Here is a 115,343-nt window from a genome sequence, read left to right on the forward strand (position 1 = left end):
GGAAGACGCCGCAGAAAGCCGACTTGCCCAGCCGCGTTTGACCGCGGCACTTTCCGTCTGTTCAGCCCATCTATAGCAGGGCCGCCGGCTCTTGGCGAGGGGGGACCGGCAACGGTTCGTCAGCTCCTCCTCTTCGTCCTCCTCTCTTATCTGTGTTGATCTGTGTTCATCTGTGGCTAATCAATGAAAAAGCCACGGATGAACACAGATGCACACGGATCGGAGCAGGGCCGAACCGGTTCCGTTACCGGCCGGAGACTTCCCGCTTGAGGGCTTCCAGTTCGGCGTCGACTTCCGAGCCGATCGAGATTGCACCGCTCTTGATGACGACCGGCTCCTCCACCCCCTCGAGGTCCGCCTTGCGGCGGAGGGCGTCCGCCAGACGGGCTTCCAGGGCGTGGAGCGTGCAGGTCATGTGATCGCGCGTCGAGCGGGCGGCGCCCAGCTGCTGTTCGAGTCCGGCCAGGAGGCTCTCGTGCTCCCGCTTCCGGAGAAGGGCCTGGCGGGCGTTTTCTTCGTCTTCGGCCGCGAGGGCTTCGCGGGCCCGGCCGAGCCATTGCTGGACCTGCTGGGTCTGTTCGCCGATCTCGAGTTCGATCCGGCTGAGGTTGCCGGCCGCCGTCTTGGAGCTGCGGTTGGCTCCGGCGACCCCTTCCCTCATCTCCCGGATGATCTCCTCGAGGGCCTTCTTCGGGTCGGCCGCCTCCGCCAGCATCGCGCTGAGATTGCAGGTCACGATATCGGTGAGGCGACTGAAATGCGGCATGGCGGACACCAACTCTTCGAATACCACTGACCGGCTGCAATCGACCGGCTCAGGACCGCACGACGAAGTCAGGCAGTCGGGACAAACGGGCGGAATACGCTTTCGGACTTCACGATTCAAGGATTTCCAGCGGCGGGAACCCTCAGGAGGGGCTCGCTTCCGGAACTTCCGCGGAATCCTCGCTGAGCGGCGTGATTCCGGCCAATCGAAGTTTTTCGCTCAGTTTCTCGCGGGCAAGGCGCAGGCGGCTTTTGCTGGTCGGAAGGGGGACTTCCATGATCTCCGAGACTTCCGGGAGGGAAAGGTCGGAGAAGTGGTGCAGAATGAATGTCTGCCGCTGCTCGTCCGGGATTTCCGACAGGGCGTCGTCGACGATGGCGGCGAGTTCCTTGTGGTCCGCTTCGACTTCGGGGCCGAGGACTTCGGAGGCCAGGCGGGTCATTTCGTCGTCTTCTTCGGACTGGCGGCGCTGGCAGGCGCGGATCAGGGCGTCGTTGGTGCGGCGGCGGACGTCGTCGATGAGGAGGTTGCGGGCGATGCGGAACATCCAGCCGCGGAAGCGGCCGAGGGGGAGGTAGTCCCACGCCTGATTGTAGACCTTGACGAGGGTGTCCTGGGTGAGGTCTTCGGAGAGCTGCCAGTCCCGGGTGTTGCGGTAGAAGAAGCCGAGGAGGGAGCCCTGGTGCCGGTCGACGATTTCGTCGAAGGCGTGATTTTCCCCGCTCTGGACTCGGATCATGAGTTGATCGTCGTCGATGAGGTCATCGGGTGGGGAGTCGCAGTCGGGCATGTGTGCGAGTGTATAGCGAAGGCGTACGCGATTCACGCGGGCACCAATAGAACCGGGTCCAGGGGCACCCTGGTGGGGGATGCAAGGGGGCGAAGCCCTCTTGCCCGCCGGAGGCCTGGCCGTCGAGAGATGTCTGAAGGAGGGCGTGTCCAAACGCGGATACTGTGCCGTATGCCCCCTCACCAACCCGCGGGGACTGCAAAGCGAGCGTGGAGTCCTCAACGCCGGTGCCACAAAGGGGGCGTCCGTTGCTTACCACGGTTCCTCGTAGAAGAGGCCTCCGGCGGCAAGGGGGCCTGTGTAGTTTCTTCGCCCCTTGACCCCAGGCTGCCGTGGCACGTTGGGTTTGAGCGACCAGCGTCGTGCCGGCAAGGGCGGGGTTCGGGACACCGGAACCGGCCCGTTCAGGGACCCGTCTCGCTCCGCAGATCCTCCGCAGCGGCGTGCAGGAATCCGCGGACCGCCTCGTCCTCGTCTCGTTCCAGGCTCGCTCGTCGGTCGGCTGATCCGAGGAGGGTCTGGAACTCGATCGCGAGGGCTTCGCGGAGGCTGGCGAGATCCATCGCGCCTCCGGTGAGTTCGGCGATGCCGGGGAACTCGTCGGCGTGAGGGGATTGCGCGAGGAGCAGCGCCCCATGCTGGAGAATCGCCCCGCGGCGGCGACGCTGGGCGCTGCCGAGAATCTTGTGCGGACCAAGAACGATGTCCCGCGGATCGCCCCGGCCGAAACAGAGGAACGGCTCGGGACCGGAACGGGCCTCACCGCGCATCCGCGACTCGACTCCCATCGCCGCCAGCACGGCAATGATCCGGTCATGGACGAGGGAATAGAGTCCGGTGGGGTCACGGGCGAGAGAGTGCTCGGCGGGGACGGCGAGCGAGTAGGTCAGCTCACGGTCGTGCAGGATCGCGCCGCCGCCGGAGAGCCGCCGGACCTTGGGGAGCGGGGCGAAGCGTCCGCTGACCGCGGGGTCGGTCAACTTCTGGAAGTGGCCGAGCGAGACGGTCGGCGCGTTCCACTCGTAGAGCCGCGCGGCCGCCGTGTGGTGATCGACGGCGCGGTCGAGCAGCCAGGCATCGACCGCCATGTTCCAGTCGCCGGGCTGAGGGGCCGGCTCGATGAGGAGGAAGGACATGGAGGAATGATAACGCCGAGGTACCGATTCACCGCTCTACAGCCCAGCACGAACGATGACCAGGAACAGAATGGCGATGCCGGTCAGCAACACGAAGCCGACGATGGCACAGCCGAGCAGCACAAGGCGATCCCGAAGGAAGCTTGGCGGCGTCTCTTCGGTGGTGTCCCGGATCACGATGTGGCGGATGCCATCCAGCGGAGGAATCCGGTCCCTGGTCGACGGCAACGCGGCGAGAATCGCATCGCGGATTCGCTGGAAGTCTTCGCGCTGGCACTCAACCTCGAGTGTCCCCCCGCCGTAGTCGAACTCGTATCGAATCTCCGGATCGTCCGGTTGGGACATCGATCGTTCTCCATTGCGAGTGACGCGAACTTTATCACCATAAGGACAACGACAGCGGGCTCCAGCCCGTGGTTCTCCTGCGTCCGGTCCAGCCCACCTGTTTTCCCGGAGCCTCGCCGTGCGATTCCCTGCGCTCGCCTTTCTCCTGTCGTGTGCCTTCGCCATGACCGCTTCTTCCACCGCCTTCGCCCAGCCCAAGGGCTTCAATTACGACGAGGAGAAGGTCAAGCCGTACACGCTCCCCGATCCGCTCGTCACCCAGGACGGGAAGAAGGTGACCTCCCCCGAGATGTGGAAGACGGTTCGCCGGCCGGAGCTGCTGCGGCTGTTCGAGGAGCACGTCTTCGGGAAGCCGCTGCCGAAGGTCGAGGGGATCCGCTTCGAGCCGGGGAAGGTGAACGAGAACGCCCTGGGGGGGAAGGCGGTCCGCAAGGAAGTGACGGTCCGGTTCTCGCCGACGGCGGACGAGCCTTCGATGTCGATCCTGATCTACGCCCCCAAGGGGAAGAAGTCCCCGGCGTTCCTGGGGCTGAACTTCAACGGCAACCACGCCGTCACCGACGACCCCGAGATCACGCTGAACCCGAACTGGATGCGGGCCGGCGACAAGGACGGGACCGTGGTCGACAACAAGGCCACGGAGAAGTCGCGAGGGAAGGAGTCGCGCCGCTGGCCGGTGGAGCAGGTGATCGACCGGGGCTACGCCGTGGCGACGATCTACTACGGCGACATCGATCCGGACTTCGACGACGGGTTCAAGAACGGGATCCACGCCCTCTTCCCGCAGAAGGAACGGACCGGGGACGACCCGGGGAGCATCGCGGCGTGGGCCTGGGGATTGAGCCGGGCGCTCGATTACCTGGAGACCGATCCGCTGATCGACGCGAAGCACGTTGCGGTCTTGGGGCATTCGCGACTGGGGAAGACGTCGTTGTGGGCCGGGGCGACGGATGAGCGGTTCGCGCTCGTGATCTCGAACAACTCCGGCTGCGGCGGGGCAGCGCTGAGCCGTCGCGACTTCGGCGAGACCGTGGCCCGGATCAATACCTCGTTCCCGCACTGGTTCTGCGTGAACTACCGCAAGTACAACGACAATGAGGCGGCCTGTCCGGTCGACCAGCACGAGCTGATCGCCCTCATTGCGCCGCGGCCGGTCTACGTGGCGAGCGCGGCGGAGGACCTGTGGGCCGACCCCCGCGGCGAGTTCCTGGGAGCGGTCGAGGCGGAGCCGGTCTACAAGCTCCTCGGGACTGACGGCTTTGCGGGGCTGAAGTCCCACGACACGCCCGCGGTCGACCAGCCAGTGAATGGCGGCACGATCGGCTACCACCGGCGGGCCGGCGGCCATGACGTGATCCTCTATGACTGGGAGCGGTTCATGGATTTTGCGGACCGGCACTTCGGGAAGAAGGACTAGGGACTAGAGACGAGCGTCTAGGGATCAGAAGGCGGAGCTGGCGATGAGTATGCGTTGGGTTTGGTTGGCGGCGGTTGTGGTGTTCGTCGGGCGGGGGGCGGCGGCCGAGGGGCCGGACCGGACGATGGACCTGTGGGGCGAGACTGTTCCCGGCGAGACTGCTCTCTCGCGCGGGGAGGCGCTGCCGATGCGGCCCACCGAGAAACCGCCCGCGACACGGATCACGAAGATCACGCAGCCGACGCTCGAGTTCTTTGAGCCGCCCGCCGACAAGCGGACGGGACGCTGCGTCCTGATCTTTCCCGGCGGGGGCTACAACTACGTCGTCAGTGACAAGGAGGGCTCCGAGCCGGCCCGCTGGCTCAACGAGCAGGGGATCACCGGGATCGTCCTCAAGTACCGGACCAAGGACGGCTCGATGGAAGCTCCCTGGAAGCGGCCGCTCCAGGATGCCCAGCGGGCGGTGTCGCTCGTCCGGCACAACGCGGCGGAGTGGAAGCTCAACCCGGGTGATATCGGCGTGATGGGTTTCTCGGCGGGTGGACAGCTCGCCACGCTGACGTCAACCCGCTTCCGCGAACGCTCCTACGAGCCCCGCGACGCGGCCGACAAGGTCTCCTGCCGTCCTGACTTCTCGCTCCTGATCTACCCGTGGAATCTCTACGACGGGAAGACGAAGCAGCTCATCCCGGAACTGACCCTCAGCGACGACCTCCCCCCCTCGTTCGTCCTCCACACGCACGACGACGGCTCGACGTCGCTCGGCCCGGTCTTCTATTACGCGGCCCTCAAGGAGCGAAAGATTCCGGCGGAGCTGCACGTCTATCAGGCGGGGGGGCACGGATACGGCCTGCGGCCGGTCGAGGGGACGAACATCGACACCTGGCCATCGCTCGCGGTGGCGTGGCTCAAGCGGCTGCCGGGGCCGCAGTCCGCACCCGCGAAGTGAGCCCGGACGATGAGCCCGGCGACTTTCATCAAACGACTTGAAGAGGATGAGGCGAACAATCTCGTCTATCGCAGAGGCGAGTGTGAAGGACTGATCTCGGTCTGGAAGTACGAGGGATCCTTCATCCTGACTTGGGAAGAATGCCTCACAGGCGAGCAGTACGACGAGTCGACCTATTCGCGGGATGAACGGCATGTGTTTCCGAACATCGACGAGGTTCTGGCATTTCTGACGCGAAGCGGCTTGAAGGTGGAGTCCTTTGCTCCGTGACTTCGACTCACAGTCTGCAGGGAGCCGTTCTGATGAGAGGTGGGGCGATTGATCAGTTCTGGGAGTGGTTCCTGGCCAGTCGCCGCAGGCTTGAGACGACGCTCGTCAGCGGTTCCGCTCGGGATTTGTCAGAGATCGTCGGTCCGCAGATTCGTCTCCTGTCTGAAGACATTGGCTGGGAGATCGGCCCGTCCGGAGAGAGCGGTTACGGCCTCGCCTTCACGCTGAATGGGAACCTGGAGAACCTCGCTCTTATCGGCGAGATCCTGCGGGCCGCGCCTCGAGAGACCGGGTGGAGGTTCTCGGCTGGACGGCCGCGGCGCGACGTCAGTGGCGGCTTCGTCTTTCACAACAAGCGAGGCCAGCGTCTTGATGTCGACGTCAGCGAATGGCGTTACACCTTGACGGCTTTCGATGGCGGCGCGTTTTTCGACGTCCATATCGCGACCGGTCTTCCGCTTCAGGCAGACGAGCGCGGGATCCAGCAGATCCTCAGCACCGCGGTTCAGATGATGCTTGGTGAAGCGGAGATGCTTCGGGTGATTGATCGCGTCGAGTACATCGTCGATCCCGACGCGGAGTGGGATTCCCGCGCATCCCCGTTCTCGTCTCTCGCCGACCACATCGACTCGCTGAGGGCGTCGCCGGGTGAGCGGGAATGACTGATCGAGATCGACAAGACCGGCCGGAAATCGGGACGGTCTCTCTTTAAGAGTCCTTTGGAGGGATCTCCATGCATCGACGAACGTTCCTTTCGGCCAGCTTGGTCGCGCTCTTCGCTCGCCTGTCCGCCGCGGCGAGTGAGAAGCAATGGGAGGCCGCGGTTCGGATTCTCGATCAGGCGGTCAAGAGCGGAGAGGTGCGGGCGGCTTCGCTGTATCTGTCGGATGCGGGGGCGGAGCAGTCCCAGGTCTTCGGACAGGCCAAGGCGGTCGGTGCGCCGTTTCTGCTGGGGTCGATTACGAAGCCGATGTGCGTGGCCGCGCTCATGACGTTCTTGGACGAGGGGGCGTTCCGGCTCGAGGATCGCCTGGGGAAGTTCTTTGCGGAGTTTCGGGGGGAGGGGCGGGAGGAGGTCACGATCGGGCATCTGCTGACGCATACGTCGGGACTGCCGGATCAGCTGCCGGACAACAACGCCCTGCGGGGCCGGCACGCGCCGCTGGCGGAGTTCGTTTCGCAGTCGCTGCGGTTGCCGCCGGAGTTTTCGCCGGGGACGAAGTACCAGTACTCCAGCATGGGGATCCTGCTGGCGTGCGCGGTGGCGGAGAAGGTCTCCGGGAAGGGGATCATTCCGCTGGTGACCGACCGTGTTCTCAAGCCGCTCAAGATGACACGGTCCGCCCTGGGGCTCGGCGACTTCCGCGAGGAGGAGGTCATGGCGTGTCAGACCGAGCGGGCCGCGCCGGAGTCGGGGGCCGGGGATCCGGCGGCACGGAACTGGGACTGGAACAGCCGGTACTGGCGGACGCTCGGGGCGCCGTGGGGTGGGATGCATGCGTCGGCGGCGGACGTCGGAAAGTTCCTCGAGGAGTTCCTGCACGCGCGGGGCGTGGTGATGAAGCCCGAGACCGAGCGGCTGATGGTCCGCAATCACAACCCGGTGGGGCTGACTCCGCGGGGGCTGGGGTTCAGTGTCGGGACGGGGGCGGGGCCGACGGGATGCTCGGAGCGGACGTTCGGGCATACCGGGTCGACCGGGACGCTGGCGTGGGCTGATCCGGCGACGGAGAGCGTGTGCGTGATCCTCACGTCGCTCCCGGGGCGGGCGGTTCAGCCGCATCCGCGGGATCTGGCCGCGCGGGCGATCGTGGGGTGAGCTCCAAAGGAACTCGACGCCAGAGCCCCGGGTCCAGGGCTGGAAGCCCTGGCCGCCGGAGGCACTTCCATGAGGAACCGTGGTACACAACGGATGTTCGCTTTGTGGGACCAGCTATGAGGACTCCTTCACCACACACCGCTCGCTGCGGAATCCCCGCGGGTTGGTGAGGGGGCATACGGCACGTCGTCCGCGTTTGGACACTCACTCCTTCAGCTATCTCTCGACGGCCAGGCCTCCGGCGGGCAAAGGGGCGTTGCCCCCTTGCATCCCCCACCAGGGGTGCCCCCTGGACCTCGGTGGGGGCTTGATGGGTCAGCCATATGTTGGCTTCTGCGGCCAGCCCGCAGGCGACTTCTCAAAATCTTCCTGCCGCCCATACGGCGTGATGTCGAGCAGGGCGTACGAGTTTGTGAGATGCTCACAACCACGGGCAAAGCACGAATACGTGTGGTAGACCTCGTCATCAATCCGGAAGAAGACGCTGTTGCCATGCGTCTCCCCCTTGAAGAGCGGACTCATCGGCCCGATCCGCTTTCGTTCCTCCGTCTCGTCCCGGAAGTTGTTCTCAAACGGAGCGACCGCCGCGTCGAGCGTCGCATGGAAGTCGTAGTTGAAGTCGCTCTTGTTCGACGAGACCCACCGCCAGTCCCAACCCTTCTTGGCCTTATAGGCCTGGAGCTTGGCCAGCGGCGCCCGGGAGATCAGCACAAAGGTCGTCTGCCGATCCGCCAGCATCGACAGATCGCCCAGAGCATCGACCAGCCCCGTACAGCCGTCGCACCCCTTGTCCCAGTTCGGATCGAACATGAAGTGATAGACGATCAGCTGCCGCCGGCCTTCGAACAGGTCGAGCAGCGTGACGGGGCCCTCCGGCGCTTCGAAGGTGTAGGTCTTCTCGACCCGCACCATCGGCAGGCGGCGGCGCTCCGCATGGACCCGGTCCGCTTCCTGCGTGAGCCGCTTCTCCTCGTTGAGGAGCGCCACCCGGTGCGTCTTCCACTCGTCTCGCGAGACAATCGGCGGGTGCGGTACGGTCGGGTCGGTCATCTGGGCTTCTCCGCGGAGGGACGTCACGCCTGCTGCGGGATGCAGCGGCGAGGCTGCCGTCCGGTGCAATGGTCGTGCCTGCACAGGGCCGTGTCGACGGCTCCGTCACGACGCCGGTCATGCGTACGCGACCCAGCCGCGGAATGTGAATCCGGCATAGAACAGGCCGACATCGGAGAAGCCGGCTTCGCGGAGGATCGCTTCGTCCTGTTCGGGGGTGAGGATCGTCAGCCGCGTCGCGACGGCCTGGCGAGCGGCTTCCGCGTTCTCGAACTCGATGCCGGAGGACGCGGCGAACGCGGTGTAGCGCGACAGCCAAGTGGCCCGGTCTCCTTCGCTCGGCGGAAGGCTCATGTGGACCACCACGAACGGGGCGCCGGGCCTCAGGCGGCGATGGATCTCGGCCGCCATCCGTCGACGCTCGTCGACGGGGACGAAGTGCATCGTCAGGAGACAGGTCGCGGCGTCGAACGGCCCTTCCGGGGCGCGGTCGACGGTCCCCGCGTGCAGTTGTACGCGTGAGGCGAGCGGCCCCAGCGTCTGCTCGGCGAGCCGGATCATCTCCGGGGCCGGGTCGATGCCGTCGAAGGTCCAGCCCGCGTGAGCCTGGGCGAAGACCTTCAGCTCGAGGCCTCCTCCGGCCCCGACGACGAGGACGCGGCCGTGGTCCGGGACCCGCTCGGCCAGCAGGAGCGTCGTCATCCGCTGCATGTCGGCGAATCCCGGCACGAGGCGGGGCGGACCTTCGGCGTATCGGGCGACGAGCTGCGGATCGGAGAACGGCGAGGCGGGGGCGGGCTCAGGAGGCATGACCATGCTCCTCAGGATGTGGCGACGCGCCGCGGGCCATGAGCCGGGCGTGGTAGTCGGCGCTGAGGGCGGCGAGCGTGACCTCCCCCAGGCGGGAGAGCAGCCGCTCCTCGGCCTCGCGGAACGCCTGCTCGAGGGCGGCGTTCACCGCCTGTTCGACGAGGCAGCCGGGGGCGTCCGTGCGATGACCGATGGCGAGAAGCGACGGGTTCCCGAGGGCGGCGTAAATGTCCCGCAGGGTGACCTTGGACAGGTCGCACGCCAGCGTCCATCCGCCGCCGTGCCCTTTTTCCGACCGGACATAGCCCTGCTTCCGGAGGCCGGACATCGTCCGCCGGATCACGACCGGGTTGGTGGCCAGCATCCGGGAAAGGGCTTCCGACGTGACGGGACTCGCCTGTTCCGCCATGTGCAGCAGGACGTGAAGCACACCGGACAGTCGACTGTCGCGTCTCATGTAACTTATGGTAGTACGTGACGGGAACTCGTCAACGTGTTCGGCGTGAACGGGTCTAGCACGCTTGTCGTCTGGTATCCGCGCGAGAGCCCTGCCTGCTATGAGCTCGGCCAGCCTGTGGTTGAACTCTGGAAGTGGTCACGTGCGCCGTGCCCCCTCGCGTTCATCCAGTATTCATCAACAATTGCTTGTGTGCTTATCTGACGAGACGCATAATCCTGTACGAATGTGATTGCCGTCGGGTCTGGTGTCACTGGCTCTCTCGACTGTCGCTGGCCGGACGGGAACGTGAAATCCCTTTGTCGCTCGATTTTGGTCAGGGGCTCCTTCCATGCGCCGACTTGAAACGGTCCGTCGTGGCTTCACGCTCATCGAACTTCTGGTGGTTGTCGCCATCATTGCAGTTCTGGTGGCGATTCTTCTCCCCGCGGTGCAGCAGGCTCGCGAGGCAGCTAGGAAGACGCAGTGCCTGAACCAGCTGAAGCAGATCGCCGTGGCGATGCACAACTACCACGAGGCGCTCGGGGTCTTCCCGATGGGGGTGCAGCACACCGCTCCCCCGAATAGCGCCGCGACGACGCTGGCCAATGGGACCGGGTGGGGCTGGGGAGCCTACATTCTCCCCTACATCGACCAGACGCAGCTCTACAACAAGCTCAACGTCGGCGACCCGATGGACCTCAACAACGCGAACCTGCTGGCGCTGGTCCGGTCGGTCATCCCCACCTACCGCTGCCCCTCCGACCCGCACCGCAACCCGTCGATGAACGACACCACCACCATCCGCTACGGCAGCGGTGCGGCGGTCTCGATCGGGCTGTCGAATTACGTCGCCATTCACGGGGCGATGGACAACAACTGTCCCAGCGGGGCCAACCTGGACACCGGGGGGCTGTTCTACGTCAACAGCAACATCAACCTCAAAGACATCCTGGACGGATCCAGCAACACCTGGCTGGCCTCGGAGCGCGACACGGTGCAGCCTCCGCCGCGGGCCGGCATCACCGTCGAGCGCCACTTCGGAGCGTATTGGGCGGGGACGTCGGCTCCCCGGTGCGGCGACAACAACTATGACCTCTACAAGGTCTTCGGATATGTCGTCCCCACCTATGGGGAGATCAACGGGTCCGCGGTCCGCGGAGACCGCCGCGAGCTGGCGAGCCAGCACGTGGGAGGGATCCAGGTGGTCTGTGCGGATGGCTCGGCCCGCTTTGTGAGCCAGTACATCAACCTCGTTCTGGCGCAGCACCTGTGCCGCCGCGAGGACAAGGTCGCCCTTCCCGGAGAGTGGTGAGCGCTCTCCCTGTCCCCGGCATCCCGGGCTCTGTGGCTCGGGGGCCGCGCCTGGTTCCCGCTACTTCCCCCTCGCCCCCGCTTGAGCACTGCGCTATGCCCACGCCCTCTCTGAGTCGGCGACTCGCCGGTCTGCTTCCCGTTTTCTTCCTGGCCTTCGGTTGCGGCGGAGGCCCCAACGACAAGCCGGCCGTGCAGCCGGTGACCGGTTCCGTGACGCTGGATGGGATGCCGCTTCCCAATGCCATGGTCCACTTCTCTCCGGACAAAGGGACTCCTTCCGCGGGGATCACGGACGCGGCCGGGAAGTTTGAGCTGCAGGAGAAGACGGGCATGAAGGGGGCGGTGGTCGCGAATCATGCCGTGTCGATCAGCACGGATCTGGAAGGGACGCGGAAGAAGGAGAACGAGAAGGTCCCCGCGAAGTACAACGTCGCGACGACGCTCTCGGCGGTTGTCAAAGAGGGAGAGAACAGCTTCGAGTTCCCGTTGAAGTCGAAGTGAGTCGCGGACCAGGTCCAGGGGGATCCCTGGTGGGGAGTGCAGAGGGGCCATGAGGGAGGCGGAAGGGGTTCAGGCTGAAGGCGGAAGGTAGAGCGTCGCAACGCAGGATCATTTGGCCCTAATCGGGTCCAGGGGTACCCTGGTCGGGGAGTGCAGAGGGGCCTGTGTTGTTTTTCTTGGCCCTTTGCCCGCCGGAGGCCTGGCCGTCGAGAGATCTCTGAAGGAGATCGTGTCCAAGCGCGGACACCGTGTGGGATGCCCCTTCACCAACCCGCGGGGATTGCAAAGCGAGCTGTGTGATGTGAGGGAGTCCCCAACGCGGGTACCACAAAGGGGACGTCCGTTGTTTACCACGGTTCCTCACAGGAGTGCCTCCGGCGGCAAGGGGGCCTGTGTCGTTTTTCTGGCCCCTTGACCCCAGGCTGCCGTGGCACATTGGGTTTGAGCTGGCATCGCCGTGCCGGCAAGGCCCCGGTTCGAGCGGACTCACTTCAGGTCGAACTCGAGCAGCACCGGGCGATGGTCCGAACGGGTCGTCCAGAGGTGACGGCAGGTGCCGATCGCGATGCGATCGCTGGCCCAGATCTGATCAAGCGAGAGGACCGGTAGCGGGATGGGCCAGGTGGCGAGATAGCCGCTCCCCGCCGTCAGGAAGGCGTTCCGGTAGGATTTTCGCAGGCCGTCGAAACACCGGGAGTCGTGCGGTGTGTTGAAGTCGCCGAGGACGAGGGCGGGGGAGTCGGCGAGCTTGTCGGCGGCGGCGGTAATGGCGTCGAGGGTCGGCTTTCGCGAGCGGAACGGGTTCGAGCCGACGTCGCAGACGAGGAGGCGGAGCGGGGTGCCGCGGCAGTCGACGTCGAGCTGCCGCGTGCGGGTCGAGAGCGGGAGCTCCGCCGTCGTGGTCTCGCCGGAGGGGAACTTGGAGAGGAGGACGATCCCCCCTCCGAGGAGCGACGTCCGGTACTGCGGACAGGTCTCTTTCCAGAACGCCCGGATTTCCGGGGGATCCTCCCAGGGGACCGCCTCGATCAGGACCACCAGGTCGGCATCGACACGCGTGATCTCCCGCGCGATGCCGTCCGGGCTGCCGATCGTGCCGCGGCCCGTGTTCCACAGGAGGAGCCGGATCGGCCGTTCGAGCGCCGTGGGGGGGACTGAGCGGCGGTACTCGGCGAGAGTCCAGAGGCAGAGAGCGCCCGAGACGAGACTCCAGGTGACGCAGGCCCGGCGGCTCCGCCCGGAGGCGAGGACGAGGCCCGCCGCGAGAGCGGTCAGGACCGGCAGCGGAGCGGCGTAGAACAGAGTCGAGAAGAACGGCAGGCGGTCCTGCACCGTCAGTCTCGCGATGAGCATCACGACCAGCAGCGAGCCGGCAATCCACCGCAGCCATCGTCCCCAGCGGGAGGGGCGGGGTTGAGCGCCCGGCGGACGGAGGTCAGCCGTCGAGGGGGCATCGCCTGGTGAGCGATGCGAGTGGGGCACATCCGTCACGCAGGTCTCCCTGGGCCCGCCGCGCTCCCGGCTTCGGTCCGGGCCACGTCGGCGATTCGGGCGGGGCGGTCGGTCGCGCGGTCCGGTTCGGTCCGCGCCGTCGGCCGCCGCAGCCAGGAGGTCGGCTCCGCGCGGCGGCTGAGGAGCGCCAGGATCCGCAGCAGGACCAGGAGGCCGTCGCAGCGGGGGCCGGTCTCTCCATCGGTGAGCCAGATCCGTCCGGCGGCGTCGAGGCCGAGCTGCGCGCCGACGGAGTCCATCGCCGCCACGAGTGTGGCGGAGGTCGGGCCGCCGTCGTGGAACAGCAGGAACTCGTCCGTGGCGGCGTCCCGCTCCAGCGTCGGGAGCCGGTCTGTCGCGACGGCGATCGAGACGTGGCTCCACTCGCCGAGGAGCTGCCGTCCGAGCTGTCGGACAAGGTCCTCGGGCGGGATGAGGTCTCCGCATTCGTCCCGGAAGTCTCCCCGCGAGCCCTCTTCGGAGAACGTCACTCCCAGATCCCACGGCCCGCGCCGCATCTCGGTCTCGGTGTCGTGCAGCGGGAGCGGGCTGACTTCGATGGGCGACGGGGCGAGGACCTCTTCGCAGGCGGCGCGGAGGACGGGGTCGGCCGTCGCGATTCCGACGTGGACGGGGCGGAGGCCGTGGGTTTCCCCCTGCAGGGCAGCGAGGTAGCCCGCCTCGGCGTCGATCGTCCGATAGTCGCCGCCGGTGCGGCGCGGCCGACCGGCCGCATGCGACATCGCTTCGCGGAGCCGGTCGAGCGGCCCGCCGGCGCACCATGTGCGACCCGCGGGAGCGATGAGTTGAAAGCCGCCGAAGGAAGCGGCGTGGCCCGCGCCGGTGACGAACAGGCCGGCGTCGGCCCGCCAGTGGTCGGTCCCCCAGCGGAGCATCGGCTCGGTGATTCGGCCGGCGTCGAGGATTTCCACGGCCGACTCCCGCAGGCCGCGGACGAGACTCCCGGCGAGCCGCGGCGACGAAGGGCGGCCGTCGATGCCGACGACGAGAACCGGCGGGCGGCGACGGATGGGGCGCGGCAGGTCATCGGGACCGGTCTCGCCGGCGTCCATCCCGTGCCAGAGGGTCTGACCGATCGCCCGGCCGAAGTCGCAGGCGACGCGGTCGGTGAGCTCGTTGGGGACGATCCCCCGGATCCCTTCGGGGAGGAAGAGGTCCGCGATTGTTCGCGGGGAGCGGAGGAGCCGTTGCGGCGGAAGCGGGAGGAGGCCGTGCTCCGAGCGATGGACGCAGTCATGGCAGCGGGCGTAGCCGTTCGCCAGCCGCTGGTAGTGGACCGCCGCGCCGATCGGATGGGCTTCACCCGGGCACTGGAACGTGGGGGGGGCGGGAGGAGCGATCGGGAGGTCGTTCGCAGTCCCTTTCCCCGCGTGCCCTCTCCCTGGAGTTGTGAGCTCAGCGGAGAGAGCGGGGACGGTCATGCGTCAGATCCCTCGGAGAGCGGATGGGCGACGTCGCGGCGGGAGAGAGGGCCGGCATGATCCGTTCACGAACGCCGGCTCCCGATGCCATTCAGTCGCCGTCTCTCGCCTTGATCGCCTAGTCCTGCTGCGACGGCTTGAGGTCGACGGCGGCAAGTTTGTCCGCCGGGGCGAACAGGTCGAGCCGGGTATTGTGGACCGTGAGCAGGCCGGTCTTGTTCGAGAAGCCGGCCACTTCCTCGCTGATCTCCTGCCGCCGGGCGAGCATCCGGCCTTTCGCGATGTCGAAGCGGATCTCCCCCTTCCACAGCTTCTGAACGAGCTGCGTCTGCTTCTCGGCGTCGATGTTCGGGGTGAGGATGATTGTCTGGAGGCCGATCGTGGCGACCCCTTCCTTGACCCCCGTGAGGGTGTACTTCCGCAGGATCGTCACACTTTCCTTGGCCCCCCCGACGATCGCGGCGGCCGCGGCGACCTCGGCCTTGGAGGTCTCGCTCCACTGATCGCCGATCGCGACCGGCTTCTCCGGAAGCGTGAACAGGACGTCGAGCTTCTGGTCGTCCGCGGTCAGGGAATCGACCGCCTGGCCGAGGAGCGACGTGATCCCGACGACTTTGCCGTTGGGGGACATCTTGATCTGGACCGAGGGGCGGCCGAGCATGGCGGCGACCTGGTAGAACTGGGACGGGACTTCCGCCTCCGGCTTCGTGCTGTCGTAGGTGACCGTGGTCCCGTTCTGGGTGGCAGTCATGTGGCAGCGGTCAATGCACAGTTCGAGCGTCGCGACCCCTTCGCTGTCGACGTCCAGGACCTTGAAGTGCCGGACCGAGTTGGCCTGGGACCTGGTCTTCTCCGCGACCTCGTTGTACTCGACCTCCAGCTCGTTCTGCTGGCGGACGGCGTAGTGCGAGGACTCGCCCTTGGCGAACTGGAACTGGAGCGTGTAGGTCTGGAGCGGGGCGGGGGAGGCGGCCCCGGCCTTGGGGGCAATGGTCTCGGGAGCGACGGCGGAGGTCGGCGTGACCTTCTTGGTGCCGGCCGCTTCGTCGGAGCGGACGCGGGTCGGATTGAGCAGGCTGCCGGCGAGCGCCAGGAGAGCGAAAAGCACAGTCGAAACGACGCGACGCATAGGTCCTCCCTGACATCGGCCGCTCGCGCCCGCGATCCCTGGGGCGGCTTCTTGAGCGGCAGGTTCTGCCGGTTGCGGCGGAGTTGTAGCAGCCCGGCGGCGGGCGGGGGTAGAGGAGTTTGGGGCGAGGAAGCGGGGGAGGAGGACCCGCGTCCGACCTCAGGAATCTGCACTCGGCATTTGTCAGTCGTTCCAGGTGGGACTGAGGCGTCTGTTCTCTATTCCGAAGGAGTTACGCCCAATAGCCCAGGGTTGGCCACGAAGTGGCCTACCCTGGGGTTTTAGCCCGCGTCCATTCTCAAGAACCTCGAAGGGGTTCTGTCAACGAAACGCCTTGCCGCAACCCCTTCGGGGTAGATTCTGCCGTCATCCACACACCCAGGGTAGCCCGCTGCGCGGGCAACCCTGGGCTATTGGACGCAACCCCTTCGGGGTATCCAGCATGACGCCGCCCACGAACTCGGAGCGGCTGACTTTTTTGTCTCATTTTGCACTGGCGAACGCTTCGGAACTCGCTCAATGAAAAGTGCAAATTGAGCGGAGAGGTTGCCTTCGGGAGGGGGCAGCCTCAAGTGTGTCAAGATCACAAGAAACTTGGCCTTTACCGCATCGCCCAAACACGGTGTCATCCGCACTCCTCTTACGACGAGAGACTGTGCGTCGAGACCCGCAAGGATGCTGACACGCTCCACGTTTCAGTGGCTCGTGATTCTGCTGCTGTCGGCCGTGGCGGTCGCTGGCTTGGGGGGATACTACGTCTGGCAGAACAGCGATCTGCTGCTCCGCCGGGGCATCGAGACCAAGCTGGCCGAGATCGCTCCCGAGTGGGACATCGCGTTCCGGCATGTCCACTTCGACGGCGAAGGGGGGATCCGGCTCGTGGACGTGGCGGTCGCCGCGCCGGGGCAGCCGCCGATCGTCGAGATCCCCGAGATCCACGTCGCGCTCGACCGCGAGCTCTTCACCAGCCACCACCGCGTCATCATCCAGAAGGTGGTCGTCCTCAATCCCGTGGCGACCGTCATCCGCCACGCGGACGGCAAGTGGAACTTCCAGCACTTCGCCCCGCTCAAGCCCTCTGAGGCGGCGCTCCCCGAGATCAGGATCCTGAACGGGGACCTCCTGCTGCGGCAGGAGCCCTCCGACCTGACGCCGCTCGTCGAGGTCGGCTGCCATCACCTCGATGCCAGCCTCGTCCCGTCCGCCAACCGGCAGTACCAGCTCTACGGGAAGACCGAGGTCGATCACACCGGCGAACTCGAGCTGGAGGGGGGAGTCGACCTGCGGAGCGGTCGGTGGAAGATCGCCGGCAAGGCCCCCAAGGTGGACATCCGAGACGGGCTGATGGACGTGGCGATGGATGTTTCGCCCGACGTCCGCCAGCGGCTCCAGGCTCTCGCCCGGCCTGTCCGCCAGCTCAACAACCACAACTTGATCCGCGTGGCCGCGACATCCGAGGCCGAGGCGGAGTCGCCGGTTTCGCTGCTCCCCGAACTGGGGATCGAGGCCCAGCTCGACGTCGCTTTCCAGATCGGAATGTCGGACCGTCTCGCTCCGCTCAAGTACGACGTGAAGGTGGGGATCGACCGGGGGAAGATCCTGGACCTCCTGCCGATTCCGCTCTTCGACCTCCGCGGGGTCGTGCAGATCGACGAGAAGGGGGTGAAGATCGACGAGCTGACCGCCGCCAACGGGGTGAGCCGGGTGTTCGTCGACGGGGACGTGAAGTACGCCCGCGATGGCGGGGCAAAGGAGTTCACGATCCAGGCGACGAACCTGCAGATCGACGGGCGGATCCGCGAGCACCTGCCGGCGCATCTCCAGCGGCTGTACGACAGCCTGCGTCCGCAGGGGCGGTTCAACGTCGACATCGAGGTCCGGCAGGAGCCCGAGCAGCCTCCGACCGTGACGCTGCGGCGGTTCACGGTGATCGAGGGGGCGATTGAGCATGAGCTGTTCCGCTATCCGGCGACCGGGATCTCGGGAACGATCAAGCAGGAGGATGGTGCCTTCGTCCTCGACATGATCGGCTTTGCCGGGGATCGCCCCTGCAACTGCACGGGGACGGTCCGGAACCTGGGGCCGGACATGGAGGTCGACATCCGGGTCCATGCGGCCGGGATCCCCCTCGACGAGCAGTTCCTCAATGCCTTCCAGGTCGAGAAGCAGCAGCCGGTCCGCAAGGCGCTGACGATGCTGAACCTCCGCGGGATCGGCGACGCCGACGCCCGTTTCCTTCGCAGCCCCGCGACCGACCGCAAGTTCAAGATGCAGCTTCAGGCACGCGTGCGGGGAGGCGGGCTGCGGTTCGAAAAATTCCCGCTGGACCTCAGCGATCTCTCGGGCGAGCTGCACTATGACTCACTCGAGGAGGACGTCTGGAAGTTCGTGAACTTCAAGGCGCATCACCGCGGGACGCCGGTCCGGGGGCACGGCTCGTATGTCGTCGCCGCGCCGGGGCTGCTGACGCTGGGGATTGACGCCGACGGGCTGCCGATCAATCAGGACCTGCGGGATGCGGTGGACGTCGCGACGCCGCATCTTGATCCGCTGTTCGATCATCTGCAGCCGCAGGGGCGGTTCGATATTCACGAGGGGACCGTCACGTGGTCTCCCGGCGGCGAGGTGCGGGTCGACTTCCCGTCGATCGCTCTCAATGACGGGCGGCTGAAGATCTCCGCCTTCCCCTATCAGTGGGAGCGGGTTTCGGCGACGGGGCGGTGGGAGCACGACAGCCGTAAGCTGACGATCGACGCCCTGCTGGCGTGGCATGGCGAGACGTACCTGCAGATCGACGGCAAGGGGGAGGGAGCGCAGTCCTTTGTCCTGGCCAAGCCGCGGGAGGATGTCCTGTGGCGGGCGCACTTTGACAAGATGTTTGTCGGCAAGATGGTGTCGGACGTCGACCTGCTGCGGGCGCTGCCGGGGCCGCTGCTCTCGATCGTCCAGGCGGCGGAGGTTCGCGGGGCAGTCGACCTCGAAGGGAGCGTCGACATGAAGCAGTTCGCCGACGAGGCGGGGACGCTGACGGCGCAGTGGCGGTCACGGTTGTCCCTGGTGGGGAACGATGTCTATGCCGGGATTCCCCTCAAGGGGGTTCGCGGGGCGGTGCAGACCGTCAGCGGAACGTGGGATGGGCAGAAGGCGACGATCGACGGGTTCTTTGAGATCGAGCGAGCCCGGGCTTACGGGTTGCCGGTGGAGAATGTCGCGGGGCCGTATTCCGTCGACGGGAACCTGGTGACGGTGGGGCATCCTTCTTCGGCGCCTCCGAACCGGCCGGAGAACCGGTATGCGGGTCAGTCGGTGGAGGGGCTGCTCTATGGCGGGAAGATCGGGGCGGATGCGCAGGCCCGGATTGGGGAGACGACGGACAAGACGGTGTATGGGGCGGTGCTGACGATCCGGAATGCGGCGCTGGAGCGGTGGGCGTTTGATAACGGCAAGCGGGAGAAGCTTCGCGGGCCGGTGAACGGAGTGGTGAATCTGAGCGGGCGAGGGGACTCGCCGATGGGGCTGACGGGGAGCGGGTGGATGCAGCTGACGAATGCTCAGCTGTATGACCTGCCGGTGCTGGTGCAGGTGTTTACGAAGATGGATTTCGCCAACACGGATTCGACGGCGTTTCACTATGCGTACAGCGACTTCCGGATTCATCACGGGCTATTGGACTTCTCCGATATCGAGCTGGTGGGTGATGCGGTGAAGCTGGCGGGGAAGGGGTATGTGGGGTTTGCCGGGGAGCGGGCGCGGGTGCTCGAGCTCGACTTCACGTCGGCGGTGACGAACAAGATTCCGATCATTGGTCCGCTGATCACTGGCGGGAAGAAGGGTTGGGTGGGTGTGAAGGTGGTGGGGACGGTGGATACGCCGCAGGCGTACATTCAGCCGCGTCCGATTTTTGATGATGCGCTCGGTGGGTTTATGCGGGCGGTGGATGCGGGGAACTGGCGTCCGCGGGCGGCGCCGCAGCCGGTGAATCCGTTCCCGCTGGCGCAGTGAGGGAGAGGCGGAAGGCTTAAGGCTGAAGGCGGAAGGTAGAGGGGCACCAGTCCATTTTTCACCGGGTCCAGGGGCACCCTGGTGGGGGATGCAAGGGGGCAACGCCTCCTTGCCCGCCGGAGGCCGTCTCGCCGGAAACTGCCTGAAGGAGAGCGTGTCCAAGCGCGGACAACGTGTCGTATGCCCCCCTCACCAACCCGCGGGATTGCAAAACGAGCAGTGAGTCCTCAACGCCGGTTCCACAAAGCGGACGTCCGTTGCTTACAGCGGTTCCTCATGGAAGCGCCTCCGGCGGCAAGGGGGTGAGACCCCCTTGACCCCAGGCTGGTGAGCGACGTTGAGTTGCGCGAAGAGCGCCCGTTCGCCGGGAGCGTTTTCTGATCAGAAGCCCAGACCGGGTCCCTTCAGAATGCCCGTCTCGACCGTGCCGTGCTTGATCTCAAACATCCCCGGGAAACCACGAGCCCACTGCTTGTTCGCCGCCGGGCAATACTGCCGCCCGTTCCCTTCGATGGCCGCGACGGTCGGAATGCGGGCCGCAAGACTGGCCGAATGCAGGAACGAACGACCGGGACAGGTCAGGTCCTGCACGCACAGGAACATCCCGAACTTCTGCGCCGCGGCCGCTGCCAGCAGCGCCTCGGTGTGCCCCTTGCACGCCTTCAGCGCCACTCCGCTGTAACCCTGTTCACGCGCGAGGAGCAGGCTCTCGTAATCGACCAGCGACTCGTCGATCACGATCGGCTTGATCGCCGCCGCCTTGTGCATGTGATTGTCGGGATGTGCCTTCAGGTTCCGGTTCGTCGGCTGCTCGACGTACTGGATCCGATCAAACGCCTGCGGGTTGTTCGCCTTGATCTTCTTGAAGAACTCGAGGACGTATTCGACGTGGGCGCACTTCTCGTTGAAGTCCGTCGAGTAGTACCACGCCGTGCATCCGCGGATCGCCTGAGCCTCCGCGGCGACCTTGTCGATCTGCAGCACGCGGTCGACGTCCCAGTCGAGGTTGTCCCCGTTCAGCTTGATCTTGAGGTGCGTCAGGCCGTTGAAGGCAATCCATTCGCCGAGCGTCTCCGGCAGACCGTCGCCGATCTTCTTCGTGACATCGGCCGAGGTCAGCGGATCGAGCGCTCCCACGAGGTGGTAGAGCGGCATCGTCTTCTTCGGCTCGCGGAGCGTGTACTGGTCGAGGTACTCGCCGGCGAACTGGTCGTCGAGGTAGTACTCGAGGTCGTCGTTCATGAACTTGGACGAGAGCGTGTCGTAGCTGTTGAGGCCGTGGACGACGCCGTAGGCATCATGGATGGCGGCATCGAGCGGGCTGGCGGCGACGAGTTGGGCGAGCGCGGGGAGAGTCTCCGGCAGGCCGAGCTTTTCCGAGACGAGCTTGGCCTGGTGGGCGTACTCGGCGGAGAGCTGGTAGACGATCTCCATCGGGTGGCCGAAGTCGTCGTAGGCGTTTGCCAGGCCGATGACGCGCTCGGCGAAGAGCTTCATCGCCTGTTCGGCCTGATCGGCGGAGACCTTGTCGCTGGGCCATGCCCAGATGTTTCCGACCGGCATGCTGCCGAAGCCGGTGGAGTGTTTGCGGCCCTTGGTTTCGACGGTGACGTCCACGTTGATCAACGTGGAGTTCTCCATCACGCGTCCGCCGAACTTGAGCGGAGACCGAAACCGAACCGGCTCGAAGGCGACGTTGGCCTGAAGCACGCGGACGTCTGTCGACTTAGCCATTGTCCTTAAATGGGCTCTAAGGAAGGGGGAGGATTTCCTGGCGCTGGGATGCGGGGATTCTAGGGAGTGAATTTCGGGGCATGCAATTGAGAGTTCGGATGAAGTTGGGAGGGAGGTGTGGATGGGGTTGCGGGGGTCGGGTGGTAGGAGCATCACGGAGGGGTATTGCGGGCGCACACAACGGCGCCACCTCACCGGGGTCCAGGGGGCCACCCCTGGTGGGGGATGCAAGGGGGCAACGCCCCTCTTGCCCGCCGGAGGCCTGGCCGTCGAGAGATGTCTGAAGGGGAGCGTGTCCAAACGCGGACGACGTGTCGTATGCCCCCTCACCAACCCGCGGGGATTGCAGTGCGAGCGTGGAGTCCTCAACGCCGGTGACACAAAGGGGACGTCCGTTGCGTACCACGGTTCCTCATATGAAGTGCCTCCGGCGGCAAGGGGGCGTGGCCCCCTTGACCCCAGGCTGCCGTCGCACGTTGGGTTTGAGCTACGGGCATCGTGCCGGCGGGAGTGCCGTCGCTGGAAGTCGTGCCGCGAATGAGCCACGATTCCGGTCGCCAACTTCTTTGGGAGACCCTCGATGTCGCGCTCGCTCGATCGTCGTCAATTCCTGTCCACCTCCTCCGCGGCCGCCGCCGGACTATTGACAGCCGGCTTCACCTCCACCACGCGGGGCTTCTTCGCCAACGAGACCATGAACATCGGCTGCATCGGCACCGGCGGCCGCTGCCGGCGACTCATGCAGGACCTCCGCAACATCCCCGGCGTGAAGATCACCGCCGTCAGCGATGTCTGGGATGTCTCGATGGCCGAAGGAAAGAAGCTCGCCCAGCCGGACGCGAAGGAGTTCAAGGACTACCGCGAACTCCTCGACCAGAAGGACATCGACGCCGTCGTCATCGGCTCGCCGGACCACTGGCACGTCCCGATGACCATCGACGCCTGCGCGGCGGGCAAGGACGTCTACGTCGAAAAGCCGCTGACGCACGACCTCAGCGAAGGGGAAGCGGTCATCCGCGCCCAGAACGATCACAAGCGGATCGTCCAGGTCGGAACCCAGCAGCGGAGCATGCCGCACATCCAGGAGGCGTACCAGATCCTGAAGTCCGGCCAGCTCGGCGAGATCCACAAGGTCCACTGCTCGTGGAACCGCAACTCGGTCCGCTGGAAAAGGACGCCGCTCGGGATCGATCCCGCCTCGGTCGACTGGAAGAAGTTCCTCGGCAACGCCAAGGCCCAGGAGTTCGACGAGTACAAGTTCCGGAACTGGCGCTGGTTCTGGGACTTTGGCGGCGGGATCTTCACCGACCTGATGGTCCACTGGATCGACGTGGCCCACTGGTTCCTCGACCTCAAGACTCCGCAGGTCGCGGCGAGCATCGGCGACCAGTTCTATTCGGAAGGGGTCTGGGAGACGCCGGACAGCGTGCAGACGATCATGCGTTACCCGGACACGCAGATGCAGATCTACTTCGAGGGGACGTTCATCAACGCCCGCAACGCGGCGATGATCGAGTTCATGGGGAGCGCCGCGACGCTCTACATCGACCGCGGACGGTATGAGGTGATCCCCGAGCGGAAGAGCAAGACCGCCGCCTCGGAGAAGATCATCGGGGAAGGCCCCCGGGGAGCGGACTTCTACGACCAGCCGAACGGCGAGATGCTCCACCTCGTGAACTGGATCGAATGCTGCCGCTCGCGGAAGACGCCGAACTGCCCCGTGGAAGCGGGCGTCCTGGCCGCCTCCTCGGCCCACATGGCGAACCGGTCGCTACGGGAAGGGCAGATCGCGAAGCTGAAGGGGTAGTGCCGGTACTATCCGTGTTCATCTGTGTGAATCTGTGGCTCACTCCTCTCATGCGAAGAGGTAGGCCACAGATAAACACAGATGGACACAGATAAGGCGGTGAGGCGGCGGTGGCTCGAACGTTCCTGCCGCCTCGCGAGGCGGCACCACAACGTGAGTTTTTCTTCCGCGATTCCGCAGAAGAGCACTTTTCGAGGTGTCCCCGCGGATGGAACTAAGCGCGCTACAGATTCGTAACGACTCATTCGATAAAGGGTTGTGACGGATTCTCAACTCAGGATGCTGATTGACGGCGAAATGGGGGGGGCCCATAATTTCGCACCCCCAGGAAACCGCTGTCGGTGATTTGCCGGCTGTCGTATACAACACCTTGTGTGGTCCGGACTTTCACGCCCGGCCGCACGCACTCCGGAGCCCTATCATGGTAGGCAATGTTCTCGATGTGACCGATGCCACCTTCTCGTCGGAAGTCCTCGACAGCGCGACTCCCGTCCTCGTCGATTTCTGGGCGACCTGGTGCGGTCCGTGCCTCATGCTCGCTCCGACGGTTGACGCCCTCGCCACCGAGTTCGCCGGCAAGGTCAAGGTCTGCAAGGTCGACGTCGACAAGAACCGCCAGTCCGCCGTGAACTACAAGATCGACGCCATCCCGGCCCTGTTCGTCTTCAAGGGGGGACAGGTTGTCGACCGGATGAAGGGGGCGGCCTCCAAGGACCAGTTGAAGTCGATGCTCAACAAGCATCTGTAGGAATGGAGTGCTGAGCGGCGAGAGTTGAGCGTCCGGAAACGGTCTGGCCGCTCAACCTGAAACGCCCGGCCCTCAACGAAGGGAGCGAGGAGCGTCGAGAACGGTCTCTGACGCTCAACGCCAAAACCTCAACGCTGGACGCCCGGGAAAGGATTCCCCATGAGCGACGCCATCCACACCCCGTCCTCGGAAACGGCCAGCTTTCCGAAGCCCCGCTTTCCCGTGGAGCGTCCCGTCCGTAAGGACGAGCAGACCCTCGCCCAGGCGGGACGGGTGATGGAGCAGCTTCGCCTGCAACTGGCGGAGCTCGACCGCCGCGAAGAGACGCTCAACCAGCAGCTTGCCACGCTGGATCAGGAATCCCGCTCGCTCAAGGCGTGGAGCCAGCAGTTCACCGAAGAAGCGGACCGCCGCGAGCGCGAGCTCCGGGCCACCGAACGCCGCATCGTCGACCGCGAACAGGCCTGCGACGTACAGCACACCGCGCTCTCGGAAAAGGAACAGGACCTCAACCGCCAGCGGGACGAACTGGCCGCCGAGCGGGAGGCGATGAAGGAGAGCCTCGAGCGCGAGCTGTATCAGGAACGGGCGAAGGTCGTCGAGGCTCAGCAGCAGTTCCAGGACGAGCGGACCGCCGCGCAGGAACAGCTCGACGAGCGACGGGCCGAGATCGAGCGCCTCCGCGAAGAGCGGCTCGGGCCTCTTGATGAGCGGGAACAGACGGTCGAGCGCCGCGAGCAGGAGCTGCATCAGCGGGAGATCGATCTCGAGAAGCGGACCCGGTTCCACGAAGACCACCTCAAGCGGCTGCGGCAGGAGATCGCCGGGCAGAAGTCCGACCTGGAGCAGGAGCGGCAGAGCCTTCGCGTCTGGAGCGTCCAGGTCGAGGAGTCGATCCACCTCCGGCTGCGTCACGTCCAGCGGTTCCGGGATCTTCTGGAAGAGCGGGAGAAGGCGTGCGACGAGGAGCGGCACCTGCTGCACCAGTCCCGCCGTTCGCTCGATGAAGAACTGATCCGCCGCCGCGCGGAGCTGGAAGCAGAGAAGGCGGAGTTCCTGGCGGAGACCGAGAAGCGGGCCGCGGACGTTCAGGACCAGCAGAACGCCATCGCCGCCCAGCTTGAAGCGGTCGAGGATCGCCAGACGGAGCTTGACCGGCTCCAGCAGGAGATTGAGGCGACGCACCAGGAGAACCTGGAGATGCGGGCCGCGGTCGATGAGGCCTATGCCGATCTGTGCGCCAAGGCGGACGAGGCGCTCGTGCGGGAGCGGCTGACGCAGTCGCGGGCGATGCTGCATGAGCAGTTCCGCCGGGTTCATGACGCGATCGCCGAGCAGAAGAGTGCGGTTGCCGGACTTCTCAGCGAGCTCGATGAGCAGCGGCAGGCGTATCGCGCGGAGCGGGACAGCACGGCGGCGTGGCTCCGGCAGCGGGAGGCGGATGTCGAGCAGCGACAGGCGGCGCTCGCGCGGGAGCGGGGGCAGCATCATGCGGGTGAAGGGCACTGGATTGCGGCCCGCGATCGCTGGCGGAACGAGAAGCTGGAGGCGGAGACGATTATCCGCGGTCTCGTGACGGAGCTCGAAACGCTGCTGAGCACGCGCCCGGCGCCGCCGCGGGCCGATTCCATCGCGGCGCTGCCGCTGCCGAAGGTGGCCTGACCCGTCGGCCGTGCGCCAGCCCCAGGGCCTCTGCGCAATGGACTGTCAGTGAGCGTGAGCGGCTTCGGCGCCGTGGCCATTGAGGGCCGGAATCGCGGCATTCGCGCGCTGGTCAACGAGGACAGGTTCGTACCGCGACGTTGCTGACTGCAAAGACGAAGACGGGCTCACTTCGATGGTGGCGGCGGTATCAGCTCGCACGCTCCCCCGCGATCGGCAGGCAGACCTGTCGATTTTGTCACACTTTGGCGCCCTGCAAATTGCCTAGCAGCTTTGCGTTTTGCGATCGATAAGGATTCGATGAGGACTCTGCGCATCAGTTGACACTGATGCGAGGGGTGGGGACGATCCAAGTACCTCTTCTTCAAGTCTCGATCGACCGATCGTCTCTCTTCTGGAGGCTGACATGCGGGTTAAGCGTGGCTTTACGCTGATTGAATTGCTGGTCGTCATCGCGATCATTGCCGTCCTGGTCGCCATCCTTCTCCCGGCAGTGCAGCAGGCTCGGGAGGCTGCTCGCAAGTCCCAATGCCTGAACAATTTGAAGCAGATCGGCGTCGCTCTGCACAACTATCACGAAACTCACGGAATTTTCCCCTTCTCGGTGGCACATCCCGGGGCGTGCACGGCGACCTTTATCCCGCCGTTCACCAAGAACACCCGGGGCTGGACGATGCTTCTCCCGTACATCGAACAGCAGACGCTCTACAACAAGTACGACCACAACGCTCCGGCCTCCAACTACACGAGAGCGGGTGGCGGCCCACTCGTGGGGACGTGCGTTCCTCAAAATGAGGAGGTTGTTTCGACGTCGATCAGCACGTACCTCTGTCCTTCCGACTTTGGCGACCGCTTCTTCCGGCCCCAGACGGATACGAACTACTCCATTACACCGACCGGTGCGACTGCGGGACGCTTTGGTGCAAAGGCGAGCTACGAGTTCAGTACTCATGCCTGGTCCAACACGTGTACCAACTACGAGGCGGTCGCCAGTACCGATCGCAGGATGTTCGGCGTCAACAGCGCCGCCCGGATTCGCGACGTCCCCGATGGCATGAGCAATTCCGTCGCCGTGACCGAGACGACGTTGGATATTCGGGACGGAATCACCGGCACCTGGGGCTATTCGAAATGGGTTGGAATGGGCGTCGACTTCGCCCGAGGCGTGCCGATCAATGATTGGAACTGTTGTGCCTGGGCTCTGCCGATCACGCAGCAGCCTCCGAAGCTCGGAACCTGGAGCGCTCCCGGGAGTGTCCACGCCGGCGGTGCGACCGTCCTGATGGGTGATGGAGCCTGCCGCTTCGTCACGGATTCGCTGGACCTCGTGATTCGTCAGCGCGTCGCCCGGGTGTCCGACGGTTTGCCTCCCGGCGAGTTCTGATTGTCCTTGCGGCGTCTCTTTGCCGGAACCCGACGAGCGTCTGTGGCGCAGGCCTCGTCGGGGCTCGCGGGCTCCGTCAGTGTCATCCCTACAGCGTCCCGATCAGCGGCCTGGACTCATCCATGACCCGAGCTTTCTCAGTTGCGCACCTTTTGACCGGGCTTGTGATCCTTGGCCTCACCGGGTGCGGAGGTGGCTCAAAACCGCCATCGACGTTGGTTCCTGTGACCGGCGTGGTGAAGATGGACGGAAAGCCGTCTCCCTTTGCCTCCGTGACCTATGTGGCGGAGGGACTGAAAGGGGGCCTGGGAGCCGTCGGATTTACGGATGAAGAGGGGAAGTATGAACTGAAGTGGCGAGGTCAGGAGCCCGGCATTCAGCCCGGCAAGTACCGGGTCGTGATTTCGAGAATCGCAATGAAGGATGGAACACCGGTGCCGCGAGACAAATCCGCCGCGGATGTCGGTGCCGTTGAGACAATGCCGCGGCGCTACAGCGACTACGACGTCTCCGAGCTGTACCTCGAAGTCCCTGCGGCCGGGATGACCAAGGATTTTGAGCTGAAATCGAAATAGCTCGCGGTTCCGGCCCGGACGGCAAAGGATCGACGTGGTTTCCGCCGCGCGACGGCGAGTTCCGTCGGCTGTCGTTTTGATTCTCCGCGCCGAGTCTTCTGGAGTAGGCCGTCGGATTGCGCCGCACCGGACCTCGCTATGGAGAACCTGCCGCGTCGTCCGGGCTGACCGTGGCGGCTGCCGCAGGCTCGTGATCGGGGACTTTGGCGAAGCCCATCGTGATCATGACGCCGGAGACGACGAGCCCCAGGCCCAGGAAGTCGCTCCACCGCGGCTTCTCCTTCATGAAGAGGATTACGAAGGCGAGGAACACGACGATCGTGATCGCCTCCTGGATGATCTTGAGCTGCGTCGTCGACCAGCCGTACTGCTCCTTGCCGAGGCGGTTGCCGGGGACCTGGAGGCAGTACTCGAAGAAGGCGATCCCCCAGCTGATCATGATCGCCCACTTCATGCTGAGGGTGCCGGAGTACTTGAGGTGCCCGTACCAGGCGAAGGTCATGAAGATGTTCGAGAGGAGCAGGAGGACGATCGTGAGCATGGCGGCGGCGTGAGGTGTTTCAGGACGCGTTCTTTGGGCGGACGCGTGACGGGCGGAACGCGGCGGGATGATAGTGAGTTGTCTTCTGCGCGAGACGGGGAATTTCGGGCTGCCGGGGGCTTTCGGGTACGGCAGACGGTGTGAAACCGGTGCGAGAACCCCCTCACGCCTCACCGCTCGCTTTGGGATCCCGGCGGGTTGATTTGGGGGCATCCGGCACGGCGTCCGCGCTTGGACCGCTCTCCTTCAGACATCTCTCGACGGCCAGGCCTCCGGCGGGCAAAGGGCCAATAAAACAACACAGGCCCCTCTGCACTCCCCACCAGGGTGCCCCTGGATCCGGTGGAGCAGGTGCGCTGCGTTCAGCATGGCCCCGCCCGCTCAATTCCGTCGTTCCCCGGCCCACCAAGACCCCAGCCTCTGGACCTGAGTTGAAAATTTGACACGATATAACCACGCTTCCCCAGGGTTGGGCTGACCGGGACGCAAGCCCTGCGCCACCTTTGTTCCCCTCCATCGCCCATCGTGCGTCCCGCGAGGTCGTGTATGCTGCCGAGTCCGCAACCGTCTTCCTCCCGCTGGACTTCGTCCCGGCTGGCTCGGATCGCCTGGGGCGCTCTCTTCGTCGTCGTGGCCGGCACGGTCCTGTTCGCCCTCGCCGGCGATACGGCCTTCGCCCAGGAAGCCGCACCCGCAGCTCCGGCCCCCGCCGCCGCACCGGCCGCCCCCGCTCCGGGACCCGGCGGAACCACCGCCGCTCCCGCCACCGAGCAGAGCTTCCTGATGTGGGTCATCCACACCTCAGGCTGGATCGGCGGGATCATCCTCCTGCTGTCGATCTACTTCGTCATGGTCGTCGTCCGCATGTTCCTCGACCTCAAGCAGGAAGAGGCCGCCACGCAACTCGATCTCCAGGCGTGCGACAACCTCCTCAAGTCCAAGGACCTCGTCGGCCTCTACAAGCTGGTCAAGCAGGACCCCTCCTTCTTCGGGACGGTCCTCGCCGAAGGGCTGACGGAACTCCAGTACGGCCTCGAAGACGCCCGCGAGGCGGTTGACCGCGTCGGCGACGCCAAGACGGTCGAGCTGGAAAAGCGGATCAGCATGCTGGCAGTCCTTGGCTCGCTCGGCCCCATGATCGGTCTCCTCGGAACGCTCAAGGGGATGATCGCCAGCTTCAGCGCCATCGCAATGTCCGGGACGCAGCTCAAGGCGGACCAGGTCGCGGCGGGGATTTCCGAAGCCCTCGTGCTGACCTTCGAAGGGGTCGCCCTGTCGGTCCCGGCGATCTACTTCTTCGCCTACTTCAAGAACCGCATCTCCAACGTCACGACGGAAGCGATGCTGGCGATCCACGAGTTCCTCCGGAAGGTCCACAACCAGATGCGGGCCGCCAAGCCGGCCTAGCGGGCAGTGGATTGTGGGCAGGGGGGCGTAAAAGCCCCGCCCAGTTCTGCGACTCGTGACCAACCACCCACTCCCCACTTCTCCTCCATATGTCCGGTTCTGTTGGTTCCGACAACGTCGAGCCCAATCTGACGCCGATCCTGGACATGGTCTTCCAGCTGATCACGTTCTTCATGCTCGTGATCAACTTCAAGGGGGCGGCGCTCGACCTGTCGCTGCAGCTTCCCGTCCTTGGCTCCGCCCGGCCGCTCGAGACCGAGCAGGGGGAGGCGCTCCTGTACCTCAACATCAACTCGCAGGGGCAGCTGACGCTCTACAACGAGGTCAAGGACCTGCGGCAGTGGATTGCCGAGGAGGCGCGGGAAGCGATCAAGCAGGAGAAGGCGAAGGACAAGAACTTCGATGAGAAGAAGGACGGCCTGCCGACGATGGTCGTCATCCGGGCGGACCGTTCGACGCCGTTCCGGATCCTGAACGACGTCCTCAACACCTGCCAGGGCCACGGCTACCGCCGCTTCAGCCTCAACGCCATGAACAAAGCGGAGTAGCGAGGTCAGCCATGTATCGCCGCCGCGACAAGCACAAGCACGAAGAAGTCCAGCTCAGCCTGACCGCCATGCTCGATATGGCGTTCCAGCTCCTGGCGTTCTTCATCCTCACGTTCAAGCCCTCCCCGGTCGAGGGGCAGCTCTCGCTCAATCTTCCCAAGCCGGGACAGCTGGCGAAGGTGGTGAGCCAGGCGTCGAACGCAAACGCTCCCGCCACGACGATGCCGGTCGAGACGATCGAGTCGTTCCTGGTGCAGGTGACCGCGGACGCCGCCGGGAACGTCTCCCGCCTCACCACCGCTCCTGGCGGAGACATCTTTGCCGGCGGGGCGACGCCAGCGAACCTGGAGCGCTTCAACAAGATACTGAACGACAATTTCAGCAAGACGGCGGTGTTTGAGCAGGTCCAGATCATGGTCGATCCGAACCTGCGGTACGATGAGCTGATGAAGATCCTCGACATGTGCCTGCGGCAGAAGCTCCCGGACGGGACCTCCCTGACCAAGATCAGCTTCAAGGAGCTGCAGCCGCAGTAAAGGGCGAAGGTCTTCGCGGTCGGAGCGGCACCGGGGTACAATCGCGCTATGGCCCGACGCAAGCATTACTGGGGACGCAGCCCCCTCCCGCACGACGGCGGCCCCCGTCTGTGGCGGATGATTCTGTTCTTGTTCATCCTGGGGATGATGTACACGCAGATGCGCCGCGCCAGCAACTGGCGATGGCTCGTCAGCGAAGCCCAGGGGCAGACGACCGCTCCCGCTGCGAATCCAGCCCCCGAGGCGGCCGATCCGAAAGCCGGCTCCGGAGGCCCGCCCGGTCCCGCGATTAAGGACACGCTCCGGGAGTCGACCACCGACCAGGAGGACTGGGAGAAGCAGGCGGTCAAGGACAGCCTCGCGGTCGTGACCGACCGGTCCGAGCTGCAGGAGGCGGAGATGCCCGCCTACTGGACGCTCATGCGCTGGACGCTGGCCCAGACTTCCCGGCAGCTCCTGGACCGGGCCGCTCCCCGTCTCAAGCTGTCGGATCTGTGGGCCACGCCTTCCGACTTCCGCGGCCGGATTTTCCAGTTCCAGCTGGAGGTTCGCCGGGTCGAGTCGTTTGAGGTCAAGAGCGAGAACTCGGCCGGTGTGAAGTCCGGCTACATGATGGTCGGCATGAACGACGCTTCGAAGGCGCAGCCCTACTGGGTGGTGGTCCCCGACCTGCCGGAAGGGTGGCCGGTGGCGGACGAGGTGTATGAGAGCGGGACCTTTGTGGGGTACTTCCTGAAGTGGCAGTGGTACCAGCCGGGGGTTGGCAAGCCGAAGTCGATGCCGATGTTCATTGGCCGGATCATTCCGAAGCCCAAGGCGGTCATCCGGACTACGGGACTGATGGACGACCCGCTGTTTCTGGGGCTGGCCGGAGTGGCGGCTCTCGGTGCGCTGGGCTTTGCCGCGTACTTGCAGTTCTCGCCTCGCCCTTCGCGGGCGGTGCTGACACCGACGCGGGATGAGGAGACTGCCGTCGAGTTCCTGAAGAATGCGCTTCCGACCGGATCGCCCGTCCCGGCAGGCCCGGCCGAGTCGACCGGGGCTCCGCCGGTTCCCGTCGAAGTGGTTGCTCCCGAGGCTGCCAAGCCTGAGGCCGGCTCTCTGTAGGCGGGCGGGGAGGTGTCTTGTCCCGCTGGCTCAGACGGCGTTCTTGCCGGCACGACTCTGCTTGCTCAAACCCATTGTGCGACGGCAGCCGGGGTCAAGGGGGTCTCACCCCCTTGCCGCCGGAGGCGCTTCCATGAGGAACCATGGGACGCAACGGGCGTCCGTTTCGTGGAACCAGTTAGGAGGACTCCACCAAACCGCACCACTGGCTTTGCAATACCAGCGGGTTAGGTGAGGGGGCATCCGATACGTTCTCCTCGCTTGGACACGTGCTCCTTCAGACAACTCTCGACGGCCAGGCCTCCGGCGGGCAAAGGGGCGTTGCCCCCTTGCATCCCCCACCAGGGTGCCCCTGGACCCGCTTGAGGGGGGGCCTATGGAAAGTCGTTGACCGGCTGACTTCCGGCGGCCATCCTGCAAGCAGCGATTCCCGTTTCTCCTCGTCACGACCGCCATGATCATCGACGCGCATCAGCACTTCTGGAAACGGGGCCTCTTCGACACCCGCTGGCTCGAAACACCCCGCCACGAGCCGATCTGCCGCGACTTCCTCCCAGCCGACCTGGAGCCGCTCCTCAAGGCCGCCGGCGTCGACTACTCCGTCTTCGTCCAGACCCAGCACGACACGGAGGAAAACCTCTGGGCTCTCCGGGAGGCGGACCTCTATCCGTTCATCGCGGGGGTCGTCGGCTGGATCGATCTGGCCAGTCCCTTGTGCGAGGACCAGCTCGTCGAATTCCGGAACTTCCCCAAGTTCGTCGGCGTGCGGCACATCACGCAGGACGAGCCGGACGACGACTTCATCATCCGCCCCGACGTGATCCGCGGACTGCACGTCCTCCAGAAGCACCGCGTCCCGTTTGACCTGCTCTTCTACGTCAAACACCTGCGGCACGCGGCGACACTGGCAAAGGAGCTCCCCGAACTGCCGATGGTGATCGACCACCTCGCCAAGCCGGAGATTCGCGCCCAGCGGACCGACAATTGGGAGACCCACTTCCGCGCCGCTGCCAAGTTCCCCAACGTCTGCTGCAAGCTCTCGGGAATGATCACCGAGGCGGATTGGGAAGGCTGGACGCCGGAGGACCTGCAGGTCTACGTCGACGTTGCGCTCGAAGCCTTCGGCCCGGACCGACTGATGTACGGCAGCGACTGGCCGGTCTGTGAGCTCGCGGGGGACTACCAGGACGTCTTCAACGCCCTCCGCGACTGCCTGACGCGCCTCAGCGATTCCGAACGGGACGCGATCTACTGCCAGACGGCGAAGAAGTTTTACGGCCTGACGGTGTAGTTCCACCGGGTCCAGGGGCACCCTGGTGGGGAGTGCAGAGGGGCAACGCCCCTTTGCCCGCCGGAGGCCCTCTCGTCGAGAGATATCTGAAGGAGCACTTGTCCAAGCGCGGACACCGTGCCGTATGCCCCCTCACCAACCCGCGCGGAGTGCAAAGCCAGCGGTGTGATGTGAGGGAGTCCTCAATGCTGGCACCACAAGGGGGACGTCCGTTGTGTCCCACGGTTCCTCATGGAAGCGCCTCCGGCGGCAAGGGGTTGCCCCCTTGACCCCGGTTGCCGTGGCACATTGGGTTTGAGTAAACAAAGTCGTGCCGGCAAGGACGCCGTTCGAGCCAGCGGGACAAGCCTCCCGTCCCTCGCTCGCGCTTCGGACTGGTGTTGGGAACGGAAATCTCCGATCCTCGGCCGCCTGACTCGGCCTCCTCCATCCACCTCGCTCTCCGCTCCATGTCGACCGCGCTCGCCTCGCTCAATGACCTCCTGCAGTCACCCGACGATCTGTACTCCCTCCGCACCAAGGGGGAAGGGCCCCGCGGCAAGCTCCCGCTGTCGAGCGAATACCTTCTCGATGCTCCCAGCGGCGACATCTTCGGCATGACGCAGTCGGCCGGGATGGGCTGGGATCCCAACCAGCTCATGCGGGAGCAGGTCCTGATCCTGAGCACCATGGGGGGGATCCGGGCCGAAGACGGGAAGCCGATCGCTCTCGGTTACCACACCGGCCACTGGGAGATCGGCCTCCTGATGCGGGCCGCGGCGAAGGAACTCGACCGGCTTCAGCGGCTGCCGTTTGCCGCCTATGTCTCCGACCCGTGCGACGGCCGTTCGCAGGGGACGACGGCGATGATGGACAGCCTCCCCTATCGCAACGATGCGGCGCTCGTTCTCAAGCGGTTGATCCGCTCCCTGCCGCTCCGCCGCGGCGTCGTCGGCATTGCGACCTGCGACAAGGGGCTGCCGGCGATGATGATGGCTCTTGCCGGCTCGACCACGCTCCCCGGCGTCATCGTGACCGGCGGCGTCACGCTGCCGCCGACCGACGGTGAGGACACCGGCAAGGTCCAGTCAGTCGGGGCACGGTATGCGCACGGGGAGATCGATCTCGACTACGCGGCGGAGCAGGGGTGCCGGGCCTGCGGATCGGCGGGGGGAGGGTGTCAGTTCTTCGGGACGGCCGCGACGTCACAGGCGGTCGCCGAGGCCCTGGGGATGACGATGCCGCATGCGGCGCTGGCACCGTCGGGGGAGATCGTGTGGAAGGACCTCGCGGTCCAGTCGGCGCGGGCGCTCACGACGTTGATCGATCGCCGGCTGACGATGGGGGACATCCTCTCCGACGATGCCGTCCACAACGCGATGGTCGTTCATGCGGCGATGGGGGGCTCGACGAACCTGCTGCTGCACATTCCGGCCATCGCCTTCGAGGCGGGGCGGCGGCGGCCATCCGTCGACGACTGGAACCGCGTCAACCGGCAGGTGCCGCGGATCGTCGACGTGCTGCCGAACGGACCGGTGGGGCATCCAACGGTGCGAGTGTTCCTGGCCGGGGGGGTCCCCGAGGTGATGCTCCATCTACGGGGGCTCGGGCTGCTGAAGCTCGATGCGATCACGGCGACGGGCGAACGGCTGGGAGAGGTCCTGAGCTGGTGGGAGAAGTCGGAGCGGCGGCTGCGGATGCGGGAGATTCTGCAGCGCGAGGATGGCGTCGATCCGGACGATGTCATCATGCCGCTGGAGCGGGCGCGGAAGAAGGGGCTGACGAGCACGGTCACGTTCCCGATCGGGAACATTGCGCCCGAGGGGGCGGTGATCAAGAGTACGTCGATCGATGCCAGCGTGGTTGATCCGGATGGGGTGTATCGCAAGCTGGGGCCGGCGCGTGTGTTCACGACCGAGACGGAGGCGATTGCGGCGATCAAGGGGCGGGGGCCGAAGGGGACGACGGTGAAGCCGATTCAGGCGGGGGACATCATTGTTCTGATGTGCCGTGGGCCGCTGGGTTCGGGGATGGAGGAGACGTATCAGCTCACGTCAGCGCTGCGTTATCTGCCGTTTGGCAAGCATGTGGCGCTGGTGACGGACGCCCGGTTTTCGGGAGTTTCGACGGGGGCCTGTATCGGGCATGCCGGTCCGGAGGCGCTGGCCGGGGGGCCGATTGGAAAACTTCGGGATGGGGATCTGATTGAGATTGTGGTGGATCGGATCAATCTGGTGGGGACGATCAATTTTGTGGGGACGGCGGAGCAGCGGCTGACGGCGGAGGAGGGGGCGGCGGTGTTGGCGCAGCGGGTGCCGACGGTGGTGTTGCAGGCGGATGCGCAGCTTCCGCGTGACACGCGGTTGTGGGCGATGCTGCAGCGGTGTGGTGGTGGGACGTGGGGCGGGTGTGTTTATGACGTGGATGCGATTATTGAGACGTTGGAGGCGGGCTTGAAGGCGCGGACGGTGGTCGGAGATTGATCCGAAAGAACCGGGTCCAGGGGCACCCTGGTGGGGAGTGCAGAGGGGCAACGCCCCTTTGCCCGCCGGAGGCTTGGCCTGTCTCGATCATTCTGAAGGAGCGCGTGTCCAAGCGCGGACGACGTGCCGTATGCCCCCCTTACCAACCCGCGGGGAGTCCGGGGCGAGCTGGGAGTTCTCGACGCCGGTACCACAAAGGGGGCATCCGTTGTGTACCGCGGTTCCTCATGGAAGTGCCTCCGGCGGCAAGGGGGCGTGGCCCCCTTGACCCCGGAGGCCGTCGCACGTTGGGTTTGAGCTAAGGGAGCTGTGCCGGCGAGGACGAGGTTCGATGTGACGGCTTAAGGTGTCGCGTCCTGGGCCTCTGTCAGCAGCGTCACATTCAGATACCGATCCGCCACGATCGTATCGATCACCAGCTGCGATGCGTGAAACATCAACATCGGGAACACCGCAAACGGCAGCCCCGTCCGGGCCACGCTCTCCGCCACCAGAATCCCGATCGGCAGCGTCTTCTGGCTCCCTGCAAACGCTGCCGCAATCGTGTTCTCCGCACTCATCCCCAGCCGCCGCCCACCCCAATAGCCCATCACCAGGCCCGCGATGTGGATCGCCATCGTGCACCCCCACACCAGCAGCACGGCTCCCAGGGCCGGCACATCGCGGCCCGGAACGAGCTGCGGTCCCGCCCCATAAGCCGACCAGAAGACCGTTGTCAGGATGCAGACCTGCGCCAAGTTGCTCAGCAGCAGCTTCCGGCGGTCGGCAAACGCGGCACACGCCCGGGAGAGCCGCAGAAGCTGCCCCGTCACGATCGGCAGGAGCGCGGACACGAACAGAATCGCCATCAACTGCCGCGGCTCCAGCGAGACTCGCGAGCCGACCCCCACCTCCATCCAGAACGGCGTGACGACGACCGCCAGCGCGTTCGTCAGGACCGTCACCAGGAGCGAGACGGCATCGTTCCCCCCCGCCCGCCGCGTCCAGACGGAGGCGGCCGCCATCGTGCAGGGGACGCTTCCCGCGATCATGAGCCCCACGCTGAAGTCCCGCGTCCACTGCGCCCGTGAGAGGGGCCAGGTGAGGAGCGGCATCAGGACGGCGTTGACGGTCGCGGCCCACAGGACCGGCCCCGGCGTCCGGAGCGACTCGACGAGCTTCCGGGTGTCGAGCGTCACCGACATCAGGAGCAGGATCTGGAAGACGATGACCTTCATCCCCGCCGCGAGGGCCGCTTCGAACGACGGGTTCACGGCGTTTGTCCCGCTCCCGCCGAATGTTCGTCCTAGGGCGAAGCCGAGCGGGATCAGCACTGCCAGTCCGGCCAGGAACCAGTGGCGATGAAGGCCGGCGAGGAATCGCGAGAAGGGAGTCAATGGGGGGACCAGTGGAGTTGAACCGTGAGCCGACCGGTTTAGACGAAACACGCTAGCGAGCGGACTCCAATGCCTTCTTCTCGGCCACCTCTTCCGCGGCACTCCGGCGGATGTAGTGCGGCACGAACTCGAACGGGGTGACCCGGTCGCCCGTCGCCCATTGCCGCAGGCCGATTCGGGCCACGTGCTCGCCGCGGGGGAGGGCTAGGTCTCCTTCCAGGCACCGCCGCGCGGTGCGCAGGTCGTCGGGAAGGCGCTTTACTCCGGGGCCGATGACGGCGTCGGCCGGTTCGATGAGCGGGGCGAGTTCTTCGAGGGGGACGATCCGCGTGGTGCCGGTGGCGGCGAAGTGTCCCTCGGGCGTGCGGGTGTAGTGGCCGGCGAAGAGGGCGCCTCGCTGGGCGTCCTCCAGGACCCAGAGGCGGGTGACTTCGGCCGAGGCGTTTGCGGCGATGATGGCGAAGGTGTCGACGGCGACGAGGGGTGTGCCGGTGAGGTAGCCGAAGGTTTTGGCGAAGACGACTCCGACCCGCAGGCCGGTGAAGCTTCCCGGGCCGGCGCTGACGGTGAGGAGTCCGATGTCGCGTGGGGCGACGCTATGAGATCGGAGGAGGGCCTGGACTTCGGCGACGAGGGTTCGGGCGTGACGGCGGCCGGTGGCGGCGAGCGATCGTTCTTCGAGGAGGGTGTGGCCGTGGAGGAGCGCGAGGCTGCCGGCGTGGCTGGAGGTGTCGACGCCGAGGATGGGGAATGGGGAGGGGGCGGGCGAGTTCATTGGGCCATTGTGTCGTGGTGCGAAGCAGGGAAAAAGGGACCTGAAAAACAGACTTTCCGCACCGGGTCCAGGGGTACCCTGGTGGGGGATGCAAGGGGGCAACGCCCTCTTGCCCGCCGGAGGCCTGGCCGTCGAGAGATGTCTGAAGGAGAGCGTGTCCAGACGCGGACAACGTATTGGATGCCCCCTCACCAACCCGCGGAGATTGCAAAGCCAGCGTTGTGTTTTGAGGGAGTCCTCAACGCCAGTACCACAAAGGGGACATCCGTTGCGTCCCACGGTTCCTCACAGGAGTGCCTCCGGCGGCAAGGGGTTGCCCCCTTGACCCCAGCGGCCGTCGCACAATGGGTTTGAGGTAGCACCGCCGCGCCGGCAAGAACTCTGTCCGAGCATTCGATCTTCGCAAGGCTCGGCTTGGTCCACGCCACCCCCGCGCTTTGCGGCCCCCCGCCGCCGGGCACTATGATCCAGTCTCCTCAAAACACACCGGGGACCGCCCCGACCGTCCGCGCGCAAGGACTGACAAGGACTGACATTGTGAACAAAGTGCTGATCATCGTCGGCGACGCCACCGAGACCGTCGACACCCTCTACCCCCTCTACCGACTCCAGGAAGACGGCTTCGAACCCGTCGTCGCCGGACCGGAAAAGAAGCTCTACAACATGGTGATGCACGAAGTCCGCCCCGGCTGGACAATCACCAAGGAGTGGGAGGGATACACCATCCAGGCCAACATCGCCTTCCGCGACATCAACCCCGAAGAATACGCCGGCATCTTCTTCAGCGGCGGACGCGCCCCCGAATACACCCGGTACGACGCCGACCTCATCCGCGTCACCAAACACTTCTTCGCCGCCAACAAGCCGATCGCCTCGGTCTGCCACGGCGTCGAAATCCCCGCCTACGCCGACTGCGTCCGCGGCCGGAAAATGGCCACCGTCCCCAAGTGCAAGTTTGACCTCGAAGTCTGCGGCGGGACCTTCGTCGACGCCCCCTGCGTCATCGACGGCAACCTCGTCAGCGGCCGCACGTTCCATGACCACGGTCACTACGTCGGTCCCTGGATGAAGCTGCTCCGGGAACAGAGGGAAAAACGGAGCTAGGAGTCAGGATTGAGGATCCAGGGAGGGAGACCGAGCCGGACTCCCTCAAACCGCTCCCCCTCCCTCCGTCCTGGATTCCGACACCCAGATCCTGAGTCCTTCCCCCCTCAGCCCGCGGCCTACGTGCAAGAACAGCAGCGCATCATCGACGACCTCGCCGGCCTCCTCGAAGGGGAGCTGCGCGCGGACCCGTTGACCCTGGCCGCCTACGCGACCGATGCCAGCCTGTACCAGCAGCGGCCCCTCGGCGTCGCCTACCCGCGATGTCGAGAAGACGTCGTCACGGTCGTCCGCTACGCCAAGGAGCGGTCGATCCCGCTCGTTCCACGAGGGGCGGGGACCGGCGTCGCCGGCGGAGCGATCGGGCCGGGGATCGTTCTCGACTTCGCCCGGTTCATGACTTCGGTCGAGTCGATCGGGGCCGAGACCGTCCGCGTCCAGCCCGGCGTCGTGCGGGACAAGCTCAACGCCCAGCTCCGGCCCTACGGTCGGTACCTCCCCCCCGACCCCTCGACGACCCAGGTCACGACCGTCGGCGGGATGATCGGCGTCGATGCCGCTGGCTCGCACGCGGTCCGGATCGGATCGATGCGGGACTACATCCCGAGCTTGGAGACGGTCCTGTCGTCGGGCCATGTCTTCGAGTTCGAGCAGGAACTCCTCCCGCTTTCGGCCTCGCCGACCCCCTATGGCGGCGATCGGGCTCCGCTGATCGACCGCCCCTCGGGGATCCACGACTCCAAGCAGCTCCTCGTGGCCCGGCTGGCCCAGGTGCTGCGGCAGAACGAAGACCTGATCCGCCAGCACCAGCCCGCAATGGTCCGCAACTGCGCGGGCTACACCCTCCGCGGAGTCCTGACCGAGACCCACCTCGACATCCCCCGGATGCTCGTCGGCTCCGAGGGGACGCTGGCCATCACGACAGCCGCCACGCTCAACACCGCCCCGCTCCCCGCACACCGCGGCGTCGTCCTGCTCCTGTTCCGCCACCTGGAAGCGGCCCTGCGAGTCGCCAAAGGGCTCGCCGATGAACAGCCGACCGCCTGCGATCTCCTCGACCGCCGGCTCCTGACGCTGGCCCGCGAGGACGATCCCCGCTTCGAGGCGATGATCGCCAAGTCGGCCGAGGCGGCACTCCTCGTGGAGCAGATCGGCTACAGCGAGCGGCAGCTCCTCGACCGCCTCAAGCGGATCACCGACAAGGCCCGGCACCTCGAATCGACCCTCATCATCGCCCGGCAGTCGACACGGGAGGACGAGGTCGAGTTCCTATGGTCCCTCCCGGCGCGGGTCGTCTCGCTGCTGATCAAACTCCCCGGACCGGTCCGGCCGTTCCCGCTGTTCGAGGCGATCGCCGTCCCGCCGCAGAACCTGCACGAGTTCATCGTCCTGGCGCAGCGGGTCCTCCAGAAGTACGAGGTGACCGCCTCGCTCTTCGCCCATGCCGCCTCGGGACAGATCCACCTGCGGCCGTTCCTCCCGACTCCCCGTCCTGAGGACGCGGCGCGGCTCGAGAGCCTGGTCGGCGAGCTGTACGAGATCGTCTTCCAGTTCCACGGCACGGTGAGCGGCGAGCACGGCGATGGTCTGGCCCGGACGTCCTTCCTGCGGGCGCAGTATGGACCGTTCTACCGCGTGATGCAGCTGGTGAAGGAGATCTTCGATCCCCACACGCTGCTGAACCCCGGCAAGATCATCAGCGACGATCCGCGGACGACGATGCGGGACCTCCGCCCGCTGGAGCCGCGCGTCGGGGGAGAGCCGGTCGAACTGCAGCTCTCCTGGTCCCTGCCGGTCGCGACCGAGGCGGCCGACCGCTGCAACGGCTGCGGCCAATGCCGGACCCAGGACCCGGCCCTGCGGATGTGTCCCTTCTTCCGGCTCGATTCGCTGGAGGAGGCGGCCCCCCGCTCGAAGGCGAATGTCGTCCGCAACTTCCTCACCGGGAACCTCGCGGCCCGGGACCTGGAGTCCGAGGAGGCGCTCAGGCTGGCGCGGCAGTGCTTCAACTGCAAGCAGTGCCAGATCGAGTGTCCCAGCCAGGTCGACATCCCGCACCTGATGCTGGAGACGCGGGCCGCCTACGTCGAGGCGAACGGCTTCACCCGGGAAGAATGGATCCAGGCCAAGGCCCATTCGTTCGGCCCGCTCGGTTCGACCCTGGCGCCGCTCGCGAACTGGGGCCTCAACAACGGCGGCGTCCGCTGGCTGATGGAGAAGATTCTCGGCATCTCGCGGCATCGGAAGCTCCCGCCGTTTGCCCGGCGGACGTTCCTGCGGCAGGTCCGCCGGACGTACTCGCGGCGGGACCTGGCGGCGGGGACCGGCGCGAACCGGCCGGTCGTCTACTTCGCGGACCACTTCGCCAACTACCACGACCCGGACCTCGGACGGGCGTTCATCGAGATCCTGCGGCACAACGGCCACACCGTCTATGTCCCCGGGGGGCAGACGACGACCGGCCTGGCGATGATCTCGGCCGGCGACCTCGACGGCGCCCGCGAGCTGGCGGAGGAGAACATCCGCGAGCTCGCCGAACTGGCCCGCGAAGGGCTGCCGATTGTCTGCACCGAGCCCTCGGCGGTCGTCTGCCTGACACAGGAATACCCGCTGCTGGTCGACCATCCGGACGTCAAGACGGTCGCCTCGCAGGTGATCGAAGCGGGGGCGTTCCTCCAGCAACTCCGCGCCGCCGGAAAACTCCGGACCGACTTCCAGCCGCTGCATCTCTCGGCCGCTTACCACACTCCCTGCCATCTCCGGGCGCTCGAACGGGGCACCCCGTTTGCGGACCTCCTGTCCGAGATCCCTGGCCTGACGCTGAAGCGGATTGAGGCCGGCTGCAGCGGGATGGCGGGCGCGTTCGGGCTGACGAAGGCGAACTTCAAGACATCGCTCGCGATCGGCCAGCGGCTGATCGAGCGGATGCAGCACGACGACATCCTGATCGGCCTCACGGAGTGCGGGAGCTGCAAGGTCCAGATGGAGCAGGGGACCAGCCGGCCGACGATCCACCCCATCAAGATCCTGGCCCTCGCCTACGGCCTGATGCCTGAGCTGCGGCGGCTGATCCGGCCGAACAAGCGGCGGCTGATGACGTCGTAGGGGAGGCGGTAGGCTTAAGGCGGAAGGCTGAAGGTAGAGGGGATGAGCCCTATCGGCGCTCCGTCGACCGTGTCGCCTGAACTGATACTTGATACCTGGCACCTGATACTTCTTCCGTCTCCATGCCCTCGACCCTTCTGTTCTTCGCCCGCGCTCGTGACCTCGCCGGGACGGATCGCGCTCGACTGGAGGGCCCGCCTCCGGCGACGGTTGGCGAGCTGCGGCGGGTGTTGCTCGACCGCTATCCGGCCCTGGCGCCGATCGCGCCGCATCTGCTGATCGCGGTCAATCAGGCGTACGCCCAGGACCCGGATTCGATTCCCGACGGGGCGGAGATCGCGGTCTTTCCTCCGGTGAGCGGAGGCTGATCATGCTCGTCGGGATTCTCTCCGACAGCCACGGTCACGTAGAACGCACGCAGGCCGCGGTGCAGGTCCTGACCGCCGCGGGGGCGGAGGTCCTGATCCACTGCGGAGACTTGGCCGATCCCGAGATCGTCCGGGTTTGCGGCGTCCGGCCGCTGTACTACGTCCTCGGGAACCATGACTCCGATCTCGTGCCATCGCTGGAAGAAGCGGCTCGCGGCGTTGGAGGCCAGTCGCTGGGGCTGGGAGGAGTCATTGAACTGGGAGGCAAGCGGATCGGCGTCACGCACGGCCACCTGACGCGGGAGCGGAAGCAGGTCGAAGCGCTGCGGCCCGACTACCTTCTCTCGGGGCACACGCACGCGGCGATCGACCTCGTCGTCGACGGCATCCGCCGCATCAACCCCGGCGCCCTCTTTCGCGCCAGTGAGTTCACCGTGGCCACGCTCGACCTCGACGAGGACCGCGTCCAGTTCCACAGCGTCGCGCGGTAGCGCCTCTCCCATCTGTGTTCATCCGTGTTCATCTGTGGCGAAAGAATCTGATCAGCCACAGATCAACACAGATTCACACAGATGAAGGCAGCCGTGGTGCGAGTTCATTCCTCGTACCCGAGGTCGAGCCATCGTTCCCGGACGACTTTCCATTCGCCGTTCTCGAGGTGCATCTGGAATCCCCAGGTTGAGGAGTAGCCCGCGCCGCCGGGGCCGGTGAGCGTGACGGTCGCGTCGGAGCCCCGGACGAAGGCGGCGACGAGCTCCGGGTCGACCGGGCGGGAGTTGTGCCAGAGGGGCCAGTCGACGTCCTCGAACTTCGCCGGACGGTCCGACGACGAGGCCCGCTTGAGCCCGGCCGCGTCCGCTTTGTGAATGAGCAGCACATAGTTCCGCGCCGCCTGGACCGCCGGGTGCGCGAGGTCGATGCGGGTTCCGGTCGCGGCCCGGACTTCTTCATCGATCGCACCGGCGCTCCGCAGATACTCCGCTGCCTCCTTCGCATGGCCGTCGACTGCGCGGACGAGGGCCGTCGTTCCGTAGGCCCGCGACTTTGTGTTCAGGTCCGCTCCCGCCTCGACGAGAATTTTGAGGATGTCGACGCGGTTCTCCCGGGCCTGCTCCATCAGAGGGGTGGAACCATCCTCGTCGGTCGCATTGGGATCGGCCCCGTGGGCGAGCATCAGCCGGGCGACCGCCGCCGACTTGGCCTGCGAGAGAGGAGGCTTGTCTCTCGTCCCGAACGCCTTGTCCAGTTTCAGGCCCCGGTCGAGCAGCCGCTCAGCCGCCGCGATGTCGTCCGCCTTGAGGGCCTCATCGAACTGTTTCGCCCACTTCCGCTGGGCCTCGGAACTGTTCCGGTAGGCGGTCAACATCCCCCAGGCGACGAGCTGGGTAGCGACGAGAAAGAAGAGGCTGCCGAAGATGTGACTCCGCACCGAACCGCGGAGGCTTTTCTCGGCGTCTTCGGCCTTCCCGCTCACGATCTGGATCCGCTCCAGGTTCCGGGCGCTCTTCGTCACGAGTCCCTGGACCTCGGCCGAGTAGGGGCCGATCGCCACCACCTCGTGCCCGGCCGTCACGCACTTCTCCGCCAGGACCGGGACGTAGGTCTCGGGATCGGCCTCGCCGGGGGTGAGCCAGGCGCAGTCCTTGGGGGAGATCATCCGCCAGTCGTGCCGACGGGAATCGTCGGATGATGAGAGGGCCTGCATCATCCGGCCAAAGCCGCTGAGGGCCTTGAAGCCCGAGCAGTCCTCCCACGCGGTCTGCTCGACGAGCCGCTTCGCGCGTCCGCGGACCCCCGGGCCGCCATTGCGGACGTCGTCATAGGAGAGGCTCGTCAGGTCGGGGAAGCCGAAGAGGGCGATCTCGCCGTTGTCGTCCTGGACGAACGCCTGCGTCACGCCGATGCCGGCGAAGTCGACCACCTTCGAGGTCGAGGTCGATCCGCTCTTAGAGCTCTTCTGCGTCACCATCCGGTAGATTTCGTACTCGTAGAACGCGCACTCCTTTCCGGTGAGCGGGGCCAGGATCGGCTCGCCGTGGAGGGCGATCCGGCCCGCGGCGGCTTCAAGCTGGCCGTCCATCGGCGCGAGGCCGTCGAGATGCCGGCGGATCGCCGCGGCGGACTTCCGGATGGACCAGGCGTTCTGCAGCGCCCCGATGCACAGCCAGATCACGAGGGCGGCGACGAAGCTGGCCACCCACACCCAGGGGGGATCGACTGTCTGCTGGAACCACTGGTGATAGAGGGCCGTGAGCCCGCTCAGGAGGGCGAGACTGAGAAAACAACCGGGCTTCATGACCGATCCGCTGCCGAGAGAGAAACGCCGGCGTAACGTATCACGAACCCGCGCAGCCGACGATATGTCCTGCTTTCGACCGAAACCGTTCCTCTTCCAATACTCAACCTCGCTGCCCCCTCACGATCCCGACCATGTCCGAATCGTCCCTCGCCTCAACGCCCGAGCCTCCCTACTTCGCGGTGATCTTCACCTCAATCCGCGCTGCGGGGGAGGACGACGGGTACGCGCAAACCGCCGAACGGATGGTGGAGTTGGCGCGGACCATCCCGGGCTTCCTGGGGATCGAAAGTGTCCGGGACACGAGGGGCGTCGGGATCACGGTCTCCTACTGGAAGTCCGAGGAGGCGATCCGCCAGTGGCAGCAGCACGCGGAGCACCGGGAGGCGCAGCGGCTGGGGCGGGAGCGGTGGTACGAGCGATACGAGCTGCGGGTCTGCCGTGTCGAGCGGGCGTACGGACTGCGTTCCGGGACCGCGGAGTCCGCGCCGGGCTGAGTCGTTTCGTCACTCGACGAACAGGAACTCGTTCAGGTTCAGGAGGACCCGGCAGGCGTTGGCGAGGCCGTGGGTCCGGGCGTAGTCCGCCAGGAGCGACAGTTCGTCCGCCGCGGGAGCGGTGCCTGTTGTCAGCCGGAAGCCGGTCTCGAGTTGGCCCTCGAGCGTCGGGGACTGCCCTTCGAGCCGCTTCGCAAAGTGCTCCGCCATGACGAGCATCAGGTCGTTGTTGAGCAGCGCGAGGGCCTGCAGCGGGGAGAGGCTTTCGTTTCGGCGGTCGACCTGCATCGACGGGTCGGCGCAGTCGAGGGTCGTCATGAACGGCTGCGGTTGCGAGCGGACGATGAACCGGTAGACGGATCGGCGGTGCCCGGCCGGGTTTTCCGGATCGAAGAGGTGGTACTCGTAGTGCGGCGAGTGGGCCGGCTTGTCGATCACGAAGTCCTGGAAGCTCGCGCCGTAGAGGTCGGGACGGAGCTTTCCGGCGATGGCGAGGACGCTGTCCCGGACCGACTCGGCATCGAGCCGCCGCCGGTTCATCCGCCACAGGAAGCGGTTGTCGGCGTCCGCGACGGCATTGTCGGGCCGGTCGAGCGAGACCTGCCGGTACGTCCGGCTGGTGACGATCAGCCGGTGCAGGTGCTTGATCGAGCCGTCGCTCTGCCGGAACTCCCGCGCGAGCCAGTCGAGGAGGAGCGGGTGCGATGGCGGGGTGCCGTTGCGGCCGAAGTCGTTGGCGGTCTCGACGAGGCCGCGACCGAAGTGGTAGTGCCAGACGCGGTTCACGATCGACCGCCACGTCAGCCGATGGTCCGGATGGGCGATCCACTCTGCGAGCGCCACCCGCCGGGCTCCTTCGCCCGCCTCGGCCGGAAGGGCAAAGCGTCCGCCGCCGGGGAGGGCCGACAGGAACGAGATTGCTCCCGGTCCGACTTCCTCAGCCGGCGCGAGGACGCTGCCGCGGAGGAGGCGGTGGATCGGCCGGGGCTGGCCGCCGCCCGCTCCGGTTCCGCGGAAAGTCCCGGTGCCGGTGTGGATCGCGGCAACGTAGGCGGTCTGCTGCGGCGGCAGGAGGGCGATTCCGCTGGCGATCGATGCCAGGTCCCGCGTCGTCCGGTCGAGCGTCTGGCGGTCTTCGGCCGTCAGGCTGGCCGCCTTCAGCTGGTCCCGTTCCCGCTTCAGTTCTTCCAGCGGCTGACCGACATCGACCACCCCCGGGTAATAACCATCGACGAGGTTCGTCTGTCGCCACCGCGGAGCGGCCTCGATCGAATCGAGCGACGTGACCTTGGCCGTCGCGGCGATACTCCGGCCCGCGGCGTCCAGGATCTCGACTTCGCTGAGGGCAAAGATGAAATCGTTGAGCCGCGGAGCGAGACGCGTGGCGGTGATGCGGACCACACGGGCCCGGCCGGGAGCGTCGATCCGCTCCGCTCGGAGGCCCGGGTTGGGGACATCGGCACCGGTCTGGTCGAGGACCGGGCGGACCGCTTCTGTGAAGGCCGTGTCGCCGGCGACCTCAACCTTGTACCGGACCGGGAAGCCGAAGCCGTCGCCGATGTTGTTGAAATCATCATGGCAGGGATGCAGGACGATCGCGGCGATCTCCTGCTCTTCGGGGAGCTCGATCTGGACCCATTTCGGCGTCGCCTGCTCGGAGGCGATGCCGCTGTGGTAGCCGAACTGCGCCGCCAGCGGATGAGCTCCGGCCGAGTCCTTCTCCCGCGCCGCGATCAGCCGCTGCAGCTCGTTCCACCGCGGTCCGGCCCGTTCGGCGGTTCGCTCGTCGATCTGCTTTTGGACCTCCGCCAGTTCCTGCCGGCGACCTTCGAGCTCACGCCGCTGCCGGGCGACCTGCGGGTCGATGTCGTACTTCCGGTTTGTCCGGTCGAGGGCGGCGAAGACCGCCTGCAGGGCGTAGTAGTCCTCCTGCAGAATTGGGTCGAACTTGTGGTCGTGGCACTGGGCACACTGGACCGTCAGGCTGGTGAAGGTCTGGATCGTGTTCGTGATCATGTCGTCCCGGTCGAGGTGCCGGGCGATCTTGCCGTCGGTCTTCTCCTCGGGGACTTCGGCGTGGCCGATCAGGTCCCACGGCCCGGCGGCGATGAACCCCGGCCCTTCGAGCCCGTCCCGCTCCTCGGGATAGAGGACGTCCCCGGCCAGCTGCTCACGCAGGAACCGGCCGTAGGGGCGGTCCTCGTTGAAGGCCCGGATGACGTAGTCGCGGTAGGGCCAGGCGTTGGTCCGCGGCTGGTCCTTGTCGTAGCCGTGGGTCTCCCCGAAGTGGACGACGTCGAGCCAGTGCCGCGCCCACCGCTCGCCGTAGTGGGGCGAGGCGAGGAGCCGGTCGACCAGCCGCTCATAGGCGAGCGGATCGGGATCGTTCACGAACTGGTCGATTTCCTCCGGTGCAGGGGGGAGGCCGAGGAGGTCGTAGGAGAGCCGGCGGATGAGCGTCCGGCGGTCCGCTTCCGGAGACGGCGTCAGTTCCTTCTCGACGAGCGTCGCCAGGACGAACCGGTCGATCGGATTGCGGACCTCGGCGGCGAGCGGCCCTGCAACCGCGGGTGGGGTGACCGGCCTCAGGGGCTGGAACGACCACCACGTTGACGGGTCGAACCGGCGGTCGCGGAGGACTGCGTCCTTCGGCCAGGCGGCGCCCGCGGCGAGCCACGTTCGGATTGCCTCGACCTCCGCCTTTGAGAGGGGAGGGCGGTCTTTGGGCATCAGGGGCTCGGGGCCGGTGACCTGGGCGAGCAGTTCATTTGCGGCGAGGTCGGAGGTCAGGAGCGGGCTTTCCGATTCGCCGCCGCGGCGGGCGGCGGCCTCGGTCGAGAGCGACAGCTTTCCTTTGAGCTCGTTGTCGTTGTGGCAGGAGAGGCAGTGCTTCTCGAAGATCGCCCGGACGGCGTCGAACGGCTCGGCGGCGCGGACTGGCGGCGCGGCGAGACAGACGGCCAGGACGAGCAGGGCGGATCTCATTCAGCATCTCCGATGGATGCCTGATGATACTGGAAACGGTCAGCGGCGCGTCCAGCGTCTTTTGAGCATCCGGCCGTCCGGGAGGGCGAGGCTCCAGTCGAGCCGCGGCGTTGGAGTCGGCGCTCGATGCCAGGGTGGCGGGGGGAGGACGCGGACCATGGGGCGAGACGACGGGTCGGATGCGGTGCGGAACCTCCGCGGCTCAGCAGGAGCTTCGCCCTCCCGCGGGGAGCGGTGGGAGGGAATGGCTTGTCTGGTTTGCTTGAAGGGCGTCCTGGCCGGCGCGACGTTACTACGTCAAACCCATCGTTCGACGGCAGCCGGGGTCAAGGGGGCAACCCCTTGCCGCCGGAGGCACTTCTATGAGGAACCGTGGTAAGCAACGGACGTCCGCTTTGTGGAGCCGGCGCTGCGGACTGACCGCTCGCTTTGCAATCCCCGCGGGTTAGGTGAGGGGGCATACGGCACGGTGTCCGCGCTTGGACACGTGATCCTTCAGACAACTCTCGACGGCCAGGCCTCCGGCGGGCAAGGGGGTGTGACCCAACGCCGTTCGCGACTCTGTCTCGGAACTGGCGTTAACTGTGGGATTGCAAAAGACTTCGAGCCTCGTCATCGGTTGTGTTGTTCTACGACACAGGCCCGATGCACGGAGGCTCGAAGATGGCTTGGAAGCCACAGCGGCGATCGTATCGTCACGAATTCATTGAGGCGATCGCCACGGTCTTTCCCCCACAGTGGTTCAGCCGGTTCTCTTCGCACGGCAACACCGGCTGGACCCCGCTGAAGATCTTCTGGGTCTCCACCATCATGAGCTGGCAGCCCCAGGTGACCCTCCGCGAGCAGTTCGATGCCGCCTGCGACATCCTCCGCGAAGTCTTTCCCGCCTGGACCATCGGCGACTCGCTCTCCGGGTTCCTGGCCGCCCGCGTTCGTGGTCTCCCCCGGATGCGAGATCCGATCCTCCTGCGCCTGCGACAGTTCGTCGCCGAGCATCTGGACGACTGGCGAGTCCGGGGATGGGCGGTCTTCGGCGTCGATGGCTCCCGCTTCGAAGCCCCTCGCACGACGCCCAACGAACAGGCCTTGGGCTGCGCCGGCAAGGAGGGGACCACGCCGCAGGTCTTCCAGACGACACTCCTGCACATCGGAACCGGCTTGCCATGGGACTTCCGTCTGGGGCCGGGGACACAGAGCGAGCGGCGACAGCTGGACGACATGCGGGACAACCTGCCGCCCCGCTCCCTGCTGACCGCCGACGCCGGCTTCATCAGTTTTGAGCTGTGCCGCTGGCTCACCCGGAACCGGCACGACTTCGTCCTGCGGGTGGGAGGAAACATCCGGCTCCTGACCGGCCTGGACGGTCCTGACTTGGATTGGGCGGTCGAGACCGAAGGCCAGACGGTCTCGCTGTGGCCCACCCGCTGCCGCGACCAGCCGCCCGTCGTGTTGCGACTGATCGTCGTTCGCGACGATCAGAAACGACCGGTCTCGCTGGTCACGAACATCCACGACGAGAGGGCGCTGTCCGACGAGGACGCCGCCGAGATCTACCGGCTCCGCTGGGGCCTGGAGCTGCACTATCGCTCGCTCAAGCAGACGCTCTGCCATCAGACGCTGCGGAGCCGCACGCCGGAGGGCGCGCTGGCGGAGCAGACCTGGCATGTCCTGGCGAGTTGGCTACTGCAACTGCTGACGGCTCGGGAACTGATCGCCTCGGGATCGCATCCGGCGAACTGGTCTGCCGCCAAAGCTCGGGACGCCGTCCGCCGTCTGCTTCGTCGAGTCGTCCACGGCCGCCCCGTCCGCCGCATGCCGTCCTTGCGGGACCAGCTTTGTCAGGCCGTGGTGGACAGGGACGGTCGAGTCGGCCCGAAACAGATCCGCCGGTGGCCGAGACCGAAGCAGGACAGGCCGCCCGGCCCCCCGAAAATCCAACCGGCCACCCGAGAAGATCTCCAACAACTCCAACGACTTCGGACCACGTTACAAGCCCGATCATGAACAGCATTGGGTGTGACCCCCTTGCATCCCCCACCAGGGTGCCCCTGGACCCGGTTGGGGCTGTGTGCTTCGTCGTTCAACCTCCCTTTCGGGATTCGATCTCTTCGAGGACAGAGGGAAGGTCTGACACCGACTCGATCACGAAGTGGGCACCGTGCCGCCGGAAGTCCTCGCCGATCGTCGCCAGGCGGCGGTGGAGCTCCGTCTTGTCCAGCGCGGCGACCTCCTGCTCGCTGAGACCGAGCGCGTTCCCCGTCCGCGACACCGCCACCGCCCACATCCCCCCATTGCGGGCCGCCTCAATCCCGACCGGCGTGTCGTCGACTGCCACGATCCGCCGGAAGTCGATGACCCCCAGCGCCTCGGCCGCGCGGACATTCATCCACGGAGCGGGACGCCCCCGCGGGACGTCGTTCGTCGTCAGGACGACATCCGGCGCGTAACCCTGTCGCTTCGCGAGAGGCTCGACGATGTCCATCAGCTCGCGGGTGTAACCGGTCGTCGAGCCGATCCCGATCCCCTGGCCGCGGAGCGCGGCAATCGTCTCCACCACCCCCGGAATGACGTCCGCATGCTGAGCGAGGACGGACTTCTGCAGCGGCAGGAACTCCTCGTACATCGAATCAACATCCGCCGCTACCGGGGCGCGGCCGTGAACGCGGGTCCATTCAGCCGTCACCCGCGGCAGCGACAGCACCTGGTCGATGTGGTCCCGCTTCGCCCGGCCCATCGGACCGCGGGCTTCATCGACGGTGACCGCGACCTCCCGCCGGCGAAAGATCTCCAGAAACACGGCCGCCGGGCCGCGGGACCCGAAGTCGACGGTGGTCCCCGCCCAGTCGAGAAGGACGGCTTGAATGCGAGACGACGACATGGAGTTCCTGGGAGGGGGAATACCGGTAGACGGGGGCAAAGTCCCGTCAGGGACGAAAGGGAATAGCCCCCCGTTTCAACGGGGGGATTACTTCATCGTGGCGTTCGAACTCGGTTCGAACGCTTGTCGGAGACATGATCTCGCGAATGGCTGGTAAACGGCTCTCGCAGTTCTCCCCAAACCGGCCGGGATCAACGGATGGACTGAAGCAAAGCGGAGAGCTGGTCCGCGGTGAGGCGGCGGGGGTTGTTGCCCAGCCGTTCGCTGTTGACCTTCCCGACGATCGACGCGATCTGCTCCGGCTCGGTGATCCCGACGGCGCCGAGCCGCGTCTCACCGCCGACCGCTTTCACGAACGACTCGATCGCCTCCCGACCCTCTTCGGGAGTCCGGCAGCCGAGCAGGTCGAGGATCCGGCCGATCCGCTGCCGGACGTGCTGCGGTCCGCGGGGGTCGTTCGAGTCGTCCGCCGTGATGCCGGCGTTATGGACCAGCATCGGGCCGAGCGTCAGCGCCACCGCCTGACCGTGCGGCACGCCGTGGTCCGAAGTGAGGGCGTAGGAGATCGCGTGCGGGGCGGTCGTCCGGGTCCGGTTGATCGCCCGCCCCGCCAGGTGCGACGCGCGGAGCATCGCAGCCCGCGCGGCCGGGGTCGGGGCGTGGACCGCCGCTTTGAGGTGGTTCAGTGCCAGCTGCGCCGCTTCGGACGCGTCCTGCAGCGAGGCGTCGGTGCAGCGGACGCTCCACATCGATTCGACCGCCTGCGAGAAGGCGTCGAGACCGCACTGCATCGTGATGCTCGCGGGAAGCCGGGCGGTGAGGCTCGCATCCAGGACGCAACAGGCCGGCAGGAGGCTCGGATGGTCGACCGAATGTTTGACGCCGTCGACGTAGAGGACGGCGAACTGAGTCGCCTCGCTCCCGCTGCCGGAGGTGGTCGGTGCAACGATCAACGGGCAGGCGGGACGCAGCGACGCGGCTGACTGGTTGCGAACCGCCGCCGCGGGGCCGGAGGGCTGGTCCGAGAGGACGACGATCAGCTTCGCGATGTCGATCGCCGTTCCGCCGCCGACCGCCAGGACCACGTCGGCCCCGGATCGCCGGAACTGCTCGATCCCCCGCTCGACGTCCCGCAGCTTGGGATTCGGCTCGAACCCCGTGAACAGCGTCGTGGAGTACCGGGCAGTGACGGGCGCGAGCTTGGCCCGCGCTCCGGAGAACTCGTAGGCGGTCTCGTCCGCCACCAGGAACAGCGAACGGGCTTCCAGCCGCCGCAGCAGGTCATCGACGTCCGCGAGGTCCGTCAGGCAGCGATCGTCCGTCATGGCCGCCGCTGCCGTTGTCTCGACCGATGCCTCCGGCGGACGGACAAGAGTCCGTCCCGGCTGGGAGACGGGGAATGTCAGCGGGGAGTAGACCCCGGAACTCTCGGCGGTCGTCGAAGGGTCATCCATTCGAGGCTCGATTCTCCACTTCACGTGGCCCCGGTCGGCCCCTCGCGGTGCGGAGGGGGACGCCGAAGTACCACTGCTCTTAATGTGACTGATAGTCAATCACTTTGCATTCGTGTCACCGAAGAAGTTCGTGTTAAGTTCGCTCCAAATTCGACTGTGGTGCTGTTTTTTGTTGAATTTCTGTGGCTTCTTCCAAGAATCGGCGGCCCGGCCTCTTTTTTACCTGTTGTGACTGTAAGTCACATTCGAGAGGGTTTTGCCCAGATGACGCAAGTCGATGTCTCCTTCGAGCCGCACGGTGCGACCGCGCGCGAGCCCCTTGAGCGGGGAGGAGGGGAGCTGGCGCCGCGGGAGGACGTGGGGGCAGGGGAGAGAGCGGGGGCAGGGGCGGGGGCGGTCGATTCCGTTCCCGTCGCCGACGAGGCCTCCGAGGCGCGGCGCTTCCGCCGGGCGCAGTGGCGGATCCTCCTCGCCACGATGTTCTGCTACCTCTTCTACTATACCGGGCGGCAGTCCTTCGGCTTCGCCATCCCGGGGCTGGAGCAGGAACTCGGGATCGGCAAGACCTGGCTCGGCTGGATCAGCACGTCGATGCTCTGGTCGTATGCCCTGGGGCAGGCGGTCAACGGCCAGCTCGGGGACCGTTTTGGCGGACGGGCCATGATGAGCCTGGGGGCGTGGCTGTCGTGCGGGCTGAACTGGCTGGTCAGCTTCGGCCAGGGGCCATGGTCGATCGCCGTTCCCTGGAGCGCCAACGGCTTCGCGCAGTCGATGGGCTGGGCCCCCGGTAGCCGGGTCCTGGCGAACTGGTGGAGCGCCGAAGAGCGGGGCCGGGTGTATGGGGCGTACGTCTTCGCCGCCGGCTCCGCGTCCGTGCTGACGTATGTGACCTCGACCCTGATCCTCACCTGGGACCTCAACTGGCGGTGGATCTTCCGGCTGCCGGTCCTGTTCCTGCTCCTTGGCGGGACGGTCTACTACTTTCTCGTCCGGAGCACCCCGGAGGAGCTCGGCTTCCCGTCGCCGCACGAGGACGATTCGGCCGGCGAAGACGCGGCCGGCCGCGATGCCGCCGGAGCGGCCGATCAGGAGCTGTCTGAACCGCCAGCGAAGCGGGGCGGATTGCGGGAGGTCGTGGGGCGGACCCTCGAGGTCCTGGCGAACCCGAGGTTCTGCATCGCCAGCGTGGCGATCGGGTTTCAGAGCATGGCCCGGTACGGCCTCCTGATCTGGGTCCCGGTCCATTTCCTGGGGACGAACTGGAAGTCGAATCCGTCGGGGGCGTGGATCAGCGTCGCTCTCCCGATCGGCATGGCGCTCGGGGCCCTGGCCAGCGGCTGGATGTCGGACCGGCTGTTCCATTCGAACCGCTCGCGGCCGATCGTCCTGTTCATGGGGCTGGCGGCCCTCTGTTCCGTGGCGATGTATTACCAGGCCCCCGGCTCGTTCCTGAGCATTCCCCTGCTGTTCCTCTGCGGCTTCTTTGCCTACGGGCCGCAGTCCGCGTTCTGGGCCCTGTGTCCCGACCTGCTGGGGACCCGGCGGGCCGGGACCGGCACGGGGGTCATGAACACGTTCGCCTACGGCTTTGCGGGGGTGGGGGAGCCGCTGATCGGCTGGCTCATCGAGTCCCGCGGGAATCAGACCGGTCTGGTGTTCGCGAGCGTGGCCGCCGCCTGCGTGGCGAGCGCGGTCTGCGCCCTGTTCATCCGCCGCTGACGGTTTGCGGGAGGCCCCTGGACGCTGCCGGAGCTCGTGAACCCTCCTCAGGGCGAGCCGCCTTGTGAGTGTTCCAGGGGCCTCCTAGAGTTTCTGCCGGGAGAGGCCGCCGTTCCGCTCAAGGGAGCGGGCGTGGCCGCCTCCTCTGGTCCCGAGTGGGCGCGGGATCGGACTTCGGGCAGTGGGATACGGTCTTCAACTATGAACCTTGTGGAACTCGCGCAGCGGATTCGCCAGCTCCGGCTCGACCGCCGGATGACGCTGGAGCAGGTCGCCTCCAAGACCGGCCTGACGCGGAGCTGGCTGTCGAAGGTCGAGAACTTTCGAGTCACGCCGTCGCTCTCGGCGCTGGGTGAGATCGCGGTGGCGTTGGGGGTGCCGGTCTCGCAGCTGGTTGAAGGGCTGGACGCCAAGCCGCAGATGGTGGTGATCCGGAAGAACGAGCGGCTTCTGGTGGAGCGGGACGGCGACCGGTCGAACATCCTTTACGAGTCGTTGGCGCACAAGCGGGCCAGCCGGGCGATGGACCCATTCCTGCTGACGGTTCAGGCGGGGGATACGAGTCGCGAGCCGCTGTCGCACGAAGGGGAAGAGTTCCTGATGGCGATTTCCGGCCGGGTCGACCTGAAGTTCGGAGACGAGACTTACGCCCTGGAGCAGGGGGATTGCCTGTACTTCGACGGCGGGACGAAGCACTGCCTTGTGAACCCTTACGGTGCGGCGGCGCAGGTGTTGTGCGTCTTCTACGCCCGCCAGTTCAACGGCGACTAGAAGCGTCCCGGCCGGCACGGCGCGATAGCTCAAACCCAATGTGCCACGGCCGCTGGGGTCAAGGGGGTCTCACCCCCTTGCCGCCGGAGGCCTCTTCCACGAGGAACCGTGGTAAGCAACGGGCGACCCCTTTGTGGAACCCGCGTTGAGGACTCACCGCCCGCTCTGGACTCCTTGCGGGTTGGTGAGGGGGCATCCGGCACGCTGTCCGCGTCTGGACACGCTCTCCTTCAGACATCTCTCGACGGCCAGGCCTCCGGCGGGCAAAGGGGCGTTGCCCCTCTGCACTCCCCACCAGGGGGCCCCTGGACCCGGTTCTTGGCCCGTGCATTTGGGGACGCTGGCTATGTCTTCGCCAGCTGAATCGCCCGCTGGTACGCCTGCACAAACTCCGTCGCGCCCCGCTTCCACGACCAGTCCCGGCGCATCCCGTTCTCGACCAGCTTCTTCCAGCCCATCCGGTCGTGCAGGTAACACCCCACGCAACGCCACACCGCACTGATGAACTGCTCCGGCGTGTACGTCGAGAACTTGAAGCCCGTCGCCGTCCCGTTCATAAGCGTCTCCGGTGTCGTGTCGACCACCGAATCGGCCAGCCCCCCAACGCTCATCACCACCGGCGGCGTGCCGTACAGCGAACTGTACTGCTGGTTCAGCCCGCACGGCTCGAACCGGCTCGGCATCAGGTACGCATCCGCCCCCGCCTCGATCCGGTGAGCCAGCCCTTCGTCGAAGCCGATCCGGACCGCCACCTTCTGCGGGAAACGATGGGCCAGCTCCGTGATCGCGTTCTCGGTCCGGATATCGCCCGTCCCCAGGAACACCATCTGGATGTCCGCCTTGAGCAGGTCCTCCGCCTTGGCCAGGATCAGGTCCAGCCCCTTCTGGTCCGTGAGACGGGAGATCATTCCAAAGAGGAGCGGCTCCGCCCGCTGCGGCAGCCCCATCTCCTGCTGGAGCTCCCGCTTGTTGGTCGCTTTCCCCTCCTGGAAGCTGTCCGCCGTGTACTTGGTGTTGAGGTACTTGTCGGTCGCCGGGTTCCACTCCTCGGTGTCGACGCCGTTCAGGATCCCGATCAGCCGCGGACCGCGAAGGGCCAGCGCGGTGTCGAGGCCGTAGCCATACTCAGGACGGCAGATCTCGCGGGCGTACGTGGGGCTGACGGTCGTCGTGACGTCCGAGAAGACGATCCCGGTCTTCATCAGGTTGAGGTCGCCGTAGTACTCCATCTGCTGATAGGTAAAGTACTCCCAGCTCATGCCGGTGAGCCGCATGTCCCACCAGGGGAACTTCCCCTGGAACGCCATGTTGTGGATCGTGAAGACTGCCCCGGTCGTCTCACATCCCGCCTGCCGCCGCCACTCCGTCTTGACGAGCGCCGGGACAATCCCCGTCTGCCAGTCGTTCGAATGAAAGACGTCCGGCTGGAGGTTCAGGAAGCGGGCCGCGTCGAGGACGGCGCGGCTGAAGAAGACGTACCGCTCGCAGTTGTCGTGGTAGTCGTGCCCCTTCTCCGTGTAGAGGGCGGCCCGGTCGAAGTAGTCCGGCTTGTCGACCAGGACGACGCGCACGGAGCTGCCCGGCATGTTGCCGCGGAGCAGGTGCGCCTCCGCCTGCTTCTCGCCGATCTTGACGTTGATCGCCCCGAGCGGCTCGCCAACGAGATGCGGTGGGGTCAGCCGCCGATAATGCGGCAGGATGAGGGTGACATCGTGACCGTCCTGATGCAGCGCTTTGGCCAATCCGCTCGCCACGTCCGCGAGGCCTCCCGTTTTGGAAAACGGGATGGCCTCTGAACTCGCGATGACGATCTTCATGAACGCAAACCCTTGAGCCGCAAGTGGTCGGGAGACGTCGCAAGTGGCCTGCTGGTCTTCCGTTTCGCGTCTTTGCGAAATCCCCACAGAGGCTATCGCAACCCCCGACCCGTTGCCACCGTGCGTTTTTGCGGCCCGGGGCCATGATTCCCCTTCGCATCGTGTTGCCGGAACGAAGCATTCGATGCGATTTCGCAGCAGTTGTCCGTTCGCAACGTCTTGAAATTGCATCGTTTCCGACGATCCCTCCGGGTTGCTCCGAATTGCGGGAGATCGCGTTTGACGCCCTCCGGAACGTGACCTACGGTCGCATGCGGCTTCCTTCTGCTGCGGCTTCGCGGCAACCGATGTTGATGACCCGGTGCGGCGGTCTGCGCCGGGGCAGAAGACCGCGGGTGGAGCGGTCATTCGCTCCCCCTCCTGTTTCCTTCCCCGTTCCCCCGACGGGGAGATCCCCGGTCCTGGTTTCCCGCCGATCCCTCCTGAACTGGCTAGGTTCGCGAGGAGGTCACGGTGGCGGAAACGTGTCTCGAAGGGACATGCGCATGTCTGTCCGATGGATGGCTCTGGTCGTGCTGTTTCTGGGTCTGGGGGGATCGCAGCTCGACGCCGTGTTCTCGACGGTGGTCCGCGTGGAAGAGGACTGGGAAGTCCAGGTCGCCAGCCCGGACGCGCTCCTGGACCTCCCGCAGATCGTCACGGTCTTCGGCCCGGACAATCCCGAAACGGGAGTCCACGCCCTGTTCGAGCTGAACCACGGGACGCTGCCGACTTTCGGCGAAGGGGGGATGCAGCTTCAGTACTGGGACGGCGAGTCCCTTCGCGGCTACAAGCGGCAGAAGGCCCCGACCGAGTTCTCGACCGCGGGGGAAGTGGTCAAGTTCACCACCGTCACCGAGATCGACAAGGGGGACCTGGTGCTCTCCGTGACGCAGGGGACTTCGACGACCTTCGGAACCTTCGGAGACGAGTCGTCGCTCCGGATCCGGGTGAATTCGTCGCTCTGGAATCTCAATTACATGGACCTGGAGAGCTCGATCCGCCACTCCCGCGTCACCTACGGCGCGAACCACGTCTCCCGCTTCCGGCGGAACACCGTCCGGATGTACGACTCCGGCGGAGACCTCGTGGCGACGGACAGCACCGTCCGCGACGTCCGCTGATCCGCGGTTCGCGCGGGCCGTTCTCCGGCCCCGCCCGCGGGTCGCTCGCTGCCCGCTCCCGGTCCGCCGCCTTTCGCCTCCCGTCCGCCCAAGGCATTCGCCATGCACCTCCATCGTCGAGTCCCCGCTTCCGTCCGGAACCGCCGGGGAAGCGTCCTGGTTCTCTCCGCGCTGGTCCTGTTCGTGGCCCTGGCCTTCACCGCCCTGGTGGTGGACCTGAGCTACATCTCGCTCACCCGGACCGAGCTTCAGAACGCCGCCGACGCCGCCTCGATGGGGGGCGCGCTCGAGCTGGGACTGGCGACGAGCCCGTCCGCCGCCAGCAGCGCCCTGGCCAAGCAGGCCGCCTTCCAGGCTGCGGTCGACGTGGCGGCCGCCAACCGCGGCGGGGGACGGTCCTCGATCTATGTCGACCCCACGAAGGACATCCGGGTCGGGCAGTACCGCTATGACCTCGCCACAGGGACGTACAAGACGGAATGGAACGTCGCCCCCTACAACCTGGTCGAGGTCGTGGCCCGGCGGGACACCGCGGGAAGCACCTCGGGTGACGGTCCGCTCGACCTGTTCTTCGCCCCCGTGCTGGGGCGCGACACCACGACCACGCGCGTCGCCTCGCGGGCCGCGCTGCAGCCGGGGGCCGGCTTCTACCTGGAGCCGGGGAGCGCCGGGAGCATCGGGATCCTGCCGATCGCGCTCGACAATCCGACCTGGGCCGCCCTCATCAACGGCACCGGCCTGGACCAGTACACCGTGAACGCCAACGGGACCGTGAGCTTGGGGCCGGACGGCGTCCGCGAGGTAAACCTGTATCCGAACGGGACCGCCGATCTCCCTCCCGGCAACCGGGGGACGGTCGACATCGGCAGCCCGAACAACAGCACCGCGGACCTTGTGCGGCAGATCCGGTACGGCCTCAACGACTTCGACATGTCGTTCTTCCCGAATCGGGAGATTCGCTTCGACAAGGGGCCGATCACGCTCAACGGGGACACCGGCCTCAGCGCCGGGATCAAGGACGACCTGGAGGCGATCAAGGGGCAGCCCCGCGCCATCCCGATCTTCACCGCGGTCAGCGGGCCGGGGAACAACGCCAACTACACGATCAGCAAGTTCGTGGGGGTCCGGATCGTCTTCGTCAACCTCACGGGAAAACCGACGTCCAAGGCGGTGATCGTGCAGCCGACTCCTTACAGCGCGCCCCAGGTCATCGTGGCGCCGAACAAGGTCATCACCACGGACACCATCTGGGGGCCGCCGGGAATCGTGCAGTGACGCCCGCTTGAGGCGCCTCCGCCCTCCCTTCTCTGAGTTCCCGTCCCCGGTCTCGCGTCTCGTCCGTTCACCTCCGGTTCCACCATGCGTTCCGCACGTTGCTCACGCGGTTCCCAATCGGCCTTCCTGCAGCGCTTCGCGCCCCGCCGGTGGTTCGGCCCTGTCATCTCCCACGGCGAGCCGCGCCGCGGGGCGGCCCTGGTCGAGACGGCCCTGGTCCTGCCGATCTTCATGATGATCATGGTCGGGATCGTGGAGTTCGGCCGGGCCTTCATGGTGGCCAACATGCTGGCGGAGTCGGCGCGCCACGGCGCGCGGATCGCGATCGTCCCTGGGGCGACGAACACCTCCGTCGAGAGCGAGGTCAAGACGCGGGTCAGCGAGCTGGCGCATGTCCGCGCGGCCGACGTGACGGTCGCGATCACGATCGCGCCGGACCCGCGGAACTCGAATCCGAATGGTGTCCTCAGCGTGTCGCAGAAGCGCGACCTGGTGACGGTGGCGATCCAGGTGCCGTTCAGCAAGGTGAACCTGGTGCCGATCGAATGGCTGAGCGGCGTGAATCTGAGCGCGCGGTGCTCAATGCGTCACGAGTAGGGCGGGCCGGCCCGGCGCTGACGTGGGCGGCTGAGCTGCGACGGGCGTGAGGGCGTTCTCGACGCGGGCGTGCGATTGGAGAACGGCGGATTACCCCGGTTCGGTGCGGCTGGCCTCGCCTCCGCAGGAAAGGGCCTCCGGCGGCCACACAGTCCGTCATGCTTTGCGACGGGATCTGGACACCGATGGACGTCGAACGACGGGCTTGAACACCCGGTGGCCTTGGAAGGACGGGCTTGAGCAAACGAGCCGTGCCGGCAGAGGAGCACGGTTCAGGCGGATGGGGCAGCCGGGCGTCGAGAGCCGAGGGCTCGATCAGACCGTGGTCCGGGCGACCTTCGGACGATTCGTCGAGGCCGGGTTTGCGGCGTCGGTCGAGTCTCCCTGGCGCTGGGCATAGAACTCCAGGAACTCGTTCATCGTCAGCTCGAAGCTCCGGAGCAGGTCCCCTCGGCGCAGGCGGATCGGAGCGGGCGTTGCCCCTCCCATAAGGGCCTTGAGCGTCGCCTGGAACCGGTACAGCGGGCCGGCGATGCGGTGGCTTTGCCGCAGCGTCTCCCACACGATCGCCGGGAGGAGCAGGGCCGCCGCCACGAGCAGGGCCTGCGAGTCGCGGAGGGCCGACACGTACTGGTCCGAGAACGACGGAACCTCCATGCCGGAAAGCCCCTGGAGCCGGTGCTGGACGTAGCGGACCAGGAACACCGCATGCCACAGGGCCGCGTGATAGACCCCCCAGTACGCGACGACACGGAGGATCAGCCGGCCCTGGAGGTGGCGGTCGACCAGTAGCTTGCGTCGCAGTTCAGACCAGCGCGGCACGGGACACCTCAGACTCTGTCCGGACCTGCGGCGCCAGATCGGATCGGGCGCGCGGGGCGCCGCGACAACAGAAATGCGCGACGTCCCCCGTCCCGGACAGCCACATCGGACGGGACCATTCCAACCCTAGCACGCGGAGGAACGGGAGCGGCCCAAACAAGGGGATTTCGCCAAAGAGTTTTCGCTCCGGAACCGGCTCCCGGCCTCCGCCGAAGGTGTCGAGAGACGGCGAAACGCGGGCCGGATCGCCGAACCCCGGCGGGGGAGGCCCCGCGGCGGCCGATCGGTTTGCCGGTTTCGGGACGCTCTCCTATTCTTCCTGTCCCTTGGTTTTCGCGGCGGCGACGTCGGTGGAGACCTCCGTCCCTTTCAGGAGAGTGTTGTGGCTGGCCAGCAGGAGCATGTCGTCATTATCGGATCGGGTCCGGCCGGCTGGACCGCCGCCATCTACGCAGCCCGCGCCAACCTCAAGCCGCTGGTCTTCGAAGGGGCGATCTCGATGGAAAACCAGGCCAAGGGGACGCTTCCCCTCGGCCAGCTCAACCTGACGACGGAAGTCGAGAACTTCCCCGGCTGGCCCGCCGGCAACCTCTCGAGCTACCTCGACGACGCGATTGACGAAGAGAAGCGTCGTTACATGCCTCCGCACCGCGGCCACGGCGTCAGCGGTCCCGAGCTGATGGAGCTGATGCGGCAGCAGGCCAAGAACTTCGGCACGCGGATCGTCACCGACGACGTCGTCGACATCGATCTCTCGAAGCATCCTTTCAAGATCAAGACGCTGGAGGGGATGGAAGTGACCGCGCTGTCGGTCATTATCGCCACCGGGGCCCGGGCGAACTACCTGGGGCTGCCGTCGGAAGACAAGTTCAAGAACCAGGGTGTCTCGGCCTGCGCCGTGTGCGACGGGGCGCTTCCCCGCTTCCGCGAGCGGCCGCTGATCGTGGTCGGCGGCGGCGATAGCGCGATGGAAGAAGCGAACTATCTCACCAAGTTCGCCTCGAAGGTCTACATCATTCACCGCCGCGGCGAGTTCCGGGCGAGCAAGATCATGGCGGACCGGGCCCTGGCCAACCCGAAGATCGAAGTGAAGTGGAACTCGGTCGTCGACGAAGTCCTCGGCGACGAGGAGAACGGCGTCACGGGCGTGCGGATCAGCCACATCGACGACAAGACGAAGACCGAGACGATCGACGCGACCGGTTACTTCGCGGCGATCGGCCACACGCCGAACACCGACTTCCTGAAGGGGCAGCTCAAGCTGACCTCGAAGGGCTACGTCGTCTGGACGACGCCGCAGCGGACGTACACGAGCGTCGAAGGGGTCTTCGCGGCGGGGGACGTGGCGGACGATTACTACCGCCAGGCGATAACCGCCGCCGGCACCGGCTGCCAGGCGGCTCTCGATGCCGAACGCTGGCTGGGGGCGAAGGGCCTCGATTGAGATCAAACCGCGTCCTCGCCGGCGCGGCTCGATAGCTCAAACCCAACGTGCGACGGCCACTGGGGTCAAGGGGGTCTCACCCCCTTGCCGCCGGAGGCACTTCCATGAGGAACCGTTGTAGACAACGGGCATCCCCTTTGTGGGAGCGGCGTTGAAGATTCTTCGCTCGCTCTGTAATCCCCGCGGGTTGGTGAAGGGGGCATACGGCATGGTGTCCGCGCTTGGACACGCCCTCCTTCAGACATCTCTCGACGGTCAGGCCTCCGGCGGGCAAAGGGGCGTTGCCCCTCTGCACTCCCCACCAGGGTGCCCCTGGACCCGGTGAGGCGGTGCTCCTCTGTCGTCTGGCAACGACGGATGGTAAGATCCAGCCACGAATCGGGCTTCTCGCGCTCAGCGGAGCCCGTTCCAGCCGGGCGCTCTTTCATGCCGATGTCCTTGGATGAGTTCTGTGCTCACCTCGACGAGACCGGTCTCGTTTCGTCTTCGCAATCGTCCAAGGTCTGGGAAAAGTCCGGCGCCATGGACGCCCGCGAGATGGCGACCGCCCTCGTCAAAGCCCAGCTCCTCTCCGCCTTCCAGGCCGAACAGGCCTACAAAGGACGCGGCAAGTCCCTCTTCATGGGGAACTACTTCATCCTCGACAAGCTCGGCGAAGGGGGCATGGGACTCGTCCTCAAGGCCCGCCACCGCCGCATGGACCGCCTCGTCGCCCTCAAGGTCCTCTCTCCCAAAGTCATCAAGTCCAAGGAACTGCTCGGCCGGTTCCAGCGGGAAGTCCGGGCCGCCGCCCGGCTCGAACATCCCAACATCGTCGCCGCCTACGACGCCGACGAAGCCAACGGCAGCCACTTCCTGGTCATGCAGTACGTCGACGGCGACGACCTCCAGTCGCGCGTCAAACAGCACGGCCCCCTCTCGGTCGAGGAAGCGGTGAACTGCGTCCTCCAGGCGGCGCGAGGCCTGGAATACGCCCACCAGCGCGGGGTTATCCACCGGGACATCAAGCCGGCCAACCTCCTCCTCGATCGCGGCGGGACCGTCAAGATCCTCGACATGGGACTGGCCCGCCTGGAAGGAGCCGGCGAGATCGGGAAGCAGGCGGAGCTGACCTCGACCGGCGCCGTCATGGGGACCGTCGACTACATGGCCCCCGAACAGGCGCTCAGCACCAGGAACGCCGACGCCCGCAGCGACATCTACTCGCTCGGCGTCACGCTCTGGTACCTGCTGATGAAGCGCTCGCTCTACACCGGCGAGTCGCTGATGGCCCGGATGCTGGCCCACCGCGAGTCACCCATCCCGCTTCTCGGCGAGGGGCGAAACGACGTCCCCGCGGCGCTCGACGCCGTGTTCCGGAAGATGGTCTCCAAGCGGCCCGAGCACCGCTTCCAGACGATGGGCGAAGTCGCCGCCGCGCTCGAAGCCTGCCGCCGTCCAGGAGCGAGCTCAGGGCTCTTCGAACTGTCGGAACGGATGGTCCGCGCCAGCGAGAATCAGGAGCTCGACGCCTTCGTCGGACTCTTCGACGATTCGTCCCCCTCCTCGACCGCGTCTCCCTCGGGAACCGGAAGCGGTGTCAGTGGGAGTGGCAGTGGCAGTGGCAGTGGCAGTGGCAGTGGCAGCGGCAGCGGTCCGGGACGATCCCAGGCATCGCCCCCGACGACGCCGATGCACAGCCCGTTTGAATCCACCGCGCTCTCCGGCGGAGGACTGGAGAGCGACACCGACGGCACGATCCTGTCGCGGATCTCCCGTTCCCGGACCATGCGGGCCCAGCGCCCCGTGGTGTGGTGGCTCGACTGGCGGCTTCACGCCGCGGTCGGAGCGGCGGTGCTCCTGATCGCCTTTATCGTCTTCTGGTTCCGGGGGAACGCACCGGCCGCGAATGGCGCCGGAAAGAACGCTCCCGACGCGCCCCCGTCCGGCGTGCCGGTCCCGAGCGGTCCCCGGGTGAACCACGCCCTGGCGTTCGACGGCCACTTCTCCTACGTCACGGTTCCGACGCTGCGGTTCAAGGAGGACCGCCCGTGGACGCTCGAGCTCCGCTGCCGCAAGCTGCTCCCGCTCGGGATCAGCGCCGTGGCGACGCTGCGGAACGGGACGCACTGGCTGGGACAGTACACCGAGGCGGGCCGGAGCCTGGGGGGCTTCGGCGGGCCGACGCACGGAATGACCCAGTACGCCTACCGGACCGTTCCCGAGACCCATCCGGCGGAGGAGTGGATCCATGTCGCCGTCACCTGGGACGGGATGAACGTCGGCACGTTCGTGAACGGCGAGGTTCCGGAGGGCTCCTTCGGGGAGCCGATCGACGCGCGATGGGGGGCGGAGATGCGCCCCTGGGTGATCGGGCAGCCGGAGTTCGTTCTCGGAGCGGCCCCCACCGCCCAGCCGGGGCGGTTCCTCAACCACTTCATCGGGGAGCTCGACGAAATCCGGCTCTCGTCGGTGAATCGCTACCGCGGCCCGTTCAAGGTTCCGGAGGCGATCCATCCGGACGAATACACCGTCGCTCTCTACCACTGCGACGAGGGGACCGGCACCGTGCTCAAGGACTCGACCGCCAACGGCCACGATGGGGTGATTTCGGGCGCGACGTGGGTTCCGGCGGGGCCGTGATCCCGCGATGTCGCTTCGGCGGCCCCGGATGCCGCCTCAGACCGACGACACGATCTGAGCGGCGATCGAGAGGGCTGTCCACGAGCTGAGGAGGAGCAGCACTCCCGTTCCCAGGACGACCGGCCAGGACCAGGGGACGCTTCCGACCGCTTTGAGGGCCAGGAGCAGAAGCGTCAGCGACGGGCCGAGCACGGCCCAGAACAGCAGCAGGTTCGTCGCCTCCAGCGCATAAAGCGGGCTCATCGTCCCCTCAAGGCGGTCCGGACACGTCCAGTATCTGGCTTCACTTCATCTCGAAGAACGCGGTCACGGTCGGCTCGCCGGACAGGTAGCCGAGCGATGTCAGGAAGCGGTCCATCGACTCCGTCGTCTTGAGGAAGTCGGCGCTCCCCTTCCGGCCGTAGTTGAAGAAGCCGTGCTCGCGGTCCTCGTAGAGGTCGAGATCGCAGCGGTTTCCCGCGGCTTTCATTCGCTCGACGAACTGGCGGTTCCCGGCGATGAGGAAGTCCTTCGTGCCGATCAGGACGAGAGCCGGCGGCAGCCCCGGCTGGACGTGATGTGCGGGGGAGAGTTTTTCCGGCTCGACTCCCATTCGCTCCGACAGGCCGGCTGCGCGGCGATCGTCTCCGGCGAGGGCGGGATCGAACGAGACCGCGGGGTTGAAGAGGACCATCGCGTTCGGGCGGGACGAGACCGACGGGTCTTCTTTCGCGTCGTCGAACTCGGAGATCACCCCGGCACAGGCCGCGAGGTGTCCGCCGGCCGAGCCTCCGCCGGCGGCGAGGCGCTGGGGATCGATGCCGAGTTCCTTGGCGTGGCTGCGGACCCAGCGGATGGCGGACTTGGCGTCGCGGACGCATTCGACCGCTTTGACGCCCTGGCGGCTCGCCACGCGGTAGTCTGCCGTGATGGCGACCATGCCTCGCGAGGCGAGGTAGCGGCACTGTTGTTCGAACTGGGTGGGGGAGCCGTTCTTCCAGCCGCCGCCGAAGAAGAAGACGATGGCGGGGCGGGAGTCGGTCGGCTGGTGATCCTTTGGGGTGAAGACCCAGAGGGACAGCTCGGTCCCTTCGACGGTCTTGTAGACGTGGGACTTGGCTTCGTTGAGAACGGGGGGGTAGGTCCGCTGCGCGGCGGCCGGGGAGGCGAGGACCGCGACGAGGGCGGCGGCGAAAAGGAGGCGAGCCATGCGTTCTCCAAGCATTTGGCAGAGCGTTCGATGAGTCCAGGCGGCGCAGTCACTTTACCGCAGTCGAGCTTCATCGAAGAGGGAAGCCCCTAACCGGGTCCAGGGGCACCCTGGTGGGGAGTGCAGAGGGGCAACGCCCCTTTGCCCGCCGGAGGCCTGGCCGTCGAGAGATGTCTGAAGGAGCGCGTGCCCAGACGCGGACACCGTGTCGTATGCCCCCTCACCAACCCGCGCGGATTCCAAAGCGAGCGGTGAGTTCTCAACGCCGGTTCCACAAAGGGGACGTCTGTTGTTTCCCACGGTTCCTCATGGAAGTGCCTCCCGCGGCAAGGGGGCCAAGAAACAACACAGGCCCCCTTGACCCCGGCTGCCGTGGCATATTGGGTTTGACGTAGCAACGCCGCGCCGGCAAGGACGCTGTTGGGCAAAAGAACTTTTGCGGAAATGTGTTGACCCTCCGTCGCCCGACCGATACGGTTTATATCGTCACGCGATATATCGCATGGCGATATGTCGGTCCGCGGAAGACGGGGTGTTTCGAAGAGGGCGGTGGAGGGAGTCCCGGAATGGCCATCGATTCGGAGCTGCTGCGGGGAAGTCTCGACCTGCTCGTGTTGTCGGTCCTCTCCGGCGACCCGCAGTACGGCTACCTCATCCAGCAGAAACTCAAGGAGTCGACCGGGGACCGGGTCGACCTCTCGGCCAGCACCCTCTATCCGTTGCTCCACCGGCTGGAGTCGGAGAAGCTCGTCAAGGCGGCCTGGGACGACCAGACCGGCCGCAAACGGAAGTGGTACTCCCTCACCCCCGCGGGACGCCGGGCCCTCACGCAGCGGGCCCGGCAATGGCAGGACTATGCCGATTGCCTGCGGCAGGTCCTGGCCCCCATCCTCGATGGCGGTCCCAAGCGGATTGCGGAAGGTCCGTGTTGATGGTGAGTTGCCGGTTTTCAGTCGTCAGTTCTCAGTCAGAGAAGCGACGTCCGGACTGGCAACTGAGAACTGATGACTGACAACGCCCCCCTATCCTGAGCGTTCTGCTCGCGCGCTTTCGGAGTTCATCATGTCCGAACAGGAATTCGATCTCTATCTGCGGCTGATGTCGCGGCTTCTTCGGCTCAGCAAGGACCAGGAGGCGGCGATCGCGGATGAGCTCCGCGACCACATGGAGGAGCGGTTCACGGAACTGCTCCGCGCCGGACTGACGCGGGAACAGGCGATCGAACGGGCCCTCGGCGAATTCGGCGACGCCGCTGGACTCGCCCGCGAGTTTTCCTCGCTCGCCTGGCGGAAGCGGCGGCGGTTCTGGACGCGGGTCTCGCTCGCATCGGCCGTCACGGCGGCTGGCGTGGCGATCGGCCTCGTCAGCTTCTGGCCCCGCCCGGGCTTTGTCCCGCTCATCGCCAATCCGCTCCTGGCGGACAACGACGCCGAGAAGATCACGAAGCCGGCCGCCGAGTCGCCGGCGGAAGAGAACTCCGCTCCGTCGGAGGCCTCCGGGCTCGTGATCCACTCCAGCGCGAAGGCCGGCCTGCCGCGGGAACTCACGATGCCGGTCAGCCTCGAGCTGGTGGACGTGACGCTCAAGGAACTGACCGACCACCTGAGCCAGACGACCGCGCTTCCGATCAAGTTCGACGCCGCAGTCACCGAGGCCGGAGTCAATCCCGAAGAGGCCCGGACGAAGCTGATCACCAGCGGTCCGCTGTTCGAAGTCCTCGACCGATTGTTCGATGACACCATCGAGGGGAACCTTCTCAGCTGGACCTATCGTGACGGACTGATCCACATCACGACCGAGGACGATATGGTCGGCCGGCTGTTCGTCCGCTCGTACGACGTTTCCCCGCTCGTCGCGCACGGGATTGCCGTGGAAGCGGTCGCCGGCCTGATTCCCGGCGCGACCTCCGGTTCGTGGGACATCGAGGAGCCGGGGACGTCGACCATCAATCCCCTGGGGCGGCGGCTCGTCATCAAGGCGGACTTCCGGCAGCATCGGAAGATCGCCGGACTCCTGGCGGGCCTGCAGTCGATCTTCGGCAGCAAGACCGACGTGATCCTGACGGACGAACCGGAGTCGACGCTGCAGATTCCGGAGATGCTCCGCAAGCCGGGCAGCTTCGAGTTTCCCGACAACCCTCTGGCGGAAGTGGGCCAGTGGATCCTGGAGACGCAGCGTGTTCCGATCCGGTTCCACTCCAGCGTCGTCGAGGCGGGAGTGAATCCCGATGAGGCCAGGATCAACCTCACCCTGCTGAATAAGCCCCTGTCGGTCGTGCTGGGGCTGATGCTGGAGAATGTCCAGGGAACAGAACTGGAAGCGGTCCCGCACCTCGGGGAGCTTTCGGTGATGACGGCGGACACGGCGTACGGGCTTTACGCGACCGGTGTCTACCGCATCCGGGCCTTCGAGGAGGCGGATGTCACGACGGAGCTGATTGCCGCGATCTACGCCACGACCGGCCCGTGGGACCGGGACGAACCCGGCACCGGAACGCTCCAGCAGCCGCATCCCGGCGTCCTTGTCATTCGCCACACCGCCCGCGTTCACGCCGAGATCCAGCGGCTGATCGCCGAGCACCAGAAGACGCTCGTCGCCGTGACTCCCGAGGAACGGGCGGAGCGCGACCGGCACTTTGAGATCCGGCTCTACCGCCTCAAGGGGGAGTCCGAGGACGATATCGTCCAGATCATCCAGACGACGGTCGAGCCCGAAAGCTGGAACAGCATCACCCCGGGCGGCGAAGCCTCCTGGACCCGGATGGTCCACATCAACCGGCCTTCGGACCTCATCGGCGCCGGACTCGGCGGCGGCGGCTTCGGCGGCGGTATGGGGGGAGGCTTCTTCCAGATCGGCGGTGCCCCGGTCGTTACGCCCCCTGGAGGGCCCGGCGCACCAGCCGCCGCTCCGACGAACGGTCCCGGGACTTCCTCCGCTCCGATGACCGGCGGGGGCGGCATGGGGGGAGGCGGCATGGGAGGCGTGGGGGGGGCCGGCGGCATGGAGTCCAAGAAAGAGGCGGCCTTCGAGCCGACGACGGTGCTCCTCGTCCGCAACACGCACGGCGTCCATCGCAAGATCGACGCGCTCCTGCATTCGATCCGTCGCAAGGCGCTCATGCCGTTCGACTCCCCGAGCGCTCCATCGCTGGAACCGATTCCCGAGTACGGCACCGTCTTCAAGCTCCCCGGCAGCGGCGGCTGAGGTGAATCGGGGAGAGGTCCGGACGCCGCATCGCGGGAGGGCGAGGCTCCCGCCGAGCCGCAACGCTGTCGAACGCCGTTGGAACCTGCGCGGCTCAGCAGGAGCTTCGCCCTGCCGATTGGCGATGATCATTCGCAGGTCCGCGCCCGGGAATGGTTGTTGCGTCCGCCTCCTTCGGCACGGGCCTCCGGGCGTCTCCGTGAGCGGCCTTCGTGCCGTTCAGACTGTCTGATTCAGATAAGGAGCCTGTCATGCCTCGGGGAGACAAGTCGGCATACACCGACAAGCAGAAACGCAAAGCGGAACACATCGAAGAGTCCTACAAGGACCAGGGCGTGTCCGACAAAGAGGCCGAACGCCGGGCCTGGGCGACGGTGAACGCCACCGATCACGGCGGGAAGAAGAGTGGTTCCGGACGGGGCAAGGAATCGAATCCGGAACCGTCCCGCAAGGGAGGTCGGAAAGGAGGGGCGGCGTCCGCCCATCGGACCGCCGCCGAACGCTCCGCCTCGGCTCGTAAAGGGGCCGCCACCCGCAAGAGGAACGCGGCCGCTGCGGCTCGCTCGTAGTCATCGTCTTCGTTCTTTCCAGAACACCCTTCCAATGAAAAACGCCGTGATGAATGTTCATCACGGCGTTTTCGTCCGGAGGAGGCCGGACAGTCTTCTGAGGCGACTACCGGGATTCGCCCTGGGGCGATGCCGGGGGTTCTACTCGTTCTTCTTGTCGGCGTTGTTGCGGTTCTGCCGTTCTTCGCGGCGGGCCGAGCGATCTTCCTTGTCGGCGTGCTTGTCCAGCTTTTCCATGACGTCGATCGCGTGCTTCATGTGCTTCTCGGCGGTCTCGCGGCCTTCCGACAGGACCTGGGCCAGGTCGCCCGAGGCATGCCGTTCCAGGACCGTCAGCTTGTCTTTCATCGCCGCGTGCTTGGCGATCTGCATCCCGATGAAGCACTGATCGACCTCATGATCCTTCTTGTCGTTCAGCATTTCCTTCGACGAAGCCAGGCACTGCTGAGCGATCTCGCGATGGACCTGCATGAAGTCGAGTCCGGCCGCATCGCCGCGGAAGCCGGTGGTCCGCTGGACGGGGGTGGCGGCGTTCGGGTTGGCCGCCACGTTCCGGTCCTGGTTGTTCCGATCGCGCTGCGTCGTGCTCTTGTCCTCGCGATCCGTTGAGTTCAAGAAGCCATTATCCGTGGATGCGTTCGGTGCAAAGCGGTCGAGCTTGGCGAGGAACGCCGAATGGTCCTTCACCATCATGTCGGCGAACTCTTTCGCCTCGTCGCTATGCAGTTTGTCCTTCGCGAACTTCGAGAGCGCGATCTCGCCCTGGTTGTCGATCGCAACGCACTGGGCGATCGTCTGTTCCTTGTTCTGCCACTGTGCGTTGCCAGCGGCCTGTTCACCTGTTCGCTGAACGTTCTGGGGTTGTGCCTGAACCCGTTGCCCTGGCTGGACCTGGACGCCCGGCTGACGCTGACCCGGCTGGACCTGTCCAGCTTCGCGGGCCCGGTTGGCCGGATTCGCATCTTCTGCCGCAGCTTTGCCGGGCGGCGTCTGTTGCGCCATGGTGACACCTGTCACGCACAGCCCCAAGGCGGCCGCCATCACTCCCTTTGCAAGCTTCATGATTCTCTCCCCTCGCGTGTCTTGTCGGCTGGGCACGCTCTCAACCTGTCGAACTCCTCGCCCGGCCGTCGTGCCCATCGAAGGTGGTCGCAAACCCAATGCCCGCGCCAGCCAGCCAGCCAGCGTCCCGCTGGACCGGGTGGCCGTGGAGCGATGGGATTGAGGTGGCGGGGGTCGTGCCGGCGAGCGCGCGGTTTGGGCAGGGGGAGCAGGTCGCTGACCAAGAACCGGGTCCAGGGGCACCCTGGTGGGGGATGCAAGGGGGCAACGCCCTCTTGCCCGCCGGAGGCCTGGCCGTCGAGAGATGTCTGAAGGAGTGCGTGTCCAAACGCGGACACCGTGCCGGATGTCCCCTCACCAACCCGCTGGGATTGCAAAGCGAGTGGTGAGTCTTCAGCGCCGGTCCCACAAAGGGGACGTCCGTTGTGTCCCACGGTTCCTCATGGAAGTGCCTCCGGCGGCAAGGGGTCGAAACCCCTTGACCCCAGCGGCCGTCGCACGTTGGGTTTGAGCTGACAACGCTGTGCCGGCGAGGACGTTGTTCAAGCGAGACGGACGCGGGCTTGAGTTCCTCCACGCACCGGCGGAACAATCGCAACACAGGATCCCGATTCCTCGCACAATCGCCCGCCATGCAAACCGGCTTCATCGACCTCGCCCGCCTGACCCCCATCTCGCCCGTCCCCGGCTGCCGGATGCGGACGCCGTTCGGGCAGAACCTCATGCTCTCCTACTTGGAGATGGACAACGGCGCCGAAGTCCCCCTCCACCACCACCCGCATGAGCAGGGAGGCATCCTCATCCGCGGCCGCCTCCAGCTCACGATCGGCGACGAGACCCGCGTCGTTGAAGCCGGATCGCTCTTCCTGATCCCCTCCAACGTCCCGCACCGCGCCGTGGCGATCGACGGCCCCGCCACGGTCCTCGATGTCTTCAGCCCCGTCCGCGAAGACTACGCCGAGCTCACGAACCGCTACATCCCGCCGCTCGAAGCCCCCGCCGGTTAGGCTCTGCTCGGAAACGTATACCAGCCCGAAGCGCGAGCGAGGGACGGCGTCTGAATTCCCTCGCTCGCGCTTCGGGCTAGTGTGGACTGGACGCTCTCCACGTCGATTGCAAACAGACGCTGATGGGCTGGCCCGCCTCACGCACGGAAGATCGACCCGTCGAGCGTCCCCGTGCTGTCGGCAAACGACTCCGCCGGGATATCGAGCGAACGCAGGATGCCGAGATACAGGTTCGACATCCGCGCGTCGTTCCCCTTCCAGAACTGCCCGTGCCGCAGCCCCAGCCTGTTCCCCCCGGCGACCAGCGTCGGCAGGTTGCGCGGATTGTGGGTCGTGCTCGCGCCACTGCCGTAGAGGACGACCGTGTTGTCGAGGACCGTCCCGTCCCGGTCGCGGTACTCGCTCAAACGGCTGAGGAACCCGGCGATCTGCTCGCTGAGGAACAGGTCGTACTTGGCGAAAGCGAGCTGCCCGTCCTTGTCCCCCGCGTGCGAGAGGGAGTGATGCGTCTGCGACAGGCCGAGCTTGATCGGGAACGTGTCGCTGATCCCCATCCCGTCCTCCCGGTTCAGCATGAAAGTCACGCTCCGGGTGATGTCGGCGTCGAAGGCCAGGGCAATCAGGTCGAACATGTTCCGGTAGTAAAGGGCCGGCTCGCTCTCGTTCGTGACCGTGAGATCGAGATGCGACGAGTCCTGGGACTTCAGCGGAATGTCGATCCACTTCTCGGAGGCAATGAGCCGCGACTCCACTTCGCTCAGCGATGTCAGGTACTGCTCCATCCGCTCGCGGTCGGACCGGCCGAGCTGCCGGTTGAAGTCCCGGGCGCTCTCGGCCACGGCGTCGACGAGCTTGATCCGCTTCTTGAGGGCCTCCCGCTCCGACTGGATCGATGAACGGTCGCTGCGGAAGAGCCGGTCGAACACCCGCCGTGGACTGTTCTCCGCCGGGATCGGCCGCCCTTCCAGGCTGTAGGAGATCGTCCCGGTCCGGGAGAGGAACCCCGTCCCGGCGTCGATCGACAGCACGAGCGACGGCTGGCGGCAGTGCTGCTTGGTGTGCTGGGCGACCACCTGGTCGATACCGGCCGAGTTGTAGGTCCCGGGCTTCGGGTTATGCAGCGGGGCCCCGGTGAGCCACATGTCGGAGCAGACGTGCGGGTCCGCCTTCGGTCCGCTCGGATGGTGCAGGCCGCCGAGGAAGCTGAGCTGGTGGCGGAAGGGGCTGAGCGGCTCGGTCGACTTGCCGAAGACGAACTGGCCGTCCTTCTCGGCGGTCGGGAACCAGCTCCATTCGTCAATGCCGTGCTCGTGCCGCGGGAGCGACATCCCGTTGGCGGTGTAGAGGGCGCAGAACCGGCGGGGGACGTTCGCGGCGGCCTCGGCCCCCATGGCGTCGAGCACCGGAAGGGCGAGCGCCGCTCCCCCGAGACCTCGCAGGAACGCACGACGGTCGATGGTGCGGGCCAGACTCATGGGGCTCTCCTGTCGCGGAACGTGCCAGCGGGAAACGGAACGGTCGGTCTCATATCACCGGCGAGCGAAGGAGCGTCGCCGGGCCACAGGAGCAGCGCTACTTCTCCAGAAACATCGGACTGTGGACAACATACCGCAGTAGATCGCGCATCCGATACCCCTCTCGGCGGAGCCGCACGGCGTCCTGCTTGAGCGTGGCGAGTTCGGCGTAGGACAACGTCCGGCCGTTGGCGTAGGTCTGCAGGTGCTTCAGGAGGCTGAAGGCGACCTGGTCGAGCCGGGCGTGGGCGAGATGGGTCCGCAGGTCGTCGAAGCCGGCCACCTTCGCGCCGTCCGGCAGCGTCGAGCGGGCGTCGACCGCTTCGGTTTTCCGGCGGCCCCCGGCGTCGAACTCTTCCAGCGGCAGGCCCCACGGGTCGATCTTGGTGTGGCACTGGACGCAGCCGGTCTGGTTGCGGTGGACTTCCAGCCGCTCCCGGAGCGAAAGCTTCGGGTCTTCCTTCACCATCGGGACGTTCGGCGGCGGGTCGTCGGGAGGCTCGGCCACGAGCCGGCGGGCGATCCAGGCCCCGCGCTTGATCGGGTTTGCCTCGCGTCCGTCGGAGAGGCCCGCAAGGATTGCCGGCTGGGTCAGCAGGCCGCCCAGGTCCCTCCGACCGTGAGGGATCGCCGCGAACTCGAAGCCGCTTTCGCTCCGGTCTCCCAAGTCGTAATAGCTGGCGACCACTTCATTGGCGACCACAAACTCGGAGGCGATCAGATTCCGCGCCGGGAGGTTCTCCCGGAACAGGTGCCTCAGGAATTCCACGGGCTCCCGCCGCAGCTGAGTCCGGGCGTCGCGCGTCAGCTTCGGGAATCGCTTCCGGTCCGGTTCCAGGACGGCGAACTTGTCGAGCGCGAGCCACTGGGAGCCGAATTCCTCGACGAAGCGGTCGAACCGCGGATCGGCGATCAGGCGGTCCATCTCGGAGTCGAGCGACTCCCGCAGCCCGCCGAATGCCCCGAGTTCAACGGTCTGAACGTCGGGCGGCCCGTTCCAGAGGAAGTACGACAGCTTGGAAGCAAGCTCCTGACCGTCCAGGGGCTCCGGCTCGGGGCCCTGGCTGTTCTCGACGAGCATCAGGAACTTCGGGGACGTCAGCCCCACAAGGAGCGCGTCGCGCACGTTGTCTCGGAACTTTCCTCCCGCGTTGACGTAGACCTTGAAGAGAGGATTGACGTCTTCCTGCTGTGCTGCCCGGCGAAACGCTCTTGAGGCGAAGTCGTGAAGGATTCGCCAGGCCGCCGCGTTGTCCTCTTCGAGCGGGCCGCCTGGGTACGGAGCCGCCGAACCGAAGATCCTCATGTGCGACGGCGGCGGCCAGGTGTCGTAGTACGGGCCTTCGAACTCGACGGAGCGGATGAGGAGCCGCGGCATGTCGCGGCCGTCGGTGTACTCGCTCCGGACGCCGATCTCGCGGATACCGGCGAGATAGTTGACGTTGTCCTTCTCGACGTCCGGGCTCGGGAAGTTGCGGATCGCTCCCTCGAAGACGAACGTCGCCAGTTCGGTTCCCGGCACCGTCACGGGCTCGCCGACCGGCGCAAGCGTGCTGCCGCAGTCCCGCCGCAGGCCGAGGTGGACTCCCAACTGCGGCAGACGCTTCTCGAACTGGACGAACCTCCCCGCGACTTCGTCCTCCGCGGGGAGAGGCGTGAGGACGATCCGCTCCAGCGCCGCCTTCCCGGCCGAGACAGCGGTGACCGGTAGCGGGCCTGCCGGCAGCCGGGCCACGAGGAACGCCGGCTGGCTCAGCAGTCCGGAGAAGTGCCGGTTCCCCAGCGTGAGCGTCAGGTCGTGCGGCTTCTCGGGCTCTTCGTCGGCGCCGGGAGCCGCCTTGTGGACGTCCACCTGGTAGATCCCGGCGGCGGGAATTTTCGCTTCGACCGGCCCGTTGGGCTGCGGGACGAGGACCTGGCCCGCCGTCGGTGCGCCGTCGTCTGCCAGTGGCCGCAGCGAGGCGCCGGCATCGAGGATCAGGCCGTCGTCGTACTTTGCGGCGGTGACCGTCACGCGAAAGCGTCCGTCGTCGGGGAGCTCCCGCAGCGAGATCTTGAAGTTCGCCCGCGGGCCATAGGTGCTTTCGACGCCGAAGATCTCGCCGCTCGGAATCGCCGGCCGGAGGAGCAGTCCCTCGGGAACGGTCTCGTAGGCACGCCCCTTGGGATAGCCGTGCGTTCCCCGCATGCAGGCGAAGACCGCGTGGTAGATGCTGTCGTACTCCCGCCAGCCGCGGACTGTGTCGTTTCCCTGGTAGCCCTCGATGAACCGGAACTTCGTCTGCATCGCGAAGGGAGCGAACGGGAATGGCTTTTTGATGGCAGGCTCGGTGACGACGAAATCCGCGTTGTCGAGGAGCAGGCTGTCGGCGCCCAGGATCAGCTTGTCCGGGCACGGGGCCGGGTTGATCGTCCGTCCGAGTTCGACCTTGAACCTCTGGATCGTGGGCCGGGATGCGGGATCGACGATGCAGCGGTCGAGGGCCCGTTCGGCGATTTCGAGGTAGGCCTCGATGAGGAGAGGGGAGAGGGCGAGGGTTTCCTGGTTGTTGACGAAGCCGTCCTTGGAGACCGCGTCCGGGGGGAGGATGTCGGTCAGTTCGTCGTCGAGGAGCAGGAGCTCTCGGAGTGTGTTGCGGTATTGGGCAACGGTCAGCCGGCGGGCGCCGCCGTTCTTGGGTGTGGGCCGCGAGCGGGCGATGTCGAGGCCTTGTTCGATCCAGTTGAGGAACGCTGTCCGTTCGGCGTCGGTGGGTTGAGGTTCGTCTTCGGGGGGCATGGCCCGGCTGGCGACCTGGCGGCGGATGCCTTCCCAGAGTTTGAGCTGTTGGTCGGCGAGGGTGGTGTCGAGGTGATCGACGCGGATGCCGGACATCATTTCGTCGACGCTGTGGCAGCGGATGCAGTTCTGCTTGAGGAACGGTCCGACGTGTTCGTCGAAGCTGCGAGCGAGCGCGGCCGCATCCTCCGCCCGACTAGCGACGGGAGCTGCGAGCGCTATCAGAAGAAACAGCGGCAGGAGCCGAAGGGGAGGGGAGGTCATTGGGGGGGGCCGGCAGGGCAGGGTCGAGCGGGAGGTCTATTATCAGCTGACCCATCAATGAACTTCAATGGTTTCGTCGGGAGCGATCGCTTGAGCGACGTACCATGAACCGGGTCCAGGGGGACCCTGGTGGGGGGATGCAAGGGGGGCAACGCCCCCTTTGCCCGCCGGAGGCCTGGCCGTCGAGAGATGTCTGAAGGAGCGCGTGTCCAAGCGCGGACACCGTGTCGTATGCCCCCTCACCAACCCGCGGGGATCGCAAAGCGAGCGGTGAGTCCTCAACGCCGGTACCACAGAGGGGACGTCCGTCGCTGACCACGGTTCCTCATGGAAGCGCCTCCGGCGGCAAGGGGGCGTGGCCCCCTTGACCCCAGCGGCCGTAGCACGTTGGGTTTGAGCAATGTGAGCTGCGCCGGCAGGGACATGGTTCGAGCACTACGGATCGCTCCCTTTCGCGGACCGCGGCGGTAGAATTCAGAACTCACGTCCCCCTTCATTGCGCCGGCTTCCCAACCACGTCCCCTCTGCCGAAAACCGCCGCATGCTTCAGTTCCTCAAGAACCTGTTTCAAAGCAAACCCAAAGTCCAGAAGCTCGACATCCGCCGGCGGTTCGAGCTCATCGGACGGATCGGGCAGGGGAGCATGTCCAAGGTCTGGCGGGCCAAGGACTCGCTGACCGGCAAGGTCGTCGCCCTCAAAGTCCTCGACGGACCGAAGACCGCCCGCCTCGAACAGAAGTTCGCCCAGATGGGGGTCCAACGACCCACGGAGGGCGAGATCTCCCTCACGCTACGCCACCCCAACATTGTCCACACTTACGAGCACGGGGTCACGACCGAGAACGAACAGTTCCTCGTCATGGAGTTCATCGATGGCGTCAGCCTCAGCTACCTCGTCGACGTCCAGAACGCCCGGATGAAGGACCACTGCCTCTCCTACTGCATCCAGCTCGGCACCGCCCTCGAGTACCTCCACAAACAACTCTGGATCCACCGCGACCTCTGCCCGCGGAACGTCGTCGTCACGCCGGACGACGTCGTGAAGCTGATCGACTTCGGCCTGATGGTCCCCAACACGGAAGAGTTCCGCCGCCCCGGCAACCGGACGGGGACCGCCATGTACATGGCCCCCGAACTCATCAAGCGGCAGACGACCGACGAGCGGATCGACGTGTTCTCCTACGCGGTCACCTGCTTCGAGATGTTCACCAAGCAGCTCCCGTGGCGCGCGGGAGACACCCTCGAATCGGTCCTGCAGCACATCAACAGCCCGCCCAAGGACCTCAAGAAGCTTCGCCCCGACCTGACCGACGGAGTGGTCCACGCGATCATGAAGGGCCTGGAACGCGACCCCCGCGACCGCTGGCCGTCGATGAAGGCGATGGTGGATGAGTTGAGGAAAGAGGCTGAAGGCTGAAAGGGGCGGGAGATCGGCGGATCGGCATACCAGCCTGACGCGCGAGCGGAACGCGGCAACCGGGCTTGCCTGGGCGAGCAACACCTACCCCAAGGGGGTTACGCCCGACAGCCCAGGGTTGCCGCGGAGCGGCTACCCTGGGTTTTGAGAATCCGATGATTGAACCCCGACGGGGTTCTGCCAAGTCATCGTTGTTCTGACGCAACCCCGATGGGGTTGGTGGGGCGTCGACCTCGTAACCCAGGGTAGCCTGCGTTGCAGGCAACCCTGGGCTGTATGACGAAACCCCGTCGGGGTAGATCGAACCTCGCGTGGCGTCGCCAGCGGACACGACTCGTCTGCGGTGTGGTCCGACTTCGATTCTCGTGCCATGCCAAATAAAAAAAGCCCGGTCCGAAGACCGGGCTTCTTGAGCAGGAGGCTGAAGTCTGCCGCGTCCGGCGAACCGTCCGCGTCAGGTGAACGCAACCTGCTACTTAAATTGTTGGCGACTACTTGAGTCGCATGTAGTACTTCTTGTTCTTGGGGTCGAAGTCCGTCGGGCTCATCGCGTCGCTGACTTCAATTTCGGTATACGAGTAGTGTTCGATGAGGGAATTTTCGTCGGTGAGCGGTTTTCCTTTTTCTCCCCATCCGAAGTTCTTCACCATCACCGGCAGGGACATTTCTCGGTCCACGAGCATCTCGGACTTGCGATAAATTTCGCTGTGTGCCGGGTTCACGTACTCGCAGACGCAGCGGAAGCAGGGACGGTCTTCGAACGTCGCGTCTTCCGTGAACTGGCACAGCGTGGGGATCGATTCCTGCAGGTTGCGGACCTGGGCGTCGATGATCTTGCGGGCCAGTCCCACGATGCCGACCTGTGTGATCGGGTGGCGGTTCTCAGCCATGACGAGGTCGCTGTTGATCGCCATCCGGAGGGTGCCGGAGAGGCGGCCCGCGATGCCGCCGGGCTGGCACAGAAGGCAGTTCTCATTCTGGCCATCGACGTAGATGACCTGCCGGCCTTTGTCGCCCGAACGCCACTTCATGTAGACGCTGAAGGGGGCGTGACCCATCTTGAGGTCGATGTCCTGTCCTTCGAGGAGCGAGCCGCCGACGACTTCCTGCTTGAAGAACTTGCACTTGTAGTAGGGAGCCGCGGCGAACTTCTCGATCCCGCGCTGCAGGATCATGACGTTCATCTGCAGGCCCCACTTGCCCGTCAGCGTCTTCGCGTCGGGCTCGGGGACGGGAACCAGCGTGCCGGGAGCGGCGACGCCGAGTCCGCCGGGGACGGGGAGGTCGACTGCCGCCGCGACGCGGATCGGTTCCGCAATGGGCATCTGAGCCAGGCTGGCGGAGGCCATGGACGGCAGGATGGGGAGCGTGAAGGCGGCTGCCGTCTTGCGCTCGATCGGGTCGGCCCCGACCGGGACGGGATCATCGAGGAGTCCCATCAGGCCGAACGCCGCGGCGAGCAGCAGGGAGGCCGTCACATTGGCCAGCCGGTTTTCCGAGCGCCAGAACCGTTTCCACATGCGGCCACCGGAGAGGCGGAGATGACGAGTGAAGGGACTTTTTTAGGTTGTCGGGTGGCAAACACTGCCGGCCGGATGTTTTCGGGATCGGCAGGAATGATCAGTCGAACGGTCGAATGGGGACTCACCGTCAGGGTTTGCCTGGGTGTTCGGGTTTCGCTGATCGGATTGTTTTCGCGCGAGGTGAGCGTTCTTGCCGGACGGATGCTGATAGCTCAAACCCGACGAGCCACGGCAACCGGGGTCAAGGGGGCAACCCCTTGCCGCCGGAGGCACTCCTGTGAGGAACCGTGGTAAGCAACGGACGCCCGTTTTGTGGTACCGGCGTCGAGGACTCACCGCTCGCCCCGGAATCCCCGCGGGTTGGTGAGGGGGCATCCGGCACATTCTCCGCGTTTGGACTCTCGCTCCTTCAGATGGTGCGAGAAGGGCGGGCCTCCGGCGGGCAAGAGGGCTTCGCCCCCTTGCATCCCCCACCAGGGGTACCCCCTGGACCCCGGTCATCTCTCCAGTTCGCCCACTCCACGCCGGTCGACCCGTCCCGTAAAGTACTCTCACTCCCGTCCATCGAGACAAAGTGAGTCCCCATGCATCGACGCCTCTATCTCTGCGTTCCGATCCTGGCCGCCCTCGTCCTCGCCCTCGGCCCGGCCACCTACGCCGCCGACCGCCCCAACATCCTCTGGATCTCCAGCGAAGACAACGGCCCACACCTCGGCTGCTACGGCGACCCGGACGCCCGGACGCCAAACCTCGACGCCCTCGCCCAGCGCAGCGCCCTCTACCTCAACTGCTGGTCCAACGCCCCCGTCTGCGCCCCCGCCCGCACCGCCATCATCACCGGCATGTACCCCCCCTCCCTCGGAGCGGAACACATGCGGAGCCTCGTCAAAGTCCCCGCCGATCTGAAGCTCTGGCCGCAGCTTCTTCGCGAGGCCGGCTACTACTGTTCGAATAACGTCAAAGAGGACTACAACGTCGAAAAGCCCGGACAGGTCTGGAGCGACTCCAGCAAGACGGCCCACTGGAAGAAGCGCAACCCCGGCCAGCCCTTCTTTGCCGTCTTCAACTTCACGACGACGCACGAAAGCCAGGTCCGCCTTCGGCCTCACAACTTCGTCCACGACCCCAAGACGGTCCAGATCCCCGGCTACCATCCCGACCTCCCCGAAACCCGCGAGGCCTGGGCTCAGTACCACGATCAGATGACGCTGATGGACGAGCAGGCGGGGAAGATCCTCGACGAGCTCCGCGCCGACGGTCTGGAAGAAGACACCATCGTCTTCTACTGGGGAGACCACGGCCCGGGCCTGCCGCGCTGCAAACGCTCGGCCTGCAACTCAGGCCTCCGCGTCCCGCTCATCGTCCACATCCCGGAGAAGTTCCGCGGCCTCGCCCCCAAAGGCTATGAGGCCGGGGCAAAGCTCGACCGGCTCGTCGAGTTCGTCGACTTCGGTCCCACGGTCCTCAACCTCGCCGGCATCTCCGCCCCGGCCACGTGCCAGGGGCGGCCGTTCCTCGGTCAATACTCGTCGAACGAACGGGACTACCTCCACGGCTTCCGCGGCCGGATGGACGAGCGGTACGACCTCGTCCGCTCGGTGCGGGACAAGCGGTACGTCTACGTCCACAACTTCCATCCGGAACTGCCGGCGGGCCAGCACAACGCCTACATGTTCGAAACGCCGATGACGATCGCATGGCGAAAGGCGTTCGATGCCAAGACGCTCGCGCCGGAGCACGCCCGGTTCTTCGAGCCGCGTGAAACCGAGGAGTTGTACGACCTCGAGTCCGACCCCTGGGAGCTCAAGAACCTGGCGGCCGATCGGGCCCACGCCGCCACGCTGACCCGGCTGCGGGCGGCGTGCCTGATGTGGATGGGCCAGATCAAGGACGTGGGCCTCGTCCCGGAGGCGGACCTCGTTCTGCGGGCCGGCCCGAAGTCCTATTACGAGTTCGGCCACGACGAGTCCTATCCGTCGGCCGAAGTCATCAAGGCGGCGGACGTGGCGACCCGCGGAACCGACGCGGCGACGCTGCGAGGATTGCTGAACTCCCCCGACAGCACGGTCCGGTACTGGGGGATGATGGGAGTGCTGATCCACGTCCGGAACCCGAACGGCGAGATCCTGCGCGAGGTCGAGCAGCGGCTCACCGACAAGTCGCCCAGCGTGCGGATCGTCGCGGCGGAGACGTTGCTCCGCCGGGGCCCCAGGGTGACGCACGACGGGGCGCTCCTGATGCTGATCAAGCAGGCGGACGCGGGGCAGAACGGACTGTTCTCCTCGGTCGCGGCCCTGAACGCGATCGACAACCTCGGCCCGCTGGCGGCGGGGACACACCGGGAGATCGCAAAGCTCCCGCGGGTCGCCCCCGGCGCGAGTCCGCGGATGAAGGACTACATCGACCGTTTGCTGCGGCACATCCTGGGAGAGAAGCCGCTGCCGGGGTAGGGGAGAGAGTCCGCACAGGGAGTGAGGCGTTCGCTGCCTTCATTCGCAGGAACGCGAGCCGTTCACTCAGGGCCAAGGAGAACGAGAGACATGTCGCAGATCGCGGGAAGCATCCTGATCGTCGGCGCCGCCCTGGTTCACGTGCTGGAGGAAGGCTCTCGACGGGAAGCAGAATCGCTGATGCACTTGAACACCGGAATGCGACTGGCCGCCCAGACGGTGGCCCGCATCAACGGCGGGCCGATCGCGACCGTCGGGACGGCCTCCTCTCCGGTGACGCGGTACTTCGTCTTCGGACTGCTGGCGGCCGGGATCGTCCTGCTCGTTCTCGGCGTCATCATGGACTTCCGCCGTCCCAAGACTCCTGCCGCGTGATGCGGTCCTGGCAGCCAGTTCCGGGGGAGGCTCTATGACGACCTGGCTCCCCGCCGTCAGCCTGCTGGTCGCGATGGTCACGGTCGAAGCCGTCGTCCAGTGGCTCCGTCACCGCCCGCACCGGCTGATGCAGCCAACGCAGCACATTGTGTTCGCCGGGCTGGTCGTCCAGTGCGTCTTGATCGCGGTCTGGATTGTCGTCTTCCTGCGGCCCCACTTCTGATCGGAGTTCGCGCCAGTCTCGGAAGCCTTTGAGCTCCACGAGATTCCGGGAACTGCCGGGGCTACTTCAGCGTCTCGCATTGGGCAGCCGAAGGAGCTGCCTCATTTCCGCCCCGACGAGCATCGCCAGCCCGTCGTCCTCCACCGCCGCGAGGATTCCCATGAACCGCACGCTGCTCATCGTGATGGTCCTGCTCGTCTGCTCCGGAGTCCATTCCCAGGAGCGCAAGGCACCGACATGGTCGCTTCAGGAAACCGTTGGTTCACTCTTCGGACGAAGACCACCGAAACAGGAAATCGAGGTACCGGTCAGGTCGTTCCGGGACCACGTCCGCCGGCAGTTGGGCACGAAACCGGGGCCGGACCGCCCCGTTGAGCCCGTCCGATTCCGTGAGCAGCCGTTTTTTGAGGGGTCTCGCGGGGCGGAACTCTCCACGCTCGTGACGGTCTCCGTGGCGGATGCCGAACTCGGCGACGACTGCATTCGCGTTCTGTTTGAACGAATCGGGGACCACAAGTTCCCGATTTGCATTCGATTTCAACCGCTGCTCGCGGGCGTGCCGCTCTACGACGGTGCCGAATCGGTCGTGTTCGGCGGACCGACGTCGACGTTCCTCTGTAAGGTTCCAGTGGCTCGACTCCATCTCAGCAACGAGATTCGACGGTCCGTGGAAGTGACGAAGGCTTCCCTCAAGGAGGCTGGTTCCGACCCCAGCGGCTTATCTCTGGGATTGGAAACCCTGATAGATCAATCCGAACGCCACGCCCCCGTCTCCGTCGATATCATCGACTTCACTGACCTAACTGAACAGATCGAAGCCGCGTTGGGCTTGGACCGTTTGCCACGGCGGGCCTCCGGCGGCAAAGGGGCTCCGCCCCCGTGACCCCCGACTTTTACTATCTCCCATGAAGAACACCGTGGCCTTTCTGTCCATCGTCCTCATGTCGATCTTCGCCGCCATTCTCTACGGCATCCTCCACGACCAGATCACCGCCCGTATCTGCGTGGAATACTTCACCATCGGGCACCCGCCGATCTTCGGCACCGACGATCCGACGCTCCTCGCCTTCGGCTGGGGCATCGTCGCCACCTGGTGGGCCGGCCTCATCGTCGGGATTCCGCTGGCCATCGCCGCCCGCGCCGGTTCCCGCCCCAGACGCTCCCCTGCTTCGCTGATCGCTCCCCTCGGCAGGCTCTTCCTCATTATGGGAGCGTCCGCTGTTCTCGCCGGGGCGATCGGCGGCCTCCTCGCCAGCCGCGGCGCGGTCGTGCTCGTCGGGCGACTCGCAAGGGCAGTCCCCGCCGAACGCCACGTCCCGTTCCTGATCGATCTCTGGGCTCACTCCGCCAGCTACCTTGTTGGATTTGTCGGCGGCTGGATCCTGACCGTGCTCGTCTGGTTTTCCCGCCGCAAACTCGCTGTGGCCCAGTGACATCGGGCCGCGGCGGGTACCGTCGCAGGCCCGCCGCACGCGCTTCGCCAACACGAATTGTCGCGCCGGCACCTTTCGGCGTATCGTGTTCCTGTTCTCGCGACCCAGGAGCCCTTGTCATGTCGCCGTCACGGATTCGACTGCTGTCTCTCGCCTGCACCCTTCTCTTCTCGTTCGCTTCCGCCGCCCAGGCCGCGCTTCCGACCGGGGAAGAAATCCTGCGGATCAACGAAGCCAATCGCAGACCGTTCGCGCACGTCCACCTCCGATCCCTCTACACGCTCGAAGCCACCGACGCCGACGCGCGGAAGTGGAACAAACAGGACGAGGAGAAGGAGCAGCTCACCAAACAGATCCTCGCCATGAAAAAGGAGGATCTCAAAATCGAATTCGACGGCCGGACCCTCGTCGGTGAGGAAGCGATCGCCTTCCTCCAGCAGGCCGAGGTTATCGACGGCCCCCGCAAAAGCCGAACGATGCCCGCTGGCCAGGCCAAGGCGTTCCAGCACTTCACCCTGCTCGAACTCTTCCGCAACGGCGACGCCTACCAGTTCCGCTCTCCCCGCAGCCAGATCAAGACCCAGGAAGCGGCCGGCGCCTGGACCTTCAGCGAGGCGCCGCTGACCACCGAATCGCTCCGGTCAACGTACGCCGGCTACGAAATCTTCTCCCGGGCCCCGGAAACGACACCCGCCTCGCGCTGGTGGACGCACGGCTCGGACAGACACGCCTACATCATGAACAAGCACTTCCGGCAGGTGCACCATGTTGAGCTTCCGCCGTATGTCGACTTCATGTCCCGCGACCCCTGGGAGCTCCATCCGTTCGACGCCTTCTTCTCCCAGCCCGCGGACAAGTACCGCGTCGTCCGGCAGGAGGATCTCGACGGCCGGACCGTGACCGTCGTCGACGTCATGGTCCCTCTCGCCGAAGGGGCGAACACCAAGCTCGGCTACCGCGCGTGGCTCGACCTCGCCCGCGGCGCGATCCCGCTCAAGCTCGCGCACACGCAGTTCGTCCTCGAAGCGCCGGTCGACAGCTTCGACCGCGCCGAGCCCAGCCAGGTGACAACGACCCGCGAGGTCCGCGAACTCGCCGGCGGCGTGTTCTATCCCGTGAAGACGGTCCGCGAAGACTTCGGCCGCGACCCCGCGGCGCCGGAACCGAAGTCCGCCGACGATCCGCGGCCGCCGCTCGTCGTCCATCGCCGCCACACCTGGGAATGCTCGACCGTCGAGTTCCGCAGCGACTGGCCCGCCGGCTTCTTCGTCCTCCCCTTCGCGGCGGACCAGAAGCTGTTCGATCATGACGCCGGCAAGATGCTCGGTGCGCTTGAGCCGCAGCCGCTCGTCAAAGTCGGCCAGGAGGCCCCGCCGCTGACGATTGCCCGGTGGCTCGATGGGAAGCCGCGGACCCTGGCGGACCTCAAGGGGCAGGTCGTCGTTCTCGATTTCTGGGGCCTGTGGTGCGGCGCCTGCCGTGAGTCCGTCCCGCATCTCAACGAGCTTCGAAAGCCGTTCGAAGGGAAGCCGGTCACCTTCATCAGCATCCACAATGCGGAGAAGGACGTCGACGACCTGGCGGAGCGAATCGAGGAGTTCCGAAAGAAGACCGGCTGGGAATACCTGGCTGCGATCGACTCCGGGACGATGATCGAGGACTCCGCCACGACGACCGCCTATGGCGTGATGGGGTTTCCGCTGACCGTCATCATCGGTCCGGACGGCAAGATCGCCTACGCCGATCCGCAGGATGCCAGCATGACCTGTGATGAGATGAACCCGATCCTCCTCGCCGAGTTCGAGGAGAAGATGAACGCGCTGATGAAGCTGCGTTTCCAGGTCGCCGGCGAGGTCTGGCCGATTCCTGACACGGTGGATGAGGAGGAGCAGATGCGGATTCACCGCCGCGTCGAGACCCGGTTCCTGATTCACCAGATCAACAAGGCGCTGAGCGGCGCGCCCGGTCAGTGAAGGGCTGCCCCTCCCTCCATTGCGTGAACCCCGTTCTCGCCGGCGCAGCGTGGCTCGCTCAAACCCATCGTGCCACGGCCACCGGGTCCAGGGGTCTCACCCCTGGTCACCCTGGTCGCCCCTGGTTAGGGAACCTTCTCGGCGGGGGCCGGCTGGTAGCTGCCGGCGTAGTACTTCCTGCAGGCTTCCCGGAAGATCTTGCGCCGTTCGATGCTCCATGCCGGCTGGCCGTCGAGTTCCGCCTCCAGCTGGTAGATGCTCATGGGAGCGAAGGCGTAACGGTACCGCGTGCCGCCTGAGTCCTGCTGGGCCTCGATCAGCACGTTGCATTCGGGGTCGGTCCCCATGACGAAGGCAAACAGGACGCCGTCGGTGATCTTTCCCTCCTCCTTGTAGCGGTAGAGGGGCGTGCTCAGCAGGCGCAGCTGCGTCGGCACGATCTGGTTGTCCTGGTAGCCGTGGTGGTCCGTCAGCGAGAAGCGTTCGGCGATCCGCCGCATCTGTGCCAGCCGTCGGGCGGGGGTGTCGGCCGGCTCGGGGGCGTCGGGGACGTCTTTGAACGCCAGGATGAACTCGCTCGGCTCCCAGAAGTCCTGCCCGTCCTTCTGGAGCTTGAGCCCCTGGGGGCCCGTGACAGCGAATTCGTGGACCCAGTTGCCGTTGGCCCCCTTAGTTTTGAAGAACTGCACGATCATGGCGGGGCGTCCGCCGTCGGTGAGGACGGTCACGATGCCGTCGCTCGACCCGCTGATGGGGTTGTTCCACCGCAGGCAGGGGGGGATGGAGGTGAGGGGTTTGTCCTTCCCCGGCACGACAGCCGAGTAGCGGGCGACCGCCTCGGTCATGAACTTCATCCGCTCGCTGGCGAGGTCCGTTTCGCTGGGTGCGGCGATATCGGCAGCGGCTGGGGGAGAGGCCGGAACGGGTTTGGGCTCGTCGGCCTGGATTGCGACCCCGTGAAGAAGCAGACACGAGACAACGGCAACACGAGCGGCCTGGAACCCGAGCATGACGATGGCCTCAAAGAAGGGGTGATCGTGATGCTACAGACGTACTGTCTATCGTTCAATCGGGCCGAGGCTCCAGCCAGGCCGCGTTCGGGGACCGACGGCAACATTCGCTCGGAGACCGTCCTCCTCTATCCTGATGGCTCCTCCTCTCCCCGCGCCACGAGCCCCGCATGACCGAGGCCACCGCTCCAACCCCTGCTCCGCACGCCGCCACGGCCTCGACTCCCATCCTGACGCTCCGCAACGTCGGCAAGACGTACCAGATGGGGGAGGTCTCGGTCCCTGTGCTTCAGGAGGTGGACCTCGAGATCCGTGAACGGGAGATCACCGTCATCGTCGGCCCTTCGGGATCGGGCAAGAGCACGCTCCTCAACATGGTCGGCGGCATCGACACCCCCTCCAGCGGAACGATCCACTTCCGCGACCAGGAAGTGAGCCGGTTCTCGGACTGGGAACTCACCGAGTACCGCCGCCGTCGCATCGGCTTCGTCTTCCAGTTCTACAACCTCGTCCCGACCCTCACGGCGGTCGAAAACGTCCTCGTCTCCACCGAGATCTGCGAGTCTCCCCTCGATCCCATCGAGGTCCTGAAGATGGTCGGCCTCGAACACCGCCTCGACCATTTCCCCTCGCAGATGTCGGGCGGGGAACAGCAGCGGGTCGCCATCGCCCGGGCGCTTGCGAAGAACCCTGACCTGCTCCTCTGCGATGAACCGACCGGAGCTCTCGACCTCAAGACCGGACGACACGTCCTCGACGTCCTCGTGCGGCTGAACCGCGAACTGGGGAAGACGGTTCTGATCATCACGCACAACGTCGCCATCGCGGGGATCGCGCATCTCCTGGTGCGGATCGGCTCCGGGACGATCGAAGAGGCGAAACGCAACGAGCACCGCATCGAAGCGACCGAGGTGACGTGGTGATTTTTTCCGCTCTTGCGCGGCTTGGGACTGAAGCGGTGGCGAAAGCCTCCGCGGGGGTGGCCACGTGAGCGTTCTGCACCGCAAGCTCCGCCGCGACCTGTGGGCCGCCAAAGGACTGCTGGCGACGATCGTCCTTCTGATCGTCATCGGGATCATGTCGTTCGTCATGTTCCTGACGCTCTCGCTCAACCTCGATGCCGCGCTCCAGACGTATTACTCCCAGTGCCGGATGGCCGACTTCTGGGTCGACGTCGAGAAAGCTCCGCTGCACGACCTCGAACGCCTGAACCAGATCCCCGGCGTCGCCGAGACCCGGGCCCGGATCTCGTTCCCGGTCTCGCTCGACATCGCCGCCGCCGACCGCCCGATCTCCGGCCGCGTCATCTCGCTCCCGGACGATCCCGCCCCCGTCATCAACCAGGTCCTCGTCCGCAGCGGCGGCTACTTCACCGGGCTGCGGAACGAAGAAGTCCTCGTCAACGAAGGCTTCGCCCGGAGCTGGAACATCCACCCTGGCGACCACCTGAGCGTCCTGCTGAACGGCAAGAGCCAGGAGCTCCTCGTCGTCGGGACCGCGATGGGCTCCGAGTTCGCCCTGACGATTCCGCCCGGCGGCCTGCCGGACAACCGCAACTACGCGATCCTCTACATCAAGGAGAGCTTCGCCGAGGAGGCGTTCGACTATCAGGGGGCGGCCAACCAGATCGTCGGCCTCCTCGCCCCGGAGTATCGCGACCGGGGCCGTCTTGTCTTTGAGCGGATCGAGACTTTCCTCCGCCCCTTCGGCGAGCCGCAGGTGACGGAGCGGGACGACCAGCCGGCCCACAACCTCCTCACGGCCCGCATCGCCCAGATGCGGACCGTGAACCTCATCATCCCATCGCTGTTCCTGATCGTGGCGGCCCTGATCATGAACATCCTCATGATGCGGATCGTCGAGCAGCAGCGGACGATCGTCGGCACGCTGAAGGCGATCGGCTATTCCAACGTCAGCCTCTCGCAGCACTACCTCCAGTTCGGAACGGTCGTCGGCCTCGCGGGCGGGCTGCTCGGGGCGGCGCTCGGGCAGTGGGAGGTCGGGATGATGCTCGGCCAGATGCGGGCCTTCTTCGAATTCCCGCGCCTGGAGCCGGAGCCGATCCCAATGCTTCTCGCCGGCGCGGTCCTGCTGAGCCTCGCGATCTCGACGATCGGGACGATCAACGGCGTCCAGCAGGTCCTGCGGCTTTCGCCCGCCGCCGCCATGCGGCCCAAGCCGCCGTCGAGCGTGCATCGCACGTTCCTGGAGCGGATTGGCGGGCTGTGGAAGCGGCTCGGGTTCCGCTGGCAGATGGCGATCCGCAGCATCCAGCGGCAGCGGGTCCGCACGGCGACGAACCTCTTCGCCGCCACGATGGGGACCGCGATCATCCTCCTTGTGCTCCACATCACCGACGCCATCACGGAGATGCTCTCGTTCACCTACGAGAAGGTCCTCGTCAGTGACGTCGACCTGACCCTCCAGGACGAGCAGCCCTACGAGACTCTCTACGAAGTCCAGCGGCTCCCCGGCGTCGAGCGGGCCGAGCCGATCTTCTCCATCGGCGGGACGTTCGAGCACTTTCTGTACTCCGAACGGGGGGGTATCACCGGACTCCTTCCCGAGGCGACCCTCACCGTCCCTCGCGACGTGGAAGGCCGCCGCGTCTCCCTGCCGTCGGCGGGACTGCTGATGAGTCGGCACCTGGCGCAGAAGCTTCAGGTCCGCGAAGGAGACGAGGTGACGTTCCTGCCGACCAAGGGGAACCGCGACGCTCTCCAGCTTCCGGTCGCCCGGATTGTGGAGAGCTACGCGGGGGACGCCGTGTACGCCGAGTTCGGTTACCTCAACCGGATGATGGACGAGGACGATACCGTCACGAAGGTTCAGGTGAAGCTGAAAGCCGAGCCCCGCGCCCTCTCGGAGCTGTACCTCGCGCTCAAGGAGGTTCCGCAGATCCAGCAGGCGAACTCCGCCAAGGAGCTGAAGGGGGCGATGGAGGAGAACCTCGGCGCGCTGAACATCATGGTGACGGTGATGATCGTCTGCGGCGGAGCGCTGTTCTGCGGCAGCATGGTTACGTCGACCCTCATCGCCCTCGCCGAGCGGCGGCAGGAGGTGGCGACATTCAGGGTCCTGGGTTACCAGCCGTCGGCGGTCGGCGGACTCTTCCTCCGCGAGTCGGCGATTATCAACACGATCGGGATCGTCCTCGGCATTCCGATCGGCTATCAGTTGTCGTGGCAGATCGACCAGTTCATGGCGACGGATGTCGTGACGCTCCCCTTTGTTATCAGCCGATCCAGTTACATCTGGAGTGTCGTCCTGGGGATCACGTTCACCTTTGTGGCCCAGGCTCTTGTCCAGCAGGTGATTAACCAGTTCGATTGGAAGGACGCGTTGAATGCGAAGGAATAGAGGCTGAGTCTTGCGCAGTCGTTTGTGAACCATGGACTGGCATCGGCGTCCCCCAGCCTGACCGGCCCAAGAATCGGGGTCCAGGGGTACCCCTGGTGGGGAGTGCAGAGGGGCAACGCCCCTTTGCCCGCCGGAGGCTTGGCCGTCGGAAGATGTCTGAAGGAGCACGTGTCCAAGCGCGGACGACGTGCCGTATGCCCCCCTTACCAACCCGCGGGGATTGCATCGCCAGCGGTGAATTTTGAGGGAGTCCTCAACGCTGGTACCACAAAGGGGACGTCCGTTGCTTACCACGGTTCCTCACAGGAGTGCCTCCGGCGGCAAGGGGTCGAAACCCCTTGACCCCAGGCTGCCGTGGCACGTTGGGTTTGAGCTATAACGCTGTGTCGGCAAGGACGCGGGTTGAGCCCATCCGCCCCCCAGAGCCACACCACGCAAAACTCACCCTGTGCCTCATTCGCTGCCTGATCCGTGTGAATCTGTGTTCATCCGTGGCTGAACTCATTCGCCTCGAAGTCGGATTGTCGTTGTCTCCCGGAGCAAAGCGCCATGTGGCGATGGATTGTCGGAGTGATCGTTCTGGCCGGGATCGGATACGTCCTCAGCCGCGGCGTCGGCGGGCGGGCGACGACGGTCGATGTCGCCACGGTCGAGACCGGCGAGATGACCGCCTACGTCGAGGAGCAGGCCAAGACCCGCGTCCCCGAGATCTACGAGATCACAATGCCCCTTCAGGGCCGCATCCTCCCGATCGAGCTCCGCGAAGGGGACAAGGTCGAGAAGGGGCAGGTCGTGGCCCACATGGACACGGACGACCTCGAGACCGATGTCGTCAAGAAGAAGTCGCAGGTCGAGCGGATGGTCCAGGCGTTCCTGGCGATCGCCAACCGCCGCAAGGCGAACCAGCTCCAGGTCCAGTCGAGCCAGGCCCGGTTCGACTTCATGAAGACGCAACTGGAGCGGCAGAAGCGACTAATGAAGGACAGCGCCACGACGGAGAACAAGGTCGAGGAAGCGGAGATGCAGATGGTCCAGGCCGAGGCCCAGCTCCGCGAAGATGAGGTCGACGCCGCCGACACGCTGTTGTGGGAGGCGGCGCTCCGGCTCTTCGAAACGGAGTACGCCGAGGAGTTTCTGCAGGCGAAGCGGGACCGCAAGCGGGCGGAGATCCACGCCACCGTCGCGGGGACGGTCCTGAGCAAGACTGTCTCGAACGAGAAAGTCCTCTCGGCCGGAAGCGTGCTGCTGGAACTCGGCGACCTCTCGCAACTGGAGATCGAGGCGGATGTCCTGACGCAGGACGTGGTGCGGGTGAAGGTGGGGGATCCGGTCCAGATCGAAGGGGCTTCGGTCGGTTCCAAGCCGATCACGGGGCACGTCTCGCGGATCTTTCCGCAGGGGTTTACCAAGGTCTCGTCGCTCGGGGTCGAGCAGCAGCGGGTCAAGGTGGTGATTGCGTTCGACACGTCCGGTCTCGCGGAGCTCCAGGCCCAGGAGCGGGTGCTGGGCGTGGACTACCGGCTGCGGGTGAAGATCTTCACGGACCGGAAGGCCGACGCTCTCAAGGTTCCGCGGGCGGCGGTGTTCCGCGACGCCACGGGGCGCTGGCAGATCTACACGGTGGAAGGGGAGGTGGCCCGTCTCAAGTCGGTCGAGATCGGCCTGACGAACGAGTTCGAGGTTGAGATCACCTCGGGGCTCCAGGCGGGGGACGAGATCATCCTCGCCCCGCCGGCTGGTTTGAAAAACGGCGATCGCGTGAAGGGGCTCGCGGTCGCCAAGTAAACTTCTCAAACCACGTTCTTGCCGGCTGGGCGCTGTTAGCTCAAACCCAACGTGCCACGGCAGCCGGGGTCAAGGGCCAAAGAAACAACACAGACCCTTGCCGCCGGAGGCATTTCTGTGAGGAACCGTGGTACACAACGGACGTCCGTTTTGTGGTACCGGTGTTGAGGACTCCCTCAAACCACACCGCTGGCTTTGCGGTCCCCACGTTCTGAGGTGAGGGGGCATCCGGCACGTTGTCCGCGTTTGGATACTCACTCCTTCAGACATCTCTCGACGAGAGGGCCTCCGGCGGGCAAAGGGGCGTTGCCCCCTTGCATCCCCCACCAGGGTGCCCCTGGACCCGGTTGGACTGCGAACACGCACGGCAAACTCCTCTTTTGCACTTCGGCAGATTCCGCTAGAAGTCCCTCTCCTATCGGGCGAATCCGCCCATCGGCTGAATCCTCAGCCTCCCCTCCTTTCCCTTCCCACCTCCCTCGCCAACCCTCCTCGGCACTGTCCGCCGATTCCCCTCCGCGTTGTTTCACGCGATCCCCGTTTTCCCCTTTCCTATTCCACCCCCACTTGGCCGCGCGGGGACCCTTGGTCCACGGGCCGGACGGAGTGCGACATGCCGGATCAGCCCGCCAGTCCCGCTCCGGGACCGTCCCCGCAATCTCCGAAGAAGCACGTCCACATCCCGGTCCTGCTGCATGAGGTCCTGTCGGCCCTCGACCTGCGCCCGGGACTGACGGTCGTCGACGGGACCGTCGGAGCCGCCGGCCACAGCCGCAAGATCCACGAAAAGATTCAGCCCGGCGGCACACTGATCGGACTCGACCGCGACTCCCTGATGCTCGGGTACGCGGCCCAGTTCATCGACGGCGAACACGTCCAACTCCTCCAGCGGAGCTACTCCGAACTCCCCGACGTCCTCCAGGAACTCTCCCTCGGCCCCGTCGACCGGATCCTCGTCGACCTCGGCCTGTCGTCGGACCAGCTCGCCGACCGCGAGCGGGGCTTCGGCATCCAGGCCGGCGGCCCCCTCGACCTGCGGTTCGACACCCGCCAGGGCGTCCCCGCCGCCGAGTACCTCCGGACCGTTTCAGCCGACGACCTCACGAAGATGCTTCGCGAGTACGGCGAGGAGCCGCTGGCGGAACGGATCGCCGGGGCGATCGTCGACCGTCGAAAGACCCAGCCGGTGGCGACATCGGAAGACCTCGCGGAGCTGGTACGAAGGATCAAGGGAACCCGCGGCGACACCCACCCGGCGACGCAGGTCTTTCAGGCCCTGCGGATCGCGGTGAACCGCGAGTTCGACCACCTGCGGACATTCCTCGATACGGTGCTGCCCGCGTGTCTGGCCCCCGGCGGGCTGGCGGCGGTGATCACGTTTCATTCCCTGGAAGACCGACTCGTCAAAGAGACCTTTCGAGAGACCGAACGATGGGACAACCTTACGAAAAAGCCCCTGGTCGCCTCGCCGGCCGAAATCCGTCTCAATCCCCGTTCGCGCACGGCCAAGCTGCGGCTCGCCAGGCTCCGCTAGAGCCGCTGGCCTCCACACCGGCCCCCGCCCCGGCTCCCCTCGCGACCCCTCTCCGCACGCCGGCCCCCGCCGCGCTGGAGCAGCCGGTCGTCGAGCGGACTGTGACTCGTGAGCGGCTCGCTGCCGATCCGGTTCCGGCCCACGAGGTCCGCCGCCAGCTCGCGAGCCGCGAGCCGGTCGTGAAGACGTCCGGCGGGATGCCGCTCCGCGTGGCGGGAACGCTCGCCCTGGCGGTCGGGATCGCCGGCGGCTTCGGTTACGCGACGTTCAACAAGCTCCAGGCTCAAGGCTCCGAGCCGAACCTCTCCCGCTTCGACGAAGTCGATCCGGCCGCGGCTCCGGCGGCGAAGGAGAAGACCGAGACGACCGAACTGATCGAGGAACCGCAGGACGAGACGCTGGCCGGACTGTTCCAGGTCCCGGCCGACATGCCGGACCTCGCGCCCACACCGCCGGCGGTCCCCGCTGCGGCTCCTGCCGGCAACCCGTTTGACGCCGCGCCAAATGCCGCGGCGGCCAATCCCTTCGACGCTGCCGGTCCCGGGACGGCCGCACCGGTCGCTGTGCCGGCCGACGCCTCCTCCGCTCAGCCTTCGGGCGGCCAGTGGGCGAACCGCAAGGTCAAGGGCGCGCCGGCCGATGCCGCCGCCAAGCCGAAGTCGCGGTTCCCGGCCCCGACGACCTACCCCAGCTTCCCTCCCAAGACTCCGAAGGAGTTCTTTGGCGATCCCAATGCAAAGAACGTCGCCCCGCAGCCGGTCGAGCAGGCCGAACCGCTCCCCGCCGTTGCTGGAAGGAATCCGCTGGCGGCGTCGGCTGTCGCCGAACTGGAGCCGGTGACCCTCGTGATCCCGGCGGAAGCTGAGATCGTCGCCCCGGCCGGTGCCCCCTCGTCCCGCGGACCGGTCATGCCGGTTCAGTTCGAGCCGACCCTCGGTGCCGCGCCCGGAGCAGGGGCTCCGCCGGCCCAGCAGCCCCCGGCGTTCCCACCCGCTCAGGACAATTTCGGCCTCGTCGACGAAGCCCCCGCCGCCGCACCGGCGGCCCGCCCGGCTCCGGCCCTGCCGGCCGCGAACTCGACGGTCCCCTCCATCGATCTCGGACCCGCTCCCTCGCAGGGAACACCCCAGCCGGTCCCGGTCTTCGGCAACGAAGCGGCCGAGCCTGCTCCGGCCAGCCCCCCGCAACCAGCCGCGCGGCGCCCGGCCGCCTTCGACGGCGGCTTCGACTCGGTCCCCGCTCCCGCCCCCGCTCCCGTCCCCGTGGGGAATGCCTTCGAGCCCCGGGCCACGATGCCGACTCCGGCTCCGTCGGCTGCCCGCGGACTGACCCAGCCTCCTCAGTGGCCCGCACGGGAAGCGGCTCCGCTCTCGGCCGCGCCGGCTGGTCCGGCCGACCCGTTCGGGGCGAACGGCGCCCCGGCCGGGAATGGCCAGTACAACGGCCAGGAGACGGTCTACACCGCCGAAGCGGGGGACAACTACTGGACGATCTCCCGCAAGCAGTACGGGATGGGCCGCTACTTCGCCGCCCTCGCCGAATACAACAAGGCCCGTATCCCGGACCCCCGGAAGCTCAAGCCGGGGATGAAGGTCGTGATCCCGACCTCCGCCGTGCTGACGGAGAAGTACGCCCACCTCATCAGCGGCGCGGAGCCGTCGAAGACCTACGCTCCGCAAACGGCAGATGCTGCCGGTGGCGCGATCCAGCAGGTCGGGTTCTTCGTCGATCCGACGGGGCAGCCGCTGTACCGCGTGGCGGAAGGGGACACGCTCTCCGACATCGCGCAGAGCACGCTTGGCCGTTCAAGTCGCTGGGTTCAGATTTATGGGCTTAATCGGGAGAACCTGAAAACTCCGAACGACCTGAAGCTGGGGATGGTTCTTCGTCTCCCGCAGGACGCCAGCGGCGTTCAGGCTGCTCCGGACGCGACCATCATCCGATAGCAGTAGTGAGCGAAAGCTCCTGAGACTCGCCCGGTGTGTGCCGCCCATCCCCCTCGGGCAGCGCATGCCGGGCGTTTTTTTGTTTGGAAGAAGGACTAGGGACGAGAGTCCAGGGCCAAAGCCTTCGAGGCCGTTCGCCCTGACTGAGACTTGATACCTGCCACCTGAGACTTCACCTCCCTCCATGTTCTTCCGCTTCAGCGCCGCAATCGTCCTCCTGGTGCTGATTGCCCTCACGAACATTGCCCTCGAGAAGCGGAACCTGTCGACGCGGCAGGCGCTGAGCCTGCAGGTGTACCGGTACGACCAGTTGCAGGACGAATACGCGAAGCTCCGTCTCCGGACGCAGCAGTTGGGAGCCCCGGCCCGGCTCATTGAAGAGATCGAACAACCCCGGCCGAAGACAACGGGGAAGCCGGTCAAAGCCTCGGGACGAAGCCGGACGACTCGGTGAAGGCCGGGCCGCAATCCCGACGACGCTGAAGGCGTCAAACACCCCATCCTGGGGCATCGCCCCAGGATGGGAAGCCAGAAAGGCATTCGAGCCCTGAAGGGGCGTCACAACGTCGATGTTGTGACGCCCCTTCAGGGCTTGGGTCTGTGCGGTGACCGCAAACCTGGGGCGATTCCCCAGGCCAGGGTGTGTCACCCCCTTGGGGTGAAATCGTGCGGCCGCGTTCATGACTCGGAGCGCCGTCCTCGAATGTCGACAACTCCCGCCACCTCCCGACCCTCCGCGACGGTCTCGTCGTGGCGGCTCTATGGGCTGGCGGCGGGGCTGGTGCTGGTGTGGCTGGTTCTCGTGGGGCGGCTCGTTCAGCTCCAGTGGTGGAGTCAGGACCAGTTTGTGCGGCGGGCGGTCCGGCAGCGGAACTTTCAGGAGACGATCGCCGCCCGTCCCGGCGACGTCCTCGATCGCGAGGGGCGGATCCTCGCGACCTCGATCCCGACCGAGAGCTTCTTCGTCGATCCCGGCGAGATCGACGATCCGTGGGAGTTCGCCTGGCGGCTGACCGAGGCGATCCCGCTCGACGCCCCGCGGCTGGCGGGCCGGATCGAGGGGGCGGCGGCCGAGGGGAAGCGGTTCCTGTGGGTCAAGCGGCGGCTCTCGGATGCCGAGGCGGTGGCGGTGCGGGCCCTGCGTCTTCCCGTGGCCGCCTATGGGCTTCAGACGGAGTACCTGCGCCGCTATCCGCAGGGGACGGTCGCGGCGCACGTCCTGGGGCAGCGGGATATTGACGGCATCGGACGGGGCGGGGTGGAGGAACGGTTTGCCGGGGAGCTTGGCGGCCGGGGGGGCGTGCGGCATCTCGTTCGGGATGCGCGGGGGTACGTGATCGATGTCCGCGGGGAGTCGCCGGCGCGGCCCGGGGACACGCTTCAGCTCTCGCTCGACACGATCCTCCAGATCGAGATCGAGCAGCGGCTCGACGGGCTGATGGCGGAGGTGGTCCCCGAGAGCGCGTGCGCCGTGGTGCTTGATCCCCGCAGCGGGGAAGTGCTGGCGATGGCGAGCCGGCCCGCGTTCGATCCGAACGATCCGGCGAGCGCGCCGGCCAACGCGTGGCGGAACCTCGCGATTCAGGCGATGTATGAGCCGGGCTCAACGTTCAAGCCGCTCGTCGTGGCGTATGCGATCGACCGGGAGGCGATTCAGTCGGACGAGTCGTTCGACTGCATGCGGGGGGCGTACCGGATGGGGCCGCGGGTGCTGCATGACCATCACCGGTACGGGATGCTGTCGGTCGATGACATCCTGGTGAAGTCGAGCAATATCGGGATGGCGAAGATCGGCGAGCGGCTGGCGAACGAAGGGCTTTACGACTGTGCGGTCCGGTTTGGGTTTGGCCGGCCGACGGGGATCGAGTTGCCGGGGGAACTGGGGGGGATGCTGCATCCCCTGGCGAAGTGGACGCGGTATTCGACGGGATCGATTCCGATGGGGCAGGAGGTGAGTGCGACGCCGCTGCAGATGCTGGCGGCGCATGCGGCCCTGGCCAACCGGGGGATGTTCCAGACGCCGCATCTGGTGCTGGATGTGTTGCCGGAGGGGCGGCCGCGGGGGACGCCGATGCCGTGTTCGACGATCGCGTCGCGGGTGATTGGCGAGGCGTCGGCGCGGTGGGTGGTGGAGACGCCGCTGGTGGGGGTGGTGGAGCGGGGGACGGGGAAGAAGGCTCAGATCGATGGCGTGACGGTCTTCGGGAAGACGGGGACTTCGCAGAAGGTGGAGGCGAACGGGGCGTATTCGCACAGCCGTCACGTGGCTTCGTTTATTTGCGGTGCGCCGGCGGAGGATCCGCGGGTGCTGGTGCTGGTGACGGTGGATGAGCCGACGAAGGGGCCGAGTGATTTTGGTGGGATTGCGGCGGCACCGGCGGCTCGGGACATTCTGGAGCGGGCGTTGCGGCGGTATGGCGGGGCGGAGCGGGTGGCCGAGTCCGAGGCATCAAAGCCGCAATAGCCTGCTCGAAGACCGTACCTGGCGGACGGGTATCCGATACGGCAACCCGTCGTCACTCGCCAGCCGGGGTCAAGGGGGCCTCGCCCCCTTGCCGCCGGAGGCGCTTCCATGAGGAACCGTGGCAAGTAACGGACATTCCCTTTGTGGAACCGGCGTTGAGGACTCACCGCTCGCTTTGACATCCACGCGTCTTAGGTGACGGGGGCATGCGACACGGTGTCCGCGCTTGGATACTCACTCCTTCAGACATCTCTCGACGGCCAGGCCTCCGGCGGGCAAGAGGGCGTTGCCCCCTTGCATCCCCCACCAGGGACAGGGCCCCTGGACCCCGGCTTTTATTGTTCGGGTGGGGAGAGACGCTGCACTCGCGCCGTCGACAGATCCCGCGACAGCGTCACCTTCCAACCCTGACGCTGCAGCAATACCCGCATCGCCTCACCCGCATCCCGCCCCAGATCAATATCCGTCGCACACGCAATCCAGATCGACTTACCCCGCTCCCCCGCATCGTCAATCACGGCGTCATAAATCGGCCGGCAATGCTCCAGCTGCGTCCACAACAACGGCAACCCATACCGCGGATGCGGCGTCGTGACGAAGAAACGACCCACCCGCGACGCAATGTACTCCTCAAACAAAAGGTCATGCCCGAACGTCGGAATCAACCCCGCCTCCACCAGCCCGCCATAAACAAAGATCGTCTCCCCCTCCACCCCCTCCGCCTGCACAACCTCCCCCACCACCTTCCAGTCAGCCGCCTCAGCAGAATCGATCACCGGTGAGACCCAGATCGGCTGCCCCACAAACACCCAACCGGCCACGACCCCCGCCGCCGCCAGGGGAACCGCAATCCCATTCGCCGCCCGGGCCAGCAAGGCGGCCACAACGAGCACCGTCGCCGGAGCCCCCGCCAACGCATACCGCGGATGCCCCAGCGTCGGTGAGAGCAGAAAGCTCAGGGCCACGAAGAGCAACTGCAGCCCCGGCCCCACGACCAGCAACAGCCCCATCCACCCGGGCATGGCGGCGGGCTCCAGCGAGGGAACAACCGCGGGTTTCCGGCTTCGGAAGACAGACCCACAGAGAATCGCCGGAAGAGCGAGGCACAATGCAAAGGCTCCGATCTGCCGTTCGATCGGAATGCTGGTGCGGATGAACTCGAGAAACGGCCGCAGCTCCCACACCCGAACGAACGCGGGGATCAACGGAGCTCCGAAGACGAGCAGCAGCAACCCCGCCAACAGCAGCCGCCCGCGAACCAACGGTGGCGCCGACTTCGAGAACCAGCGCACGGCCAGCAACCCCGACACCGCCGCGACGAACGCCACGTTGACGTAATGGTTCCACAGCAGCGCTGCCTGAAAACCGGTCCACACGAGGAGCCACCGCCACGACGTCGGCGCCTGCATCCAGCGGGCCGTCGCATAGAGGACCGCGCTCGAGAGGCCGACGGTGACGCCGTAGGTTCGCGCCAGCCGGCCCGGCTCCCACAGGTCGGGATGCCAAGCCATCAGCAGAGGAGCGAGCATCGCCGCGCGCCAGCCGAATGTCGAACGGGCGGCCAGGAAGACAAAGAGCGGCGCGGCCCACAGCGCGAGGAGCGAGGGAAGCCGCAGCGCCCACGCATGCTTCCCTAAAAGGTCGAGCGCGGCCCGCTGCAGGGCAAAGGAGAGCGGCGGCGTCGCGGAGTACTCGAGGCTTCTCTGAAGCAGCGTCCCCGGGTTCTCTTCCGCCGCGATCCAGTAGGAAGCGTGCTCGTCGAGCGTGAGCGCATCACTTCGCCAGACTGGAAGACTGGCCAGCAGGCATGCCGCGGCGATGAGCGCCAGCGCGAGGCCGCCGAGCGCGCGGTCCGGGAGCGCGGAGGGCATCGTCTGCCGGGATGAGATTGCGGAGGCCACGCCGTCCTCGTTGCGGACTCGTTCGGGCACCGCGTGTCGCGGTCCGAGAGTGCTATAGCAGAGGAGAGCGGCCGCTGGGTAGGAGAACGAGGGCGGGGGAGGCGGGGACGGAGGGCAGGGCGTCTGGCGGGAGGATGTCCGACTACGGAAAACCGACCACTCCGAACTCTAGTGATCCTTCCGCTGCCGGGCGCGGATCATCTCCACGACCCCCCGCGGCAGCGGCGAGAGGAACCGCAGGCCGTAGCTGTACCGCGCCTCCTGGCAGAAGAGCCCATCCACCTGGTTGCAGCGCCAGCGGATCTCGCACTCAACCGGCGTCGGGAAGCCGGAGATGGAGGGGAGATAAAGGAACAGGTGTTCGCCGTCGATTGGTTCCGGCGAGAGGATCTTGGCCCCGGTCTCCGAGATGTCCTCGGTCGAGATCGTCAGGACCTCGTCGGAGTCGATCTGCGACCGGATCTGGCCGGAACGGTCACAGGCGTAACGCGGGCTGATCCGCCGCTCGGAGCCGCCGGGAGCCTGGAACAGTCCCTGCAGGGCAAAACTCTCGGGACGGACGACGCTCGGCCGCGGCGCCGCCTGGAGGTATTCGGCAAGGAGCTTGGCGCGGTCCTTCGACCAGATCTGGGTGTCTCCGAAGGAAACGTTCTCGCTGTCGTCCAGAACCGACTCGGCCAGGTCGGCCTCGATGCCGGACGTCGCGGGGGCGGGGAGCAACTCCGCCTTCTGCGGGGCGGTGAACCGGACGCCGTAGACCCAGCCGTTCTCCGGTCCGTCGCCGGCCATGCGGCACCATCGGACGGAGCCTTCGATCACCTGCTGCGTCCCGTTCACGGGAGTGAAGCGGATCCAGATCGCGTGGTGCAGGATCCGCTCCTGGCAGAGGAGCTTCGCCCCTTCCACGGAGACGTCGGCCAGGAAGGCGGCGTACGTCACCAGGGACGAATCGGGGCCCGCCTGGCGACAGATCACGTCGGCCGGCTGCTGACTGGGAACCCGGTCCGCCAGGCGGCGGTCATCCTGTTCCGATGAACTCTTCGCTTCGTCCGAGGAATGAACGGAACGCATGATGGAGCTTTCTGTCCGCACGGCGGACCCAACACGAAATCTAGCCATCAATTACTTAGGTCACGCGAAACGCGCCTGTTCGGATCTGTGGTCAAAGGTGCCGCCGTGTTGCCAGAAGATGTGGAATCCCTCGCCACTGCCCGCATAACAGCACCGACCCGGAAAGTCGGCCGTTCCGGAACAATCGGACCAGCCCCACTTGGAAGCGTCAGGAATCTGGTCAATCTGTCGGCCCGCGAAAAATTGTCCCGAACGAAAGCGATCGCGCGTGGGTACGGGGGCCCCGTTTTGACGCCTGCATCTGGAAGATCGGTGGCGCGTCGTTCGAAGTCGGAGAAGTGATCGCAGAGCACTGGGAGGGCGAAGCTCCAGCTGAGCCGCACCGTTGGCTCCCGCTTCCGATGTGTCCCCCACCGTCTCCTGTTCTTCTCTGTGTCCTCCGTTCCTCTGTGTTTCAAAACTCTTCCGGAAGAAAGAAACACAGAGCCGCAGAGATCACGGAGAAGAGGGAGGAGCAGTCCGCCGATGAACAGGGAACACCCTCCCGATGCCCCGTGCTGCGGTGCAAAAGTCTCCGACGCCGTGCAGAATGAGGGGACGTCGGCTGATGAATGTGGGGCTCCCGGACGCAAGGCGGGAATGGGCGTGGAACCGAGGTGATGGTGATCCGGTATCTCGTGGCGCTGATCGTGGCGGCCTTGATCATTGGGGCCGGGGGGGCATTCTGCCTGCAGGTCCGCCGCGAATTCGTCGCGTCCCTGCGGAAGACGCTGGACGAGACCCCCGGATCGGAGGAGCACGCGGCGGCGCGGGAGGCCGCTCGGAAAACGCTCGATGCCGGCGAGATCCCGAGCGGAGAGTGGGGGCTGGAAGTCTCCGACTCCGTGATGCGGCGGACCATGATCGCCGACATGCTGTTCGGCCTGTGGCCCTTCTGGGTGCTGCTCGTGACCGGCGGCTGCCTCGGCGCGGCCTGGTGCGCCGGATGGATCGGCCGCTCCGCGTCCCCCCCGGTGTCCCCGGATGCCGCGGTCTCGTCCCAACTCCCTGTGGCTGACCAACCTTAGTGTCCCATGAACGCGGAAGAATTCTTCGATTCGTCGTGCCACTGGGCCGGCCGCTCCGCTAGGATTGCCATGTGCGGCTGCGCCCCGGTTCGGGTCTCCTGACCGGGACGGGCCGCTCGGTGACGACTGCCCGATCGGGGCGGTCCTCTCCGCCCCCTGCCTCCCCCACCCGCCCCCGAATCCGTCGTCCGTTCCTGGCCGCGCAAGACCGGTTGCATCGATCCTGAGTCCTCGCCAGACGGAACGATCCGTTCGACGGGCACGAATGGCAGGACTGCCCGGTCACTTCGGCGATTCGACCGAAGGACACCGGCTCCCGACCGCCTTGTGCGTCGGAACGGCCAAGATTCCGAAGTCCGCCTCCGCCCGCCGACGCCCTCCTTCCTGATTTCACTCCCGGCTTGACCGGGACGGTCCCGCGACGAACCGCCATTCGTCACGGACACGCCGCCGTGAGGTCCGAAGAACGTCGCCGACCGCCGCCAGACGATTCGAAAGCGCCCGCCCATGAATCCTGCCGCCCCCGCTCCTCCGTCGACTCCCACTCCGGCCGCCGCCTCGACGCCGGCTCATCCCCCCTCTCCGCCCGCGACCCGCACCCCCGCCGGTGCCATGAACGGGCATGGGAGTTCGGCCGGAGCGGCCGCGCCTCCTCCGGCGTCGACCCCGGCGACCACGCCTGCTGCGGCTCCGTCTCGGCGAGGATGGCTCGGCTGGGTCGTGCTGCTCGCCCTGGCGGGCGGGGCCTGGTACGCCCGGCCGTACTGGTATCCACGCGTTCATGCATTACTCGTCCCGGCGGGCCCGAAGGCACCTCCTCCGCCGCGGGCCGTCCCGATCGTCGCCACCACGGTTCGGGAGCGGGACATCAACCTCTATATCAACGGCCTCGGGACCGTGACTGCCTTCAACACGGTCACCGTCCGCAGCCGCGTCGCGGGAGAAGTGGTCAAGGTCGCCTTCACGGAGGGGCAGACGGTCAAGGAGGGGGACCTGCTGGTCGAGATCGATCCGCGGCCGTTCATCGCCGCCCGCGATCAGGCGGCCGGGACGCTCGCTCGCGAGGACGCGAACCTCAGTCTGGCCCAGGTGAACCTGAAGCGGACCGAAGACCTGATGAAGTCCCAGGCGTCGACGCAGGCGGTTTACGACCAGCAGCTCGCCGCCGTGCAGCAGTCCGAAGCCGCGGTCAAAGTGGCCAAGGCGGCCCTCGAGAACGCCGAGCTGCAGCTCACCTACTGCCGGATCGTCGCCCCGATCACGGGCCGTATCGGCTTCCGGCTGATCGACAAGGGGAACATCGTCCAGGCGAATGACCCCGGTGGGCTGGTCGTCATCACGCAGCTCGACCCGATCACCCTCCAGTTCACGATCCCGCAGGACGACATCCCCCGCGTCCTCGAGCAGATGAACATTGAAGGCTCGCTCCAGGTCGATGCCTACGACCGCGACTTCAAACGCAAGCTCGCCACCGGCAAGCTCTCGGCCCTCGACAACCAGGTCGACGCCACGACCGGGACGCTCCGCCTCAAGGCCACGTTCGAGAACAAGAACCGGGCCCTCTTCCCGAACCAGTTCGTCAACGCCCGCCTGCTCGTGGATGCGGTCGAGAAAGCGGTCGTCGTCAACACGTCGGCGGTCCAGCGGGGACCGGAGAGCACGTTCGTCTACGTCGTGAAGTCGGACGAGACGGTCGAGCTGCGGAATATCGAACTCGGCCCGAGCGAAGGGCTCGACACGTCGATCAAGAACGGGCTCAAGGTGGGCGAACTGGTCGTCGTCGACGGCGTCGACAAGCTGACCCCGGGGGCCAAGGTCCAGTTCCAGGACAAGGCCAGTCCCGCCGGCAAGAAGCCGGCCTCGAAGCCCGGCAACGAGATCGCCGCGGAGAAGAGGACGTAGGAGGGATGAGAGTCGAGGGTTGAGGGACGAGGGTCCAACGAACCCGTCGAACACTCCGAGCGTTACCTCCCCGGACCCTCGTCGCTAGTCCCTAGTCCTGCTCTCCCCCATGAACATCTCCCGCCCCTTCATCCTGCGGCCGGTGGCGACCGTCCTGTTCATGGCGGCAATCCTGATCTCGGGACTGGTCGCCTATCGCGAACTGCCGGTCTCCGCGCTGCCGCAGGTCGACTACCCGACGATCCAGATCCTGACCTTCTATCCGGGGGCGGGACCGGACGTCGTCGGTTCTTCGATCACGGCGCCGCTCGAACGGCAGTTCGGTCAGATCCCCGGCCTGACGCAGATGACCTCCAGCAGCTCGGACGGCTGTTCGGTCATCACGCTCCAGTTCGACCTGAACCTCGACATCGACATCGCCGCCCAGCAGGTCCAGGCGGCGATCAACGTCGCCTCGACCTTCCTGCCGCAGGACCTTCCGAACCCGCCCGTCTACACGAAGACCAACCCGGCCGACTCGCCGATCCTGACGCTTGCGCTCTCGTCCAAGACCCTTCCGCTCTCGAAGGTCCAAGACCTCGCCGATACGCGGCTGGCCCAGAAGATTTCGCAGCTCAGCGGCGTCGGCCTCGTCAGCATCAGCGGGGGCCAGAAGCCCGCCATCCGGGTCCAGGCCAATCCGACCGCGCTGTCGTCGCTGGGGCTCAATCTGGAAGACGTGCGGGTCGCGCTGGAGCAGGCGAACGTCAACCAGGCCAAGGGGAGCTTCGACGGACCGCAGCAGACCTACGTCATCGGGGCGAACGACCAGCTCTTCACGAGCGACCAGTACAAGAAGCTCGTGGTCGCCTACCGCAACGCGGCGCCGGTCGTCCTCTCGGATGTGGCGGACGTCGTCGACGACGTCGAGAATCTCCGGCAGGCGGCATGGATGAACGACACCCCCGCGGTGGTCGTGAACATCCAGCGACAGCCGGGGGCGAACATCATCGAGGTGGTCGACCGCGTGAAGGCTCTCCTGCCGCAGCTCCGGGATTCGCTCCCCGCCGCGGTCAGCGTCGACATCCTGACCGACCGGACCTTCACGATCCGGGCCTCGGTCCACGACGTCCAGTTCGAGCTCGTCCTGACGATCGGGCTCGTCGTCATGGTCATGTTCGTGTTCCTGCGGAACATCCCCGCCACGATCATCCCCAGCGTCGCGGTCCCGCTGTCGCTCGTCGGGACGTTCGGCGTCATGTACCTGCTCGGCTACAGCCTCAACAACCTGACGCTGATGGCCCTCACGATCTCGACCGGCTTCGTCGTCGACGACGCGATCGTGATGATCGAGAACATCATGCGGTACATCGAGGCGGGGGAGCATCCGCTTCCGGCGTCGCTCAAGGGAGCCCAGGAGATCGGCTTCACGATCGTCTCGCTGAGCGTTTCGCTCATCGCGGTGCTGATTCCCTTGCTCTTCATGGGGGACATCGTCGGGCGGCTCTTCCGCGAGTTCGCCGTGACGCTGAGCGTCACGATCCTCGTCTCGGCGGTCGTCTCACTGACCCTGACTCCCATGATGTGCGCCCGGTTCCTCAAGCACACGCACCCGGAAGATCACGGCTGGATGTACCGCACGTCCGAAGCGACCTTCGAGGCGATCATCCGCTGGTACGGGGCGACCCTCCGCTGGGTCCTGCGGCATCAGGCCGGGACGATGGTGGTCGCCGTCCTGACGCTCGTCGCCACCGGGTATCTCTACGTCATCACCCCCAAGGGCTTCTTCCCGGTCCAGGACACGGGCGTCATCCTGGGGATCTCCGAGGCGCCGCAGGACATCTCGTTCCAGGCCATGAAGGAGCGGCAGCTCGCCCTGAACCGGGTCATCCTGGAAGACCCCGCGGTCGACAGCCTGTCGAGCTTCATCGGGATCGACGGCACGAACACGACGATCAACAGCGGCCGGATCCAGATCAACCTCAAGTCGCTCGAACACCGCAGCGAGCACGCCCTGGCGATCATCCGCCGCCTCCAGCCGAAGCTCGAAGAAGTCAGCGGCATCCGCCTGTATCTCCAGCCGGTCCAGGACCTCTCGGTCGAGACCCGCGTCAGCCGGACGCAATACCAGTACAGCCTCGAGACACCGAGCTCCGACGAGCTGGAGGAGTGGAGTCCCAAGTTCGTCGCCGCTCTCCGGCAGCTTCCCGAGCTCCGCGACGTGGCGAGCGACCAGCTTGAATCGGGACTCCAGGCCCACGTCGTGATCGACCGCGACACCGCCTCGCGGCTGGGGATCACGCCGCGGATGGTCGACGACGCCCTGTACGACGCCTTCGGGCAGCGGCAGGTTTCGATCATGTTCACGCAGCTCAACCAGTACCGCGTGATCCTGGAGGTGAAGCCGGAGTTCCGCAGCGGTCCCGCCGACATGGGGAACCTCTACGTGAAGCCCGCCCTCGGCGGCGTGACCCCCCTCAGCTCCTTCACCCGCGTCGAACAGCGGACCGCGCCGCTCACCGTGAACCACCAGGGACAGTTCCCGGTCGTGACGGTCTCGTTCAACCTCGCCCCCGGTGTCTCGCTCGGCGAGGCGGTCGAGGCGATCCACCGGGCGAAGGAAGAGATTCAGCTCCCGCCGAGCATCGTCGGCAAGTTCCAGGGGACCGCCGAAGCGTTCCAGGCCTCGCTCCGAAGCACGCCGCTCCTGATCCTCGCGGCCCTCGTCACCGTCTACATCGTGCTCGGGGTGCTCTACGAGAGCTACATCCACCCGATCACGATCCTCTCGACCCTTCCGTCCGCCGGCGTCGGGGCGCTCCTGGCGCTGCTCATCTACCGGATGGACCTGAGCGTCATCGCGCTGATCGGGATCATCCTCCTGATCGGGATCGTGAAGAAGAACGCGATCATGATGATCGACTTCGCGCTCGAGGCGCAGCGGAACCAGGGGATGTCTCCCTACGACGCGATCTACCAGGCGTGCCTCCTGCGGTTCCGCCCGATCATGATGACCACCCTCGCGGCTCTCTTCGGCGGTGTCCCGCTGGCCCTCGGAGCGGGGGTCGGCTCCGAGCTCCGCCGCCCGCTGGGGATCACGATCATCGGCGGCCTCCTCTTCAGCCAGGTCCTGACGCTCTATACGACGCCGGTCATCTACCTCTGGTTCGACTGGCTGGCGGCCAAGCTCGGCCTCCCGAGCCCGTCCGATTCGATGATGGCTCAGGAACAGGCGGAAGAGTCCCATACCCCGCCGGCCGAGCATCACGAGATGGAGCTGGTGCACTGATGGGAGCCATGCCGCACAACGCCGGGACGAAACGCGGGGGGATTTCGCCATGAACCTCTCCCGTCCCTTCATCCTCCGGCCCGTCGCGACGACGCTGCTGACCGTGGCGCTCACGCTGACCGGCATCCTGGGCTACGGTCTCCTGCCGATCTCTCCGCTGCCGCAGGTCGACTTTCCGACGATCTCGGTCAGCGCCAGCCTTCCCGGCGCCAATCCGGAGACGATGGCCTCCGCAGTCGCGACGCCGCTCGAGCGGCAGTTCGGGCGGATCGCCGGCGTCACCGAGATGACCTCGACGAGCTCGCTCGGTTCGGCCGGGATCACGCTCCAGTTCGATCTCGATCGGGACGTCAACGCCGCCGCCCGCGACGTCCAGGCGGCGATCAACGCGGCCCGTAGCCAGCTCCCGGCGAACCTGCCGAACAACCCGTCGTACCGCAAAGTGAATCCGGCCGACGCGCCGATCATGATGCTGTCGCTGATGTCGAAGACGTACACCAAGCCGCAGATGTACGATGTCGCGACGACGATCCTCTCGCAGAAGCTCTCGCAGGTGACCGGCGTCGGCCAGGTCTTCGTCGGCGGGGGCTCCGCCTCGGCGGTCCGGGTCGACCTCAACCCGACGGTCCTCAATCACCTCGGCGTGAGTCTGGAAGAAGTCCGTGCCGCTCTCTCGAACGCGAACGCCAATCGGCCCAAAGGGAACATCGAGGGCTCGGGGCGGAAGTGGTCGATCAGCTCGACCGACCAGCTTCTGGAAGCCAAGCAGTACCGGCCGCTGATCGTCGCCTACCGCAACGGAGCGGCGATCCGGCTGGAGGATGTCGCGGCGGTCGAGGACTCGGTCGAGGACATCCGGGCCTTTGGTCTCACCGACGGCGAGCCGGCGATCACGATGCTGATCTTCCGTCAGCCCGGCGCGAACATCATCAAGACGGTCGACGCGATCCACGCCCTGATCCCGCAGCTCGAGGCCCAGATCCCGGCCGACATCGAGGTCCGGGTCACGATGGACCGCACGGCGACGATCCGCGGCTCGCTGCACGACATGCAGTTCACGCTCGTGCTGTCGGTGTTCCTCGTGATCCTCGTCGTGTTCGTCTTCCTGCGGGACGTGCGGTCGACGCTCATCCCCAGCGTCGCCGTGCCTGTCTCGCTCGTGTCGACGTTCGGGGTCATGTACCTGTTCGACTACAGCCTCGACAACCTGTCGCTGATGGCCCTGACGATCGCCACGGGCTTCGTGGTGGACGATGCGATCGTCGTGGTCGAGAACATCAGCCGGCACCTCGATGAAGGGGTTCCTCCGATCCACGCGGCGCTCCTCGGCGCCAAGGAGATCGGCTTCACGGTCCTCTCGATCAGCGTCTCGCTCATCGCGGTCTTCATCCCGATCCTGATGATGAGCGGGATCGTGGGGCGGCTGTTCCGCGAGTTCGCCGTGACGCTCTCGGCTTCGATCCTCATTTCGCTCGTCGTCTCGCTGACGACGACGCCGATGCTCTGCGCCCTGTTCCTGAAGCCGGTCGACCCGACGAATCGCGGGAAGCTCTACCGGATCAGCGAGCGCTTCTTCGACGGCATCCTGGGACTCTACGAGTGGACCCTCCGGGGCGTCCTGCGGCACCAGTGGGTGACGCTCCTGGTGACGATCGGGACGGTGGCTCTCACCTGTTACCTGTACGTCATTATCCCCAAGGGCTTCTTCCCGCAGCAGGACATCGGCCGGCTGGGAGGGAACATCGTCGCGGACCAGGACACGTCGTCGCAGGTGATGCAGTCGCTCGTGCGAAAATTCTCCGCGGCCATCATGGAGGATCCGGCGGTCTCCGGGGTCTCGGTCTCGACCGGCTCGTTCGGTGGCGGCGGGGGCTCGAACCAGGCCCGGATGTTCGTCACGCTCAAGCCGCTTCGCGAACGGCAGATCAGCGCGGATGACGTGGTGGTCCGGCTGCGGGGGAAGCTGGCCCGCGTTCCCGGGGGGACTCTGTTCCTTCAGGCGATGCAGGACCTGCGGGTCGGCGGACGTTCGAGCAATGCTCAGTATCAGTACACGCTTCGGGGGGCGTCGGTCGCGGAGCTGACCGAATGGGTGCCTCTCGTCGCGGGCGAGATGCGGAAGATCCCCGGGCTCGTCGACCTGAACTCCGACCAGCAGGACCGCGGACTCCAGACGCGGCTGGAGATCGACCGGGCGACCGCCGCGCGGCTCGGGATCAACATCGCGACGATCGACAACACGCTCTATGACGCGTTCGGCCAGCGTCCCGTTTCGACGATGTACCGGGCGCTCAACCAGTACCGCGTCGTGATGCAGTTCAAGCCGGAGTTTGCCCAGGGGCCTGCGGACCTGCGCCACATCTACATCAAGTCCCCCGGCAACACGCAGGTTCCGCTGAGCGATCTTTACGAGGAGAAGGTCCGCAACAGTTCGCTTTCGGTGGCTCACTCGGGGCAGTTCCCGTCGGCGACGGTTTCGTTCAATCTCGCCAAGGGGACTTCGCTGAGCGCGATCGTTCCCGAGGTGGAGGAGATCGCGCGGCGTCTTGGGCTGCCGCAGAGCATCCAGGGGCAGTTTTCAGGGACGGCCCAGGCGTTTCAGGACTCGTTGCGGACGCAGCCGTTCCTGATTCTGGCGGCTCTTGTGGCTGTCTACATCGTGCTGGGGATCCTGTACGAGAGTTACATCCATCCGCTGACGATTCTGTCGACGCTCCCTTCGGCCGGAGTCGGGGCGCTCCTGGCACTGATGTTGTGCGGGATGGAGCTGAACGTGATGGGGTTGATCGGGATTCTGCTTCTGATCGGGATCGTGAAGAAGAATGCGATCATGATGATCGATGTGGCGCTGGAGTCGGAGCGGAACAAGGGGCTGCCTTCGGAGCAGGCGATCTTTGAGGCGTGTCTGTTGCGGTTCCGGCCGATCACGATGACGACCTTGGCGGCGCTGCTGGGGGGGATTCCCTTGGCGATCGGGGTGGGCGAGGGGGCGGAGCTGCGGCAGCCGCTGGGGATTGCGATTGTGGGTGGGCTGATTTTCAGCCAGATGCTGACGCTGTATACGACGCCGGTGGTGTATTTGTTTCTGGATCGGTTGAGTCGGAACAATCGGAAGTTGCCGGCGGTGGCGGTGGAGGGCGTGCGGCCGGAACCGGTGTTGGGGGCGGGATAAGGCACGTCGAACGACGTCCCTGCCGGCGCAGCTTCCATAGCTCAAACCCATCGTGCGACGGCCACTGGGGTCAAGGGGGCCTCGCCCCCTTGCCGCCGGAGGCACTCCTGTGAGGAACCGTGGTACACAACGGACATCCGCTTTGTGGTACCCGCGTTGAGGACTCCCTCACATCACACCGCTGGCTTTGCAATCCCCGCGGGTTGGTGAGGGGGCATACGACACGGTGTCCGCGTTTGGACACGGCGCGCTTCAGACATCTCCCGACGGCCAGGCCTCCGGCGGGCAAAGGGCCAAGAAAAACAACCCAGGCCCCTCTGCACTCCCCACCAGGGTACCCCTGGACCCGGTCGGAGTGGCGGCGATAGGGAGGGCCGCTAAGCTCTCCTGATGCGCTTTCTGGTCACCGGCGGGGGCGGGTTCCTCGGCCGATATATCGTCGAACAACTCCTCGCCCGCGCGGACGGTCCCCACGCGGTCTCCATCTTCGCGCGCGGCCCCTACCCCGAACTCTCCAAACTCGGCATCGACGTCATCCGCGGCGACCTCACCGACCCCGTCGCCGTTGCCTCAGCCTGCCGCAACCGCGACGCCGTCTTCCACGTCGCTGCCGTCCCCGGCGTCTGGGGCAGCTGGGAAAAATACCACTCCATTAACACCCTCGGGACCGAAAACGTCCTCGCCGGCTGCCGACAACAACGAGTTCCCCGCCTCGTCTACACCAGCTCCCCCAGCGTCGTCTACGACGGCCGCCCCCACGAGGGCGCCGACGAATCGCTCCCCTATCCCCCCGACGACGCCTACCTCTGCCACTACCCCCACAGCAAAGCGATCGCCGAACGGGCGGTCCTCGCCGCCAACGGCCCGGACCTGGCCACCGTCTCCCTCCGCCCTCACCTCATCTGGGGCCCCCGTGACAACCACCTCATCCCCCGCCTCATCCGACGCGCCAAATCGGGCCGCCTGCGACGCGTCGGAGACGGAGCGAACCAGATCTCGATGTGCTATGTCGAGAACGCCGCCGCCGCGCACCTCCAGGCCTTCGACGCCCTGGCCCCCGGCTCCCCCTGCGCCGGCAAGGCGTACTTCATCAATGAGCTCCAGCCGGTCTTCCTCTGGGACTGGGTCAACGAACTCCTGACGCTCGCGGGTCTGCCGCCGGTGAAGAAGTCGATCTCGCGCCGCATGGCGTGGAACCTCGGCGCCCTCTTCGAGTCGGCCTACGGCCTCCTCCACGTCCGCAGCGAGCCTCCGATGACGCGGTTCCTGGCGGCTCAGCTTGCGGAGTCGCACTGGTACAGCACAACCGCCGCCCAGCGGGACTTCGGCTTCCGCCCCCTCGTGAGCGTGGAGGAAGGAATGCGGCGCATGGAGCCCGACCTCAAACGCCTGGCCAGCCGGGCTCGGTGAGACGGAGGAGGTCGGATTGGCGGGCGGCCGCGACAATTCGGCGAGCGACTGGGGTGGGGAAGGGGCCAAGGCACAAGGGGCAGGGCAGTAAGCGGTTGACCCGGCGATCAGGCGAAGACGCTGAAGGCGTCAAACAACATAGCCTGGGGCAACGCCCCAGGTCCGATGCATCACGAACGAGTGAGCCCTGAAGGGGCGTCACAAGAGGGGCCTGCGATGTCGCAATCGCTCGTGAAAAACCATCTCCATCTGGTCTTCAGCACACGAGCCCGGACGCCTTGGTTGAAGGACCACATCCGCCCCGAGCTGCATGGCTATCTCGCCGGTGTCCTCTCCAACCTTCAGTCGCCCGCCAAGGTGATTGGAGGTGTGGAGGACCACGTCCACTGCCTCTTCTCGCTCTCAAAGAACCTCTCGCTCGCCAATGTCGTCGAGGAGGTGAAGAAGAGTTCCTCGCGATGGATCAAGGAGTCGTTTCCGGACTTGAACCGGTTCTACTGGCAGCGCGGATACGCGGCGTTCTCAGTCAGCGAATCGAACGTCGAGGCAGTGGCCAACTATGTGCCGCGACAGGTCGAGCATCACCGTAAGTCGACGTTTCAGGAAGAGCTACGCGCTCTCTTCCAGAAGCACGGCGTTGAGTTCGACGAGCGGTATGTGTGGGACTGAGTTGTGTCGCCCCTACAGGGCTCAGCGTCTCCCACGGCGCCCAGACCTGGGGCGATGCCCCAGGCTAGGGTGTTGCACGCCTTCAGCGTGAGGACTCGCGGACCCACACAGCACTGCCCACAACCGCGGGACGAATCGGATTGCATCCAGCTCAGGACGGCGTCTCCGACCGCTTCTTGAAGCGCGGCGATCGTTGCCATGTCGTGGCCGGGGCGGTTTCGTCGACGACTTGAAACAGCCGCCGCGCCCGTTCGCCGCGGACGCTTCCTTCGCTGTCGAAGGCCGAGGCCGGGAGGGCGGAGAGGATCTCGCTCAGGAACTCTTCCTGGAGCGGGATCCGCGCTGTGGCGACGGCGTGGTTCGGGATGCTGGCGCGGAGGGCGGCGGAGGTCAGCGACCACAGTCCCTCGTAACCGGGATGCCGCCGTGAGTGTTCGAAGGTCGTGCTCGAGTCGATGGCCCGTTCCAGCGAGAACCCGGCCGCCTCGACTCCGTAGCGGGCGATGAGCGGGCTGATCAGGAGGTCGGTCCATCGCTCCGTCCGGCGGCGAAGGATGTCGAGCAGCGCGGCCCGGCCGTTCCAGTCGTCCCACTCGTTCGTGAGGACTTCCAGCACGACGTTGCGGGCTTCGAGGTGCCAGCGGAGCGCCTGATGGATCAGACCCCGGCCGCGGATCTCGCGGCGGCGCTCGGCGGTCGCCAGCAGGATCGCCGCCCAGACCCGCGAGAGGACGTCGGCGACGAAGAACTCTTCGATCAGCGGAGCCCAGTCGTCGGCGTTCCGGGCCTCGGCAAAAAAACGGTTCCACTGGGCGTGCCGGCGGCGGGCCTGAACCCAGTACGCCTCGGCGAGCCGCGATGCGTCGACCTCCGGGCTTTCGACGATGTGAGAGGCGTGCCGCATCATCAGTGATGCAAGGTCGGTGAAGTCGCGGAGGGTCACGGGCGGCCTTCGTGGGGTTCGGCGGACGAGGCGAGGTTGCCGAACAGAGACGCTTGGCAAAGCGGGTGCCGTCCATTCCGACGCACGCCTGAGTGTGTGGCAAGATGCTGCAGTTGTTGGCTTTGTGTCCGAACGCCATCCGGCTTAGCCCCTGGCCGTGTTGCCGGATTGCAACAGCCGGAGGGGAACGTGATGCCGGAAGACCGTGCGACGACAGGCGGAAGCCGGAAGGTGCCCCACGGAATCGCTCCGCGCCGTCGAGGCCAGCTTGGGATCTCGTGAACCCTCAAGCCCGGAACTCGAATCCTCGTCACCGCTTCCGGTCCCAAAGCTACAGCCCGCGCCCCGCAACCGATACGATGTCCTGGCCGCTTCCGCATGAGCCGCGGGCGGCGCAACAAGTCGACGGAGGAACCATGTCTCAGGATCTTGTTCGCCTGCAACCAAAATTTGACGTCTCGCGGCGGGGCTTCGTGACCGCCTCTCTCGCGGCCGGCTTCGCCCTCGCGGTTCGCCCGGTCTCCGCGGAGACGATCACGACCGACTCCGAAGGGCTGATCCAGGGCGAGGTCAAGATCCCGGTCAAGGACGGGGAGATCCCCGCCTACCGCGCCCAGCCGGACAAGAAGGGACCGTTCCCGGTCATCGTCGTCGTGCAGGAGATCTTCGGCGTCCACGAGCACATCAAGGACCTGTGCCGCCGGCTCGCCAAGACCGGCTACCTGGCAATCGCTCCCGATCTGTACGTGCGGCAGGGGGACGCCTCGAAGGAAGCGGACATCCAGAAGCTGATCGCCACGATCGTCTCGAAGGTCCCGGACGAGCAGGTGATGTCCGATATCGACGCGACGGTCGAGTGGGTCAAGAAGAGCGGCCAGGGAGACACGTCGAAGCTCGCCATCACCGGTTTCTGCTGGGGGGGCCGGATCGTCTGGCTGTACTCGGCGCACAGCAAGGACGTGAAGGCGGGAGCGGCGTGGTACGGCCGGCTCGTCGGCGAGGCCGATCCGCTGCATCCCAAGCATCCGGTCGATGTTGCCGGTGCGCTGAACGCGCCGGTGCTCGGCCTGTACGGCGGGGCCGATTCGGGAATCCCGGTCGCCTCGGTCGACAAGATGCGGGAAGCCCTCAAGGCGGCCGGCAAGCCGTCGGAGATCGAGCTCTATCCCGACACGCCGCACGGCTTTAACGCCGACTACCGGCCGACGTACCGTGAGCAGCAGGCCAAGGACGCGTGGCAGAAGATGCTCAACTGGTTCAAGAAACACGGCGTCTCGTAACGACAGAGAGAAACGTCCGAGCCTCCTCTCCCGGGACGGCGCGTCGTGGACTCCACGATGCGGTCGCGACGGGGGACGTGGTGAGGTCGGAACGGCAAGCAGGAGTCGACGGCCATGGCGGACAAAACCCCTCGTAACTACAGCGCGCACCAGCAGAAGATCATCTCGCGGTACTACGACAACCGCGATGAAATGGACGAGCAGAAGCTCAGTGAGCTCGTCACGAATCTCTATCTGGCGACGACGGAGAAGCAAAAGGCCAAGCACTGGCAGACGGCTGAAGACGCCATGACCCGGCTCGAGGTCCCGGCGACCCGGATCGCGCACATCATGTCGAAGAAGGATCCCGCGATCCTGGCGGCGGTCGTGCAGGACTTCCAGACGGGCAAGCTCAAGAAGCCCGCGAAGAAGCCGCCCGTGCCGAAGGAGTAGGGCGATCGAGGCGGAATGGGAGTCCGGTCAGCCTCCGCGTTACGCGGGCCAGTGCCGCGAGCGTTGACCGGAACACACCGGCGAAACGTGCCGTACCGTCGCGGCGGATGTTGGCTCGGTCCATGAGTTCTGGAACCGCCGCTGTAGAGTTCTCGGATCGCTTCCCTTCCCGGGCCCCGAGACATGCGCCGTATCCGGAATGTCGTGATCGTCGCCCTGGGGCTTCTTGGTTCGGGATGTGCCGTTGCGAGCAATCGTTCCTATGAGGTGAAGCGCGACGGCATGATTCGCGACGGCGACTATCAGTTCGGCTTTCGCGTGCACAATTCGGGCGACGTCAACGCCCTCTGCCGGGAACCGCTGTTTATCCCGTTCCTGGTCTACGCGGAGTATCAGGGGCCTCCTTTCTCGGTGACCCTGGATCTGTGGGACCACGAGGACCGTCTGGAGCAGGTCGACGTCACGCGAGTCACGCTGGTCCTGGAAAACGGACAGGAGGAAGAGGTTCCTGTTCCACAAGCGTTCTGCACGTTTCGGGGGAAGAACGGCGTTCGGACGGCGTCGTTGCCGGTCGTGGAGAGACTGACGCGACACGAACCGCTGGAGC

Annotated in this window: 89 protein-coding genes (1 of these 89 running past the window's edge); 59 read left to right on the forward strand and 30 right to left on the reverse strand. The window is 66.2% G+C overall.

Annotated features, from left to right (window positions below; translation table 11 throughout):
• Window positions 1-244 precede the first annotated feature (244 nt).
• The 4 genes from VT03_RS23465 to VT03_RS23480 all read right to left on the reverse strand — a co-directional run bounded on the left by VT03_RS23465 (window position 245) and on the right by VT03_RS23480 (window position 3,037).
• Complete coding sequence (locus VT03_RS23465; RefSeq protein ID WP_075095253.1) at window positions 245-766, reverse strand: PspA/IM30 family protein; 522 nt, start codon at window positions 764-766, stop codon at window positions 245-247.
• Between the two features lie 142 nt (window positions 767-908).
• Window positions 909-1,505 (reverse strand): RNA polymerase sigma factor, encoded by a 597-nt coding sequence (locus VT03_RS23470; RefSeq protein WP_231870500.1) that lies wholly within the window; start codon window positions 1,503-1,505, stop codon window positions 909-911.
• Between the two features lie 455 nt (window positions 1,506-1,960).
• Complete coding sequence (locus tag VT03_RS23475; RefSeq protein ID WP_075095255.1) at window positions 1,961-2,692, reverse strand: biotin/lipoate A/B protein ligase family protein; 732 nt, start codon at window positions 2,690-2,692, stop codon at window positions 1,961-1,963.
• Window positions 2,693-2,728: 36 nt separating this feature from the next.
• The gene (locus VT03_RS23480) at window positions 2,729-3,037 is read right to left on the reverse strand and encodes a hypothetical protein (RefSeq protein WP_075095256.1); all 309 of its coding nucleotides are present in this window, start codon (window positions 3,035-3,037) and stop codon (window positions 2,729-2,731) included.
• Between the two features lie 118 nt (window positions 3,038-3,155).
• On the opposite strand from VT03_RS23480, the gene VT03_RS23485 reads away from it, so the two are divergent.
• The 5 genes from VT03_RS23485 (at window position 3,156) to VT03_RS23505 (ending at window position 7,492) form a co-directional block, all read left to right on the forward strand.
• On the forward strand, window positions 3,156-4,454 hold the full coding sequence (locus VT03_RS23485; protein ID WP_197489059.1) for an acetylxylan esterase: 1,299 nt from the start codon (window positions 3,156-3,158) through the stop codon (window positions 4,452-4,454).
• A gap of 43 nt (window positions 4,455-4,497) precedes the next feature.
• Window positions 4,498-5,403 (forward strand): alpha/beta hydrolase, encoded by a 906-nt coding sequence (locus tag VT03_RS23490; protein ID WP_075095257.1) that lies wholly within the window; start codon window positions 4,498-4,500, stop codon window positions 5,401-5,403.
• Window positions 5,404-5,412: 9 nt separating this feature from the next.
• Window positions 5,413-5,673, forward strand: coding sequence for a hypothetical protein (locus VT03_RS23495; RefSeq protein ID WP_075095258.1), 261 nt, complete (start codon window positions 5,413-5,415; stop codon window positions 5,671-5,673).
• Window positions 5,670-6,335, forward strand: a complete 666-nt coding sequence (locus tag VT03_RS23500; RefSeq protein WP_156514713.1) for a hypothetical protein — start codon at window positions 5,670-5,672, stop codon at window positions 6,333-6,335. The genes VT03_RS23495 and VT03_RS23500 overlap by 4 nt, the downstream gene beginning before the upstream one ends.
• A gap of 71 nt (window positions 6,336-6,406) precedes the next feature.
• Window positions 6,407-7,492 carry a serine hydrolase domain-containing protein gene (locus tag VT03_RS23505; protein WP_075095260.1) on the forward strand — a complete coding sequence of 362 codons (1,086 nt, stop codon included), beginning with the start codon at window positions 6,407-6,409 and terminating at the stop codon, window positions 7,490-7,492.
• Window positions 7,493-7,807: 315 nt separating this feature from the next.
• Here VT03_RS23505 and VT03_RS23510 read toward each other — a convergent pair whose 3' ends face one another.
• The 3 genes from VT03_RS23510 to VT03_RS23520 all read right to left on the reverse strand — a co-directional run bounded on the left by VT03_RS23510 (window position 7,808) and on the right by VT03_RS23520 (window position 9,809).
• Window positions 7,808-8,542 carry a DUF899 domain-containing protein gene (locus VT03_RS23510; RefSeq protein WP_075095261.1) on the reverse strand — a complete coding sequence of 245 codons (735 nt, stop codon included), beginning with the start codon at window positions 8,540-8,542 and terminating at the stop codon, window positions 7,808-7,810.
• A 117-nt stretch (window positions 8,543-8,659) separates the two neighbouring features.
• A complete protein-coding gene (locus VT03_RS23515) occupies window positions 8,660-9,352 on the reverse strand; it encodes a class I SAM-dependent methyltransferase (RefSeq protein WP_075095262.1) in 693 nt (230 codons plus the stop codon).
• Complete coding sequence (locus tag VT03_RS23520; RefSeq protein ID WP_075095263.1) at window positions 9,342-9,809, reverse strand: Rrf2 family transcriptional regulator; 468 nt, start codon at window positions 9,807-9,809, stop codon at window positions 9,342-9,344. The genes VT03_RS23515 and VT03_RS23520 overlap by 11 nt, the downstream gene beginning before the upstream one ends.
• A gap of 331 nt (window positions 9,810-10,140) precedes the next feature.
• Between VT03_RS23520 and VT03_RS23525 the strand changes: the two genes are divergently transcribed.
• Window positions 10,141-11,103 carry a DUF1559 domain-containing protein gene (locus VT03_RS23525; RefSeq protein ID WP_075095264.1) on the forward strand — a complete coding sequence of 321 codons (963 nt, stop codon included), beginning with the start codon at window positions 10,141-10,143 and terminating at the stop codon, window positions 11,101-11,103.
• 95 nt (window positions 11,104-11,198) lie between these two features.
• Window positions 11,199-11,606, forward strand: a complete 408-nt coding sequence (locus VT03_RS23530; protein WP_075095265.1) for a hypothetical protein — start codon at window positions 11,199-11,201, stop codon at window positions 11,604-11,606.
• A gap of 486 nt (window positions 11,607-12,092) precedes the next feature.
• Here the strand turns inward: VT03_RS23530 and VT03_RS34360 are convergent, their stop codons facing one another.
• The 3 genes from VT03_RS34360 to VT03_RS23545 form a co-directional block, all read right to left on the reverse strand.
• Window positions 12,093-13,097: an endonuclease/exonuclease/phosphatase family protein gene (locus VT03_RS34360; RefSeq protein ID WP_197489060.1), complete on the reverse strand. Its 1,005-nt coding sequence runs from the start codon at window positions 13,095-13,097 to the stop codon at window positions 12,093-12,095.
• Window positions 13,094-14,539 (reverse strand): hypothetical protein, encoded by a 1,446-nt coding sequence (locus VT03_RS23540; protein ID WP_075095267.1) that lies wholly within the window; start codon window positions 14,537-14,539, stop codon window positions 13,094-13,096. Before VT03_RS23540 ends, VT03_RS34360 begins: the two co-directional genes overlap by 4 nt.
• Before the next feature lie 118 nt (window positions 14,540-14,657).
• Entirely contained in the window at window positions 14,658-15,668 is a 1,011-nt protein-coding gene (locus tag VT03_RS23545; RefSeq protein ID WP_075095268.1) for a DUF6263 family protein, read from the reverse strand.
• A gap of 675 nt (window positions 15,669-16,343) precedes the next feature.
• Here VT03_RS23545 and VT03_RS23550 point away from each other — a divergent pair.
• Window positions 16,344-19,670 carry an AsmA-like C-terminal domain-containing protein gene (locus tag VT03_RS23550; protein WP_075095269.1) on the forward strand — a complete coding sequence of 1,109 codons (3,327 nt, stop codon included), beginning with the start codon at window positions 16,344-16,346 and terminating at the stop codon, window positions 19,668-19,670.
• A gap of 381 nt (window positions 19,671-20,051) precedes the next feature.
• Here the strand turns inward: VT03_RS23550 and VT03_RS23555 are convergent, their stop codons facing one another.
• Window positions 20,052-21,404, reverse strand: a complete 1,353-nt coding sequence (locus tag VT03_RS23555; protein WP_075095270.1) for an enolase C-terminal domain-like protein — start codon at window positions 21,402-21,404, stop codon at window positions 20,052-20,054.
• Between the two features lie 580 nt (window positions 21,405-21,984).
• On the opposite strand from VT03_RS23555, the gene VT03_RS23560 reads away from it, so the two are divergent.
• The 5 genes from VT03_RS23560 (at window position 21,985) to VT03_RS23580 (ending at window position 27,580) form a co-directional block, all read left to right on the forward strand.
• Window positions 21,985-23,211: a Gfo/Idh/MocA family protein gene (locus VT03_RS23560; RefSeq protein WP_075095271.1), complete on the forward strand. Its 1,227-nt coding sequence runs from the start codon at window positions 21,985-21,987 to the stop codon at window positions 23,209-23,211.
• A 421-nt stretch (window positions 23,212-23,632) separates the two neighbouring features.
• The gene (gene trxA, locus VT03_RS23565) at window positions 23,633-23,959 is read left to right on the forward strand and encodes a thioredoxin (RefSeq protein ID WP_075095272.1); all 327 of its coding nucleotides are present in this window, start codon (window positions 23,633-23,635) and stop codon (window positions 23,957-23,959) included.
• Window positions 23,960-24,118: 159 nt separating this feature from the next.
• On the forward strand, window positions 24,119-25,621 hold the full coding sequence (locus VT03_RS23570) for a hypothetical protein (RefSeq protein ID WP_075095273.1): 1,503 nt from the start codon (window positions 24,119-24,121) through the stop codon (window positions 25,619-25,621).
• Window positions 25,622-26,027: 406 nt separating this feature from the next.
• Complete coding sequence (locus VT03_RS23575; protein WP_075095274.1) at window positions 26,028-27,005, forward strand: DUF1559 domain-containing protein; 978 nt, start codon at window positions 26,028-26,030, stop codon at window positions 27,003-27,005.
• Between the two features lie 242 nt (window positions 27,006-27,247).
• Entirely contained in the window at window positions 27,248-27,580 is a 333-nt protein-coding gene (locus VT03_RS23580) for a carboxypeptidase regulatory-like domain-containing protein (RefSeq protein WP_156514714.1), read from the forward strand.
• 136 nt (window positions 27,581-27,716) lie between these two features.
• Here the strand turns inward: VT03_RS23580 and VT03_RS23585 are convergent, their stop codons facing one another.
• Window positions 27,717-28,121, reverse strand: coding sequence for a DMT family protein (locus VT03_RS23585; protein ID WP_075095276.1), 405 nt, complete (start codon window positions 28,119-28,121; stop codon window positions 27,717-27,719).
• A gap of 546 nt (window positions 28,122-28,667) precedes the next feature.
• Here VT03_RS23585 and VT03_RS23590 point away from each other — a divergent pair.
• The 6 genes from VT03_RS23590 (at window position 28,668) to VT03_RS23615 (ending at window position 35,472) form a co-directional block, all read left to right on the forward strand.
• Window positions 28,668-29,528 carry a MotA/TolQ/ExbB proton channel family protein gene (locus tag VT03_RS23590; protein ID WP_082846465.1) on the forward strand — a complete coding sequence of 287 codons (861 nt, stop codon included), beginning with the start codon at window positions 28,668-28,670 and terminating at the stop codon, window positions 29,526-29,528.
• 89 nt (window positions 29,529-29,617) lie between these two features.
• Entirely contained in the window at window positions 29,618-30,076 is a 459-nt protein-coding gene (locus tag VT03_RS23595; RefSeq protein WP_075095277.1) for an ExbD/TolR family protein, read from the forward strand.
• Between the two features lie 11 nt (window positions 30,077-30,087).
• Window positions 30,088-30,612 (forward strand): ExbD/TolR family protein, encoded by a 525-nt coding sequence (locus VT03_RS23600; RefSeq protein ID WP_075095278.1) that lies wholly within the window; start codon window positions 30,088-30,090, stop codon window positions 30,610-30,612.
• 48 nt (window positions 30,613-30,660) lie between these two features.
• Window positions 30,661-31,719 carry a hypothetical protein gene (locus VT03_RS23605; protein WP_075095279.1) on the forward strand — a complete coding sequence of 353 codons (1,059 nt, stop codon included), beginning with the start codon at window positions 30,661-30,663 and terminating at the stop codon, window positions 31,717-31,719.
• A 454-nt stretch (window positions 31,720-32,173) separates the two neighbouring features.
• The gene (locus tag VT03_RS23610) at window positions 32,174-33,010 is read left to right on the forward strand and encodes an amidohydrolase family protein (protein ID WP_075095280.1); all 837 of its coding nucleotides are present in this window, start codon (window positions 32,174-32,176) and stop codon (window positions 33,008-33,010) included.
• Window positions 33,011-33,459: 449 nt separating this feature from the next.
• A complete protein-coding gene (locus VT03_RS23615; RefSeq protein WP_075097258.1) occupies window positions 33,460-35,472 on the forward strand; it encodes a YjhG/YagF family D-xylonate dehydratase in 2,013 nt (670 codons plus the stop codon).
• Window positions 35,473-35,813: 341 nt separating this feature from the next.
• Here VT03_RS23615 and VT03_RS23620 read toward each other — a convergent pair whose 3' ends face one another.
• Both VT03_RS23620 and tsaB read right to left on the reverse strand, forming a co-directional pair.
• Window positions 35,814-36,848, reverse strand: a complete 1,035-nt coding sequence (locus tag VT03_RS23620; RefSeq protein ID WP_075095281.1) for a bile acid:sodium symporter family protein — start codon at window positions 36,846-36,848, stop codon at window positions 35,814-35,816.
• A gap of 52 nt (window positions 36,849-36,900) precedes the next feature.
• Window positions 36,901-37,623, reverse strand: a complete 723-nt coding sequence (gene tsaB / locus VT03_RS23625) for a tRNA (adenosine(37)-N6)-threonylcarbamoyltransferase complex dimerization subunit type 1 TsaB (protein ID WP_075095282.1) — start codon at window positions 37,621-37,623, stop codon at window positions 36,901-36,903.
• A 537-nt stretch (window positions 37,624-38,160) separates the two neighbouring features.
• On the opposite strand from tsaB, the gene VT03_RS23630 reads away from it, so the two are divergent.
• From VT03_RS23630 to VT03_RS23645, 4 genes are all read left to right on the forward strand, one after another.
• Window positions 38,161-38,727, forward strand: coding sequence for a DJ-1/PfpI family protein (locus VT03_RS23630; RefSeq protein WP_231870502.1), 567 nt, complete (start codon window positions 38,161-38,163; stop codon window positions 38,725-38,727).
• Window positions 38,728-38,850: 123 nt separating this feature from the next.
• Window positions 38,851-41,832 (forward strand): anaerobic glycerol-3-phosphate dehydrogenase subunit C, encoded by a 2,982-nt coding sequence (locus VT03_RS23635; RefSeq protein ID WP_075095284.1) that lies wholly within the window; start codon window positions 38,851-38,853, stop codon window positions 41,830-41,832.
• A 122-nt stretch (window positions 41,833-41,954) separates the two neighbouring features.
• Window positions 41,955-42,200 carry a molybdopterin converting factor subunit 1 gene (moaD, locus tag VT03_RS23640; protein WP_075095285.1) on the forward strand — a complete coding sequence of 82 codons (246 nt, stop codon included), beginning with the start codon at window positions 41,955-41,957 and terminating at the stop codon, window positions 42,198-42,200.
• A gap of 2 nt (window positions 42,201-42,202) precedes the next feature.
• On the forward strand, window positions 42,203-42,691 hold the full coding sequence (locus VT03_RS23645; RefSeq protein WP_075095286.1) for a metallophosphoesterase family protein: 489 nt from the start codon (window positions 42,203-42,205) through the stop codon (window positions 42,689-42,691).
• Between the two features lie 104 nt (window positions 42,692-42,795).
• Here the strand turns inward: VT03_RS23645 and VT03_RS23650 are convergent, their stop codons facing one another.
• Window positions 42,796-44,496, reverse strand: coding sequence for an ankyrin repeat domain-containing protein (locus VT03_RS23650; protein ID WP_075095287.1), 1,701 nt, complete (start codon window positions 44,494-44,496; stop codon window positions 42,796-42,798).
• Window positions 44,497-44,630: 134 nt separating this feature from the next.
• Between VT03_RS23650 and VT03_RS23655 the strand changes: the two genes are divergently transcribed.
• The gene (locus VT03_RS23655) at window positions 44,631-44,993 is read left to right on the forward strand and encodes an antibiotic biosynthesis monooxygenase family protein (RefSeq protein WP_075095288.1); all 363 of its coding nucleotides are present in this window, start codon (window positions 44,631-44,633) and stop codon (window positions 44,991-44,993) included.
• Window positions 44,994-45,002: 9 nt separating this feature from the next.
• On the opposite strand, the gene VT03_RS23660 is transcribed toward VT03_RS23655, so the two are convergent.
• Window positions 45,003-47,978 carry a DUF1553 domain-containing protein gene (locus VT03_RS23660; protein ID WP_075095289.1) on the reverse strand — a complete coding sequence of 992 codons (2,976 nt, stop codon included), beginning with the start codon at window positions 47,976-47,978 and terminating at the stop codon, window positions 45,003-45,005.
• A gap of 663 nt (window positions 47,979-48,641) precedes the next feature.
• Here VT03_RS23660 and VT03_RS23665 point away from each other — a divergent pair.
• Window positions 48,642-49,982: an IS4 family transposase gene (locus VT03_RS23665; protein WP_255378414.1), complete on the forward strand. Its 1,341-nt coding sequence runs from the start codon at window positions 48,642-48,644 to the stop codon at window positions 49,980-49,982.
• Window positions 49,983-50,058: 76 nt separating this feature from the next.
• Here VT03_RS23665 and phnX read toward each other — a convergent pair whose 3' ends face one another.
• Together phnX and VT03_RS23675 are read right to left on the reverse strand one after the other, a co-directional pair.
• Complete coding sequence (gene phnX / locus VT03_RS23670; protein WP_075095290.1) at window positions 50,059-50,856, reverse strand: phosphonoacetaldehyde hydrolase; 798 nt, start codon at window positions 50,854-50,856, stop codon at window positions 50,059-50,061.
• 191 nt (window positions 50,857-51,047) lie between these two features.
• Window positions 51,048-52,310: a phosphonoacetaldehyde reductase gene (locus VT03_RS23675; protein ID WP_082846467.1), complete on the reverse strand. Its 1,263-nt coding sequence runs from the start codon at window positions 52,308-52,310 to the stop codon at window positions 51,048-51,050.
• A 264-nt stretch (window positions 52,311-52,574) separates the two neighbouring features.
• Between VT03_RS23675 and VT03_RS23680 the strand changes: the two genes are divergently transcribed.
• Complete coding sequence (locus tag VT03_RS23680; protein WP_082846468.1) at window positions 52,575-54,029, forward strand: MFS transporter; 1,455 nt, start codon at window positions 52,575-52,577, stop codon at window positions 54,027-54,029.
• A 201-nt stretch (window positions 54,030-54,230) separates the two neighbouring features.
• Window positions 54,231-54,800, forward strand: coding sequence for a helix-turn-helix domain-containing protein (locus VT03_RS23685; protein ID WP_075095291.1), 570 nt, complete (start codon window positions 54,231-54,233; stop codon window positions 54,798-54,800).
• A 344-nt stretch (window positions 54,801-55,144) separates the two neighbouring features.
• On the opposite strand, the gene glgA is transcribed toward VT03_RS23685, so the two are convergent.
• Entirely contained in the window at window positions 55,145-56,617 is a 1,473-nt protein-coding gene (gene glgA / locus VT03_RS23690) for a glycogen synthase GlgA (RefSeq protein ID WP_075095292.1), read from the reverse strand.
• A 545-nt stretch (window positions 56,618-57,162) separates the two neighbouring features.
• On the opposite strand from glgA, the gene VT03_RS23695 reads away from it, so the two are divergent.
• From VT03_RS23695 to VT03_RS23705, 3 genes are all read left to right on the forward strand, one after another.
• Complete coding sequence (locus VT03_RS23695) at window positions 57,163-57,780, forward strand: hypothetical protein (RefSeq protein ID WP_075095293.1); 618 nt, start codon at window positions 57,163-57,165, stop codon at window positions 57,778-57,780.
• Between the two features lie 102 nt (window positions 57,781-57,882).
• On the forward strand, window positions 57,883-59,055 hold the full coding sequence (locus tag VT03_RS23700; RefSeq protein WP_075095294.1) for a Tad domain-containing protein: 1,173 nt from the start codon (window positions 57,883-57,885) through the stop codon (window positions 59,053-59,055).
• Window positions 59,056-59,139: 84 nt separating this feature from the next.
• Complete coding sequence (locus VT03_RS23705) at window positions 59,140-59,652, forward strand: TadE/TadG family type IV pilus assembly protein (RefSeq protein WP_075095295.1); 513 nt, start codon at window positions 59,140-59,142, stop codon at window positions 59,650-59,652.
• A gap of 315 nt (window positions 59,653-59,967) precedes the next feature.
• Here VT03_RS23705 and VT03_RS23710 read toward each other — a convergent pair whose 3' ends face one another.
• Window positions 59,968-60,474, reverse strand: coding sequence for a hypothetical protein (locus VT03_RS23710; RefSeq protein ID WP_075095296.1), 507 nt, complete (start codon window positions 60,472-60,474; stop codon window positions 59,968-59,970).
• A gap of 382 nt (window positions 60,475-60,856) precedes the next feature.
• On the opposite strand from VT03_RS23710, the gene VT03_RS23715 reads away from it, so the two are divergent.
• Both VT03_RS23715 and VT03_RS23720 read left to right on the forward strand, forming a co-directional pair.
• Window positions 60,857-61,918 carry an NAD(P)/FAD-dependent oxidoreductase gene (locus VT03_RS23715; protein ID WP_075095297.1) on the forward strand — a complete coding sequence of 354 codons (1,062 nt, stop codon included), beginning with the start codon at window positions 60,857-60,859 and terminating at the stop codon, window positions 61,916-61,918.
• Between the two features lie 426 nt (window positions 61,919-62,344).
• Window positions 62,345-64,540: a serine/threonine protein kinase gene (locus tag VT03_RS23720; protein ID WP_075095298.1), complete on the forward strand. Its 2,196-nt coding sequence runs from the start codon at window positions 62,345-62,347 to the stop codon at window positions 64,538-64,540.
• Between the two features lie 36 nt (window positions 64,541-64,576).
• Here VT03_RS23720 and VT03_RS23725 read toward each other — a convergent pair whose 3' ends face one another.
• Both VT03_RS23725 and VT03_RS23730 read right to left on the reverse strand, forming a co-directional pair.
• Window positions 64,577-64,783 carry a hypothetical protein gene (locus VT03_RS23725; RefSeq protein WP_075095299.1) on the reverse strand — a complete coding sequence of 69 codons (207 nt, stop codon included), beginning with the start codon at window positions 64,781-64,783 and terminating at the stop codon, window positions 64,577-64,579.
• A 40-nt stretch (window positions 64,784-64,823) separates the two neighbouring features.
• On the reverse strand, window positions 64,824-65,729 hold the full coding sequence (locus tag VT03_RS23730) for an alpha/beta hydrolase (protein WP_075095300.1): 906 nt from the start codon (window positions 65,727-65,729) through the stop codon (window positions 64,824-64,826).
• 566 nt (window positions 65,730-66,295) lie between these two features.
• Between VT03_RS23730 and VT03_RS23735 the strand changes: the two genes are divergently transcribed.
• The 3 genes from VT03_RS23735 (at window position 66,296) to VT03_RS23745 (ending at window position 69,502) form a co-directional block, all read left to right on the forward strand.
• Entirely contained in the window at window positions 66,296-66,661 is a 366-nt protein-coding gene (locus VT03_RS23735; RefSeq protein WP_075095301.1) for a PadR family transcriptional regulator, read from the forward strand.
• 130 nt (window positions 66,662-66,791) lie between these two features.
• Window positions 66,792-68,933, forward strand: a complete 2,142-nt coding sequence (locus VT03_RS23740; protein WP_075095302.1) for a permease prefix domain 1-containing protein — start codon at window positions 66,792-66,794, stop codon at window positions 68,931-68,933.
• Between the two features lie 251 nt (window positions 68,934-69,184).
• Window positions 69,185-69,502 carry a plasmid stabilization protein gene (locus VT03_RS23745; RefSeq protein ID WP_075095303.1) on the forward strand — a complete coding sequence of 106 codons (318 nt, stop codon included), beginning with the start codon at window positions 69,185-69,187 and terminating at the stop codon, window positions 69,500-69,502.
• A 141-nt stretch (window positions 69,503-69,643) separates the two neighbouring features.
• Here the strand turns inward: VT03_RS23745 and VT03_RS23750 are convergent, their stop codons facing one another.
• Complete coding sequence (locus tag VT03_RS23750) at window positions 69,644-70,564, reverse strand: DUF4142 domain-containing protein (protein WP_075095304.1); 921 nt, start codon at window positions 70,562-70,564, stop codon at window positions 69,644-69,646.
• Between the two features lie 632 nt (window positions 70,565-71,196).
• Between VT03_RS23750 and VT03_RS23755 the strand changes: the two genes are divergently transcribed.
• Window positions 71,197-71,571: a cupin domain-containing protein gene (locus VT03_RS23755; protein WP_075095305.1), complete on the forward strand. Its 375-nt coding sequence runs from the start codon at window positions 71,197-71,199 to the stop codon at window positions 71,569-71,571.
• 137 nt (window positions 71,572-71,708) lie between these two features.
• Here VT03_RS23755 and VT03_RS23760 read toward each other — a convergent pair whose 3' ends face one another.
• Together VT03_RS23760 and VT03_RS23765 are read right to left on the reverse strand one after the other, a co-directional pair.
• Entirely contained in the window at window positions 71,709-73,046 is a 1,338-nt protein-coding gene (locus VT03_RS23760) for a DUF1552 domain-containing protein (RefSeq protein ID WP_075095306.1), read from the reverse strand.
• A 97-nt stretch (window positions 73,047-73,143) separates the two neighbouring features.
• Window positions 73,144-76,128, reverse strand: a complete 2,985-nt coding sequence (locus tag VT03_RS23765; protein WP_075095307.1) for a DUF1592 domain-containing protein — start codon at window positions 76,126-76,128, stop codon at window positions 73,144-73,146.
• 541 nt (window positions 76,129-76,669) lie between these two features.
• Between VT03_RS23765 and VT03_RS23770 the strand changes: the two genes are divergently transcribed.
• The gene (locus VT03_RS23770; protein WP_075095308.1) at window positions 76,670-77,545 is read left to right on the forward strand and encodes a serine/threonine protein kinase; all 876 of its coding nucleotides are present in this window, start codon (window positions 76,670-76,672) and stop codon (window positions 77,543-77,545) included.
• A 491-nt stretch (window positions 77,546-78,036) separates the two neighbouring features.
• Here VT03_RS23770 and VT03_RS23775 read toward each other — a convergent pair whose 3' ends face one another.
• Window positions 78,037-79,065 (reverse strand): DUF1571 domain-containing protein, encoded by a 1,029-nt coding sequence (locus VT03_RS23775; protein ID WP_075095309.1) that lies wholly within the window; start codon window positions 79,063-79,065, stop codon window positions 78,037-78,039.
• A 587-nt stretch (window positions 79,066-79,652) separates the two neighbouring features.
• Here VT03_RS23775 and VT03_RS23780 point away from each other — a divergent pair.
• The 6 genes from VT03_RS23780 (at window position 79,653) to VT03_RS23805 (ending at window position 85,522) form a co-directional block, all read left to right on the forward strand.
• A complete protein-coding gene (locus VT03_RS23780) occupies window positions 79,653-81,518 on the forward strand; it encodes a sulfatase (RefSeq protein WP_075095310.1) in 1,866 nt (621 codons plus the stop codon).
• A 90-nt stretch (window positions 81,519-81,608) separates the two neighbouring features.
• Entirely contained in the window at window positions 81,609-81,893 is a 285-nt protein-coding gene (locus tag VT03_RS23785) for a hypothetical protein (RefSeq protein ID WP_075095311.1), read from the forward strand.
• Window positions 81,894-81,927: 34 nt separating this feature from the next.
• Entirely contained in the window at window positions 81,928-82,116 is a 189-nt protein-coding gene (locus tag VT03_RS23790) for a hypothetical protein (protein WP_075095312.1), read from the forward strand.
• A gap of 160 nt (window positions 82,117-82,276) precedes the next feature.
• Window positions 82,277-82,999, forward strand: coding sequence for a hypothetical protein (locus VT03_RS23795; RefSeq protein ID WP_075095313.1), 723 nt, complete (start codon window positions 82,277-82,279; stop codon window positions 82,997-82,999).
• A 34-nt stretch (window positions 83,000-83,033) separates the two neighbouring features.
• Window positions 83,034-83,549 carry a hypothetical protein gene (locus VT03_RS23800; protein ID WP_075097261.1) on the forward strand — a complete coding sequence of 172 codons (516 nt, stop codon included), beginning with the start codon at window positions 83,034-83,036 and terminating at the stop codon, window positions 83,547-83,549.
• Window positions 83,550-83,668: 119 nt separating this feature from the next.
• Window positions 83,669-85,522, forward strand: a complete 1,854-nt coding sequence (locus VT03_RS23805; protein WP_075095314.1) for a TlpA family protein disulfide reductase — start codon at window positions 83,669-83,671, stop codon at window positions 85,520-85,522.
• Between the two features lie 125 nt (window positions 85,523-85,647).
• On the opposite strand, the gene VT03_RS23810 is transcribed toward VT03_RS23805, so the two are convergent.
• Window positions 85,648-86,532, reverse strand: coding sequence for a hypothetical protein (locus tag VT03_RS23810; RefSeq protein WP_075095315.1), 885 nt, complete (start codon window positions 86,530-86,532; stop codon window positions 85,648-85,650).
• A gap of 170 nt (window positions 86,533-86,702) precedes the next feature.
• On the opposite strand from VT03_RS23810, the gene VT03_RS23815 reads away from it, so the two are divergent.
• The 7 genes from VT03_RS23815 (at window position 86,703) to VT03_RS23845 (ending at window position 97,621) form a co-directional block, all read left to right on the forward strand.
• The gene (locus VT03_RS23815) at window positions 86,703-87,455 is read left to right on the forward strand and encodes an ABC transporter ATP-binding protein (RefSeq protein ID WP_075095316.1); all 753 of its coding nucleotides are present in this window, start codon (window positions 86,703-86,705) and stop codon (window positions 87,453-87,455) included.
• Between the two features lie 64 nt (window positions 87,456-87,519).
• Entirely contained in the window at window positions 87,520-89,892 is a 2,373-nt protein-coding gene (locus VT03_RS23820) for an ABC transporter permease (RefSeq protein WP_075095317.1), read from the forward strand.
• Between the two features lie 549 nt (window positions 89,893-90,441).
• Window positions 90,442-91,677 carry an efflux RND transporter periplasmic adaptor subunit gene (locus VT03_RS23825; protein WP_075095318.1) on the forward strand — a complete coding sequence of 412 codons (1,236 nt, stop codon included), beginning with the start codon at window positions 90,442-90,444 and terminating at the stop codon, window positions 91,675-91,677.
• 613 nt (window positions 91,678-92,290) lie between these two features.
• The gene (gene rsmH / locus VT03_RS23830; RefSeq protein ID WP_082846472.1) at window positions 92,291-93,211 is read left to right on the forward strand and encodes a 16S rRNA (cytosine(1402)-N(4))-methyltransferase RsmH; all 921 of its coding nucleotides are present in this window, start codon (window positions 92,291-92,293) and stop codon (window positions 93,209-93,211) included.
• Window positions 93,212-93,312: 101 nt separating this feature from the next.
• Window positions 93,313-95,157, forward strand: coding sequence for a LysM peptidoglycan-binding domain-containing protein (locus VT03_RS23835; protein ID WP_075095319.1), 1,845 nt, complete (start codon window positions 93,313-93,315; stop codon window positions 95,155-95,157).
• 184 nt (window positions 95,158-95,341) lie between these two features.
• A complete protein-coding gene (locus tag VT03_RS23840; RefSeq protein ID WP_075095320.1) occupies window positions 95,342-95,611 on the forward strand; it encodes a hypothetical protein in 270 nt (89 codons plus the stop codon).
• 249 nt (window positions 95,612-95,860) lie between these two features.
• A complete protein-coding gene (locus tag VT03_RS23845) occupies window positions 95,861-97,621 on the forward strand; it encodes a peptidoglycan D,D-transpeptidase FtsI family protein (RefSeq protein WP_075095321.1) in 1,761 nt (586 codons plus the stop codon).
• Window positions 97,622-97,956: 335 nt separating this feature from the next.
• Here the strand turns inward: VT03_RS23845 and VT03_RS23850 are convergent, their stop codons facing one another.
• Both VT03_RS23850 and VT03_RS23855 read right to left on the reverse strand, forming a co-directional pair.
• Window positions 97,957-99,522, reverse strand: a complete 1,566-nt coding sequence (locus tag VT03_RS23850; RefSeq protein WP_156514716.1) for a glycosyltransferase family 39 protein — start codon at window positions 99,520-99,522, stop codon at window positions 97,957-97,959.
• Window positions 99,523-99,690: 168 nt separating this feature from the next.
• Window positions 99,691-100,593 (reverse strand): PilZ domain-containing protein, encoded by a 903-nt coding sequence (locus tag VT03_RS23855; RefSeq protein ID WP_075095323.1) that lies wholly within the window; start codon window positions 100,591-100,593, stop codon window positions 99,691-99,693.
• Between the two features lie 659 nt (window positions 100,594-101,252).
• Between VT03_RS23855 and VT03_RS23860 the strand changes: the two genes are divergently transcribed.
• From VT03_RS23860 to tnpA, 6 genes are all read left to right on the forward strand, one after another.
• A complete protein-coding gene (locus VT03_RS23860) occupies window positions 101,253-101,660 on the forward strand; it encodes a hypothetical protein (protein ID WP_075095324.1) in 408 nt (135 codons plus the stop codon).
• A gap of 507 nt (window positions 101,661-102,167) precedes the next feature.
• Window positions 102,168-103,562, forward strand: coding sequence for an efflux RND transporter periplasmic adaptor subunit (locus VT03_RS23865; protein WP_082846474.1), 1,395 nt, complete (start codon window positions 102,168-102,170; stop codon window positions 103,560-103,562).
• Window positions 103,563-103,671: 109 nt separating this feature from the next.
• Complete coding sequence (locus VT03_RS23870) at window positions 103,672-106,830, forward strand: multidrug efflux RND transporter permease subunit (protein WP_075095326.1); 3,159 nt, start codon at window positions 103,672-103,674, stop codon at window positions 106,828-106,830.
• A 49-nt stretch (window positions 106,831-106,879) separates the two neighbouring features.
• Entirely contained in the window at window positions 106,880-110,002 is a 3,123-nt protein-coding gene (locus VT03_RS23875; protein ID WP_075095327.1) for a multidrug efflux RND transporter permease subunit, read from the forward strand.
• Between the two features lie 390 nt (window positions 110,003-110,392).
• Window positions 110,393-111,412: an NAD-dependent epimerase/dehydratase family protein gene (locus VT03_RS23880; RefSeq protein WP_075095328.1), complete on the forward strand. Its 1,020-nt coding sequence runs from the start codon at window positions 110,393-110,395 to the stop codon at window positions 111,410-111,412.
• A gap of 216 nt (window positions 111,413-111,628) precedes the next feature.
• Window positions 111,629-112,081 carry an IS200/IS605 family transposase gene (gene tnpA / locus VT03_RS23885; protein ID WP_075095329.1) on the forward strand — a complete coding sequence of 151 codons (453 nt, stop codon included), beginning with the start codon at window positions 111,629-111,631 and terminating at the stop codon, window positions 112,079-112,081.
• Between the two features lie 151 nt (window positions 112,082-112,232).
• Here the strand turns inward: tnpA and VT03_RS23890 are convergent, their stop codons facing one another.
• Window positions 112,233-113,024, reverse strand: a complete 792-nt coding sequence (locus VT03_RS23890; protein WP_075095330.1) for a hypothetical protein — start codon at window positions 113,022-113,024, stop codon at window positions 112,233-112,235.
• 416 nt (window positions 113,025-113,440) lie between these two features.
• Between VT03_RS23890 and VT03_RS23895 the strand changes: the two genes are divergently transcribed.
• The 3 genes from VT03_RS23895 to VT03_RS23905 all read left to right on the forward strand — a co-directional run.
• Complete coding sequence (locus tag VT03_RS23895) at window positions 113,441-114,304, forward strand: dienelactone hydrolase family protein (RefSeq protein ID WP_075097263.1); 864 nt, start codon at window positions 113,441-113,443, stop codon at window positions 114,302-114,304.
• Between the two features lie 114 nt (window positions 114,305-114,418).
• Entirely contained in the window at window positions 114,419-114,736 is a 318-nt protein-coding gene (locus tag VT03_RS23900) for a hypothetical protein (RefSeq protein ID WP_075095331.1), read from the forward strand.
• Between the two features lie 183 nt (window positions 114,737-114,919).
• On the forward strand, window positions 114,920-115,343 hold the 5' portion of the coding sequence (locus VT03_RS23905) for a hypothetical protein (RefSeq protein WP_075095332.1). Its footprint extends 131 nt past the window's final position; the window shows 424 of its 555 coding nt (coding positions 1-424); it begins with the start codon at window positions 114,920-114,922; its stop codon lies beyond the right edge, outside the window.

The sequence above is a fragment of the Planctomyces sp. SH-PL14 genome (assembly GCF_001610835.1).
GTDB lineage: Bacteria > Planctomycetota > Planctomycetia > Planctomycetales > Planctomycetaceae > Planctomyces_A.

Coding starts and splice junctions, on each gene's coding strand:
- VT03_RS23610 (WP_075095280.1), top strand. CDS start 32,174: ATGATCATCGACGCGCATCAGCACTTCTGGAAACGGGGCCTCTTCGAC.
- tnpA (WP_075095329.1), top strand. CDS start 111,629: ATGTCGCAATCGCTCGTGAAAAACCATCTCCATCTGGTCTTCAGCACA.
- VT03_RS23745 (WP_075095303.1), top strand. CDS start 69,185: ATGCCTCGGGGAGACAAGTCGGCATACACCGACAAGCAGAAACGCAAA.
- VT03_RS23705 (WP_075095295.1), top strand. CDS start 59,140: ATGCGTTCCGCACGTTGCTCACGCGGTTCCCAATCGGCCTTCCTGCAG.
- VT03_RS23530 (WP_075095265.1), top strand. CDS start 11,199: ATGCCCACGCCCTCTCTGAGTCGGCGACTCGCCGGTCTGCTTCCCGTT.
- phnX (WP_075095290.1), bottom strand. CDS start 50,856: ATGTCGTCGTCTCGCATTCAAGCCGTCCTTCTCGACTGGGCGGGGACC.
- trxA (WP_075095272.1), top strand. CDS start 23,633: ATGGTAGGCAATGTTCTCGATGTGACCGATGCCACCTTCTCGTCGGAA.
- VT03_RS23655 (WP_075095288.1), top strand. CDS start 44,631: ATGTCCGAATCGTCCCTCGCCTCAACGCCCGAGCCTCCCTACTTCGCG.
- VT03_RS23765 (WP_075095307.1), bottom strand. CDS start 76,128: ATGACCTCCCCTCCCCTTCGGCTCCTGCCGCTGTTTCTTCTGATAGCG.
- VT03_RS23470 (WP_231870500.1), bottom strand. CDS start 1,505: ATGATCCGAGTCCAGAGCGGGGAAAATCACGCCTTCGACGAAATCGTC.
- VT03_RS23490 (WP_075095257.1), top strand. CDS start 4,498: ATGAGTATGCGTTGGGTTTGGTTGGCGGCGGTTGTGGTGTTCGTCGGG.
- VT03_RS23480 (WP_075095256.1), bottom strand. CDS start 3,037: ATGTCCCAACCGGACGATCCGGAGATTCGATACGAGTTCGACTACGGC.
- VT03_RS23595 (WP_075095277.1), top strand. CDS start 29,618: ATGTCCGGTTCTGTTGGTTCCGACAACGTCGAGCCCAATCTGACGCCG.
- moaD (WP_075095285.1), top strand. CDS start 41,955: ATGCCCTCGACCCTTCTGTTCTTCGCCCGCGCTCGTGACCTCGCCGGG.
- VT03_RS23555 (WP_075095270.1), bottom strand. CDS start 21,404: ATGGCTAAGTCGACAGACGTCCGCGTGCTTCAGGCCAACGTCGCCTTC.
- VT03_RS23680 (WP_082846468.1), top strand. CDS start 52,575: ATGACGCAAGTCGATGTCTCCTTCGAGCCGCACGGTGCGACCGCGCGC.
- VT03_RS23720 (WP_075095298.1), top strand. CDS start 62,345: ATGCCGATGTCCTTGGATGAGTTCTGTGCTCACCTCGACGAGACCGGT.
- VT03_RS23815 (WP_075095316.1), top strand. CDS start 86,703: ATGACCGAGGCCACCGCTCCAACCCCTGCTCCGCACGCCGCCACGGCC.
- VT03_RS23900 (WP_075095331.1), top strand. CDS start 114,419: ATGGCGGACAAAACCCCTCGTAACTACAGCGCGCACCAGCAGAAGATC.
- VT03_RS23760 (WP_075095306.1), bottom strand. CDS start 73,046: ATGAGTCTGGCCCGCACCATCGACCGTCGTGCGTTCCTGCGAGGTCTC.
- VT03_RS23575 (WP_075095274.1), top strand. CDS start 26,028: ATGCGGGTTAAGCGTGGCTTTACGCTGATTGAATTGCTGGTCGTCATC.
- VT03_RS23545 (WP_075095268.1), bottom strand. CDS start 15,668: ATGCGTCGCGTCGTTTCGACTGTGCTTTTCGCTCTCCTGGCGCTCGCC.
- VT03_RS23810 (WP_075095315.1), bottom strand. CDS start 86,532: ATGCTCGGGTTCCAGGCCGCTCGTGTTGCCGTTGTCTCGTGTCTGCTT.
- VT03_RS23540 (WP_075095267.1), bottom strand. CDS start 14,539: ATGACCGTCCCCGCTCTCTCCGCTGAGCTCACAACTCCAGGGAGAGGG.
- VT03_RS23735 (WP_075095301.1), top strand. CDS start 66,296: ATGGCCATCGATTCGGAGCTGCTGCGGGGAAGTCTCGACCTGCTCGTG.
- VT03_RS23645 (WP_075095286.1), top strand. CDS start 42,203: ATGCTCGTCGGGATTCTCTCCGACAGCCACGGTCACGTAGAACGCACG.
- VT03_RS23840 (WP_075095320.1), top strand. CDS start 95,342: ATGTTCTTCCGCTTCAGCGCCGCAATCGTCCTCCTGGTGCTGATTGCC.
- VT03_RS23730 (WP_075095300.1), bottom strand. CDS start 65,729: ATGGCTCGCCTCCTTTTCGCCGCCGCCCTCGTCGCGGTCCTCGCCTCC.
- rsmH (WP_082846472.1), top strand. CDS start 92,291: ATGCCGGATCAGCCCGCCAGTCCCGCTCCGGGACCGTCCCCGCAATCT.
- VT03_RS23650 (WP_075095287.1), bottom strand. CDS start 44,496: ATGAAGCCCGGTTGTTTTCTCAGTCTCGCCCTCCTGAGCGGGCTCACG.
- VT03_RS23685 (WP_075095291.1), top strand. CDS start 54,231: ATGAACCTTGTGGAACTCGCGCAGCGGATTCGCCAGCTCCGGCTCGAC.
- VT03_RS23660 (WP_075095289.1), bottom strand. CDS start 47,978: ATGAGATCCGCCCTGCTCGTCCTGGCCGTCTGTCTCGCCGCGCCGCCA.
- VT03_RS23860 (WP_075095324.1), top strand. CDS start 101,253: ATGGTGATCCGGTATCTCGTGGCGCTGATCGTGGCGGCCTTGATCATT.
- VT03_RS23550 (WP_075095269.1), top strand. CDS start 16,344: ATGCTGACACGCTCCACGTTTCAGTGGCTCGTGATTCTGCTGCTGTCG.
- VT03_RS23525 (WP_075095264.1), top strand. CDS start 10,141: ATGCGCCGACTTGAAACGGTCCGTCGTGGCTTCACGCTCATCGAACTT.
- VT03_RS23755 (WP_075095305.1), top strand. CDS start 71,197: ATGCAAACCGGCTTCATCGACCTCGCCCGCCTGACCCCCATCTCGCCC.
- VT03_RS23495 (WP_075095258.1), top strand. CDS start 5,413: ATGAGCCCGGCGACTTTCATCAAACGACTTGAAGAGGATGAGGCGAAC.
- VT03_RS23780 (WP_075095310.1), top strand. CDS start 79,653: ATGCATCGACGCCTCTATCTCTGCGTTCCGATCCTGGCCGCCCTCGTC.
- VT03_RS23590 (WP_082846465.1), top strand. CDS start 28,668: ATGCTGCCGAGTCCGCAACCGTCTTCCTCCCGCTGGACTTCGTCCCGG.
- VT03_RS23825 (WP_075095318.1), top strand. CDS start 90,442: ATGTGGCGATGGATTGTCGGAGTGATCGTTCTGGCCGGGATCGGATAC.
- VT03_RS23805 (WP_075095314.1), top strand. CDS start 83,669: ATGTCGCCGTCACGGATTCGACTGCTGTCTCTCGCCTGCACCCTTCTC.
- VT03_RS23510 (WP_075095261.1), bottom strand. CDS start 8,542: ATGACCGACCCGACCGTACCGCACCCGCCGATTGTCTCGCGAGACGAG.
- VT03_RS23725 (WP_075095299.1), bottom strand. CDS start 64,783: ATGAGCCCGCTTTATGCGCTGGAGGCGACGAACCTGCTGCTGTTCTGG.
- VT03_RS23615 (WP_075097258.1), top strand. CDS start 33,460: ATGTCGACCGCGCTCGCCTCGCTCAATGACCTCCTGCAGTCACCCGAC.
- VT03_RS23785 (WP_075095311.1), top strand. CDS start 81,609: ATGTCGCAGATCGCGGGAAGCATCCTGATCGTCGGCGCCGCCCTGGTT.
- VT03_RS23795 (WP_075095313.1), top strand. CDS start 82,277: ATGAACCGCACGCTGCTCATCGTGATGGTCCTGCTCGTCTGCTCCGGA.
- glgA (WP_075095292.1), bottom strand. CDS start 56,617: ATGAAGATCGTCATCGCGAGTTCAGAGGCCATCCCGTTTTCCAAAACG.
- VT03_RS23520 (WP_075095263.1), bottom strand. CDS start 9,809: ATGAGACGCGACAGTCGACTGTCCGGTGTGCTTCACGTCCTGCTGCAC.
- VT03_RS23580 (WP_156514714.1), top strand. CDS start 27,248: ATGGACGGAAAGCCGTCTCCCTTTGCCTCCGTGACCTATGTGGCGGAG.
- VT03_RS23865 (WP_082846474.1), top strand. CDS start 102,168: ATGAATCCTGCCGCCCCCGCTCCTCCGTCGACTCCCACTCCGGCCGCC.
- VT03_RS23895 (WP_075097263.1), top strand. CDS start 113,441: ATGTCTCAGGATCTTGTTCGCCTGCAACCAAAATTTGACGTCTCGCGG.
- VT03_RS23845 (WP_075095321.1), top strand. CDS start 95,861: ATGTCGACAACTCCCGCCACCTCCCGACCCTCCGCGACGGTCTCGTCG.
- VT03_RS23875 (WP_075095327.1), top strand. CDS start 106,880: ATGAACCTCTCCCGTCCCTTCATCCTCCGGCCCGTCGCGACGACGCTG.
- VT03_RS23665 (WP_255378414.1), top strand. CDS start 48,642: ATGGCTTGGAAGCCACAGCGGCGATCGTATCGTCACGAATTCATTGAG.
- VT03_RS23605 (WP_075095279.1), top strand. CDS start 30,661: ATGGCCCGACGCAAGCATTACTGGGGACGCAGCCCCCTCCCGCACGAC.
- VT03_RS23740 (WP_075095302.1), top strand. CDS start 66,792: ATGTCCGAACAGGAATTCGATCTCTATCTGCGGCTGATGTCGCGGCTT.
- VT03_RS23750 (WP_075095304.1), bottom strand. CDS start 70,564: ATGAAGCTTGCAAAGGGAGTGATGGCGGCCGCCTTGGGGCTGTGCGTG.
- VT03_RS23560 (WP_075095271.1), top strand. CDS start 21,985: ATGTCGCGCTCGCTCGATCGTCGTCAATTCCTGTCCACCTCCTCCGCG.
- VT03_RS23570 (WP_075095273.1), top strand. CDS start 24,119: ATGAGCGACGCCATCCACACCCCGTCCTCGGAAACGGCCAGCTTTCCG.
- VT03_RS23855 (WP_075095323.1), bottom strand. CDS start 100,593: ATGCGTTCCGTTCATTCCTCGGACGAAGCGAAGAGTTCATCGGAACAG.
- VT03_RS23505 (WP_075095260.1), top strand. CDS start 6,407: ATGCATCGACGAACGTTCCTTTCGGCCAGCTTGGTCGCGCTCTTCGCT.
- VT03_RS23870 (WP_075095326.1), top strand. CDS start 103,672: ATGAACATCTCCCGCCCCTTCATCCTGCGGCCGGTGGCGACCGTCCTG.
- VT03_RS23770 (WP_075095308.1), top strand. CDS start 76,670: ATGCTTCAGTTCCTCAAGAACCTGTTTCAAAGCAAACCCAAAGTCCAG.
- VT03_RS23465 (WP_075095253.1), bottom strand. CDS start 766: ATGCCGCATTTCAGTCGCCTCACCGATATCGTGACCTGCAATCTCAGC.
- VT03_RS23675 (WP_082846467.1), bottom strand. CDS start 52,310: ATGGATGACCCTTCGACGACCGCCGAGAGTTCCGGGGTCTACTCCCCG.
- VT03_RS23700 (WP_075095294.1), top strand. CDS start 57,883: ATGCACCTCCATCGTCGAGTCCCCGCTTCCGTCCGGAACCGCCGGGGA.
- VT03_RS23585 (WP_075095276.1), bottom strand. CDS start 28,121: ATGCTCACGATCGTCCTCCTGCTCCTCTCGAACATCTTCATGACCTTC.
- VT03_RS23515 (WP_075095262.1), bottom strand. CDS start 9,352: ATGCCTCCTGAGCCCGCCCCCGCCTCGCCGTTCTCCGATCCGCAGCTC.
- VT03_RS23695 (WP_075095293.1), top strand. CDS start 57,163: ATGTCTGTCCGATGGATGGCTCTGGTCGTGCTGTTTCTGGGTCTGGGG.
- VT03_RS23880 (WP_075095328.1), top strand. CDS start 110,393: ATGCGCTTTCTGGTCACCGGCGGGGGCGGGTTCCTCGGCCGATATATC.
- VT03_RS23475 (WP_075095255.1), bottom strand. CDS start 2,692: ATGTCCTTCCTCCTCATCGAGCCGGCCCCTCAGCCCGGCGACTGGAAC.
- tsaB (WP_075095282.1), bottom strand. CDS start 37,623: ATGAACTCGCCCGCCCCCTCCCCATTCCCCATCCTCGGCGTCGACACC.
- VT03_RS23790 (WP_075095312.1), top strand. CDS start 81,928: ATGACGACCTGGCTCCCCGCCGTCAGCCTGCTGGTCGCGATGGTCACG.
- VT03_RS23775 (WP_075095309.1), bottom strand. CDS start 79,065: ATGTGGAAACGGTTCTGGCGCTCGGAAAACCGGCTGGCCAATGTGACG.
- VT03_RS23600 (WP_075095278.1), top strand. CDS start 30,088: ATGTATCGCCGCCGCGACAAGCACAAGCACGAAGAAGTCCAGCTCAGC.